Source organism: Clostridium sp. BIOML-A1 (genome assembly GCF_009874105.1).
Taxonomy (GTDB): Bacteria; Bacillota; Clostridia; order Lachnospirales; family Lachnospiraceae; genus Coprococcus.
The window spans coordinates 1-115,343 of record NZ_WWTL01000007.1 but is presented as its reverse complement, the minus strand read 5'-3'; the positions used below and the strand labels follow the sequence as shown (position 1 = coordinate 115,343).

107 protein-coding genes and 2 pseudogenes (1 of these 109 running past the window's edge) are annotated in these 115,343 nt (G+C 41.1%); 98 read left to right on the top strand and 11 right to left on the bottom strand.

Features of this window, described 5'->3' with window-relative positions:
- Both GT641_RS07370 and GT641_RS07365 read left to right on the top strand, forming a co-directional pair.
- Positions 1-6: the 3' end of a TetR-like C-terminal domain-containing protein gene (locus GT641_RS07370; protein WP_161117189.1), read on the top strand. The gene continues 576 nt to the left of window position 1, outside the view; only the last 6 of its 582 coding nucleotides appear in the window; its start codon lies off the left edge, out of view; its stop codon occupies positions 4-6.
- A gap of 222 nt (positions 7-228) precedes the next feature.
- Positions 229-2,004: an oleate hydratase gene (locus GT641_RS07365; protein ID WP_044945777.1), complete on the top strand. Its 1,776-nt coding sequence runs from the start codon at positions 229-231 to the stop codon at positions 2,002-2,004.
- Positions 2,005-2,154: 150 nt separating this feature from the next.
- On the opposite strand, the gene GT641_RS07360 is transcribed toward GT641_RS07365, so the two are convergent.
- Together GT641_RS07360 and GT641_RS07355 are read right to left on the bottom strand one after the other, a co-directional pair.
- Positions 2,155-2,577 (bottom strand): flavodoxin, encoded by a 423-nt coding sequence (locus tag GT641_RS07360; RefSeq protein WP_044945779.1) that lies wholly within the window; start codon positions 2,575-2,577, stop codon positions 2,155-2,157.
- 147 nt (positions 2,578-2,724) lie between these two features.
- Positions 2,725-3,276, bottom strand: coding sequence for a DUF3793 family protein (locus GT641_RS07355; protein WP_161117188.1), 552 nt, complete (start codon positions 3,274-3,276; stop codon positions 2,725-2,727).
- Positions 3,277-3,638: 362 nt separating this feature from the next.
- Between GT641_RS07355 and eno the strand changes: the two genes are divergently transcribed.
- From eno to GT641_RS07225, 26 genes are all read left to right on the top strand, one after another.
- Entirely contained in the window at positions 3,639-4,934 is a 1,296-nt protein-coding gene (eno, locus tag GT641_RS07350) for a phosphopyruvate hydratase (protein ID WP_161117216.1), read from the top strand.
- Between the two features lie 348 nt (positions 4,935-5,282).
- On the top strand, positions 5,283-6,113 hold the full coding sequence (locus tag GT641_RS07345; RefSeq protein ID WP_161117187.1) for a hypothetical protein: 831 nt from the start codon (positions 5,283-5,285) through the stop codon (positions 6,111-6,113).
- Positions 6,114-6,132: 19 nt separating this feature from the next.
- Positions 6,133-7,428 carry a PrsW family glutamic-type intramembrane protease gene (locus GT641_RS07340; RefSeq protein ID WP_161117186.1) on the top strand — a complete coding sequence of 432 codons (1,296 nt, stop codon included), beginning with the start codon at positions 6,133-6,135 and terminating at the stop codon, positions 7,426-7,428.
- A gap of 105 nt (positions 7,429-7,533) precedes the next feature.
- Entirely contained in the window at positions 7,534-7,842 is a 309-nt protein-coding gene (locus GT641_RS07335) for a rhodanese-like domain-containing protein (RefSeq protein WP_008402076.1), read from the top strand.
- Between the two features lie 236 nt (positions 7,843-8,078).
- The gene (locus GT641_RS07330; protein WP_161117185.1) at positions 8,079-9,650 is read left to right on the top strand and encodes a hypothetical protein; all 1,572 of its coding nucleotides are present in this window, start codon (positions 8,079-8,081) and stop codon (positions 9,648-9,650) included.
- A gap of 85 nt (positions 9,651-9,735) precedes the next feature.
- Complete coding sequence (locus GT641_RS07325) at positions 9,736-10,881, top strand: class I SAM-dependent RNA methyltransferase (RefSeq protein WP_161117184.1); 1,146 nt, start codon at positions 9,736-9,738, stop codon at positions 10,879-10,881.
- Positions 10,882-10,888: 7 nt separating this feature from the next.
- Complete coding sequence (locus tag GT641_RS07320; RefSeq protein ID WP_192919815.1) at positions 10,889-12,589, top strand: lectin like domain-containing protein; 1,701 nt, start codon at positions 10,889-10,891, stop codon at positions 12,587-12,589.
- A gap of 227 nt (positions 12,590-12,816) precedes the next feature.
- Positions 12,817-13,416, top strand: a complete 600-nt coding sequence (locus GT641_RS07315) for an XTP/dITP diphosphatase (protein ID WP_008402082.1) — start codon at positions 12,817-12,819, stop codon at positions 13,414-13,416.
- Positions 13,397-13,930, top strand: a complete 534-nt coding sequence (locus tag GT641_RS07310) for a metallophosphoesterase (RefSeq protein ID WP_008402084.1) — start codon at positions 13,397-13,399, stop codon at positions 13,928-13,930. Before GT641_RS07315 ends, GT641_RS07310 begins: the two co-directional genes overlap by 20 nt.
- Before the next feature lie 30 nt (positions 13,931-13,960).
- Entirely contained in the window at positions 13,961-15,340 is a 1,380-nt protein-coding gene (gene rlmD, locus GT641_RS07305) for a 23S rRNA (uracil(1939)-C(5))-methyltransferase RlmD (RefSeq protein WP_161117183.1), read from the top strand.
- Positions 15,341-15,629: 289 nt separating this feature from the next.
- The gene (locus tag GT641_RS07300; protein WP_022216210.1) at positions 15,630-16,661 is read left to right on the top strand and encodes a ParB/RepB/Spo0J family partition protein; all 1,032 of its coding nucleotides are present in this window, start codon (positions 15,630-15,632) and stop codon (positions 16,659-16,661) included.
- A gap of 12 nt (positions 16,662-16,673) precedes the next feature.
- Positions 16,674-17,066, top strand: a complete 393-nt coding sequence (locus GT641_RS07295; protein WP_022216209.1) for a TnpV protein — start codon at positions 16,674-16,676, stop codon at positions 17,064-17,066.
- Positions 17,038-18,051: a ParM/StbA family protein gene (locus GT641_RS07290; RefSeq protein WP_055145149.1), complete on the top strand. Its 1,014-nt coding sequence runs from the start codon at positions 17,038-17,040 to the stop codon at positions 18,049-18,051. The genes GT641_RS07295 and GT641_RS07290 overlap by 29 nt, the downstream gene beginning before the upstream one ends.
- Positions 18,052-18,060: 9 nt before the next feature.
- Complete coding sequence (locus tag GT641_RS07285) at positions 18,061-18,603, top strand: hypothetical protein (protein ID WP_161117182.1); 543 nt, start codon at positions 18,061-18,063, stop codon at positions 18,601-18,603.
- A 770-nt stretch (positions 18,604-19,373) separates the two neighbouring features.
- Complete coding sequence (mobC, locus tag GT641_RS07280) at positions 19,374-19,766, top strand: plasmid mobilization relaxosome protein MobC (RefSeq protein ID WP_055145155.1); 393 nt, start codon at positions 19,374-19,376, stop codon at positions 19,764-19,766.
- Positions 19,766-21,418 carry a relaxase/mobilization nuclease domain-containing protein gene (locus GT641_RS07275; RefSeq protein WP_055271928.1) on the top strand — a complete coding sequence of 551 codons (1,653 nt, stop codon included), beginning with the start codon at positions 19,766-19,768 and terminating at the stop codon, positions 21,416-21,418. The genes mobC and GT641_RS07275 overlap by 1 nt, the downstream gene beginning before the upstream one ends.
- A 144-nt stretch (positions 21,419-21,562) precedes the next feature.
- Entirely contained in the window at positions 21,563-22,222 is a 660-nt protein-coding gene (locus tag GT641_RS07270) for a suppressor of fused domain protein (RefSeq protein WP_055145160.1), read from the top strand.
- A 102-nt stretch (positions 22,223-22,324) separates the two neighbouring features.
- Positions 22,325-22,729, top strand: coding sequence for a hypothetical protein (locus GT641_RS07265; RefSeq protein WP_161117181.1), 405 nt, complete (start codon positions 22,325-22,327; stop codon positions 22,727-22,729).
- A gap of 14 nt (positions 22,730-22,743) precedes the next feature.
- Positions 22,744-22,902 (top strand): hypothetical protein, encoded by a 159-nt coding sequence (locus GT641_RS07260; protein ID WP_161117180.1) that lies wholly within the window; start codon positions 22,744-22,746, stop codon positions 22,900-22,902.
- 66 nt (positions 22,903-22,968) lie between these two features.
- Positions 22,969-23,514 carry a hypothetical protein gene (locus tag GT641_RS07255; protein WP_161117179.1) on the top strand — a complete coding sequence of 182 codons (546 nt, stop codon included), beginning with the start codon at positions 22,969-22,971 and terminating at the stop codon, positions 23,512-23,514.
- Positions 23,515-23,911: 397 nt separating this feature from the next.
- Positions 23,912-24,289 (top strand): hypothetical protein, encoded by a 378-nt coding sequence (locus GT641_RS07250; RefSeq protein WP_156329426.1) that lies wholly within the window; start codon positions 23,912-23,914, stop codon positions 24,287-24,289.
- A 287-nt stretch (positions 24,290-24,576) separates the two neighbouring features.
- On the top strand, positions 24,577-25,215 hold the full coding sequence (locus GT641_RS07245) for a hypothetical protein (protein ID WP_161117178.1): 639 nt from the start codon (positions 24,577-24,579) through the stop codon (positions 25,213-25,215).
- A 25-nt stretch (positions 25,216-25,240) separates the two neighbouring features.
- Positions 25,241-25,771 carry a CbrC family protein gene (locus GT641_RS07240; protein ID WP_022215861.1) on the top strand — a complete coding sequence of 177 codons (531 nt, stop codon included), beginning with the start codon at positions 25,241-25,243 and terminating at the stop codon, positions 25,769-25,771.
- 47 nt (positions 25,772-25,818) lie between these two features.
- Positions 25,819-26,004 carry a hypothetical protein gene (locus GT641_RS07235; RefSeq protein WP_156329424.1) on the top strand — a complete coding sequence of 62 codons (186 nt, stop codon included), beginning with the start codon at positions 25,819-25,821 and terminating at the stop codon, positions 26,002-26,004.
- A gap of 69 nt (positions 26,005-26,073) precedes the next feature.
- The gene (locus tag GT641_RS07230; RefSeq protein ID WP_022215859.1) at positions 26,074-26,472 is read left to right on the top strand and encodes a hypothetical protein; all 399 of its coding nucleotides are present in this window, start codon (positions 26,074-26,076) and stop codon (positions 26,470-26,472) included.
- Between the two features lie 125 nt (positions 26,473-26,597).
- Positions 26,598-27,011: a hypothetical protein gene (locus GT641_RS07225; RefSeq protein ID WP_022215858.1), complete on the top strand. Its 414-nt coding sequence runs from the start codon at positions 26,598-26,600 to the stop codon at positions 27,009-27,011.
- 110 nt (positions 27,012-27,121) lie between these two features.
- On the opposite strand, the gene GT641_RS07220 is transcribed toward GT641_RS07225, so the two are convergent.
- The 3 genes from GT641_RS07220 to GT641_RS07210 all read right to left on the bottom strand — a co-directional run bounded on the left by GT641_RS07220 (position 27,122) and on the right by GT641_RS07210 (position 29,947).
- Positions 27,122-28,117: a virulence RhuM family protein gene (locus GT641_RS07220; protein WP_022215857.1), complete on the bottom strand. Its 996-nt coding sequence runs from the start codon at positions 28,115-28,117 to the stop codon at positions 27,122-27,124.
- Positions 28,118-28,121: 4 nt separating this feature from the next.
- Entirely contained in the window at positions 28,122-29,021 is a 900-nt protein-coding gene (locus GT641_RS07215; RefSeq protein ID WP_055271924.1) for a hypothetical protein, read from the bottom strand.
- A 119-nt stretch (positions 29,022-29,140) separates the two neighbouring features.
- Complete coding sequence (locus tag GT641_RS07210; RefSeq protein WP_161117177.1) at positions 29,141-29,947, bottom strand: sigma-70 family RNA polymerase sigma factor; 807 nt, start codon at positions 29,945-29,947, stop codon at positions 29,141-29,143.
- Positions 29,948-30,262: 315 nt separating this feature from the next.
- Between GT641_RS07210 and GT641_RS07205 the strand changes: the two genes are divergently transcribed.
- From GT641_RS07205 to GT641_RS07090, 24 genes and pseudogenes are all read left to right on the top strand, one after another.
- Complete coding sequence (locus GT641_RS07205) at positions 30,263-30,454, top strand: hypothetical protein (RefSeq protein WP_022215854.1); 192 nt, start codon at positions 30,263-30,265, stop codon at positions 30,452-30,454.
- Between the two features lie 151 nt (positions 30,455-30,605).
- Positions 30,606-32,297, top strand: coding sequence for a recombinase family protein (locus tag GT641_RS07200; protein ID WP_022215853.1), 1,692 nt, complete (start codon positions 30,606-30,608; stop codon positions 32,295-32,297).
- Positions 32,298-32,387: 90 nt separating this feature from the next.
- Positions 32,388-32,630 (top strand): hypothetical protein, encoded by a 243-nt coding sequence (locus tag GT641_RS07195; RefSeq protein WP_161117176.1) that lies wholly within the window; start codon positions 32,388-32,390, stop codon positions 32,628-32,630.
- A gap of 234 nt (positions 32,631-32,864) precedes the next feature.
- On the top strand, positions 32,865-33,053 hold the full coding sequence (locus GT641_RS07190; protein WP_117785749.1) for a helix-turn-helix domain-containing protein: 189 nt from the start codon (positions 32,865-32,867) through the stop codon (positions 33,051-33,053).
- A gap of 97 nt (positions 33,054-33,150) precedes the next feature.
- Entirely contained in the window at positions 33,151-33,693 is a 543-nt protein-coding gene (locus GT641_RS07185; RefSeq protein WP_161117175.1) for a hypothetical protein, read from the top strand.
- Between the two features lie 195 nt (positions 33,694-33,888).
- Positions 33,889-35,016, top strand: coding sequence for a Fic family protein (locus GT641_RS07180; RefSeq protein ID WP_161117174.1), 1,128 nt, complete (start codon positions 33,889-33,891; stop codon positions 35,014-35,016).
- 64 nt (positions 35,017-35,080) lie between these two features.
- Positions 35,081-35,293 (top strand): hypothetical protein, encoded by a 213-nt coding sequence (locus tag GT641_RS07175; protein ID WP_119962847.1) that lies wholly within the window; start codon positions 35,081-35,083, stop codon positions 35,291-35,293.
- A 112-nt stretch (positions 35,294-35,405) separates the two neighbouring features.
- Positions 35,406-36,737 carry a potassium transporter TrkG gene (locus GT641_RS07170; RefSeq protein ID WP_161117173.1) on the top strand — a complete coding sequence of 444 codons (1,332 nt, stop codon included), beginning with the start codon at positions 35,406-35,408 and terminating at the stop codon, positions 36,735-36,737.
- A gap of 10 nt (positions 36,738-36,747) precedes the next feature.
- On the top strand, positions 36,748-37,395 hold the full coding sequence (locus tag GT641_RS07165) for a TrkA family potassium uptake protein (protein WP_117785753.1): 648 nt from the start codon (positions 36,748-36,750) through the stop codon (positions 37,393-37,395).
- Between the two features lie 328 nt (positions 37,396-37,723).
- Positions 37,724-40,417 (top strand): sensor histidine kinase KdpD, encoded by a 2,694-nt coding sequence (locus GT641_RS07160; RefSeq protein ID WP_161117172.1) that lies wholly within the window; start codon positions 37,724-37,726, stop codon positions 40,415-40,417.
- Positions 40,410-41,111 (top strand): response regulator transcription factor, encoded by a 702-nt coding sequence (locus GT641_RS07155; RefSeq protein ID WP_008402109.1) that lies wholly within the window; start codon positions 40,410-40,412, stop codon positions 41,109-41,111. Before GT641_RS07160 ends, GT641_RS07155 begins: the two co-directional genes overlap by 8 nt.
- 320 nt (positions 41,112-41,431) lie before the next feature.
- Positions 41,432-41,656 carry a cysteine-rich KTR domain-containing protein gene (locus tag GT641_RS07150; RefSeq protein ID WP_161117214.1) on the top strand — a complete coding sequence of 75 codons (225 nt, stop codon included), beginning with the start codon at positions 41,432-41,434 and terminating at the stop codon, positions 41,654-41,656.
- Between the two features lie 461 nt (positions 41,657-42,117).
- Complete coding sequence (locus tag GT641_RS07145; RefSeq protein WP_161117171.1) at positions 42,118-43,551, top strand: phospholipase D family protein; 1,434 nt, start codon at positions 42,118-42,120, stop codon at positions 43,549-43,551.
- Positions 43,530-44,240, top strand: coding sequence for a response regulator transcription factor (locus tag GT641_RS07140; protein WP_005421560.1), 711 nt, complete (start codon positions 43,530-43,532; stop codon positions 44,238-44,240). Before GT641_RS07145 ends, GT641_RS07140 begins: the two co-directional genes overlap by 22 nt.
- Positions 44,240-45,283 carry a HAMP domain-containing sensor histidine kinase gene (locus GT641_RS07135; RefSeq protein WP_005421561.1) on the top strand — a complete coding sequence of 348 codons (1,044 nt, stop codon included), beginning with the start codon at positions 44,240-44,242 and terminating at the stop codon, positions 45,281-45,283. The genes GT641_RS07140 and GT641_RS07135 overlap by 1 nt, the downstream gene beginning before the upstream one ends.
- A 33-nt stretch (positions 45,284-45,316) precedes the next feature.
- Positions 45,317-46,380: pseudogene (locus GT641_RS07130) on the top strand (FUSC family protein).
- Positions 46,370-46,447 (top strand): annotated as a pseudogene (locus GT641_RS07125) (CDP-alcohol phosphatidyltransferase family protein); the annotation flags it as partial. The pseudogenes GT641_RS07130 and GT641_RS07125, both read left to right, overlap by 11 nt.
- A gap of 163 nt (positions 46,448-46,610) precedes the next feature.
- The gene (locus GT641_RS07120) at positions 46,611-46,823 is read left to right on the top strand and encodes a helix-turn-helix domain-containing protein (protein WP_161117169.1); all 213 of its coding nucleotides are present in this window, start codon (positions 46,611-46,613) and stop codon (positions 46,821-46,823) included.
- 179 nt (positions 46,824-47,002) lie between these two features.
- A complete protein-coding gene (locus tag GT641_RS07115) occupies positions 47,003-47,404 on the top strand; it encodes a hypothetical protein (RefSeq protein WP_161117168.1) in 402 nt (133 codons plus the stop codon).
- A 355-nt stretch (positions 47,405-47,759) separates the two neighbouring features.
- Positions 47,760-48,038 carry a helix-turn-helix domain-containing protein gene (locus GT641_RS07110; protein WP_161117167.1) on the top strand — a complete coding sequence of 93 codons (279 nt, stop codon included), beginning with the start codon at positions 47,760-47,762 and terminating at the stop codon, positions 48,036-48,038.
- Between the two features lie 79 nt (positions 48,039-48,117).
- The gene (locus tag GT641_RS07105) at positions 48,118-49,164 is read left to right on the top strand and encodes an ORF6N domain-containing protein (protein ID WP_161117166.1); all 1,047 of its coding nucleotides are present in this window, start codon (positions 48,118-48,120) and stop codon (positions 49,162-49,164) included.
- Between the two features lie 261 nt (positions 49,165-49,425).
- A complete protein-coding gene (locus GT641_RS07100) occupies positions 49,426-49,800 on the top strand; it encodes a GntR family transcriptional regulator (RefSeq protein WP_161117165.1) in 375 nt (124 codons plus the stop codon).
- 1 nt (position 49,801) lies between these two features.
- Positions 49,802-50,659 carry an ABC transporter ATP-binding protein gene (locus tag GT641_RS07095; protein WP_161117164.1) on the top strand — a complete coding sequence of 286 codons (858 nt, stop codon included), beginning with the start codon at positions 49,802-49,804 and terminating at the stop codon, positions 50,657-50,659.
- Entirely contained in the window at positions 50,660-51,301 is a 642-nt protein-coding gene (locus GT641_RS07090) for an ABC-2 transporter permease (protein ID WP_161117163.1), read from the top strand.
- Here GT641_RS07090 and GT641_RS07085 read toward each other — a convergent pair.
- Positions 51,267-52,064, bottom strand: coding sequence for a MerR family transcriptional regulator (locus GT641_RS07085; RefSeq protein ID WP_161117162.1), 798 nt, complete (start codon positions 52,062-52,064; stop codon positions 51,267-51,269). The genes GT641_RS07090 and GT641_RS07085 overlap by 35 nt on opposite strands.
- Positions 52,065-52,202: 138 nt before the next feature.
- On the opposite strand from GT641_RS07085, the gene GT641_RS07080 reads away from it, so the two are divergent.
- The 13 genes from GT641_RS07080 to GT641_RS07020 all read left to right on the top strand — a co-directional run bounded on the left by GT641_RS07080 (position 52,203) and on the right by GT641_RS07020 (position 71,477).
- Positions 52,203-56,639, top strand: coding sequence for a chitobiase/beta-hexosaminidase C-terminal domain-containing protein (locus tag GT641_RS07080; protein ID WP_161117161.1), 4,437 nt, complete (start codon positions 52,203-52,205; stop codon positions 56,637-56,639).
- Between the two features lie 156 nt (positions 56,640-56,795).
- Complete coding sequence (locus tag GT641_RS07075) at positions 56,796-57,083, top strand: hypothetical protein (protein WP_243143712.1); 288 nt, start codon at positions 56,796-56,798, stop codon at positions 57,081-57,083.
- A 116-nt stretch (positions 57,084-57,199) separates the two neighbouring features.
- Positions 57,200-57,652: a hypothetical protein gene (locus GT641_RS07070; RefSeq protein WP_161117159.1), complete on the top strand. Its 453-nt coding sequence runs from the start codon at positions 57,200-57,202 to the stop codon at positions 57,650-57,652.
- Entirely contained in the window at positions 57,649-58,431 is a 783-nt protein-coding gene (locus tag GT641_RS07065) for a DUF1828 domain-containing protein (RefSeq protein ID WP_118662435.1), read from the top strand. Before GT641_RS07070 ends, GT641_RS07065 begins: the two co-directional genes overlap by 4 nt.
- A gap of 38 nt (positions 58,432-58,469) precedes the next feature.
- A complete protein-coding gene (locus tag GT641_RS07060) occupies positions 58,470-58,949 on the top strand; it encodes a GNAT family N-acetyltransferase (protein WP_161117158.1) in 480 nt (159 codons plus the stop codon).
- Between the two features lie 201 nt (positions 58,950-59,150).
- Positions 59,151-61,046 (top strand): hypothetical protein, encoded by a 1,896-nt coding sequence (locus GT641_RS07055; protein ID WP_161117157.1) that lies wholly within the window; start codon positions 59,151-59,153, stop codon positions 61,044-61,046.
- Positions 61,047-61,204: 158 nt separating this feature from the next.
- A complete protein-coding gene (locus GT641_RS07050) occupies positions 61,205-61,810 on the top strand; it encodes a TetR/AcrR family transcriptional regulator (RefSeq protein WP_243143711.1) in 606 nt (201 codons plus the stop codon).
- A 94-nt stretch (positions 61,811-61,904) separates the two neighbouring features.
- Positions 61,905-63,695, top strand: a complete 1,791-nt coding sequence (locus GT641_RS07045; RefSeq protein ID WP_161117155.1) for an ABC transporter ATP-binding protein — start codon at positions 61,905-61,907, stop codon at positions 63,693-63,695.
- Complete coding sequence (locus GT641_RS07040) at positions 63,692-65,425, top strand: ABC transporter ATP-binding protein (protein WP_161117154.1); 1,734 nt, start codon at positions 63,692-63,694, stop codon at positions 65,423-65,425. The genes GT641_RS07045 and GT641_RS07040 overlap by 4 nt, the downstream gene beginning before the upstream one ends.
- A gap of 415 nt (positions 65,426-65,840) precedes the next feature.
- Positions 65,841-66,908 carry an iron-containing alcohol dehydrogenase family protein gene (locus tag GT641_RS07035; protein ID WP_192919814.1) on the top strand — a complete coding sequence of 356 codons (1,068 nt, stop codon included), beginning with the start codon at positions 65,841-65,843 and terminating at the stop codon, positions 66,906-66,908.
- A 37-nt stretch (positions 66,909-66,945) separates the two neighbouring features.
- Positions 66,946-68,289 (top strand): acetyl-CoA hydrolase/transferase C-terminal domain-containing protein, encoded by a 1,344-nt coding sequence (locus tag GT641_RS07030; RefSeq protein ID WP_008402129.1) that lies wholly within the window; start codon positions 66,946-66,948, stop codon positions 68,287-68,289.
- Positions 68,290-68,438: 149 nt separating this feature from the next.
- Positions 68,439-70,553: a SulP family inorganic anion transporter gene (locus GT641_RS07025; RefSeq protein ID WP_161117153.1), complete on the top strand. Its 2,115-nt coding sequence runs from the start codon at positions 68,439-68,441 to the stop codon at positions 70,551-70,553.
- 72 nt (positions 70,554-70,625) lie between these two features.
- Positions 70,626-71,477 carry a DUF11 domain-containing protein gene (locus GT641_RS07020; RefSeq protein WP_161117152.1) on the top strand — a complete coding sequence of 284 codons (852 nt, stop codon included), beginning with the start codon at positions 70,626-70,628 and terminating at the stop codon, positions 71,475-71,477.
- 221 nt (positions 71,478-71,698) lie between these two features.
- On the opposite strand, the gene GT641_RS07015 is transcribed toward GT641_RS07020, so the two are convergent.
- Positions 71,699-73,174, bottom strand: coding sequence for a hypothetical protein (locus GT641_RS07015; RefSeq protein WP_161117151.1), 1,476 nt, complete (start codon positions 73,172-73,174; stop codon positions 71,699-71,701).
- A gap of 667 nt (positions 73,175-73,841) precedes the next feature.
- Between GT641_RS07015 and GT641_RS07010 the strand changes: the two genes are divergently transcribed.
- The 11 genes from GT641_RS07010 (at position 73,842) to GT641_RS06960 (ending at position 86,741) form a co-directional block, all read left to right on the top strand.
- Positions 73,842-74,906 carry an ATP-binding cassette domain-containing protein gene (locus GT641_RS07010; protein ID WP_119962835.1) on the top strand — a complete coding sequence of 355 codons (1,065 nt, stop codon included), beginning with the start codon at positions 73,842-73,844 and terminating at the stop codon, positions 74,904-74,906.
- A complete protein-coding gene (locus GT641_RS07005) occupies positions 74,887-75,549 on the top strand; it encodes a methionine ABC transporter permease (protein WP_008402135.1) in 663 nt (220 codons plus the stop codon). The genes GT641_RS07010 and GT641_RS07005 overlap by 20 nt, the downstream gene beginning before the upstream one ends.
- A gap of 139 nt (positions 75,550-75,688) precedes the next feature.
- Positions 75,689-76,531, top strand: coding sequence for a MetQ/NlpA family ABC transporter substrate-binding protein (locus tag GT641_RS07000; protein ID WP_044945817.1), 843 nt, complete (start codon positions 75,689-75,691; stop codon positions 76,529-76,531).
- Between the two features lie 884 nt (positions 76,532-77,415).
- Positions 77,416-78,078 carry a response regulator transcription factor gene (locus GT641_RS06995; protein WP_119962834.1) on the top strand — a complete coding sequence of 221 codons (663 nt, stop codon included), beginning with the start codon at positions 77,416-77,418 and terminating at the stop codon, positions 78,076-78,078.
- Positions 78,075-79,094: a sensor histidine kinase gene (locus tag GT641_RS06990; protein WP_161117150.1), complete on the top strand. Its 1,020-nt coding sequence runs from the start codon at positions 78,075-78,077 to the stop codon at positions 79,092-79,094. Before GT641_RS06995 ends, GT641_RS06990 begins: the two co-directional genes overlap by 4 nt.
- Before the next feature lie 490 nt (positions 79,095-79,584).
- Positions 79,585-80,352 (top strand): ABC transporter ATP-binding protein, encoded by a 768-nt coding sequence (locus GT641_RS06985; protein WP_021943424.1) that lies wholly within the window; start codon positions 79,585-79,587, stop codon positions 80,350-80,352.
- A complete protein-coding gene (locus GT641_RS06980) occupies positions 80,339-82,405 on the top strand; it encodes an ABC transporter permease (RefSeq protein ID WP_161117149.1) in 2,067 nt (688 codons plus the stop codon). The genes GT641_RS06985 and GT641_RS06980 overlap by 14 nt, the downstream gene beginning before the upstream one ends.
- 81 nt (positions 82,406-82,486) lie before the next feature.
- On the top strand, positions 82,487-83,557 hold the full coding sequence (gene trpS, locus GT641_RS06975; protein WP_161117148.1) for a tryptophan--tRNA ligase: 1,071 nt from the start codon (positions 82,487-82,489) through the stop codon (positions 83,555-83,557).
- 240 nt (positions 83,558-83,797) lie between these two features.
- The gene (locus GT641_RS06970) at positions 83,798-84,538 is read left to right on the top strand and encodes a hypothetical protein (RefSeq protein ID WP_161117147.1); all 741 of its coding nucleotides are present in this window, start codon (positions 83,798-83,800) and stop codon (positions 84,536-84,538) included.
- A 159-nt stretch (positions 84,539-84,697) separates the two neighbouring features.
- The gene (locus GT641_RS06965) at positions 84,698-86,014 is read left to right on the top strand and encodes a GGDEF domain-containing protein (RefSeq protein WP_161117146.1); all 1,317 of its coding nucleotides are present in this window, start codon (positions 84,698-84,700) and stop codon (positions 86,012-86,014) included.
- 136 nt (positions 86,015-86,150) lie between these two features.
- Positions 86,151-86,741, top strand: coding sequence for a zinc dependent phospholipase C family protein (locus tag GT641_RS06960; protein ID WP_117808262.1), 591 nt, complete (start codon positions 86,151-86,153; stop codon positions 86,739-86,741).
- A gap of 91 nt (positions 86,742-86,832) precedes the next feature.
- Here the strand turns inward: GT641_RS06960 and GT641_RS06955 are convergent, their stop codons facing one another.
- Complete coding sequence (locus GT641_RS06955; RefSeq protein WP_008402149.1) at positions 86,833-87,414, bottom strand: chromate transporter; 582 nt, start codon at positions 87,412-87,414, stop codon at positions 86,833-86,835.
- Positions 87,411-87,977, bottom strand: a complete 567-nt coding sequence (locus tag GT641_RS06950; RefSeq protein ID WP_008402150.1) for a chromate transporter — start codon at positions 87,975-87,977, stop codon at positions 87,411-87,413. Before GT641_RS06950 ends, GT641_RS06955 begins: the two co-directional genes overlap by 4 nt.
- Positions 87,978-88,156: 179 nt before the next feature.
- Here GT641_RS06950 and trkA point away from each other — a divergent pair, with 179 nt between their 5' ends.
- The gene (trkA, locus tag GT641_RS06945) at positions 88,157-89,566 is read left to right on the top strand and encodes a Trk system potassium transporter TrkA (RefSeq protein WP_008402152.1); all 1,410 of its coding nucleotides are present in this window, start codon (positions 88,157-88,159) and stop codon (positions 89,564-89,566) included.
- Between the two features lie 37 nt (positions 89,567-89,603).
- Positions 89,604-91,064 (top strand): TrkH family potassium uptake protein, encoded by a 1,461-nt coding sequence (locus tag GT641_RS06940; protein ID WP_044945794.1) that lies wholly within the window; start codon positions 89,604-89,606, stop codon positions 91,062-91,064.
- Between the two features lie 59 nt (positions 91,065-91,123).
- Here the strand turns inward: GT641_RS06940 and GT641_RS06935 are convergent, their stop codons facing one another.
- Positions 91,124-92,380, bottom strand: a complete 1,257-nt coding sequence (locus GT641_RS06935) for a PucR family transcriptional regulator (protein WP_161117145.1) — start codon at positions 92,378-92,380, stop codon at positions 91,124-91,126.
- Positions 92,381-92,798: 418 nt separating this feature from the next.
- Between GT641_RS06935 and gabT the strand changes: the two genes are divergently transcribed.
- The 14 genes from gabT to GT641_RS06865 all read left to right on the top strand — a co-directional run bounded on the left by gabT (position 92,799) and on the right by GT641_RS06865 (position 106,936).
- Entirely contained in the window at positions 92,799-94,157 is a 1,359-nt protein-coding gene (gene gabT / locus GT641_RS06930) for a 4-aminobutyrate--2-oxoglutarate transaminase (protein ID WP_044945797.1), read from the top strand.
- A 517-nt stretch (positions 94,158-94,674) separates the two neighbouring features.
- Positions 94,675-95,442 carry a YdcF family protein gene (locus tag GT641_RS06925; protein ID WP_008402156.1) on the top strand — a complete coding sequence of 256 codons (768 nt, stop codon included), beginning with the start codon at positions 94,675-94,677 and terminating at the stop codon, positions 95,440-95,442.
- A 192-nt stretch (positions 95,443-95,634) separates the two neighbouring features.
- Positions 95,635-96,390, top strand: coding sequence for a response regulator transcription factor (locus GT641_RS06920; RefSeq protein WP_243104391.1), 756 nt, complete (start codon positions 95,635-95,637; stop codon positions 96,388-96,390).
- 22 nt (positions 96,391-96,412) lie between these two features.
- Positions 96,413-97,990 carry a HAMP domain-containing sensor histidine kinase gene (locus tag GT641_RS06915; RefSeq protein WP_161117144.1) on the top strand — a complete coding sequence of 526 codons (1,578 nt, stop codon included), beginning with the start codon at positions 96,413-96,415 and terminating at the stop codon, positions 97,988-97,990.
- A 33-nt stretch (positions 97,991-98,023) separates the two neighbouring features.
- Complete coding sequence (locus tag GT641_RS06910; protein ID WP_161117143.1) at positions 98,024-99,583, top strand: AMP-binding protein; 1,560 nt, start codon at positions 98,024-98,026, stop codon at positions 99,581-99,583.
- Between the two features lie 18 nt (positions 99,584-99,601).
- Positions 99,602-99,829, top strand: a complete 228-nt coding sequence (locus GT641_RS06905) for an acyl carrier protein (protein WP_008402160.1) — start codon at positions 99,602-99,604, stop codon at positions 99,827-99,829.
- A 155-nt stretch (positions 99,830-99,984) separates the two neighbouring features.
- Complete coding sequence (locus tag GT641_RS06900; protein WP_347562857.1) at positions 99,985-101,430, top strand: MBOAT family O-acyltransferase; 1,446 nt, start codon at positions 99,985-99,987, stop codon at positions 101,428-101,430.
- Between the two features lie 17 nt (positions 101,431-101,447).
- Positions 101,448-102,608, top strand: coding sequence for an SGNH/GDSL hydrolase family protein (locus GT641_RS06895; RefSeq protein WP_243143709.1), 1,161 nt, complete (start codon positions 101,448-101,450; stop codon positions 102,606-102,608).
- Between the two features lie 320 nt (positions 102,609-102,928).
- Positions 102,929-103,915, top strand: a complete 987-nt coding sequence (locus GT641_RS06890; protein WP_161117141.1) for a 2-hydroxyacid dehydrogenase — start codon at positions 102,929-102,931, stop codon at positions 103,913-103,915.
- Positions 103,916-103,993: 78 nt separating this feature from the next.
- Positions 103,994-104,743: a tRNA pseudouridine(38-40) synthase TruA gene (truA, locus tag GT641_RS06885; RefSeq protein ID WP_021943194.1), complete on the top strand. Its 750-nt coding sequence runs from the start codon at positions 103,994-103,996 to the stop codon at positions 104,741-104,743.
- Between the two features lie 19 nt (positions 104,744-104,762).
- Entirely contained in the window at positions 104,763-105,464 is a 702-nt protein-coding gene (locus GT641_RS06880) for an AzlC family ABC transporter permease (RefSeq protein ID WP_008402167.1), read from the top strand.
- A gap of 2 nt (positions 105,465-105,466) precedes the next feature.
- Positions 105,467-105,775, top strand: a complete 309-nt coding sequence (locus GT641_RS06875) for an AzlD domain-containing protein (protein ID WP_008402168.1) — start codon at positions 105,467-105,469, stop codon at positions 105,773-105,775.
- 156 nt (positions 105,776-105,931) lie between these two features.
- On the top strand, positions 105,932-106,519 hold the full coding sequence (locus GT641_RS06870; RefSeq protein WP_044945802.1) for a helix-turn-helix transcriptional regulator: 588 nt from the start codon (positions 105,932-105,934) through the stop codon (positions 106,517-106,519).
- 222 nt (positions 106,520-106,741) lie between these two features.
- On the top strand, positions 106,742-106,936 hold the full coding sequence (locus GT641_RS06865) for a DUF296 domain-containing protein (RefSeq protein ID WP_161117139.1): 195 nt from the start codon (positions 106,742-106,744) through the stop codon (positions 106,934-106,936).
- Between the two features lie 333 nt (positions 106,937-107,269).
- Here GT641_RS06865 and GT641_RS06860 read toward each other — a convergent pair whose 3' ends face one another.
- Positions 107,270-108,502, bottom strand: a complete 1,233-nt coding sequence (locus GT641_RS06860; RefSeq protein ID WP_008402171.1) for an ATP-binding protein — start codon at positions 108,500-108,502, stop codon at positions 107,270-107,272.
- A gap of 629 nt (positions 108,503-109,131) precedes the next feature.
- On the opposite strand from GT641_RS06860, the gene GT641_RS06855 reads away from it, so the two are divergent.
- The 6 genes from GT641_RS06855 (at position 109,132) to GT641_RS06830 (ending at position 115,059) form a co-directional block, all read left to right on the top strand.
- A complete protein-coding gene (locus tag GT641_RS06855) occupies positions 109,132-109,821 on the top strand; it encodes a response regulator transcription factor (RefSeq protein WP_161117138.1) in 690 nt (229 codons plus the stop codon).
- A complete protein-coding gene (locus tag GT641_RS06850) occupies positions 109,797-111,062 on the top strand; it encodes a HAMP domain-containing sensor histidine kinase (RefSeq protein WP_161117137.1) in 1,266 nt (421 codons plus the stop codon). Before GT641_RS06855 ends, GT641_RS06850 begins: the two co-directional genes overlap by 25 nt.
- 188 nt (positions 111,063-111,250) lie before the next feature.
- Complete coding sequence (locus GT641_RS06845; RefSeq protein WP_008402175.1) at positions 111,251-111,925, top strand: ABC transporter ATP-binding protein; 675 nt, start codon at positions 111,251-111,253, stop codon at positions 111,923-111,925.
- Positions 111,922-114,366, top strand: a complete 2,445-nt coding sequence (locus GT641_RS06840) for an ABC transporter permease (RefSeq protein ID WP_161117136.1) — start codon at positions 111,922-111,924, stop codon at positions 114,364-114,366. The genes GT641_RS06845 and GT641_RS06840 overlap by 4 nt, the downstream gene beginning before the upstream one ends.
- Positions 114,367-114,409: 43 nt before the next feature.
- A complete protein-coding gene (locus tag GT641_RS06835; RefSeq protein WP_342413220.1) occupies positions 114,410-114,616 on the top strand; it encodes a PPC domain-containing DNA-binding protein in 207 nt (68 codons plus the stop codon).
- A 62-nt stretch (positions 114,617-114,678) separates the two neighbouring features.
- Entirely contained in the window at positions 114,679-115,059 is a 381-nt protein-coding gene (locus GT641_RS06830) for a VOC family protein (RefSeq protein ID WP_008402179.1), read from the top strand.
- Positions 115,060-115,343 lie beyond the last annotated feature (284 nt).

The window sequence follows — 115,343 nt, the reverse complement described above, 5'->3', positions numbered from 1 at the left end:
AGCTGACAGATACATTGAAAAAACAATGTGTCTTATTTTTCAGACCGGTTATCCCATCAAAACAGGGGAAATGATAAAATTTTAGACAGAACAAGTACCGTGAATATATTTTTATCACGGTACTTTTTTTGTTTATTGAGGGCAAAAACGGGGAATCTTATAATAAAGACAGTTTTTGAGATAATCGGTCTGTTTGCAGGCAGGCTGTATAGATTGGAGGTAATTCGTATGTATTACGCAAGTGGAAATTATGAAGCATTTGCCAGACCAAAGAAGCCGGCGGGTGTGGATCAGAAATCGGCATATATTATAGGTTCGGGACTTGGTGCATTGGCGGCAGCCTGTTTTCTGGTAAGAGATGGACAGATGAAAGGCTCACATGTACACATTCTGGAGAAAGACCCGATTCCGGGTGGGGCATGTGATGGTTATCAGTACAGTGATATCGGCTATGTTATGCGTGGCGGACGTGAGATGGATAACCATTTTGAGTGTATGTGGGATCTGTTCCGTTCGATTCCGTCCATCGAGACAGAGGGTGTCAGTGTACTGGATGAGTATTACTGGCTGAATAAGGCAGATCCAAACTATTCTTTGTGTCGGGCAACTGAGAATCGGGGGCAGGATGCACATACCGATAAGAAGTTTGGATTGTCCGATAAGGGTGCAATGGAGATCATGAAGCTGTTCTTTACCCCGGATGAAGAATTATATAATAAACGGATCGATGAGTATTTTGATGAAGAAGTGCTTAATTCTAATTTCTGGATGTACTGGCGGACGATGTTTGCATTTGAGAACTGGCATTCTGCACTTGAGATGAAGCTCTATATTAAGCGTTTTATTCATCATGTCGGAGGACTGCCGGATTTCACGGCACTTCGTTTTACCAAATATAACCAGTATGAGTCCATGATTCTTCCGATGGTAAAATATCTGGAATCATTCGGTGTGGTGTTCCATTATAATACCAAGGTTATAAATGTGGAATTCGAGATCGAAGCAGGAAGAAAGCTGGCAAAGAAGATTGATATTATCCGTGACGGTGAAGCAGATGCAATCGATCTGACCGAGAATGATCTGGTATTTATCACAAATGGCGGCTGTGTGGAGAATTCTTCATACGGAAGTCAGAACAAACCGGCTGAATTCAAGACCGAGATCCGTGAGGGTGGCGGATGGGATATGTGGAGGAAGATCGCTGCACAGGATCCATCCTTCGGACATCCGGACAAATTCTGCTATGATCCGGAACAGTCGAACTGGATGAGTGCAACGGTAACGACACTAGATGAAAAGATCCTTCCATATATTAAGAAAATCTGCAAGAGAGATCCACTCTCCGGCAAGGTAGTTACAGGTGGTATCGTGACTGCGAGAGATTCCGAATGGCTGCTTTCATGGACGATCAATCGTCAGCCGCAGTTCCGTAATCAGCCAAAGGGACAGGTGCTTGTATGGGTATATGGATTATTTTCAAATAAACCGGGTGATTATGTAAAGAAGACGATGCGGGAATGCACCGGTAAGGAGATCTGCGAAGAGTGGCTCTACCATATCGGAGTACCGGAGGAGAAAATACCGGAGCTTGCTGAGCACAGCGCAAATACAGTGCCGGTTATGATGCCGTATATTACAGCATTTTTCATGCCGCGTGAGAAAGGTGACCGCCCGGATGTTGTACCGGAGGGAGCAGTAAATTTTGCATTCCTCGGACAGTTTGCAGAGACAGCAAGAGATACGATATTTACGACCGAGTATTCGATCCGTACCGGTATGGAGGCAGTATATACCCTGTTGAATATTGACCGTGGTGTGCCGGAGGTCTGGGGCAGTGTCTATGATGTACGGGATCTGTTAAATGCGACCGTAGCAATACGCGATGGCAGAAAGATCACAGATATGAAGCTTGGACTGAAAGAGAAGATCGCAATGAAGGAGCTTTTAAAGGCGGTAGAAGGAACCGATGTCGAGAAACTTCTCCGGGAGCATGGAGCGATATAGAGAAAAATAGAATAATAAATATAACAAATGCTCTGGCAGAGGTGTGGTTTGCCAGAGCATTTTTGGGATTGTACGATAATGTACAAGCGGAAGGACTGCCACATGGCAGATTCCTGTGTTTTGGTTGCGTTTAGAGATGTGTATTATTTATTAAACAAGTGCTTCGCCAAGTGCGGTACAATCAGCAAGACCTGCTTCATCCGGTGTTTCATGGCAGATCAGTGGAGCTGCTGCAAATACAGCACCGTCAGCTTGACACTGAGCTTCCCATGTATCCATCCATTCGCCGCTTCCCCAGCCATATGAACCGAAGATGGCGATCTTCTTACCGTTTAATGCCGGTTCACATTCAGCGAACATTGGCTCGAATTCGCTTTCTTCTAAGACTTCGGCACCCATAGCAGGGCATCCGAATGCAATCGCATCGTAGTTATCTACCATATCTACAGTGAATTCTGCGGATGTTAAAAGATCACATTCTGCTCCTTTTGCCTTTGCACCTTCTGCAACAGCCTGTGCCATTAATGCTGTGTTACCTGTGCCACTCCAATATACAACTGCAACCTTACTCATAGTAGGTTCCTCCTTATAATCATGTATTTTATATTTAGAGATCTCCGTATGGAAATGCCTGCGGGAATCTCCTATATTCATTTTTGTTATGTGAACGTCGTTTGCATAAATACTTATTTTGTTAAGCGGATGCAATTTTTTAAATACTTATGCGGCAACCGTCAACTGCCAGATCGTTCGTCCCTGATGCCAGAGATTTGCATAGATCTCACGGCATTTTTTAAATTTGGCAAATGTTTTCTGGGCCTCACCCAGATCTCCGTATACCTTCCAGTCGCCCATGCCTTTGCAGTTACTTCCGTGGTTTTTGATAAATCCGAGAACATCATTTAACGGATAACCAAGGAAGACACCGATCTCATGCGGAAATTCTTCCGAACCATGAAGACGGCTACGAAGCTGTTCAAGCATTTGATCGATCGTTCCTGCCTGATATCCTGTGCTTACAAGAAAAGAGATGATCTCCGGTCTTGATAATTCACGAACCATAGCATCCGGTCTGTAGACATAGATCAGAGCAGTTTCGGCATCTTCTCGCAGGATCGTGATCCGGATCCCTTTTTTCTGAAATTGTGCATCCCAGACAGCCACACTTTCGTATAATTCTTCTCCGGAAGAAAAACGATAAAGGAACAGGCTGGCAGGTTTTAAGGACGCCAATGTAGGCGAACAATGTGTGATCAAATATTCTTCAAACATAATCTGAAACTCCTGTAACATTAAATTATCAAATGCGACAGTAGTAGTATGTGTCGTTTCAGAACCGTTCATACAGCGGTTAGGCACATCTAACTTATGGCTGCATTATACGGTGTGTTTTTGTAAAAATCAAGCGAAAAATGTGATAGAAATTCTCAATAAATTCGACCGTTTTTTGTTGACGGAAAAGGCTTCTGCATGGTATTTTTATAAATAGTTAGCAGAAACTAACTAAAATCTTGTGAATAAATCGTGTGACTCCATTCTGTATGCATCCCCGACTGCTGAAAACAGGGCATGCACCCGGATGCAATGACGGATCCGGGACAGAAGCTGTCACCAGAAAGAAGGATCAAAGCATGATGAATTATTTAGAAATCGAAAAAGTAATTGGACGAGAGATTATTGACTCAAGAGGAAATCCTACAGTAGAAGCAGAAGTTATTCTTGCAGATGGTACTGTCGGACGTGGAGCTGCTCCAAGTGGTGCATCAACAGGTGAGTTTGAAGCATTAGAGCTTCGTGATGGCGATAAGGATCGTTTTGGCGGTAAGGGCGTTCAGAAAGCTGTTGAAAATATCAACACAACAATTAATGACGTATTAGTTGGAATGGATGCATCTGATACATATGCGGTAGATCAGGCAATGATCAAGGCAGACGGAACAAAGGACAAGTCAAATCTGGGTGCAAATGCAATCCTTGCTGTATCAATCGCAGCAGCAAGAGCAGCAGCTATTTCACTGGATGTACCTTTATATCGTTTCTTAGGCGGTGTAAGCGGAAACAGACTTCCGGTTCCTATGATGAACATTATCAATGGCGGATGTCATGCATTATCATCCGGTCTGGATGTTCAGGAGTTCATGATCATGCCGGTTGGTGCTCCTTCATTCAAAGAGTGTCTCAGATGGTGTGCAGAGGTATTCCATGCACTTCAGGCTATCTTAAAGGAAAGAGGACTTGCTACATCAGTTGGTGATGAAGGTGGATTTGCACCTGCACTTGCATCTGATGAAGAAGCAATCGAGACAATTCTCGAGGCAGTAAAGAAAGCCGGATATGAACCGGGTAAGGACTTCAAGATTGCTATGGATGCAGCTTCATCCGAGTGGAAGACAGGCAAGGTTGGCGAGTACAAGCTGCCAAAGGCCGGTACAGTATATACATCAGAAGAGCTGATCGCTCACTGGAAGAGACTGGTTGAGAAGTACCCGATCATCTCCATCGAAGATGGTCTGGATGAAGAAGACTGGGAAGGCTGGAAGAAGCTTACAGCAGAACTTGGCGACAAAGTACAGTTAGTTGGTGACGACCTTTTCGTTACAAATACAGAGAGACTTGCAAAGGGTATCGAGCTTGGCTGTGGTAACAGTATCCTGATCAAATTAAACCAGATCGGTTCTGTATCAGAGACATTGGAAGCGATCAAGATGGCTCACAAGGCCGGATACACAGCTATCTCATCTCACAGATCAGGTGAGACAGCAGATACAACGATCGCAGATCTTGCAGTTGCTTTAAATACCTGCCAGATCAAGACCGGTGCACCATCCAGATCTGAGCGTGTAGCTAAGTACAACCAGCTCTTAAGAATCGAAGAAGAGCTTGGTGCTTCAGCCGTATATCTGGGTATGAAAGCCTTCAATGTAAAATAATTATTGTCATATATTTTCCTCAAAAAAAATATGAATAAATGGTATGGGAGACGTAAGTTTTGCGTCTCCTATATTTTTTATCGCACTTTGTGGAGAAGTAGTTATTTGCTTCGCGATTCCGCGCAGGTGCGAAAGAGTCACTTGTGACTCTTTATTAGGCGAAATGTTGAAAATAGCAGATAAATTCCGGTAAAAAATAAATCTCGATTTAGAAGAAAAAAGGAATTAGCGTATAGCGTGTTTGCTGTTTGAATGGTATAATTTTTATCAGTGTAAAACATATATTACCGAGAATTTACAGACTGGAATAGTGGAAGAAAACTGCCGGTTGGAAAGGCTGTATTATAGATGAAAAAAATTGAATTTTTACTGTTCTTCGGGGCACTTTTTGGTACATTGCTTACCGGCTGCTCATCTGAGAAGGAGTCAGCAGGAGCTATGAACAATGGAACGACAGAAGCGGCGCATGTCACGGAAGATGTGACCACAGAAGAACAGGAAGTAACGACAGAGAAGACGGAATTTGGAAAACAGAGATTAGAAGTAGTACCGGACAGACCTGCTTCCGATAAAACACAGACCGAGACTGTATCTGAAGAAGAATCAGATGAAGCAGAGCTGGATGGAGAAGGTGAAACTTCGGTATCAAAGAAAAGTGATGACTGGAAGACTGCATATGTTGATTATCTGGAACATGTGTCAGATACAGAGGGACAGCAGGGGTATACGCTGATTTACCTGGACAATGATGATATACCGGAGCTGGTAGAAGTAGGAAAGTCGGAGGCATCCGGTGTCCGTATTGTAAACTATTCAAATGGCTCCGTTCATGTAAACGGATTGAGCCGTTTGTACTTTACTTACATAGAAGGAAAGAATCTCCTTTGCAATTCGGATGGGCTGATGGATTCCTATTATGACTATATTTACAGTATTGTTGATGGAGAGTTGACCTTGGTTGCACAGGGGCATTATGGAGCGAAGGATGGAACCGGGCTGAGATTTGATAAGAATGGGATGCCGATTTACACATATGACTGGAATGGAGAAGATGTCAGCGAAGATGAGTATAATGCTGACTTTGCACAAGTCTATGACAGTTCGGCAGCAACAGAAGGCTATGATACGGATAAGCTGGAGTCGATCAAAGAGGTTATAGATGATATAGAGACAAAGTAAGATAAATGGGGAGAATAAGATGAATAATATACGAGTGCTTTTTATCGTAGCGGCACTTCCGGCATTATTGTTGCTTGGATTTATATATTACAGGGATCGCAAAGAGAAACCGCCGGTTAAGTTGATGATTCTACTTTTGGCGACCGGTGCAGCAACTACTGTTCCGGCAGCTATCGTAGAGTTTATAGGTCAGGCATTTGTCATGGGTGATTCAGATGATTTGGGACTTCGCCTGCTTATCTTCTGTTTCTTTGTTATAGCTATAGCCGAGGAATTAGGTAAATATCTGGTTACGATATGTATCACATGGAAAAGTAAGGAGATGCAGCATAGCTATGATGGCGTGATTTATGCCGTATGCTCTTCATTGGGATTTGCAATTCTGGAAAATGTGTTATATGTATATCAGGGTGGACTACTGACCGGAATTATGAGGGCGTTTACAGCGATTCCCCTTCATTGTACGGTCGGTGTTGTGATGGGAGCATTATATGCAAAGGCGAGAGAAGAAGCATATGCCGGTGACAGAGGCGGAATGATCGGTTACATGGCATGGGCGTATCTTGTGCCGGTATGTATTCATGGGGCATATGATTACGCGATCATGGCGGCTTCTTATGGTTTAATTGCAGAAGGATGGATTTATGTCATTCTGATAGGGGCATATATTATATCTGTTGTGTTGATTCTGGTATGTTCCAATCATGATCACAGAATTGACGGCAGACCTGAGACAGCTGATTATGGATTCTATCGAACCGAATACCGCAGGCCGGGCAGAAGCTATTATTATCAGACTCAGCAGGCAAATCCGATGGGCTATCCGCAGAATCAGGGCTATCCGCAGAATCAGGGTTATCCGGGAAATACCGCATACCCGCAGAATCAGGGTTATCTGGGAAATACCGCATACCCGCAGAATCAGGGTTATACCGGAAATAATGCATATGTGTCGAATCAGTATTATACGGGTAATACAGTGAATCCACAGAATAACGGATATGCAGGAAATACCTCATATCCACAAAACCAGAGTTATATGGGTAATGCGATGAATCCACAGAATCAGGGTTATACCGGAAATAATGCATATGTGTCGAATCAGTATTATACGGGTAATACAGTGAACCCAAAGAATACCGGATATATCGGAAACACATCATATCCGCAAAATGCCGGAGTAAATCCATATCGTAGATCAGACACAGCAGCAGATCAGACACCAAATTCAACAACACCATACAGTGTGAATTCATATAATGGACAGATGTATTCATCATATAATGAACAGGAAGATAACTATAATATGAGATAGACCGAATATGCCGAACGTTTTAACGGAAATCGCATAAGCTATAATGAGCACAAAAATTATTTGCTCGTAAGAAGTTAAATCGCTTGCTTATCAGGGGGTGAAAGCATGAGATTTCACAATATACCCGTTCGCGATATCATGCAGGAGGCAGTTCGTTATGGCGGGGTGATCGTGGATGTTCGAACAGAAGAAGAATTCCTGAGAGGGCATATACCGATGGCTGTTAATGTGCCATTATCCGAGATTCAGTGTGGCAATTATAATCTTCCAAAACATAAAGTATTACTCACATATTGTCAGTACGGAGGCAGCAGCGCACTGGCGGCAAGAATACTGACACAGGCAGGTTACAGAGTGATCAATACAGTTGGTGGAATTGTACAGTATAAGGGTGCATTGACCAAAAACCGCTGACAGAGGTGAGGCAAACCATTATGGCAAACAGGAAAACGTGGTTTGAATATGAGAATAACAGAATAAATAGATCCCGGACATGACGGAGTATATTAAGAAAAGTACATGTCCGGGATTTTTTATTTAATTTACTTGTGGTGGCAGGGGGAAGTATGTATAATATGGTCAGGGAAATTTGGTGGATAGCATAAGATATCCCTGGGTATTTATTTCAGAAAAGAAAGGATATAGGGTAAATGAGAAAAAAATTTTTAGCAACAATCGTTGCGGTAGGGCTTGTCGCAGTAGCAGCATTTGCAGGGGCAAATGGGCTGACAGAGACACAGGCGGCATGTGAACATTCACAGGTGAAGGATGGAGCCTGTGTGGATTGTAATGATCCGGTAGAATGCATTGAGGTAGAGGATGCAAGCGGAACAGCAAAGGGAACCTATTCTAAACTGGAAGATGCAGCGGCGGCTGCCAGAAACGGTGATATACTGAAGCTTCTATATAATTGTGAGAGTACATCAGCATATATTGATGCGGGAAATAAGAATCTTACGATTGATCTGAATAAAAAGAAATTAAAGGCTGTTCATTTCGAGATTATGGGTTCTCTTGTGATAGAAAATGGAGAATATAGTGGCTATATCAAGAATGCAGCGACAGGGAATGAACATACATTAACATTTGAAAATGTGAGAGCAGATCTTACGCAGCTTGGATGGTATGCAAAGGGTGGCCTTAAACTGGTAAACAGTAATATAGAACAGCAACATGATGGTGCAACATTTACAGAATGGTGGCTTGAAAAGCTGCAGATGGATCAGACATCTGTTTATAAGATTACAAATTCGCCAAGCGGACTAAGCAATTATGGGTTGCTTTCATTAGATGAAGCTGTGGGCGGTATTGAGGAATTTCTTCCGGCCGGATACACATTGGATGGACAGCCGAATTCCTATAATACGATATTAGATGAAACAGGCACAAAGGCGAGAAGTGTAGAGCTTCGTTACCGCAGACTGACAGATGCGAAAGTATCCGTATCCATCGATCCGACTTCGTATGTATATGATGGAACAGCAAAGGAACCAACAGTGACTGTGACATATGACGGCAAGAAGCTGATAGCAGGAACGGATTATACCTGTATATTTTCAGATAATATCAATGTCGGAACAGCAAGTGTTAAGATAACAGCAAAGAGCAAGACCTATCACGGAGAGATCGTAAAGAATTATACGATCGAGAAAGCACCACAGGCAGCACCGACAGGACTGACAGCAGTTAATGAAAGTGCAACAGGAAAGAAAGACGGATCTGTTGCGAACGCCGCAGCGACAATGGAATATTCCACAGACCAGACTACATGGACGGCTGTAACAGGAACAGTTGTAAATGGTCTGGCAGCAGGCGATTATTTTGTAAGATATAAAGAGTCCGCAAACTATTATGCATCACCGTCCGCAAAGGTAACAGTCGGTCTGGCAGCTTCTAATACAACAGAAGCATCTACAACAGAGAGTGTTACTACAGAAAGTGTTACAACGGAGAATACTACAACAGAAACAGCTTCCAGTGAAGATACCACGACAGAAGATGCGACGGATGAGGAAGAAACGGAAGATGTGGATACCGAGGATGAGACAACAGAGGTTCTTCATGAGGATGAGACAGAAGCAACCGGTGATAAAGGCAAAAATGATCAGAAGAAAACAGGTGTAAAAACCGGTGATGCATTTGCAATGAAGGCAGCAGTTGCAGGTATGCTCATTTCGCTTGGAATGGCATGCGTGGTTATTATAAGAAAGCGCAGAAAATAAGAAAGAAAATTAACAGACAGAAAATAATAGTGCTGGATTTGGACAGAAATGTCTGAATCTGGCACTTGTGATTGAAAGGAAGCATATGAGCAGAATCGAATTGATCGCTCCATGTCATTTTGGATTGGAGTCAGTATTGAAAAAAGAAATCCTGGATCTTGGATATGAGATCGTTCAGGTAGAAGACGGAAGAATAACATTTGCAGGAGAAGAAGATGCGGTTGCAAGAGCAAATATGTTTATTCGTACAGCTGAACGTATCATGATCAAGTGCGGAAGCTTTAAGGCTGTAACATTTGATGAATTATTTGAAGGAACCAAGAGTATTCCATGGGAGCGGTATCTGACCCGTGATGCAAAATTCTGGGTATCCAAGGCAACATCAAATAAGAGCGCACTGTTCAGCCCATCTGATATCCAGTCTATCGTGAAGAAAGCTATGGTAGAACGTTTGAAACAGACCTACCATGTATCATGGTTCACGGAAGATGGAGCAGAATATCCGGTTCGTGTATTTATATTTAAGGATATTGTTACGATAGGACTTGATACATCAGGAATATCCCTTCATAAGCGTGGCTATAGGAAACTGGTTGGCAAAGCACCGATATCGGAAACTCTGGCGTCGGCACTGATCATGCTTACACCATGGAATAAGGATCGTGTACTGGTTGACCCATTCTGTGGAAGCGGAACATTTCCAATCGAGGCAGCTATGATCGGAGCAAGGATCGCACCGGGAATTGACAGAGACTTTCTGGCTTCTGAGTGGGCGAAGGTCGGCGACAAGAAGATGTGGTACAATGCGATCGATGAAGCAAATGATATGATCGACCATGATGTGAAGATGAATATTCAGGGATATGATCTGGATAATGAGATGGTAAAGTGTGCGATGGAGAATGCGAGGGCAGCGGGAGTGGATGAACATATCCATTTCCAACAGAGAGATGTAAAGGATCTCAGGCATCCGAAAAAATATGGCTTTATCATCACGAATCCGCCATATGGTGAACGTCTCGAGGATCGGGAGAATCTTCCTGAATTATATAAGACGATCGGGGAAAGCTTCAGACGACTGGATGACTGGTCGATGTTCCTGATCACGTCATACAGTGAGGCGGAGAAATATATAGGAAGAAAGGCGGATAAGAATCGTAAGATCTACAATGGTATGATCAAATCATATTTCTATCAATTCATGGGACCGAAGCCGCCAAAAAGAAAGTGAGACAGAGTTGAAAAAGTATTTGATCGTGGCAGCGGTTGTTATTCTGGGGGTATTTCTGTATCTGGGTTTTCTGAGACATCCGGATGTAAGCATTGAGAAGACGGAAGAAGCGGGTGCTGCCGCAGAAACTATGTTGAAAGAGATTGTAACGAATGCAAATGGAAAGGGCATTATATTATATATAAATGACAGCAGGATCACAGAAGCGGAGTATCAGCCGTATTTCAGTGACCATTTGCAGCTGATGCTCCCTATCGCGACATTTACCGATAAACTGGATTGCCTTGTGAATGCATATGAAAATGGGACGATCACATTTTCCAAAGGAGACAGTCTGGTAAAGGTCTATGGTGATTCGGATGTGGTAAATATCAATGGAAATGCAATACAGGCAATCGACAAGCCAGAGAAAAAGGATGATATCATCTATGTGCCGGTGAATGAGATCTGCGAGGCATTAAACTACAGTTGTAATATCAATCTGGAGACAAATGCCGTGGTGTTAAAAAAGATTGCCGAGGAAGAAAAGCTTCCGGCAGCATATGATATGAGAGAGCATGATCGTGTTTCTCCTGTCAGAGATCAGGGTATCTATGGAACCTGTTGGGCATTTGCATCACTTGCGGCACTGGAAAGTACAATCCGTCCGGCGGAAAATCCGGTATTTTCTGTTGACCATATGGCACTGAATAACAGCTTTAATGTCAGCCCGTTTGACGGTGGCGAATATTATATGAGTATAGCCTATCTTGCGGCATGGCAGGGACCGGTACTTGAGGAGAATGATCCGTACGGAGATAACCAGACGGTAAATGGGCTGTCAGCGGTAAAGCATCTGGAAGAAGCCATCATCCTGAAGGACAAGAATTACGAGGCGATCAAATCATCCGTATACAAATATGGTGGCGTGGAAACGGTTATTTATTGTGATATGAAGAATGCGACGAGTAGTTCTTATTATTATAACAGAAACCGCAGTTCCTATTATTATAATGGAGATCAGACACCGAATCATGACGTGGTGATCGTTGGCTGGGATGACAACTATCCGAAGGAATATTTTAATACAGAACCGGCGGGAGACGGCGCATTTATCTGCAAGAATAGCTGGGGGCAGGATTTTGGTGACGAGGGATTCTTTTATATCTCTTATTATGATACCAATATCGGTATGAACAGCGTAGTATATACGAAGCTTGGAAACAGTGACAATTACGACAAGATCTATCAGTCAGATCTGATGGGTGAGGTCGGCACGATGGGATTTGACGACAGGCCGGAGGCTTATTTTGCAAATGTCTATACGGCCGGAAAGAACGAGACATTGAAGGCGGTTTCTTTCTATGCGACAGGTCCGAAAACGACATATGATGTGTATGTTGTGACGGATTTTACCGATGCATCCGATTTGCAGCAGCGGACAAAGGTGGCATCCGGTGAAATGCAGTACGAGGGTTATTATACGATCAATCTAAATGAGGCAGTACCGCTTCCGGATGACCGAAAATTTGCGGTGGTTGTGCATGTGAACACACAGGATTCCACGATGCCGATCGCAATCGAATATAATAATGATGAGAAAACAGCGAACTTCGATATCACGGATGGCGAGGGCTATATCAGCCTGTATGGCACGAAGTGGTCGAGCGCAGAGCAGGAGAATGACTGTAATGTCTGCCTCAAAGCCTTCACGGATGTGGGGGATTGAGAACATGCGGCGATATCTGACAAGGTATAGCAGAGATACATGTTATTTCGCAAGGCGTTCTCACTCTATCCTCATGTAGCGGTACTAAGTTCGCTGCATAAGGCAGCTTACTAAGGACCGACATTCGGATAGGCTTGCTGCATAACAGTATCATCTGCTGTGCCTTGTCAGATATGGCAGGTGAAGTACAATGTCGCATCGTTACAAATAGAAAAGGAGAAGACAAGATGAAGAAATTGATTTTTGCTACAGGTAATGAGAATAAGATGAAAGAGATCCGCATGATCCTTGCGGATTGTGGATATGAGATCCTGTCGATGAAGGAAGCCGGAATTCAGGCTGACATCGTAGAAGATGGAAAAACATTTGAAGAAAATGCCATTATCAAGGCAGAGGCAATCCGTAAGATGACAAATTGTCTGGTGCTTGCGGACGATTCCGGTCTGGAGGTAGACTATCTCGATAAAGCACCTGGAATCTACTCTGCAAGATTTATGGGGGAAGACACCTCATACCGGATCAAGAATAAAGCGATCATTGACAAGCTTGCCGGTGTTCCGGATGAGAAGCGTACTGCAAGATTCGTATGTGCGATCGCGGCTGCATTCCCGGATGGAAAGACCATTACCAGACGTGGCACGATCGAAGGAATCATTGGATATGAAGAACGCGGCGAGAATGGATTTGGATATGATCCTATCTTCTTCCTGCCGAAGTATGGTAAGTCCACAGCAGAGTTGTCACCGGAAGAAAAGAATACGATCAGCCACAGAGGAAACGCACTTCGCTTGATAAAGGAAGTTATAAATGAGAATACTGATAATTAGTGATACACATGGAAGAACCAATACGATTCGGGATGTCTTAGATACGGTGGGTGACATCGATATGTTTATCCATCTGGGAGATGTCTGCGGAGATGAAGAATATATTTATGATAACGTAACCTGTCCGATACACATGGTTGCCGGGAATAACGACTGGGATTCCGATCTTCCGATGCAGGAGGAATTCATGATCGGCCGGTATAAGGTATTTATCACGCACGGACACCGGTACAGCGTCCATTATGGAACGGACCGCTTACAGGAGTTGATCAAATATGATGGTTACGATATTGTGATGTATGGACACACGCATGTCCAGAATCTGGAACGATATGGCGGTGCTTATATCGTAAATCCGGGCAGTCTGGCATATCCGCGTGATGGCATGAATGGCAAATACATGCTGTTGGAATTTGACCAGCATGGAACACCATTTTTTGCGGAAAATGAACTGAAACCGAAACGCCGGATGCGCAGCATATTTGAAGATATGTGGGGCGACCGGGAGGAGTAGAGATTATTAGAGACAAGAAAGAGGTCGGCTGTGAAGAAACGAGAGATTATAGAAGGTGTTATAAAAGACTATGATTTCCCCAATAAGGGAAGCTTTGAACTGGATGGCAAAAAAGTGATCGTGAAGGGAGCACTGCCCGGACAAAAGGTGTCCTGTATGGTATCCAAGGTGCGGAAGGATAAGGCAGAAGCACGTCTGTTGGATGTGCTGGAACGCTCCGAGATCGAAGATGCAGTACCACCATGTCCACAGTTTGGCATTTGCGGCGGCTGTGCATACCAGACCATGAGCTATGAGCATCAGTTGGAATTAAAGGCAGGACAGGTGAAGAAGCTGTTAGACGGTGTGATCGATTCAGAGGCACATCCATATGATTGGGAGGGCATCATCGGCTCGCCAGTTACAACTGCATACCGGAATAAGATGGAGTATTCATTTGGCGACGAATATAAGGATGGTCCGCTGGTACTAGGACTTCATAAGAAGAACAGCATGTACGATATCGTTCCTGTCTGCAACTGCGTGATCGTAAGCGAAGATTATAACAGGATCGTTTCTTATACGATGGAATTCGCAAGGGCGCATGGACTGTCTTATCATAAGAAAATGCAGCATGTAGGACTGCTTCGTCATCTGGTGCTTCGCCAGTCCAAGACAAATGGCGGACTTCTGGTAAATCTTGTAACCAGCACGGACGGATTAGAGAATCTGGATCTGAATGCATATGTAGAAGGGCTTCTGGCACTTCCGCTTGACGGAACGATCGTTGGTATTCTCCATACGGCAAATGATTCTCTGGCGGATGCTGTTGTGCCGGAGAAGGTAACGCTGTTATACGGAAGAGATTATATCGAGGAAGAGGTGCTGGGACTGCATTTCCAGATCTCACCATTCTCATTTTTCCAGACAAATACAAAGAGTGCGGAACGACTGTACAGCAAAGCCCGTGAATATGCCGGAGATACCAAGGACAAGCTGATCTTCGACTTATATAGCGGAACCGGAACGATCGCCCAGATGTTATCACCGGTTGCCTCCAAGGTTATCGGCGTAGAGATCGTGGAAGAAGCAGTCGAAGCCGCAAGAGAAAATGCAAAGAGCAACGGACTTGATAACTGCGAATTCATCGCAGGCGATGTCTTAAAGGTCATCGACACGATTGAGGAAAAACCGGATCTTATCATCCTCGATCCACCGAGAGATGGCATCAATCCAAAGGCTCTCCTTAAGATCATCAACTACGGTGTAGATGAGATCGTCTATATCAGCTGCAAGCCAACCTCCCTCGCAAGAGATCTTGTGACCTTGCAGGAGCATGGATATTATGTGAAAAAGGCATGTGCAGTGGATCAGTTTGTGAATACCGGGCATGTAGAGTGCGTGACATTGCTCCAAAGGAAAAATACCTGAAACTCCTTGAATTTAGGCACTTTGAGCGACATGTCCTGTTTTCACAAAGTGACCGAAAAGAGAAGAAAAAGGCAATTTCCAACGGAGTAAATGTCCAAGTGGTTGTGAAGGTGTAGTTCGGAAACACAAAAATCTATCGTTCATATTTCATCAATAATAACTAACAATTCAATAAGGTAACAAAGAGGTTTGAGCCGCTTATTTTCAAGTGATTTTGAAAATAAGCGGCTCGTTTTGTTTTGACAGAGATTATCTGGCAAACAGTATTTTTTAGGAGGTAATTGAATTTATGAAGAAAAAGGAAGAATTGTATTCTTGTTCGCAACAAGACCACAATGCAATGGCTGAAACGGATATAAAGATGGTTCCCATTGCGGATTTACACGACTTTGAGGGGCATCCCTTTAAGGTAGAAAATGATATGGCACTTTTTGAGCTGATGCAGAGTATTGAAAAAGAGGGTGTCATTGTTCCAGCATTGGCAAGACCGAGAGCAGAAGGCGGCTATGAGCTGATTGCCGGGCATAGAAGAAAGGCTGCCAGTAAATGGGCAGGTCTTGATGTAATGCCTGTGGTAATCAGAGAACTTGATGATAATCAGGCAGTTATAGCTATGGTAGACAGTAACCTGCAAAGAGAACATTTGAAACCAAGTGAAAAGGCATTTGCTTATAAGATGAAGCTTGATGCGATGAAGAGGCAGGGGGCGAGGACTGATTTAACTTTTTGCCAAGTTGGCGAAAAGTTAGAAAATCCTACATTACAAACGCATTCATTGGCTGGTGGATATGATGCTGATGGAAAATGGATGTTGTTGCAAGATAAAAGCGTCGAAGATGCAATTATAAGAAGTAATCAATCATTGGCAATGCAGACAGGAGAAAGTCAAAGGCAAATATCACGTTATATTCGTCTTACCAATCTCATCCCTAAGCTTCTTGATATGGTAGATGATGGAAAGATTGCTTTTACCATTGCGGTGGAACTTTCCTATCTGACAGAGGAACAGCAGTATGAACTTTATGAAGTTATGGATATGGAGCAATGCACACCGTCATTATCTCAGGCTAATCGTATAAAGCGAATGAGTCAGTATGGAGAGCTGGATATGGATGTAATGTTTCTCATATTAGAGCAGGAAAAGCCAAACCAGAGAGAACAGATTAAATTGCGTGCAGATGCTGTGGAGAAGTATTTTCCGGAAGGATATACACATAAGCAGAAAACAGCGTTGATTGAACAGCTTTTAAAGGAATGGCATGAAAAACAGCAACTTGATAAAACAAAGGGTATTGGTACCAGCCGGGGTAAAGTAAGATAGGAGGTCGTTAAGATGAGCAATGAATTATCTATATTTGAAGCTATGGGCGGAACATACAGAACGGTGGATGGCATTTTGTATCCCAATATTAGTGAGTGTTCGGATAATACTTTATCCGTCACAATCACTGATGTGGGAAAATATGGTCTGATTTGGATTTCTTATATGAAAGAAAATCATATAGACCGATACCGCCACCATATCCGTATGGGGCAGCTTCATCGTAAGGCACAGGAAGTAAATGAGCAGGTTTATGAGATGTTGGATTCAATTATGAATAGGTATTTGGCATCACATAAACCGAAAGACACTAACTCCACAATGGAAATGTGGAAATTAAGAGAGCAGGCTAAACAGCTTGCGGAGGAGGTTATTTATGGAGAGATTGTATACCAGTATCACTAACAAGGAACAGAACAACAATTATTTGCAGACCGGAAGAACGGGAGAAAGAGAGGATTTTATGAGAGAGAATTTATTTATGACTGAAACATTTGAGGCACCTGTTAGGATTGCACTGGATCACGGCTGGAGTTCCATTAAGGGCGAGCATACTTTTATGGAAACTTCGGTGGTGCCTGTAGAATATACGCCACTGACCAATCACGGACTTTTGGAATATAAGGGTAAGAAGTATATTGTGGGTCAGGGCAGACTTGGAAAGCAGGCAACTAAGACCGAGAATGAGAATTACTTTTTGCTGACCTTGGCAGGGATTGCCAAGGAGCTTAAGTATCAGGGTAAGGCACAGGCAGAGCATGTGGAACTGTATGCAGGTGTGCCACTTACCCTGTTTGGTGCGGAGCGTAAGGAGTTTCGTGATTATCTATGGCATAAGGAACGCATTTCTTTTAACTTTGAGGGAGTGCATTATTCTTTTTATATGGATAAGGTTAAGATTTATGCCCAGTGTTATGCGGCTATTGCAAACCGTATGGGAGATATGGACAGACTCAGATGTGTGGATTTGGGTTCTTGGACACTGGATGTGCTTAGTGTCAGAGATAAAATTCCTATGGATAAGGACGCTTACACCTATGAGCTGGGACTGATTACCACCATTGAGCGTATTAAAAAGGATGCCTTACCTACACTTCGCTGTGAAATTCCGGAGGATGATATTATTGATGTTATCCGTGGAAAACAGTCCAATGTAAATGCTGATTTTATTCCATTTATTGAAAAGGGATTGCAGCAGTATGCTGACGATGTGGAAGCAAAGCTTCGTGAGATTAAGGTAGACCTTGCCCATGAGAATATTGTGTATGTGGGCGGTGGTGCATGTGTGATGAAGCGTTTTGGTAGAACAAAGGGTAGAAATATCCAGTATGTAACGGATGTGAAGGCAAATGCAATTGGTTATCGTTATCTTGCTGATAATCTGGGATAGGAGGTACCTATGGGAAATTCAATATCCTTTCGGCTAAATCCGAAATGTGCAAGTGACAGAAAAATCCTTGCATGGCTGGAAGAAAAATCCAGCCAGCCGGGATATATGAATCAGACAGAGCTCATCAAGCAGGCATTAATTACTGCTATGGTGCAGGAGGAAAAAGGTGTCAAAGAAAAGGAAGCTACCCAGTGGATGGACGAAGCAATTCATAAAGCAGCGGAGGAATTTGCAAAGGTTGTGCAGGAAACATCACAGAATGTGGCAAATAATACCTTTGCAGGAGTGATGGGAGCCATGATGCAACAGATGAATATGGGTACCATGAATTTGATGCAGGGGACACAGCCTTTAACCGGAGGATATATGAATTCTAATGTTATCGGTATGAAAGTACCAGTGAATGGTATGTCAACTAATGTTCCCAACATGGTGTCATCTACGACTGAGACACAGGTGCCTGATGATGAGTTGAAAACAGATGATTTCAATGGTATGGATAATGACACGAAGAGTAAGCTGGGTAATCTGTTTGATATGGATGATGATTAAGACGGACAGCGTAAGAAAAGAGCGTATGACGGACTGTCTTACAAAAAGGTGCGATGTAATACACATTTGCCTTATTTGTAGAACAGACCTTTTTCTATGGGAAAAAGTGTCATATGAGTTTCTTACGGAGCCGGCTAAGCCTTCGGCATAAAATAAAGTCTGCTTGCAGGCTTTATTTTTTTGACCGCAAGGCGAAAGAAGCTGGGGCTTGGGGATGCCAAATCCCCAACAAGTTCCTGCCCGTGTATATACAGGGCGGAACTTGCTCTACCTTATGCGACGTATCCGGAGCTTGTGCCGACTTAGGTCGGCACGCATCAGTGGAAATAGGATTTCTTTTAGAAATGATGCGCAGAGCTGTAGCAGGATTTCATATGGAAAGCGTGTTTGGTGGATTTTCTGTAAGACGGGTGTATGACAGATTTCTATATAACCGGCGAGCAGATATATGCGCGGGCAACGAGCCAAGCGAGAATGCTTGCATTCTCATTTGGCGACTGCCGCGACAGCGAACAGTTTACTGTGAGCTTGCGAGCCGCTAGAAATTTCAGTAGGAGATATTCACGAGCCGTGCGAGTGTATCCGTGAGCGACCATAGGGGAGTGAGCGTAGACCAGAGGGAGGAGCGAAAGCGACGGCGAAAAGCATCTGCCGTATACGGCAGCATTATTATTTCTACAGGAGTAGCAATTAACAATATAACAGTTTTAGGACATGAGAAGCAGGTGAGAAATTGCCTGCTTTTTGTTTTGTCAGATTGGAGGTTTTGTATGGGAAAGACAGATAAAAAGAAAGAGAATATGGCTTTAATGTCTATGCGTATTTCCGCAGAGGATAAGGAACTGATTGAGGAAAAAGCGAGAAAAACCGGGCTTACCACTTCAGAATATATGAGACGATGTGCTTTGGGCAGGAAACTGCCTTGCTATGGAGATACCGGTCTTTTAAGGGAGTATTCCATGCAGCTTGGAAAGATTGGCTCGAATCTGAATCAGATAGCAAAGCATTTGAATGGTGGTGGCGATTTTTGCAGCGTTTATTATGAAGTAAAGGAAGCCGTAAGGGAGCTGCTTGATTTGAAGTTTAAGATTCTGCCGGCATTGGAAGATGTGGCTTGTGGTAAAAAACGCAGGCGTAAAAGCGGAAAGGATGGTGAGAGCTAATGGCGATATTGAAGCATATTTCAGTAAAGAACAGATTTTATTCTGATGCAGTGGAGTATCTGACCTGTCAGTTTGATGAATATACTAATAAGCCCATTCTGGATGGAAAGGGCAGGATTATGGAGCGTGAAAACTATCTGATTGATGGCGTGAATTGTGATGTGGACAGTTTTGGTGCAGAGTGTATTGAAACCAACAGATTTTATGGAAAGAACAATTCTGTGAATGATGTAAAGGCACATCATTATATTATCAGCTTTGAACCGGAGGATGATATTACAATGGAACAGGCAATGGAGTTTGGAAAGAAGTGGCTTGCAGAGTTTGCTCCGGGGCATCAGGCAGTAGTTGCAGTGCATCCAGACGGTCATAATAACAGCCGGAATATGCACATTCACATGGTTATTAATTCCGTGCGGAAATTCCCCGGCAGGAAAAGCATATGGCACGATAAACCATGCGAGTGGAAGCAGTGCTGTAAGCATAAAAGCACTGGTAAGATGATGTATCATGCAAAAAAGTGGGTAATGGATAAGTGTATCCGTCTGGGATTGGGGCAGGCGGATTTACTTGCCAGAAAGCATAAGGATAATTACTGGGTGGAAAAACGCCTTATGGATAAGAATGCATCAGACGGTGTGGGAGTTACTTCCGACCGGGAACTTATAAGAAATACCATTGACAAGATTCTGCCGACGGTAAATTCATTTGAACAGCTGATAGAGTATCTGCGTGCAATTTACCACTGGACGATTAGAGTTACGAATAAAACTGTGACTTTTGCCATGCCGGATATGAAGAAAGGAATCCGAGGTAATAAGCTGGGAGAAGGGTACGGAAAGGCAGAGCTTGCGGACAGGATTAGAGGTTTTGTTGCAGAAAGGGAAGCAAAAGACCTTGCCATGAAGCAGATGGAAGCAGAGATTGAGGCATTGATTCAGTCAGAGCAGGAGAAGAAGCGAAAACAGGCAGAAGAACTGAAAAAGAGGGAAGGGATATCAGCCATAAGAAATCGTGTGGCTGAACGCAATAGCCGTAGATTCAATCTTTATCTGGATGAAATGGACAGAAAAGAGTGGAATAATGCTTATCTGGACTATCTGGAAGGTCAGGAAATAGTGGACTGGAAAACAGCTACAGCAGAAATGATTTCTACACCGATTATGACCAGAGTGGAATTTGAAGCAATGCAGGAAAAGCAGGCTAAGAGAGAAGAGGCTGTTTCATCATATACGGAGACTCCTGTTATTGACGAAGTGGTTGCGGAGAATGAAGAATCTGTGGTTGAGATAAATGATATAAGTGTGGAAGAAGTTGTTGCTGATTTTTATGAAACGGATGCAGTGTCACAGGAATCGAAGGCTGAGGAGCAAATCGTGGATGTTGTAGTAAAAGCAGAGAAATCTGAGCAGATTGATTACACTGAACTTTCTTTGGAGGAGCGTGCAAGAATCCTTCCCGCACCTACGGATGATTTTGAAGCAGAGTTTAAAGCATTTAAAGAACGTTTGGGTTATGTGGGTGCTAAGCTTGCAAGTATTCAGTACAAGATGGAAATTTATGATGAGTTTCGGGAAGAGTATGATTACCGCAATCGTTGTCATAAGGTCGAGGAAGCCAGAACTGTAGATAGAAGCAGAGGAGCGAGATAATCGCTCCTAACCCTTGTTAGAGGATGGTAAATTGATAGGATTTCAGATTGTGAATAGCAGATATTATGTTATAATAAATATGAGTATGTGGAAATTCATGCTTAATTAATTTGAAGTTTCATGATTGTATGGGGGGAAAAAGAAATGACTATAGAAGAATTCAGAGAGAAGGTTAAGGATGAAGAATATGCACCTGGATGGGATGCCATTGAGGAAGCATTTGCTAAATGTTATCCTGGTCAGGAGCCAAATCATTATGGAACTAATATTGAGGCAAGAGCAATGTTTGGCGGTTCGGAATATATTGATGGATATTCAATTTACAAGTCGCCACATGGACACCGGCATATTGTAACCTTTGGCATGACAGAGCTTTATGTTGATGAGGAAGCTTTTGGTGGAAAATATAGTCGCTGGGGGTACGAGATGACTTTTAAACTGAAAGCGGATAATGATGATGATTGTATGTGGGCGATAAATTTCCTTGGAAATCTTGGAAGATACACCTATACAAAGGAAAGCTGGTTTGAGCCCGGACATTTTATGTCAAATATGGGAACCCCTATAAAAGTAGGTGCAGACTCACTGATTACAGCCATCCTTGCAGTAGAGGATACAGAGGTGCCGGGAATTGATACAATATATGGTCGCGTTGATTTCCTACAATTCGTAGGTATAACCAGTGAAGAGTATGAAATGCTTAAGGCAGATCCGACTAAAGTTAAGCCGCTTGTTGATGCCATGAAAAAGGATAATCCTTACCTTGTGACAGATTTAGGAAGAAAGAAATCTTACCTAGTATAATTTTGTATATGATAGATCTGCTGTAAAAATGATGTGAACATTATGAAACGTGCAATAGCAGGTCATTTATGAAAAGTTATCGGTAAATGAAAGGGGTACATTATGTCTGCTGATTATGAAAGAAAACTACATAGAGCAGTTGCCCAATTTGTCAAAGAAGCAGATAAAAAATATCCCAACTGGAGCGAAAGAAATGATAACGGGGAATGGGGAATCGGATTAGATAAATTTGATGATATGTATAAGGTTATTCTCGAAATAATAGAATATACATCCTGCGATGAGGCTACGGAGCAAATGCTTGATGATATCTTGTTTGGAATTGCTAGAGATAATGAATGCAGTCGTATTATAGAGGTGTTATTAAAATATCCTGATTGGTATGCTTTACTGTGTGAAAAGGTGCTGTTTACTGAATATATAGGGTCATACCTGCCGGTAATTTTGCTGATGATGAAGCCTCTGATGAATTTTTATCAATTGGAACAAAAGATATTAGTAAGCTAGTTGAGTTGTGTGATATGTACCAACAAAAATGTCCGAATGAATATAAGCTGGAGTTTGATGTTGCAACTCATAAATTTGATGCGTCCTATCGTTATGATGACTATACCAAAAGTGGAATATCCCCTGTGTCAGAATTGATGAGCTGGTATGGAGAAATTAAAGAAAGTATGTAGCACGTGACATTTTGAAGTTTATATATTGAGCCTGTGCCAAAGAAATGTGATAGGAGAAAGAAGAAATTGATTCAACATACATATGATGTGCAAACCTTTGATGATGGAAACAAAATAATTCGCCCTGCTCTTTCGAATGAGTATGAAGCACTGCTTGGCTGTCTTATTGATTTTCCGGATTTGATGGAAAGAAGTGTAGACATAGTGATTGACGGTGAAGCTGAAATATATAATACGGCTGGAAATGTTTTTTCTGCGGACATAGAAAAGGAAATTACCGTTATAACATGTTATTTGGTTGACGATTACGAGCCTCTTTGCGTAAGTACCGAAGATCTTAAGAAGCTTCTTTATGAATGGAATAATATCCGGAGATTTAAAAAATCTCATAGTAAACTATATGATATTTTGCTGGCAGAGCTTGAGGCTGGAAATACAATACGTGAAACCTATAGAGGTCGTTTCAGTGATAGTGATGAAACAACATTTATTTTTCTAAATAAGACACTAAAGACGAAGGTTAGGACGGATATCCCGGGTATAACTTATATGGAAGTAAATGACCCGCATTATTGGAATGCAGAATATGATGACAAAGAGAATAGACTTTAGAAAATAACTTGCACAGGAAATTCGCAAAAGTATAGATTGCTTTTTTGAAGCACAGAAATGTCCAAATGGTATTGGAAAGCCGTTTATTTGTGTAAGAATTGGTGAGTTTTTTTGAACAGAATAATGATAGAAAGTAGTAAGTGAGATTATGAACACAATTAACAAGAGTATAAAAGATGCCCTGTTTAGAGCCTATAACACAAGAAACAGAAACAACAAAAATCAGAAACGTTTTGATGTGATATTTGGAACAATATTTTTTTTGTGTCTCATTTTGACTATAGCTGCATTTGGCTTGATGGGAGCGAACGTAAAAGCAGGAGTTATCATGCTCCTTGTAATTTTTTTATGCTTTGGAGCAGCTGTTACATATGCTTTGCTAAGGAAAAAACGTATTATGAAGCTGCTGTATTCGGTGCCTGTGGGAGCGGAAAATATAGAAAAGATAGATGTTAAACAGGTAGAGATTCTGAATCAACTGTACGAGGAATCTGCACTTACTATTGGAATGGAAGCTATTCCGGATGAAGAATTTTTCAATATTCTGTACAACTGGTTAATCGGCATGAATGCATTGCCGGAAGGCAAACTTAAACTGTATTACCTTACAGGAAAGCTGTGGAATCAGCGATTTGCCTGCAAAGTAAATGATGATACGCAGATTTTATGTATCGCTATGGGCGATCTGAATATCAATGCAGAAAATACGGAGCAGTTTTCGTATGAGCATATGGTGTTTGGAAGATATTTGGACGACATAGTTACAGGGGGTTAAATCTATCAATTTGAATATTCATTATTCAGCACCCGATTGGGTGTGGGATAAGTTGTAATAGGTATATTGGAGTGGAAAGGGAATTTAAGTATAGAATGAAATTCATAAAAAAGCATCCGTATTTATTTTGGCAATACATTGGTTTTTTCATATTGGCGGTTGATTGTCTGTATGTTTGGTTTAATTTGGAAAATGAGCAGGTAAGCTATGCATTTATTGTACTTTCGGCAATGCTTGCCTTTGCGATTATAACTCTGTCGCCTTTTGTAATTAAATGCAGGAAAAAAATGAAAGACCCTGCAGAGATAGAAGAATCCTATCGGTACAAATACATCGAAGAATGGTATATACATATATATGGCTCGGCAAAAGGTGTGGCTGTTATTATAACTATGATCGTTTTGTTTATTGGTGGTACGTGTGTCCTGACATACTTCGGTTTACCTTTTTTGGCATTTTTATTGTTTTATGTCGATGTCTGGATTTACTGTCTGTGGAAAAACCACGTAAAGCGCACATTTTACAAAGTACCAGATGGTGCAAAACGGTGTGAGCTTATTTATGTGAAGGATATAGCATTTCTTGATTTGCTCAATTCCCAGACTGCACTTTGCTACTTTTCAAAGCCAAGTGACGAGATGCTTGATTTTTTATATAACCGATTTTATAGTGAAACATTAAATCAGAAGCGCTTGCTTATGAATGAGCATCTGAAAATTTATGTGGTAAATGGCAGGGTTTTTAATGAAAAGTACGGCATTTCCAAATATGACTTACCGATGTCGGATGAAGAATGTCTGCTTTGTATTCTGCCTGACGAACTGAACCCTGAGGTTATGAGTAGCAAGGAAGTTGCATTAAGAGATTATGAGATTGGTGGGGGTCTGTTTTCTGAGTATGTAGAGAACTGTCCGGAGTTGATGTAGTTGTGAAGATGAAGAGGATACAAAAATGAATGATAATTCTTTGAAATTACCCAAATTTAAATATCATCCTAATGTTTACGATAAAGAAAAAGTTTTAGATGCAGTTCAGTTCGATAATAATGTATGCCAGTGTTGTGGCAACAAAACAGATGTGTATGTGTCAACTATGTACTGCAGTGGAGAAGTGGATTGTATTTGCATGGAATGTGTGGCAAATGGTAAGGCAGCAGAAAAGTATGATGGTGAATTTATCCAATACGCAGAGGAAATATCAGATGAGGAGAAAAGGACTGAATTGTTTAGGCGAACACCGGGATATTGTTCTTGGCAAGGCGAATATTGGTTGGCATGTTGCGATGACTATTGTGAGTATTTAGGTGATGTAGGATATGCGGAATTAAAAGAGATGAATTTAGTAAGTATTATTGAAGAATACAAAAAAGTAGAGGGAATGGACTTTGATAATGAAATGTTAGAAAAGGGCGGTTCCCTGGCTGGATATTTGTTCAGATGTATTCATTGTGGAAAATTTAGATTGAATGTTGATTGTGATTAAGGGAAGCAATGGAGTTAGGTAAGAATGACAAAAAAGGGTGCGTGACTATGCTTAGAATAAAAGATGAATTCCTAAAAGGGGTGTCATTGACTCCTGCATTCATCATAGAACCGACGGATGAAGAATATGAGAATTCAGAGAATTTGTTCGGATTCGATGAAGCAGAATTTTATGAAAAGATAAAATTTACAAGTTTTGAGGATAGAATATCTGTAATTGATGTGTTAAAATAAGGGAAAATGAAATTTCCTTTATTCAGGTTATTAAAGCTTGGAAATGGAATTAAGCAGGAGGAATGTTTTATGCCATACTTAATTGTAGCAGTTGTAGTAGTTATTTTTATTGCCGTAGTTTTTATAGTGGCAGGAAAAGACAGTAAAGAACGCATAGATATGGTTTCTAAATTAACAGAGGAGCAGAGAAATATTTTAATGTCAACAGAAGTGAATTTTGTTGAGAAAAATGCATGGGTACAAAAAGCAATGGTAGCGAAAATGAAGGATAAAGGAAATAAAATAGACATAAGGCTATTATGGTTTAACGAGGTACTGCAAAATAATGAATATAATAAAATTACAATTGCAGATGTAGCAATAACAAAATCAGAACAGGAAGAACACAACGTAAAGGAAGGCGATTTTGTAAAATTCTATTTTGCACCGGAAAAAAGTATAGGCAGGACAAAAATAATATGGGAGTAGGCTTTAATTTATACGAAAGTGAATGCTCCGCATTATTGGAATACAGAATATGATGACAAAGGGAACAGACTTTGTCTTACTTGGTAAGGGAAAGCTGAAATTCTAAATTTGCTGAAGGGGCAATTATGATTTTTGAAGATGCATTTACAGAAAAACAATCAGAAATAATATCAATGTTTTTAGAGGTTATAGGTGATAATGTAGATACAATATATGTTTTCATTCAATCGGATGAATGGTCAGCAATGGAAACATGTGCCTTCGGAGTAAAAGGCTCAATACTTGGTAATCTTGAAGCGGGTATATCGGATAAAGATATATTAGAGATATTTGATGTGATAGAGGATGAAATTATACCTGAACTTGAAGATATATGTAAAGAATACGATATGCCTATGCCTCAAGAATTTAGGTATGTATATAATGTTGCTTCCGGTGCATTTGATTCAAATTATAGATATGGGGAAGAATTGAGTGCACTTGAAGATTATGATCCAGGAATAGAAGCCCAGAAGTGGATAGATTCGTTTAAAGTATGATTAAATAAGCACGCATTTATTTGAGGTTGATAAATCGTGGAAAATTGAAAGGATACAGAGAAATGAGATGGATTGCCCTAAAATGAGTGTGGGGCAATCCACCTTTCGAATTATGATTGCGAATCCGCAATCATTTCCAAGGTTCCAATGTTTTTAATAAAATCTCTCTCCACCGGAGAAAGGCTATCCTCCAGTCGGTTTTTATATTTATCATATTCAGCATGAGCCTTTTCGATAGCCTGTTTATGGCTGACATGACCGCTGGTGGTAAGTATATCCCTTCTGGTCATTTTCAAGTAATCGTCAATGGTTTCCAGCCAGTCCTTCATATACATAGGCTCCTGATTAAGGGCATGGACTTCGGCAATGTCAAGGTACGCAGTAACGATTTTGTTTAGGGCATCCAGTTCTGCTTCCGAGAGATAGTTTTTGGCAACTTCCACATCAGAACGATGTATGGTATCACCACTCCATGAAGTAAGTCCCATATTTTCCTTTTCTGCATCAGCACGCTGATAGATTACTTCAGCAGCGGTGTGTTTGTGGGCTGCCCAGTGCATTTTGTTCTGAACTTGCTTGAAAAATTGGACAGAGGCTTCAGCATGAGGATCATAATCGATACTGGTCGCATAGATTTCTAACACTTTTCTCCAAAATACTTTTTCAGAAGAACGGATGTCTCTGATACGGGCAAGCAGTTCATCAAAGTAATTGCCGCCACCCAATCGTTTTAAGCGATCATCATCCAGAGCAAATCCTTTTTTCATATATTCCTTTAAAATTCCCATAGCCCAGATACGAAACTGTGTACCACGATGGGATTTTACACGGTATCCAACGGAGATGATGACATCAAGGTTATAGTGATCTACATTGTAGATTTTACCGTCTGCGGCAGTTGTTGCAAAATTTGCAACAACTGAATTTCGCTGTAATTCCCCTTCTTCAAAGATTTTTTTGATGTGGCGGGATATGGTTGATTTATCACGCTGAAACAATTCAGCCATCTGGTCAAGTGACAGCCATACTGTATCATCTTCAAAAGTTGTCTCTATCTTGGTCAGTCCGTCTTCGGTTGTGTACATAATGATATTTGAGTTATTCATAGACTTAATCCTCCTTTTTCTTCGCCCTGCTCTTATACACATTGTACTGGTTCTTGCATTGAGGAGAGCAGAATTCCATATTGCTTCTGGTTGCTACAAAGGCACTGCCACAGTGCTTGCATACTTTCAGAGTAGAGTTATCATCGGTAAGCATAAATGAAAACATCATTTGGATACCAAGCAGTAATGAGTGGAATTCCCACACAATAGTAGGTTTGTCCAGCAGTTCTATGTGATAAGTTGGTGCAATACCGCCAAATACAGCCATTCCCTGTCGGTACAGATTTCTTTCGTTTTCATCTAACCGGTCATAATCCTGATAATACAGAAAACTTGAGAAAAAGGTAAATGCCCAATCTCTGAATACTGTCACAAGCCAGTCATAGCGTTCTGCATATTCTTTCTGAAAGCTCATAAGAACTGCCTGCGGTTTGTTCTTCATCGCCATAATCAATGCAATCATTTCCGAACTGTCAGTACTCCATGAAGATTCAACACCATGCTTTACAAAATCAATATTATCAAAAGGAAAAAAGTAGGACAGGTACTTTTCTGTGCTAAGACTTTCTTCCCTGATAAAATGGTTCTTTGGTAAATATACTGCTTCATATGTAATAAACTCCGGTGTGGTAGGTAATGCGGTCATAAGTCCGAGCAAACCATAATTGCAGGCAAAATCAATAATAGAAGCCTGAAGGGATTCTTTCGGTTCTTCCTTCATGGCAAGAGTGCCTATGTTAATGGCAGCCAGAACCATATCCTGATATTCTTTAACCGGATTGTAAAGGGATGGCTTTGCATCCTCTGTGGGAGTGATATAGAGAGTTCCATTGTCTGCCTTTTTCCATTCGTATTTATCATATTTTACCCAGTTGGAACTGGAGTTTGCAAATAAATTCATCATATACTTCCTCGTTTCTATATAAAAGTAATTGAATAAAATTCAAAACTATTACTATCATAGCACAGATAAAGGGAAATGTAATTACTTTATTTCTATTCTGTGGCTTTTCTTATAATAGATTAGCAGTTGGTCTGATTTGTTATGCTTTTCTGGTACTGCTTTAATACCTTTCTTGCCAGCACACCGATTTCACGGATAATCTTTTCCTTTTCTTTTTTAGCTTTTCTTTGTATGTCAGGTATTTTCTCTTTGTACTTTTCCATAAATTCCTGTTCTGTTGTCCATAGAGGGATATCAAATTCTTGTCGTTCTAAAAGCACCGCAATTACCTTTTTGGTTATCTGACCTAAGATGGTATTTCTCACACCTCTGATATTACGGTCAGTCTGTCCCAACAGATTTCCAACATAAAGAGTGCTGTAATCTCGAATATACAGATAATAGATAAGCTCTTTGTAACTGTCTTTCAAGTCATAAATAATCTTGGAATAATCCTCATCCGTAAGAAATTCATGCATTTCAAAGGGGCAGTCAAATATTACATCCAGAAAATCACCTTTCATCATCTGCCGCCAGTAGGTGTGGTGGATTGGATAGGGGATTACCACCGGATTCTTTGGAGCATCCTCTGTTAACCGGTTCATTTCCCTGCCTATTTCGTGATAGCGTTCCTTTCGTTCCCGGTTATCATCTAAGTGATCCCACTGCTTTATGACTTCCTTAAAATCTTCTTCGGTTCTCGCACCATCTTCCAGTCTTAAAAGAGCCTGTGCACGAAGCTCCCGTTTTAACATTGTGCGTGAGGCTGCTTCTGTAGCTTCTTCCTCCGGTACATCAGCATCCGGTTCAGGGTAAGCAGCCATTTCTAATTCTATTTCTGCAAGTGCAGCCTGCTCAATGATTCGTGCCTGTTCCATTTCTTCCATATACAGGAGCTCATCAGAGGCTATATTGTCTTCATTTTCTATTGATTCTTCGTAGTCTGGTTTCAATTTATATCATTCCTCATTGCATTATTTTCAAAAAGTTTCAAAAACACTTCCGCAAAACCACTTCTGTTTCTCCTATTAGTGAAAGGGTAATCTTTTTGAAATTAAAAAGATTACTTTGTGTGCTAGCTGATTCTTATAGAAGAATTATAACATAAAACAAACATATGTTCTACGACTTTTTATAAGAATTTTGGAGCATGCGTGCAGACTTGGAACGAAACAGTAGGAATTATGAAGGGAGGTTTTGCTATGGAATGGTGTCAGTTAGATGCAAAGAAATGTCTGGAATTCAGCAAGAAGATGGCAGTGATTAGAAAACTGGTTCGTCTTGGATTGATTTCAGAGAATGAATATATTCTGGCAAAGAATAAGATTATGAGTTCGTATCATATTCTGGAGTCGGAATATTTCAAATCCAATGCAGGAAATAAGGTTGCTTAGCAACCATAATCAGTATTGGGGAGATGGCGGAGTCTGTATATGCATGAAAATGTATATGCAGGCTCCTTTTGTATGTTCGTTCATATTTTCATTTTTTAGTATGCTTGGTATGAAGGATAAACCAAGCACGGGTTTAAGAAGGAGGATTTTTATGGCAGAAGTAGAAGTTATCAAGGCGGTGGAGGGTCCTATACTCCGCAAGAGAGATTATGAGGGTAAACCACTTGTTATTACAAGACAGAGAGTTGCGGCATATGTCCGTGTAAGTACGGATGGTGACGAGCAGCTTGAGAGTTTCCAGTCCCAAAAGCAGTATTATCAGGACAAGATATCAGAAAACCGGGACTGGGTTATGGTGGGTATTTATGCAGATGAAGCCATTACTGGAACAAAGGTGGACAAGCGTGAGCAGTTCCAGAGGATGATACAGGATTGTATGGATGGAAAGATTGATGTGATTATGACAAAATCAGTATCACGATTTTCCAGAAATACGGTTGATATCCTGCAGTATGTGCGCCTTTTAAAGGAAAGAGGTATTGCAGTGATTTTTGAAAAAGAGAATATCAATACCTTGACGGAACAGGGAGAAATGATGCTTACACTTATGGGAACGCTGGCTCAGAATGAAGTGGAATCCACATCAAAAAATGTGAAGCTGGGCATTAAGATGAAGATGAAGCGTGGAGAACTGATGGGCTTTAACGGTTGTCTTGGTTATGATTATCATCCGGAGGATAAGACAATTACAGTTAATGAAGCAGAGGCAGAAACCGTGCGATTGATTTTTGAACTGTATTTGCAAGGATATGGAACTTATACCATAGCAAAGCGTCTGGAGGCACTGGGGAAACTCAATAAAAAAGGTGTGGCAAAATGGACGGACAGTGGTGTGAGGGGCATTATCAAGAATGAGAAGTATAAAGGTGATTTGCTTTTGCAGAAAACCATTACCACTGATCCGATTTCCAAGAGGCGAATCGAGAATTTTGGTGAAGAGGAGCAGTATTATGTTCGTGACCATCATGAGCCTATTGTAAGCAGAGAGGTGTGGGAACAGGCAAAAGAAATTCGCTTATCCCGCAACCATCAGTCAGATAAAAAGGCAGATGGAAAGAGAGAAAAGTATACGAAAAAGTATGCATTTTCCAGTATGTGTGAGTGCGGTTTCTGTGGTACGAAGCTGACCAGACGTACCCTTCATAGCAGCTCCAAGTATGAAACACCGGTCTGGTATTGCAGAAATGCAGCCAATAGAGGTAAGCATAACTGCCCTAATAGTAAATCCGTTCATGAATCTATATTGGAAAATGCTTTCCTTGAGGCATATAAGCTGTTGGCAGGAAGCTTTGATGATGTAATTGATTCTGTGATTGGAACGATTGAAAGCATTGGTGCGAATAATGATGATATTGCAAGACTCAAAAAAGAGCAGAAAACTCTTGATAATCTGGAGCAGCGAAGAAAGAAACTTACGGATATATACCTTGATGATGGTCTTACCAAAGAGGCATATGATGAAAAGTATGAAGAGCTTACCGTGAAAATTCAGAAGTCGAAGGACTCTATAGAACTCCTTCAGAATAATGTTTCCAATCAGAAGGATGTGGGCAAGAGAATGGCTTCTCTTAAGAAAGCACTTGCTGATGGTGATATTCTGGATGAGTTTGACAGAGTAGTATTTGAAAGTATTGTGGAAAAGGTCATCGTGGGAGAGACAAACGAAGATGGCACAGTAGATCCTTACAAGCTGACTTTTGTTATGAAAGGGAATGGGAACAGTGTTGTTCCTAATGCGAAGGAGTGGTTTAAGGCTGAAAAAAGTGCAATACAGCCGGCGTAGATTGTGGTATACTAAGGTAACAAGGCACTTGTTTCTATATGGTAGGGACAGGTGCCCTGATATAAAAACATTCATAAGGAGGGCTTGATTATGGCTAATCAGACACAAATTTTGAATGTTAGTGATGAGATGAAATTAAACGATAATGTGCAGATGAAAAATGTGAAAGAACAGGAAGAAAATATGTATTCTTCTTCATCAGACACTACTGAAGAATTGTGTTCTTCTTCGACAACCGATGCATGTGGAGACAGTCTGCTTGCTGTCGAAGAAACCTTGATTTTATGCGGGTTAGAGGGCGATTTTAGAGGAAACATATCTATAAAATTTTGATAAAAATATGTGCATGAAGTTAGAAAATAGAATAGGGTGTTAAAAATAAATACCTTTTGGCGAGGTTAGTTGACTGTTCGCTGAAAGGTATTTTTTATTAGAAGGAGTGCGCGGGGAGGTAGTGGGTTGTACGCCGAAATTTATGTAGAATTTTGTTGATATTCGGCGCTTTAACGCTTATAATATTAGTATGGTAAAATAGTTACTTTTGTATGATTCGATGGAGTGAATAGTATGGAGTATATGACAATCAAAGAAGCAGCAGAAAAATGGAATCTTTCAGTGAGGAGAGTGCAGACAATTTGTAACGAGGGAATGGTGCCGGGAGTAATGAAATTTGGGCATTCTTGGGCGATACCGAAAGATGCTGAGAAACCGGTGGATAAGAGAATTAAGTCTGGGAAATACATTAAAGAGAAGTAATTAAAATAAGAAGGTTTGTAAAGGACAGATAATATATTGAGTAAGTTTGGAAAATATAGAAAGATAGTAATGATGGAGTAAGGTATGAGCAAAGAAATTGAAGTATATAATACATACCGTATTCAAATCAATTGAATCTTTAGGTGGAAGTATTAATAGTGATTTGTCTGTGAAAATTAGAGATGATATTGTTAGATTTCGTATGGTTGAGAGTCAAGACCAAGTAAAGCATGAAATGACTAAGCAAGAGGCACAGGAGCTCGTAAAGTATAATGATGATATCAAAAATCATAGATGGGCTTCAAAACCGCAAATTAGAAAATATGACAAGGTATATAATGGTAAACTTCGTATTGTGTTTGGGGAGCGAAGCTGCATTAGAGATAACGATTCTGAAAAATTAGAAGACAGACTGGGTGATATTTTGGTTACCCTGTATGAGAAAGCAGAAGAGAATAGAATTGTACGAGAAGCACGTGAAGAGGCAGAACGTAAGAGAGTTGAAGAAGCGAGACGCAGAGAAGAAAATAGACAAAGAAAAGAACAAGAAATTCGTCTTGTAAAAGAACTTGTAAACAAAGCTGAAGACTATAGAATTGCAAAGGAAATAAGAGAATATATTCAGGCTATGATAAGATAGTGGAAATGAAGATATTACTCCAGCGTGGATTGAATGGGCCCGGAAGAAAGCTGACTGGTATGATCCGTCTATAGCGACTGAGGATGAATATCTGGGAAAACGTCAGCACGAAAAAAATGCTGAAGAAAAGGAAAAATCTTTACAAGACAGTATCAGAAAGAGCTGGTATTGGTAAAAATGAATGGAGGCAATTTGATGGATAAAGATCCTTTTAAAGAGTATATAAAACAATCAGAACCGAATAAAAGAGACAAAGGTTACGCCTGGCATACAGCTATCGGACTTCAAGCAGTGGATGGATTAAAGACTTCGAAGTATTTGATTGATACTGCAATAAAGAATATTGAAGGTGATATTTCGATTGATGAAGCGCAGGAACTTCTCAATACGTACTATGAAGAAAATCCAAAAGCAGATACAGAAGACCGTACGGAAGAGGCCGACAAAGTTGCTGTTAGAATAGCAAAAATCTTATCGGAGAAAGCATTTAGTTTTACCCCGAATGAGTATATCTCTATTCATAAAAAGTTGTTTGCTGGGATTTATGGACATGCCGGAAAACTGAGAGATTATAATATTACAAAAAAGGAATGGGTGTTGAATGGAGCAACGGTTCTTTATGGAAGTGCATCAGAACTTCGCGCAACCTTGGACTATGATTTTGCAGAGGAAAAGAAATTTAGTTATAAAAACTTGAGCATGGAAGAAATTATTCATCACTTGGCAATCTTTATATCAAGATTATGGCAGATACATGTATTCGGAGAGGGAAACACACGAACTACAGCAGTATTTTTTATTAAGTATCTTAGAACGCTAGGATTTGATATAACCAATGATATTTTTGCGGAAAATGCTTGGTATTTTAGAAATGCACTTGTTAGGGCCAATTATAACGATTTGAAAAATGGTGTTCATGAGACAACTGAGTATTTGGAATTGTTTTTAAGAAATTTACTGTTGGATGAAAAGAATGAACTTCATAATCGTTCGATGCACATTAGTGGAAGGTTTAAAGAAACGGATTTTGAAAGTGCAAAAGCGGACATTGGGAATACGGAAGCGGACATTGAAAGTCAAAAAGCGAACATTCGAAATAAATTACTTGCTTTTTCGGATATGATTTCAGAAAAAACAATAAATCACACTTTTGAACTGTTTTCAAAATGTGGAAAAGAAGAATATTTCGGCAGAACGATTGTAGAAGATATTACCGGGTTAAAATCAACAAGAGCATCCGAGCTGATAAAACTGTTGGTTGATAGCAAGGTGATCGTATCCGTAACCGGACATGGAAAAGGGAAATACCGATTTCAATTATAGTGAACGTTAAAGGAGTGTTATATAGGAAGTGGCATGGTGATTCGATAGAAATGGAGGTACAGACTTGAAAGTACAGGAGGGATACCGACTTGGCAGCATTGTTCGCAGAGATTTTTGCCCTGCGTTACAAATAGATGCAGATTCCGAGCAGGTTGTAACTTCAATGCTGAATCAGAATTTTGTCCCCATCGTTGATGGCCGGAATGCTCTATGCGGGATTCTGATAAGGAAACGGTTGATTGAATTTCTGGCACAAGCTCGTGATAAAAAAGAATAAGTCCTGCATCTTTAGACGGTCTTAATACAGATGCGCATTCTCTTTTACTTTCTTTACTCCCTTTGATTTATAATTAAGGGCACATAAAGGGGTATAAAGGAGGATTGCAGTTATGGGAGTAGTGTTGTTAAAAAGGAAGTTGACTTCGTTTCAAATTATCATCCTCGGGTTTTCCGGTGTGATCCTTTTCGGCACCTTCCTTTTAATGTTGCCGTTTTCCAGCCGAAGCGGACTGGCAACGCCTTTCTCGGATGCATTGTTTACTTCTACCTCAGCAGTTTGTGTAACCGGACTCATTATACATGATACGGCAACATACTGGTCGGCCTTCGGCCAGTTTGTCATTTTACTATTGGTTCAGATTGGAGGCATGGGGGTTATTACCATAGCCGCATCCTTTGCAATGATTTCCGGTCGGAAGATTTCTTTGATGCAGCGCTGTACCATGCAGGAGGCGATTTCAGCGCCAAAGGTAGGGGGAATCGTTCGCTTGACTGGCTTTATCGTCAGGGTGACACTGGTGATGGAACTGCTGTGTGCAGCCGTGATGGCGCCGGTGTTTTGCCGTGATTTCGGGAAAAAGGGACTTTGGATGGCACTGTTTCATTCCGTGTCCGCTTTTTGTAACGCAGGCTTTGATCTATTGGGTGTGCGCACTCCCTTTTCCTCCCTGACCAGCTATGCAGCGAATCCAGTCATAAACTTTACGATTATGTTCTTAATTGTGTTTGGAGGCATTGGCTTTCTGACTTGGGATGATATTCGGACAAATCGATTGCATTTGCACAAATATCGGATGCAGAGTAAGGTGATTCTTTGTACCACAGCGGTTTTATTGATCGTTCCGGCAATGTACTTTTATTTTTTTGAGTTTGCTGATCTTACCCGAAAGGAACGGCTTTTATCTTCTCTTTTTCAAGCTGTAACACCACGAACAGCTGGCTTTAATACGGTGGAATTAACTGATTTGAGTGAGGCGGGACAATTTATCACCATTGCGCTGATGCTGATCGGCGGTAGTCCCGGGTCTACCGCAGGCGGTTTGAAAACAACAACCATTGCTGTTTTGCTTACTACTGCGATTTCTACCTTTCGGCGCAGAGAAAATGCCAACCTCTTTGGACGTCGCATTGATGATGATGTCGTAAAAAATGCAGCGACAATTTCGCTTATGTATATCACGCTATGTTGTACCGGTGGCCTTATCATCAGCGTTTCCGAAGGACTTCCCATGCTTACCTGCCTTTTTGAAACTGCCTCAGCTGTTGGCACAGTCGGCCTGTCCCTGGGAATTACGCCGGAACTGAATCTGCTCTCACGGAGTGTTTTGATTCTGCTGATGTTTTTTGGACGAGTCGGTGGCCTTACATTAATTTTTGCGGCCTTGTCCAGTGCACAAAAGAAAGTTTCAAAACTACCAAAGGAAAAAATAACAGTAGGATAAAGGAGACATTATGAAATCAATTCTTCTAATTGGTCTGGGGCGATTTGGAAAGCATATTGCCCTGCACTTAAATCATTTGGGTCATCAAGTGATGGCGGTAGATACTTCGGAGGAACGTGTAGAGGCTGTTCTGCCCCTTGTTACCAATGCACAGATTGGAGACAGTACGAATGCCGATTTCTTGGAATCTCTCGGTGTTCGCAACTATGATGTATGCATTGTGGCCATCGGCAACAACTTTCAAAGTTCATTGGAAACAACTTCTCTGCTCAGTGAATTGGGAGCGAGGTTTGTAGTTTCCAGAGCTGCAACTGATGTTCAGGAAAAATTTTTGCTGCGTAACGGTGCAAATGAAGTAGTCTACCCGGAAAAACAGCTCGCAAAGTGGACAGCAATCCGTTACAGTGCGGATCACATTCTCGATTACATAGAACTGGATGAAAATCATGCCATGTTTGAGATCCCCATTCCCAAAGATTGGGCGGACCATTCGATTGGAGAGCTGGATATTCGTAAAAAATTCAATATTAACATTATGGGAATCAAGAAAAGCGGCAAGCTGGAGTTATCTATTTCTTCAGACACAGTGCTGAAAGCAGGAGATACCATGTTGGCGTTGGGAAGTAACAGAAATTTGCAAAAGTGCTTTCATACTTGATTTTAAGAAAAATCAAAGGAATTGGGGGGGTGAATCCATGCAGGATGTTATTTTACTTGTAAGTACATCAGCCATATTTATTTTTGGGTATTTTCTGATGAATAAACTGGATGTTTTTCTGGAAAACAATTTTGAGCCGATTACCCAGAATCAAATCACACAAATAGTACTATGGAGGGATTCCAAAAAATCACCTGTCGTCGATTTTTTCATTGGATGCCTGAACAAATTTGCCGTGGATCAGTCGCAGATGTAGGTTTTGACGTTGTGTGTTATAATATTGAAAAATGGAATCGCTTTTACTTGAGTGACAGATAGGAGGGTTAAAATGGAACTGCCAAGACAAGATCCGGATCAGCTTCTTCGTGCGATCCGTAACGATGCATCCACTAAGAAAAGCGGAAAACTCAAAATCTTTTTCGGTTATGCCGCAGGTGTCGGAAAGACTTATGCCATGCTTCAGGCGGCTCATCAGGCTAAGGAGCGTGGCATCGATGTGGTTGCTGGATACATAGAACCCCATGCCCGACCCCAGACGATGGCACTTCTGGACGGCTTGGAGCAGCTTCCTGTGAAACAAGTTGCTTACGAAGGAATGACCCTTCGTGAATTTGATATTGATGCTGCGCTCAAGCGAAATCCCCAGCTCATACTGGTGGATGAGTTGGCCCATACCAACGCCGAAAGCAGTCGGCACACGAAGCGGTATCAGGATGTTCAGGAACTGCTAAATACTGGAATTGATGTCTATACGACTGTAAATGTCCAACATATTGAGAGTCTCAACGATACAGTAGCCTCTATCACCGGAATTCTTGTGCGGGAGCGCATTCCGGATTCCACCTTTGATCAAGCAGATCAGGTAGAACTGGTGGATATTGAGCCTGCGGAGTTGCTGGAACGACTGGCAAGTGGAAATGTGTACCGGGAAGATCAGGCGCAGTGGGCAACAGTTAATTTTTTCACGCTGGAAAATCTCACCGCATTGCGGGAAATCGCCCTCCGTCGGTGCGCTGACCGGGTGAACTTGCTGACGGAAAGTGCCAGAGTACAGAGCCGAGGCGATTACCATACAGACGAGCGCATTCTGGCATGTCTTTCCTCGTCGCCATCCAACGCAAAAATTATTCGGACTGCTGCAAGGATGGCAAGAGCCTTTCGGGGAACATTTACCGCTCTTTATGTGGAAACGTCAAATACAGCGGCGATGAGTGACGATGATAAAAAGCGTTTGCAGGATAATAAGCGTCTGGCCCAGCAACTTGGCGCTGCGATTGAGACAAGTTATGGCGATGACGTGCCTTATCAGATTGCGGAATTTGCCCGTCTTTCCGGCATCTCAAAAATCGTAATTGGACGAAGTACCATTGCACGAAAGAATATTTTCAGCAAGCCCACCTTGACGGAACGCCTGATTTCCAGCGTACCTAATCTGGATATTCATGTGATACCGGATGCCAGCACAGGAACCAGCTATCAGGAAAAAAAGAGTAAGGCGCAGGTAGATGCGATGCCCCTGCGTGATGTTCTGAAGAGTATAGCTGTATTGCTGGCAGCTACACTAATTGGCTGTGGCTTTGACGCTCTTGGGTTCACGGAGAGTAATATTATCGCAGTTTATATATTAGGCGTACTTGTGACCGCTGTAATTACAACCAACCGACTGTGCGGGATTCTGACCTCGGTTGTCAGTGTGCTGGTTTTCAATTTCTTTTTTACCACTCCGAGACTGACATTCCATTTTGACGATCCGAACTATATTATTACCTTTACCATTATGTTTATAGTAACACTGCTTTCCGGATCTCTCGCTACCCGGCTGAAAGAAAATGCGAAACAATCTGCCCATACAGCTTACCGTACAAAGATTCTTTTTGAAACCAACCAGCTTCTGCAAAAAGAGCAGGATGAGAATGCGGTAATCACCGCTACGGCAGGGCAGCTCATGAAGCTGCTGAAAAAAGATATTGTCGTCTACCTGTCTGATGGTAAAGAACTTGCCACCCCTAACGTTTTTCGTGCTGTTAATAGCATTCAGGAAGATTTAATTTCTGAGAACGAGAAAGCAGTCGCCGATTGGGCCTTCCGAAACAATAAACACGCCGGTGCCACAACAGATACATTATCCAGTGCAAAGTGTTTATACCTTGCGATTCGGGTTAACCAGAATGTATATGGAGTAGCTGGTATTGCTGTGAACGGTACTCCATTGGACTCTTTTGAAAATAGCGTGCTTCTTTCCATTCTTGGCGAGTGCGCATTGGCGCTGGAAAACATCAAAAATGCCAAGGAGAAGGAGGAAGCGGCTGTCCTGGCACAAAATGAACAACTTCGTGCCAACCTGCTGCGGGCAATCTCCCATGATCTTCGGACGCCTTTGACAGCGATTTCCGGCAGCGCAGACAATTTGCTTGCAAATTATAAAAAAATGGACGATGCACTACGGGAGCAGACCTTTACTGATATTTATGACGATTCCATGTGGCTAATCAATCTGGTTGAAAATTTGTTAGCAGTCACACGAATTGAGGGCGGACAGGTCAATCTAACTCGGAGTATCGAACTCATGGATGAGGTCGTTTCTGAAGCGCTGAAGCACATCAACAGAAAAAGTAAAGAACACACCATTCGTGTGACCAGTGGTAAAGACTTTATCCTTGCCCTCATTGACGCGAAGCTGATCGTTCAGGTGATTATCAATTTGGTTGACAACGCCATCAAATATACCCCTGTCGGTTCAGTAATTGAAATACACACCGATCAAAAAGAGCAATGGGTCACGGTTTCCGTTTCCGACAACGGCCCTGGGATTCCCGATGAGCAGAAACCCCGTATTTTCGATATGTTTTATAGTGGGGCCAATAAAGTGGTCGACAGCCGCAGAAGCCTTGGATTGGGGCTGTCCCTCTGTAAGTCCATTGTGACCGCCCACGGCGGCACGATTTCCGTATCAGACAATCAGCCAAATGGCACTGCTTTTAAATTTACATTACCTGCAGAGGAGGTAGAACTTCATGAATAAACCTTTGATATTAGTGGTTGAGGATGACCCGTCTGTACGAAATCTCATTACGACCACTTTAAAAACAAATGATTATCGTTATGTGGTAGCACCTAATGGCTCGGCAGCCATTATGGAGGCCACATCGCACAATCCTGAAATCATCTTACTGGATTTGGGCTTGCCGGATATGGATGGCATTCAAGTCATTCAAACGGTTCGCTCTTGGTCCAATGTTCCGATTATTGTAATCAGCGCCCGAAGCGAGGATAACGATAAAATCAAGGCGCTGGATGCCGGAGCGGATGATTATTTGACAAAGCCCTTTTCGGTAGAAGAACTGCTGGCACGACTTCGGGTGACGCAGCGAAGACTCTCTCTGATGACGGCAGAGATGTTTACTGCCAGTTCTGTATTTGTGAATGGTAAGTTGAAAGTGGATTATGCCGGGGGATGCGCTTATCTGGATGAAAACGAACTTCACCTGACACCCATTGAGTATAAGCTGTTGTGCCTGCTGTCCAAGAATGTCGGCAAGGTACTGACCCATACCTTTATCACACAAAATATCTGGGGCCGCAGTTGGGATAACGATGTGGCTTCGCTGCGGGTATTTATGGCAACATTGCGAAAAAAACTGGAGCCAACAGAGGAGTCTCCACAATATATTCAAACACATATTGGTGTGGGCTACCGTATGATGAAAATAGAATAACGCTATAAGGACGGCCAGTGTTCTCTATGAAAAATAGACGATTGAGTTTCGGATTGCCCTAATCATTTTTTGTTATTTGGAAAGAAAATCAATACCACACTTGCTACATTTATTGAAAATGGACAAGGAAAAGGCGTTGTACGGCAAGACATAATTCCGATGTTGACATTTTACATTTTTTGGTCAAGCATTACTTCGTTCCTTACCCTTGCACAAATGAAAGGACAATTCATATCAAAGCAATTTTCTATCTCTGAAAGCAAGTTTTTAGATTATGGGTTCAATCAGATTATAAACTTTATTTTGGAGTTGAAAATTTGATGATGAACAGCAGTTGGTTAATATGCCCCGTATGTGGAGGAAAAACTCGTGATCAAATACGGAAAGATACGGTTTTGATAAATTATCCTCTTTACTGTCCGAAGTGTAAACAGACAACGCTGATAAATGTAAATGAATTGAATACAACAGTTATCAAAGAGCCAAACACAAAACCGTTGCTATTTAACAGCGATGATTTGCGCTTGAAATGTCGTGGCGGTTGAAACCAAACATTTCTGCCGCCCTCCTCCTCCGGGCAAGTATAACATTGCATCGGCATTATCGTTCCATGTATTTCAGTATAATAATGGCTGTTCTTGGCGCGCCAGTTTTCCCTCACGGAAATCTGGCGTTTTTTGTTGCCATTTTTTCGGAGATGACCCGGTTGCCTGCCAGTGTCAGTCTCCGCCTCCATTCGATTCACCCGTCAATCACCCGTGAATCGAAATGGAGGTACATAATGAAGAAAATTAACCTTCGGGAACTTTATCCTGAAGTTTATACAAGTAGGAGAAGAAGTTTATATCAGTATGATAAATAAAGCTGAAAAATATTGTTGGTTTATGATTCCATATCTAATCATAACAGATGAAATGACGCATGAAAAATAAATTTTGTTGAGGTTAAATTGAGATTGACTTTGTATTGTATAAGTATGAAATAAAAAGGAATCAGGTGATGTACAATGATAAAGCATAAAATATGTAAAATCCTTCTTGTTATACTGGCAATTTTTTTATGTGTGGTTTTTTATGAATTGCTCGGAATCTGCGTTGCATATAAAAAGCAGCCGGAAGTGTCCAATACAACCAAAAAAGAAACAAAAAATGGGTCATGGAACGAATGCAGTGAAAATACAGAACGGGCAGTAATCATAGAAAAGAATCCAGAAGCGCTTTTACAAAGAGTGCGTTTGATTAAGAATGCAAAAAAGGAAATTATTCTTTCTACTTTTGCATTTCAATCCGATGAAAGTGGAAAATTGATTTTAGGAGCACTGCATGATGCGGCAGACAGAGGTGTACATATTCGTCTGTTAGTAGATGGAATGGAGAGCTGGATTGATATGGAAGGAAATCCGTATTTCTATGGATTATCTTCCCATGAGAATGTTGAAATTAAACTGTATAATAAGGCCAATCCGTTGAAACCGTGGAAAATGATGGGTAGAATGCATGATAAATATTTGATTGCAGATGGAAAGAGATATATTCTTGGGGGAAGAAATATACACAATTATTTCCTGGGTGATTTTCCGGGACATAAGAACTATGACAGAGACGTGTTAGTGGTTTGCGATGAACCTGAGAAAGAAAATTCAGTTAACCAGTTGTCAGAGTATTTTGAAACCATATGGAATCAGGAAGACAGTGGTTATTTTCATAACAATAAAAAACTGGCAAATAGAAAATCTGTAAAGAACGCAGTTTTAGAGCTGCAGAACAGCTATCAGAAATATTTTGAGGAGAATAAGGAAAGAATCTGCGAGACCGATTATACGGACGAAACTTTTGAGACAGAAAAGATTACATTAGTGTCAAATCCTATTCACACAGGTTCCAAAGAACCAGTAGTGTGGTATCAGTTGGGAGAATTGATGAAAAATGCAAAAAATCGTGTGAAGATCCACACGCCATATATTATCTGTAATGATATGATGTATAATACATGGGAGGAGATTGCAGAGAACGTTTCAGATTTTTCTATCATGACAAATTCAGTTGCGAATAATAGGAATCCATTTGGGTCTGCCGATTATGCGAAAAACAGAAATAGAATCTTAAGTACAGGAATTAATATCTGGGAATATGAAGGCGGTTATTCATACCACGGAAAAAGTATTCTGATTGACGATGATCTGTCTGTAATCGGTTCCTTTAATATGGACATGAGAAGTGTATATCTGGATACGGAACTGATGCTTGTAATACGCAGTAAAGATATTAATAAACAGTTGGAAGAGGGCATGATGGAATATGAAAAAGTGTCCCGCCAGATATTAGAAGGCGGAACTTATAATGATCCATATCATGTAGAGCCAATCGAATTAACAAAGAAACGTCAGAGAAAAATATTTTTGGTACAGCATCTGCTTGGATGGGCAAGGTATCTGTTTTAATAAGGAGGAAGGAAAACGTGTTTCAAATATTGATTGTAGAAGATGATAAAGAATTAAGCCAGCTATTCCAAAAAGTGCTTGAGAAGAATGGATATCAAGTCAAAAGTGCATCGGATGGAGCACAGGCATTAGAAGTATTGGATAAGGAATATATTGATCTGATCATTTCTGATATTATGATGCCGGTTATGGATGGCTATGAACTGGTGTCAGAACTTCGTTCAGCAGGATATCAGATACCAGTGCTTATGATCACTGCGAAAGGTTCCTTTGATGATATGCGTCAGGGATTTTTTTCGGGAAGTGATGATTATATGGTAAAACCGGTAAATGTGAATGAAATGGTTTTAAGAGTCGGAGCACTGCTTCGCCGTGCACAGATATTGAATGAACACAAAATTGTGATCGGTTCAACAGAGTTTGATTATGATGCAATGACGGTTACAACTGATAAGGAAAGTCTTGTTTTACCTAAAAAACAATTCCTGCTTTTATATAAGCTTGCAGCTTCGCCAGGCAGAACATTTACAAAACAACAGTTGATGGATGAAGTATGGGGATACGAGACGGAGGCAGACCCACATACAATAGAGGTACATATAGGAAGACTCAGAGAGCGTTTTAAAGATAACCCAGATTTTGAAATCGTAACAATGCGTGGAATTGGATACAAGGTGGTGAAAAAATAATGGAACAAAAGAAAAAAAAAGGATTGCGGATCCGATCCTGTCTGACTGGTGCAATCTGGCTTGCACTTGTATTTTCAACAGTCATATCTGCTTTATTATTTGCTTTTTTGAATCATTTTTTTAATCTGCCGGGCAGTATACCTGTGCTTGGCTGGCTTTTGATTTTCAATACATTGATTGCAGGGCTGATCACTTCCTTTATCAATGCAAAGTTACTGGAACCAATTACCAGACTTAGTAAAGCAATGAAGGAAGTTTCTCAGGGAGATTTTGAACAGCATTTGGAAACGAACAGCCGTATAGCAGAAGTTGGAGAATCTTATCAAAGTTTTAACGTTATGACAAAAGAACTTCGTGCAACAGAGGTGCTGCAGATGGATTTTGTATCTAATGTTTCTCATGAGTTTAAGACCCCGATTAATGCCATTGAAGGATATACAATGCTGCTTCAGGGAGAAGAACTGTCTCCGGATCAAGAGGAATATGTAGAAAAAATCTTATTTAACACCCAAAGACTTTCCGGATTGGTTGGTAATATTTTGCTGTTATCCAAGTTAGAGAATCAGAATATACCAATGAAAAAAACAGAATATCGTCTGGATGAACAGATCCGCCAGGCATTTCTTTCATTGGAAACAAAATGGACAGAAAAAGAAATTGGTTTTCAGGTAGAATTGGAGGAAGTTAAATATACTGGGAATGAAGGACTTTTTATGCATATCTGGATAAATCTTTTGGATAATGCGATTAAGTTCAGCCCTTCAAAGGGGACAATTACGATGTTTCTGAAACAAGAACAGGATTCTGTTAAGTTCATTCTGGAAGATGAAGGACCAGGAATAGAGGATGATGTAAAATCCAGAATATTTGACAAGTTCTATCAGGTAGATGGATCTCATAAAGCAGAAGGAAATGGCCTAGGTCTTGCACTTGTAAAACGGATTGTAGATAGTGCCGGAGGAACAATCAAAGCAGAAAACCGTGAATATGGTGGATGCAGATTTGTTATAGAGCTGCCAAAGCAGAAAGACGAGATTATATAGTTTTAAGATAAATTAGAAGATAGGAGGATTTATATGACATTTTATCAGGAGTTGCAGTTAAATCAGGCAGGTTCTAAAAAACTGTTGAAAGAGAGTGAAACACTAAAAGAAAAATTATATCATATGTGGGTATATCTGGTGAAGATAGCTGTTACAATGGCATTTTGTTTTTTCTTTGTTAGTATTTTCAGCACCCTATTTGGAAATGAGAACAGCATTGTAGGTGTAGTAGTCTTATTATGTCTCATGGTGTTTAGAAATGCGGATTTGGGGATCCACACCGGACAATCTACGATGCTTTTGGCTTTGTTCTTTGTAATTATGACTGTATGTCCGCATTTAGCAAATCAGTTTTCACCGGTATTGGGAATGCTGTTAAATATTGCGGCACTGGCTGTGTTGATTCTGTTCGGATGCCATAATCCACTCATGTTTAATCAATCTACATTGGTTCTTGGGTATCTGCTGCTATATGGTTATGATGTTACGGGAAAAAGCTATCAGATGCGATTAGTCGGAATGGCTTTAGGTGCAGCACTTACCTGCTTCGTATTTTATCGAAATCATAAAAACAGAACTTATAAAAGAAATCTGAAAGATCTGATACAAGAATTTGATATCACTTCTTCCAGAACAAAATGGCAGATATGTCAGATTTTATGCGTACCGATTGTCCTTTGCATTGCAGAACTTTGTAATATGCCACGTGCAATGTGGGCTGGTATTGCGGCCATGTCCGTGATTTTGCCGTTTATGGAAGATATGCACTACAGAGTCCGTAAAAGGATTGTCGGAAATATTGCAGGTGTTATATGTTTTACAGTATTATATTTTCTGCTTCCTTCGTCAATCTATGCATATATAGGAATTCTTGGTGGAATCGGTGTAGGATTTTCAGCACAATATGGCTGGCAGGCAGTATTTAACACATTTGGTGCTTTAGCCATTGCTGCAGAGACTTATGGACTACAAGGAGCGGTTAGTCTTAGAGTGATTCAAAATGTTTTTGGTGTTGTGTTTGCTTTAGCATTTTGTGTTATATTTTATTGGTTTATGTCTAAAAAAAGGAAAGTGAGGTGACCGTACATGCAGAGTGAAGTGAATCAGGAAGAAAATTTGAATAGAATTATTACGGTTCCTAATCTTCTTTCTTTTTTTCGGCTTTGACCGAAAGATATGGTAGTGCGGTGAAATAGAAAGACGCAACATACAATTGATTTAGCCGTACGGCTTGATATATAATAAATATATCAAAAATTAGCCGCACGGCTATTTTATATTTGTTAAAGTGTATATTAGCTGAATGACTATATAATATGGAGGCAGAATGAAGATAACGGATGCAAAGTCATATGGTAAAGCAATTCGAAAACGCAGGAAAGAACTAGGATATACTCAGGCTTATCTGGCTGAATTTACCGGATTCAGTGTGAGCTTTATATCAGATCTGGAACGAGGCAAGGCAACGGCGGAGATTGGAAAATCAATTTATCTCGCAAATCTATTGGGAATGGATTTGTATATGGAAAATAGAGGATAATAGTTTATGAGAAGATTACATGTGTATATTCGGAGAGCAGGGTACATAGTGTGAAAAGAATTAAGAGGTAAATTTCTAAAAGTTATCTTTAGCACGTGTTGTGAGGTAATTGGTTAAAGAAAAAGTCCAAAAATCAATGATTTAGGGCTTGAAATTATAGGAAGGAGCAGATTTGATATATGGGTCTATTTAATAAAATGAAAAATTTTTTTTCGGGCTTTAAGTATAAGCTGGACAGAGAGATTTTAAGGGAATATCTCCAGCATACAATTAATTTTGCTGTCGAGAATAAGTTGCCATTTTGCGATGAATTTTATATTGCTGACAGTCTTGATGCAAAGGATAGATTACATGTTACTATCCTAAATTATGATGTACCGGGAGAGGCTGTTTATGAGATTGAGAAGAGTTTTAAAGGAATAGTTATTTTTGCGAATCATGGGAAATGTTATGATCCGGAAAATGATCATAAGTATATTGATGCGGAAGATTTTATAAGCCGAGAGCTTTGCACGTTGCCAGAAGAGTTTTTTGTATTCATGGATATGGCACCGACTATGCTTGAACAGTATGAGGAGTAAATATCCTCATGCTTTTTTCCTAAGTATGTGTCAATTCCCTTCTGGTAGCCTTGAGGCTCTTTGGCTTGTTATTTGAATTTGATGGTGATGCGAAGTGCATCCATCATGTCATGTATAATTGCACAGCATTCTTTCCTTGTTTTGGGTGGGGTATTTTTCTCTGCAATGGATTTGTGTATGGAAAATAGAGGATAATAGTTTATGAGAAGATTACATGTGTATATTGAAATACAGGGAAAATAGAGACATGTCGTGCTAATTTGAGATATAACATGACATAATCAGATTGACAAAAATAAGTGTAGGCACTTATAATATTGACAAAACGAGAATGACATATATGGAGGATATAGAGATGAAAAAATCTGTAACACTTGAGGAGGCATTAAAAAGAATTGAGGAGTTGGAAAAAGAGAATGCAGAACTTCGCGAGAAATTGGAGTATTACAGAAATCGAAAATTAAGCGGGCGACAGAAACATAACGCCAAGTGGATGGCAATTTATAATGATTTCGTCATTGGGTATGAGAGTGGTAAGACAATGGTAGAAATTGCGAAGCGGAATAATGTCAGTGAGAGGACAATCTATAGGTATAAAGCATATTATGACAAAACGAAGGAAAAAGAGGAGTAGACCATATTGCTGATACCTGTCATATATTCATATGAGAATTGTTGATGTTTTTTGACTGCAAAATGGATGGAGGAATTCTATGACAGAAGATAAAAAGAAAGATGAAATTGAAGTAATTGAGATCAATGAAGAATTTATGAAACAAAAATTATATGAATTTCGGGGATGTAAAGTGTTATTAGATGCAGATCTGGCTGAAGTGTATGGATATGAACTTAAGGCTTTTAATCAGCAGGTAAAAAGAAATATAGAAAGATTTCAGAATGATATGATGTTTCAATTATCTGATAATGAAGTTGAATATTTGCGGTCACAAATTGTGACCGCAAATATAAGCAGCAAATCCCGCAGCAATCCTTACGTTTTTACGGAACAAGGTGTATATATGTTAATGACTGTACTAAAAGGAGAACTTGCGGTAAGACAAAGCATTGCATTGGTGAGAACCTTCAAAAAAATGAAAGATTATATTTTAGAGAATCGCGAATTGATTGGTCAGAGAGAATTATTGCAGTTAAGCATGGAAACTGCTAACAACAGAATAGAAATTAATAAAATCAATTCGGATATGATATCTCTTGAAAAGCAGATTTCAGATGTTGCAGAAGGTTTAAAGAATGTTGTAACAAAATCGGAATTGGCAGATATGATGAACAGCTTTGTTTCAGATGATGATGAAAAGTGGCTTATGTTTAATGCAAAATTTAGTAGCGCAGATGAGGTGTATGAGTCCATTTATAAGCAGGCAAAGTCTTCAATATATGTCGTTGACAATTATATTGGATTAAGAACTTTGGTACACCTTAAGAATTCTCCAACAGGTGTTGATATTATTCTATTCAGTGATAATGTTGGAAATAATAAACTTCACAACATAGAATATATGGATTTCTGTAAGGAGTATCCAATAGTAAAATTGTCAATGAAAAAGACTGGTGGCATATTTCATGATCGATTTATAGTGTTGGATTACGGAACTGCTGATGAAAGAGTTTTCTTATGTGGTGCTTCATCAAAGGATGCAGGGGCTAGAATAACCAGTATTGTTGAGGATTATGGAGTAGCTAAATATTCTCCGGTTATTGCAACGCTGTTGAAAAATGAAACTTTGATTTTACCTCAATAGTGGGAATAGATATAAAAATTTTAAACAATTAAGATAATTTTTATACCCATAGGTATTTGGAGCGACAAAAAGATAGAAGCTTATTACAGCAAAAAACAATAAAATAATAAGGAACAATTTAATAATACCCCACCCCCACAACCGCCGTTTACCTCTATAAAATAGAGCTAAACGGCGGTTGTCATATTCTCCCTTGACACAAAAGTGCATATAGTACATAGTGTGTATATAACAACAGCACACTTGAAAAGGAGGCGCGATATGAAAATCCTTATTTCAAATACATCAGATTCTCCGCTTTATCAGCAGATCAAGGAACAGATTATTGACGCTATTTTAAAAGGCGAACTGGTTGAGGGAGAGACATTGCCGTCGATTCGGACATTTGCAAATGATTTGAAAGTAAGCGTTTTAACAATACGGCGAGTTTACGACGATTTAGAAAAAGAGGGTTTTGTGAATAGTCAGGTAGGTATCGGAACCTTTGTGTCTACAAGAAATGTAGAGCTTTTAAGAGATTCAAAGCGGCGGCTTGTAGAACAGAAAATGGCAGATATGATACAGACTGCAAAATCCCTTGGGATCACGCAAGAGGAACTAAATGACATGATGAATATTCTATATGAGGAGGCGTAAGATGGAAAATATTTTAGAAGTCACGGGATTGAATAAAAACTATCCGAATTTTTCCCTGAAAGATGTTTCATTTGCATTGCCGGATGGATGCATTACCGGATTCATCGGGAAAAACGGAGCGGGAAAAACAACCACACTCAAATCTATTTTAGATTTAGTTCCCAGGACATCCGGCAGTATCAAATGGTTTGGAATGGATCTATATACAAATGCAAAAGAGATAAAAGAACGTATAGGGATCGTTCTTGATAATGGGGGTTTTTATGATGAATTAACCTTGTCAGAGATGAAGAGTATTATAGCTTCTGCATACAGATCATGGAATGAAAAGGAATACAAAATGTATCTTGAGCGCTTCTCACTCAATCCAAAACAGAAGATCAACACCTTGTCAAAGGGTATGCGGATGAAATATGCTCTGGCACTTGCTTTGTCACATGAAGCAGAAGTATTGATCATGGATGAGCCAACCAGTGGTCTTGATCCGCTTATTCGAAATCAACTGTTAGTAATTCTGAAAGAATTTATGGATAATGGGGGACGTGGCGTATTCTTCTCCACACATATAACATCTGATCTGGACAAGATTGCAGATATGTTGATCATGATCGACAGAGGACAGATTATTTTTCAGGAGGAGAAGGATATTTTACTGGATAGTTACAGAATTGTAAAAGGTGACAGAAAAGATCTGAGTGCCGATGCAGAAAAACTGCTTATGAATATAGATCAGACACCTTTTGGATTTACTGCTATTACAAGAAATGCTGATGAAATCAGAAAGCTCATGCCGGATAGCATACTTGAACGGCCATCGATAGAAGATATCATGCTCTGCAATGTGAAAGGAGGCAAATAAATGTTATTTCAATTAGTGAAAAAGGACTTTTTGATCGTAAAAAAATATGTACTGCTTATGGTTGCTGTATGCATCCTGTTTCCAATATTTTTAATGTCACGTTTAACAGAATATGCCGGTATATTAGGTTATGTTTTAGTAACGGTTGTTTCAATCTTCATGCTGCTGCAGTATGTCTCTATAAAAGAAACACAATATCCGAAAGCGTTAACATTGCTGTGTGCGCTGCCATTTTCTAGAAAGAGCGTTGTGTTATCCAAATATATCTTCTGCATCGTGATATATGCTGGCTGCAGTCTTATTTTCTGGCTTGAAGCCCTTATATTTCCGACGCTTCAAACGGTAAGCTATAAGATACCTGTTATACTGTTTTTGATTCTTTCTATTTGTTTAGGTATTTATTTCCCGATACAATTCAAGTTAGGCTATGAAAGAACAAAGATGTTTTTCGTAGTGGTTATTATGGCATCTCCAATCGGATTTGCTCAATTTTTGAAAATGACAGAAAATCTGAATATAGAATTTCTTTCAAATATCACCCCGGCACTTCTGCTGATTGGAAGCTTCATTATAAGTGCGGTAATCTTAATAATATCTTCCATTATTTCTATAAAGATTTACAGCAAGGCAGAATTGGTATAACGACCTGTGTGATATAGTCTGACGTATGTGTACCACGGTTTGGAGGCCCTTCTAAATAGATACTGCGGAATTTACCGGTGGTTTCAATGGCATTTGCCTGCACATATTCATTTAGAGCCGTGATGGCAGCGCCGATTCCTTCATAAGCACCACGGTAATAGATGCACAGAGCAGAGGTTTCGGCAAATTCTGTGCGTTCTTCTCCGATGAAATCTTCTTCGACAGGAATACAGCACAGCAGATCCAGACCGGTAGCTGCCTCATCCATTCGCACGGTGAACATACGGGCAGACATGGACAGCTTTCCGGTTCGGGCTGCAGCGATGTATGTATCACGCAGTTTGACTGCGGCATCTTTGGCGTCTGTACATTGATATCTGCGACAGAAGCAGACCTGTTGCGGAAGACGTACCTGATGGATGCTCAGATCCCCCAGCTTAGCTGCCCGTAATTGAAGCAGATGTATATTTCGGTCTAATGTGGCACGCATGTCCATCAGTCGTTCCAAATGATGATCAAGATTTTCCGTATCATAATAATATTCCCGGATCTCGGCAAGGGAAAGTCCGAGAGTCTGCAAGGAACGGATGGAGCGGATCTGTGTCATGTTATCCGCAGTATAATAGCGGTATCCGCTATTTTCATCCTTGATGGCCGGTTCCAGCAGCCCCATTTCTTCATAACCTAAGATAGTTTTTCTGGTTACTCCTAAAATCTTTACGATCTCCCCTATTTTAAATAAATTTTCGCCTTGCTTTTTCATATATAACCCTATTTTCTGCAAATCTGACTTGTGATAATGTTCCTTTGCTTGACTCGTCCCTTAGGGTACGATTTAAAATAATCATAACAAATTGTTCGGAGCTTTACAAGGAGAATGCGTATGAGGATGAAAAATAGAATGAAAAAAAGAATTGCCGTTATGCTCTCCGGAGCATTGACATTTAGTATGGCGGCAGGAATGATACCGGGAAGAGTATCACGTGTACAGGCAGAGAATGATACAGCTGACAGTAAACCGGCTGTGGCATATTATGCGACAAAGGAACAGCTGATGGATGACACATTCGCGCCGGATGCGGATGGAAAACCCAAAAATATCGGAAAACTGGAGTTTGGCAACCGCAAGGAAGGAAAAAGCTGGATACCACAGACATGGTATGTTCTTGGTGCCGACAGCGGTATAGAGGGGGATAATACGGTTGTTTTTGCTGCTGAACCGATGCTTGTTGGATCTCAGTTTAACAGAGATAAGCAGGATAGAAACTATTATGCAACAGATGGCGCCTATACCGGAGGAAATCCAAGGACGGTATCTGCCAGCCACTATGGGGCAAGCTTATTGCGGGAAGCCCTACAGGAAATGAGCGAAGATAGTTACAGTGATGAAAAATCATATTTTACCAGAGAAGAGAGAAAATTATTACAGAAAACTACGGTAACGACAAAGGACATAAAGAATAATAAAGATTATACAACTTCGGACGAGCTATATGCATTAAAAGGGGAAGTCGGCGAGACAACACTTCGGGCCGGAAGTAATGATGATAAAGTACTGGCGATGGATCCGTATTGGCAATATGGTCGCTATAGCAGTTTCTGGCTGCGTTCCGCTTACAGTACAGATAAAATACCGGTGGCGGTAAGTGTTGCAAGCATGGGATCGCAGGTTAGTTACAGTCAGAATATTACAGCTTTGTACAGCAGCTCATATGCGATACGCCCGGCGGCGAATCTGGATATGTCCGATGTCTTTTTTGCATCATCGGTTCCGGCGGGCTATGGAGCAGCATTAGATTTAAAAGATTATGATGCAATGACACTCAGATTAGATGGAAAATCGAAAGGAATGGATATTGGTACCGTTGAATACAATCCGGATCAGGGTGTGATAAAAGCAGAGAAAGGAACCATCGGAAACCAGTATGATGGATATGGTGATCTGTATTATGGGGGCGTTGACTATGGAGATTCCTACTATCATGTATATCTGGTTATACAGGGTGGAGATGACACTGATCCATGGAGTTACGGAGAATATATCACAGGACTGGAATATATAGATACAGCAGATATCCAATCCGAACTGGCAAAAAGAGGTGTTGAGACAGGTGATATCGATTTAAAGGATTGCAAGATCTGGCTGGAAACAACCGGCTGGTTTTATAACATGACATATGCTGTTGCAGCAACCGAGACGGAAGAAAATCTGGATTCCGAGATTGCATTTGCAAGCGTCAGAGACATTGATGAACCGAAAGCGGGAGTGCTGTTAGATACTTCAGCCACATGCAGCTCGACAGGAGTAAGCACGACGATGCCGGCTGTTATATGGACACCGAATGATACGACGGCAGGATATAACACAAGTTATACAGCAAGTATAACGCTTGCTGCAAAGAAGCATTATATTTTTTCGGAATCTGTGACGGGAAGGGTCAATGGAAATAAGGCCAATGTGAAAAAGAATTCCGACGGAACACTGACATTGACATACACATTTCCGAAAACCGCTGCGCAGACACCATCTGAACCGGAACATAAGCATTGTGTGTGCGGAACAAATAATACGACCGTGGGTGATCATACCTGTGATACGGCCCGGACCTGGACTGGTGTTTCTGATCTGTCTGAGATTACGGGCAGTGGATACTATTATCTGACAGAAGATATTGTATTAGATCGATATATTACAGATGATAACAGTTACACATGTTATGGATGGGTTGCTCCGGATAATGCAGTACTCTGTCTGAACGGACACAGCATTACAATGAAGAATCCGGAGGAAAGTGCTGTTGATAAAACACAGGAAGTTAATAAATATTATGATGGTTATGTAGATACGATAGATGTTGAACATCATTTCACGCTTACAGACTGTAAGGCAGGAGATGCGCAGGGTAAAATCGCCCATGCAAGCAACAAGATGGGAAGAGCGATTGATGTTCGGGGCGGTACATTTGATATGTATGGTGGAAAGATATCCGAAAATGCATCTGAATATGATATTGGTGGAAGTGGTGTAGTTATTCGTACAGGCAGAAACTACAGTACAGACGGCACCTTTAATCTGTATGGGGGCGAGATCAGCGTAAATAAATGTAAAATCGGTGGCGGTGTAAGTGTCTTCGGTGGAACATTTAATGTATATGGTGGAAGTATTACGAAAAATATTGCCGACAGTACGTTTGGTCTGGGTAGTGACCTCGGACATGGCGGCGGAGTATATGTCAGTGCGGGTGATACGTTCCATATGACCGGAGGAACCATAACCGGAAACACATCTGATAATACAGGAGCAGGCGTGTATGCCGGTGCTTATGCTTATTATGCTGGATCAGCATCGGCGAAAACGGATGTCTCCGGAACAGCAACGATTATTGATAACAGAAATAATGGCAAGGCTGATAACATCTGCCTGGTAAATGCGGCAGCTGACGGAAAAACGGCTAATTCGGTAATCGAGGTTCGAGGTAATATGACCGGGAAGATCGGTATAACGTATAAAGGGGCTTCTGATGCAGATATGCCGGTTCTTGTGGCCACCGGTGTAGTCGCAGACAAGGATTACAGCGGAATTATTATGAGCGATAATGAGGCTTACAGCATTATACATGATAACAGTGATATGACCAGACTGCTTCTGAAACCTAATGCTGCTCCGATATCGGTACCTGTGATCACTACACAGCCGCAGACAGCCGTTGTAAAAGCAGGTCAGACAGCAACCTTTACTGTGGAAGCAACAGGTGAGGAATTAGTATATCAGTGGCAGATCGACAGGAACGATGGAAATGGATTTGTAGACATTACCGGAGCTGCAAACACAAGTTATACAACAGGCGAGACGGATAAGGATTGTAATGGATTCCGGTATCGGTGTGTGATCAGTAATTCTGCCGGATCGGTAATGACAGAAGAGGCAGGATTAACCGTGCAGACAGAACCGGAAGCAAAAGATAAACTTATAAGCATTACCGCACCGGGCTCGATTGCAGTTGCAAATGGTACTGCATATGCAGATATGCAGCTCCCGACATATGTCAATATAGTGACAGAGAAGGGAACAGCCGATCAGGCAGTTGTTACATGGGATACTGAATCGCCTGTAGATGGAAGCTATGACCCTTCAGTTCTGACAGAGCAGACCGTAACATTAAAGGGTGTGGTTACCTGTCCGGATAAAGTGGATCCGAATGGTATGGATCTTACAACCGGTATAACGATTACGATCAGTGCGGCCGGTATCGTTGGAGCGCCTGTGGCATCGGTAGAAGCCGGAACTTATACAAAGAATCAGAGTGTAGCACTTACATCTACGACAGATGGGGCAAAGATTTACTATACAACAGACGGAAGTACACCGGCAATCGAGAATGGGGCACCGATTGGAACAACATTGGAATATACAGATCCAATTTCCGTTACAGGAGTGGAAGGACAGAGTATTACAATGACGATTACAGCGATTGCAGTAAGATCTGATATGCAGGATAGTGAAGCAAAAGCATTTACTTATACGATCGCAATTCCGAACCCAACACCGGTTGTAGAAGCTCCGATAATCAGTGCACAGCCGCAGTCAGCCTCTGTGAAAGCCGGAGAAAAAGCAACATTTACAATTACGGCAACCGGTACTGATGTTACATATCAGTGGAAAATAGACAGAAACGATGGAAATGGTTTTGTAGATATTAGCGGAGCAAATAATGCAAGTTATATAACAGGTATGACAGATAAGACTTGTAACGGATTCCGGTATCAATGTATGGTAAGCAATTCAGCCGGTGCTGTTACAACAGATACGGTAACACTGACCGTTACAGAGGAACCGACAGAGGAACCAACAACAGAGCCGACAGAGGAACCGACAACAGAGCCAACAGAGGAACCGACAACGGAACCGACGACAGAACCGGAGACGGCACCGGTTCAGTACAAGATTATTGAAGGAGCAAACAGCTCCTGGATACAGAATTCAGATGGAAGTCTTGTGATCAAAGGTGATGGAGAGATTTCGAAGTTTCGGAATGTGAAAGTAGACGGTGTGGTTGTAGATAAAAAAAATTATACAGTTACAGAAGGGTCGACGATCATTACATTTAAGGCAGATTACCTTAAGACATTATCGGTTGGTAGCCATACATTTGAGATTATCTGGACAGATGGATCAGCAAGTACAAGTTTTACAATAGTCAAGAATGCATCGGATACAGATGATAAGCAGACAAAGACAGGGGATGATTTTGATCTGACGCTTTGTATAGCTCTCCTGATGGCATCACTTACAGGGGCTGTGGTAACGTTGGACAGGAAAAGGAAACATAACAAGTAAAAATATCTGTTAATATAAAGAATACTACAGAATAAATTTAAACAGGTTTTACCGACAATGAAATGTTGGTAGAACCTGTTTTCAGTTTTGAGATGACCTGTGTTATAATGAATATTAATTTATTTATAGTTGCAAAAGAAAAAGGAGATGCATAACATGTGGTCTGTGACCAGAATAGATGAAGCAGATTATGGCTGTGAGGAGCGGATGCCCGGTGAACCACTTATGGTGCTGGTAACGATCGAAAGTGACGATGGCAGGATGTGCCGGTTTGAGTGCGCGGAGAACTGGCTCATACAGCAGGGCATAGATGAAGGTGACGAGTGGCCGGAAGATATCGAACAGGTGGAAGCGGACAGAAAGCATATCGACCGGATGACAGAGTGGATGAATAAATATTACGAAGCTGTGGCAGAGATGGAAGATTTGTTTGATGCGGAGTGAAGGATGATCTGGTGCTTACCGGATTTAAAGAAACTGAATGGATGGAGAAGCTGTAAAAATAATGGCTATTAGTAATAGAATGTGCTAATATAAAGAAAAATAGGGGGGATGAAGACGTGACAGACAAAGAATTTCAAAGATTATTACAGATTGAAAAAATATTTAAAAAGTATCCTGTTGAATTGCCTAATAATGGGAAAAGTGAGACTTATGACTTAGAGAGTAAAAACTTTAAGGATAAGTTTTATCTGGATGTAGATAGAAGTGGGAGAATTGAATTATTAAAATTCAAAATACAAAATAGATATGCAATCACCAGATTACCACTTGTCAGAATAGATATTGATTCACCACCGCATATAAATCCAGATGGGACGAAGATATCCAGAAATCATATACATATCTTTAGAGAAACAGATAATGACACAGGAAATCTTCCATGGGCATATGATTTAGAAAATTTTGAAGGAATAAATTTTGATAAGAACAATATTAATTTTATGAATGTTTTTTCCGATTTTTGCGGATATTGTAATATAAATATAGAAAATGTGCAGGGTGTGATATGATGAGTGTGCAACATGATATAGATTTTGGAAAACAGTATTTGGACTGGTTAAAACAAAATATTGATCAATATAAGGTGAATAGTACTACTTATAGAATAACATTGCCTTTTTTAGATAGAAATAATGATTGTATAGAATTATATATCATTGAACAGGGGGATGGCACATTTTATATTACAGATGATGGAGCGACGATTAGAGATCTACAGTTGGGCGGATTTGATCTGGATAGTGGTGTCAGGAGAATGACAATACTTAATTCTATTATTTCCTCATATGGTGTAACAAAAACAGAAACAAATGAATTAACAGTGAACTGTACAACCAGTGATCTGCCATTAAAGAAACATATGCTGGCGCAATGTATGGTAAAAATAAGTGATATGTTTTACTTATCAAGAAATAATGTTCAATCTGTTTTTTTAGATGATGTTCAGAAGTTTTTTGATGCAAATGATGTAAGATATATTGATAATATATGTCTGACAGGAAAAAGCAAATTGACAACGCATTATGATTTTGCAATAGCGCGTTCTAAAAAATCTACAGAAAGATTTATTAAGGTTGTTAATAATATGGATCTGAATGCAGCCAGAAATATTATTTTTGCGTGGAATGATACGAAGGATATGCGTCAGCGGGAAGCAAAGTTATATGCATTTATTCAGAATACAGATAGAAAAGTATCAGATGATGCGATAGGCGCTTTGAAAGAATATGGAATAAATCCAGCGTTATGGACAGAAAAGGATCATTATATTCAGGAATTGACAGCATGAGTTGAGAATGAAGAAAGACAGAAAAGAGAGGACTTATCATGCAGATAATGAATGCAACAGAAGAAGATAAAGATGAACTGCTGGCTTTATACCATGCGATGATCGGGGGACCATGTGAGTGGAGCGAGACCTATCCGGATGAGAACACGATCGCATTTGACCTTAAGAATGAAGACCTGTTTGTGATGAAGAACGATGCAGGAGAGATCATTGCGACGATCTCAATCGACCATGACGATGCCGTGGAGTCGCTCACCTGCTGGCATGAAGATCAGGCACCGTCGGGAGAATTGTCCAGACTCTGTGTAAGAAAAGATATGCAGGGGCAGGGAGTTGCAAAGCAGATGATGAATTATGCCGGTGATGTGTTAAAGAACAGGGGAATGAAAGGAATCCATATTCTGGTTCGGGAAGGTCATGTGGTAGCACTCTCGACATATGCAAAGATTGGATTTAGAACTGTCGGGGAATGTGATCTGTTTGACAAACATTTCATTTGTATGGAGAAGAAATTCTAAGACAAATTACGGACATAAAAATTATATCAGTCAGGAAATATAGCACTGCGTTCCGGTGTTTGCCGCAACGCCTCAAACTCGCTATTTTCCTGGCTTTTTTCATGATTTTTCTTGCCTGAAACGCTTGTGAAATCAGGTGCTTTTTGATAGAATGACTGCAAATATCTTCCCTGAGGAGGGAAGCAGATGGAGGACAAAATTATGAGGAAAAAATTAGGGATTTTTCTAAGTTTATGGCTGTGTATCAGTATGATATTGCTGCCATTTGCCAGCACACAGGTAAGTGCTGCAGAAGCAAACATGGCAACATTGAATTTTGATGGGGCATCTATTGAAAATGGAAAAGCAATCTTTGTTATTGAGGATGACTGTAAAGTAAGGCTGACATTATGTACGAGAGACTGGGATACGGGCAGTTACACAAATTGTTCGATCGATAAAAATAACATGCAGGTCGATTTGGAAGATAAAGACTATTATCTGCAAGTAGCTATGGTTCTGGATGAATCTTCAATGGATGGGCTGCTTGGAGTTTCAACGGCGGGACTACGGCTATATATCAATAACGTATCACATGATGTCAGTCGAAATTCTTATGTAAAGATTGATGGATATGTATTCAGCGGTGATCTAAATATCAAAATTACAAGAGAGACATCACCATCACCTAATCCCGGTTACCCGGATGATATTCAGATCATGGGAACCAATGATGGATTTGGAATGGAAATTTATCTGAATTCAGCGAAGATCGGAGCTGAGAGCAGTCAGATACAGGGAACTGGCAAGGGATATGCGTCCGGTGAAATCTATAATCTGCTCAGGATCCAACTGGCATTTGGAGATGGAGATATCGGGACGGTCACAGTAAATGGAAAGGCAATCACATTGCCGGAAGGAACGAAGGATACAGTGGAATTCACGATTGCGCCTGCCAGTGAATATGTGATCAAAGTTACAAAGAAGCCGACGATCATACCAAGAACTATTATATGGGCCAAAGATAAAACAGGTAATAATGGATTGAAAGATTATGAGCTGTTAAAGAATGGAACGCTTGAGATCCTTGAGATCAAAAATCCGGACGGAACATCGATTGGTTTAGATGGTGTTAAGCAGGACACCAATTATGGATGGGCAAGTGTTATACCGAGTTCAGAAATTATTCTCCGGGCAGTACCGGAATATGGATATCAGCTTGGATCGATAACGATAAATGGTCAGTCTTTAACGCCTTTGTCAGATGCATCTACATTTTCATATACAATGCCGGATGAAAATGTACATATCAGCGGCATATTTACAAAGGCAGAAGATCAGGTAGAGCTTAAGACAGATAAAGTGAAAAAAGCATTGATCCAGCTTGCAGAAAATGAGATCACGTCAGGAAACAATAGACTGACGATCAAGGATGCAGTTCTCACACAGCAACAGCTTGAGGCTTTTAAAAAGGCAGCAGGTGATTATCACATCACCGGGTATTTTGATATCAAGCTGGCACAGATCCTGTATAAGAATACAGTAGCAAATTTGTGGGTAAATAATATAGAGACATTGAAGAAACCGGCAAAGGTATCCCTTCAGATAGAAGCCGACTGGGAACCTGCAAACAGTGAGCTGGCAGTTATTCATGAGAAAAAGGATGGAACCTATGAGATTATTCCTGCTTCTTTTGATGTGGCAACTAAAATGGTGATGTTCCAGACAGATGGATTTTCAAATTATGCAATCGCATATAAGAAGGTTGAGACGACAACAGAGGATCAGACAGGAGCAACGACTGAGGATCCATCGGAGGATACGACCGGGGATGTAACAGAAGCTTCAACAGAAGAAACAACAGAACCGGAAACAGAGACCACAACCGGAGAGACAACAGAAGTTACGACGGAAAATTCTTCAGAGGGCACAACAACAGACCGTACAGAAGATGGAACAGGCAGCACGACACAGAGTGGTGATGGAGATACAACAGAAGTGAAAAAAGATGATAAGATAGCATCACCCAAGACAGGAGATGATATGAATCTGGCTGTGCTTTATATTCTGCTTGCAGTATCAGGAATGGGATGTCTGTATACGATCCGAAAACGGTAATCTGGTATTGGTAACAGGTATAGTAGTAGTTCTCTTATTTGAAAAATAATGTAGAACAAATTGTGTAAATAATCTTGACCTTTATAAAATAACAGCGTTATAATAACGCTGTTATTTTATATTGCATATAAATGCAAATACTGATCAAGGTGTGGTTTATGAGAAAAGAATCAGAAGGAGTAACGGAAAATTTACTTGCCAGTGCCAGAAAGGAATTCTTACAATATGGATTTCATGATGCCAGCCTGCGGAGAATATCGGCAGACAGTGGTGTCAGCACGAATTCGATCTATACAAGATTTGGTGACAAGAGCGGATTGTTTACGGCAATTGTAAAAGAAGCCGCAGATGAGTTAATGGCGATTTATTCTGACAGCATAAAGAAAGCAGGAGAAGCGACAGATATCAGCCGGGCGGAGGATGCCGGAGATGAAGGAACGGATCTTGTACTGGAATATATTTACAGACATCAGGAAGAATTCAAACTGATCTTCTGCTGTTCGGCGGGAACAGAATATGAGACATATTTTGACAGGCTTGCGGCAAAGGAAGAATACTATTATAAACAGTTTGTGAAGCAGTTTTCGGATGGAGGACATCCGATAGATGATTTTTTTATCCATGTATATTGCAGGAACGGATGGCAGTATGTGTATGAACTCATCACACATGATAAGAGCTATGAAGAGGCAAAAGAATTTATGGCAAATGTCAGAGCATTTAACTATGCGGGCTGGCAGGCGGTGATCGGAATGAAGTTCTGATAATAGGGACTGTTGCATGAAATACAACATGCATCAGTCCTATAAAAATAAATATAGGTTAGCAAATACTAACTTTAGTAACAGGAGGTTAACTATGAAAGAAAAGAAACAAAGCGCATTGTCCAGACTCATGGGCATAGCAGGAGGGCATAAGTATTTTACCTATGCGTCCTGTGTTCTTGCGATCCTTTCTGCTTGGATCGCATTGATACCATTTTATGATATCTGGCGTATTATGAAAGAGATCCTTGAGGTTCGACCGGATTTCGCAGATGCGACACATATCAAAACCTATGGTTGGCAGGCCGTTGGATTTGCTCTGTTTGCAATGGTTGTCTATATTGCCGCACTGATGTGCTCCCATATTGCAGCTTTTCGTGTGCAGGCAAATATGAGAACCGCTATGATGGAGCATATCATGAAGCTGCCGCTTGGCTACGTTGAGAAAGAAGGAACCGGAAAGCTCCGTAAGGTTGTAAATGATTCAAGTGCAGCAACAGAGACTTTCCTCGCACATAACCTTCCGGATAAAGTAGTTTCCGTTGCAACGCCGGTTGGACTGTTAGTGGTGATGTTCGTATTTGACTGGAGACTGGGAATTGCCAGTCTGATTCCTGCGGTTCTGGCATTTATCATGATGGGAACATTGATGATGGGACCAAAGATGGCAGAGGATATGAAGCAGTATCAGAATGCACTTGAGACCATGTCTTCCGAGGCAGTTGAGTATGTAAGAGGTATTCCGGTTGTTAAGACCTTTGGACAGACGGTGTACTCATTCAAGAAGTTCAAAGCGGCGATCGATGATTATGAGAAATGGACGCTTGATTACACCAAGGGGATGATGAAGCCGATGGTTCTGTTTACAATGTCAGCAAATGGAATCTTTGCAGCACTGATCATTGTTGCTTACATTCTGGGTGGTAATCATGTAAGTAATACATTTGTATTAAACCTGATCTTCTATATCCTGATCACTTCGGTTCTTACAACTACACTGATGAAGATTGCCTATGCAGGCGAATCCCAGATGCTGGTGGAGGATGCATTACAGAGAATGGATGATATTCTAAATGCAAAGCCTCTGGTAAATACAGAAAAGCAGGAGATACCAAAGGATGCATCGATCACGATGGAGCATGTTACATTTGCCTATGATGAAGCAAAGAAAAATGCAATTGACGATATATCCATGAAGATTCCGACCGGTGCACATATCGCTTTCGTTGGACCATCCGGTGGTGGTAAGACGACATTGGCATCTCTGGTTGCAAGATTCTGGGATGTAAAGGATGGCAGCATAAAGATCGGTGGTGTGGATGTTAAAAATATTGACACTAAGAAACTGATGGAAGAAGTATCGTATGTATTCCAGGACAGCAAGCTGTTAAAGATCAGCATATTGGAAAATATAAGAATGGGCAGACCGGATGCGACTGACGAAGAAGTTATGCAGGCACTTTCCGCTGCTCAGTGTATGGATATCATAGAGAAGTTCCCGGCTGGGGTACATACGATGATCGGCTCCAAGGGAATCTATGTATCCGGTGGTGAAGCACAGCGGTTATCGATCGCAAGAGCATTTCTTAAAAATGCACCGATCCTGATCTTAGACGAAGCAACGGCATTTGCCGATCCGGATAATGAGCGTCTGGTTCAGAAAGCGTTTGAGAATCTGGCAAAGGATAAGACGGTTATCATGATCGCGCATCGCCTGTCAACCATAACGGATGCGGACTGCATCTATGTGCTGAAGGATGGTAAGATCGCAGAGAACGGAACACATGAGGAGTTGTCCGCAAAGGACGGAACCTATACCCATATGTGGAAGGAATATAACAAATCTGTCAACTGGCAGGTAGGAAGGAAAGGTGAAACAGCATGATAGAAAAATTAAAGCACAAATATGCCCTGTCCGAAAAGGGCGCAAATGCTATGGTTCGCGCCTTTGCAGCAGTTACGATCTCCAATCTGGTGCTGATGCTCCCGGTGGGACTGTTATATCAATTAACTTCCTATCTGTTGGAGAACCGTGTTCCAAAGGATAAACTGGCATTCTTTATTATTGGAATCATTGTAACTTTATTGTTAATTGTAATATCAACAGGTTTTCAATATAATTCGACTTTCTATTCGACCTATGTAGAGAGTGGAGTCCGTCGAAGAACACTTGCAGAAAAGTTGAGAAAGCTTCCGCTTTCTTTCTTTGGCAAGAAGGATCTTGCAGATCTGACAAATACGATCATGTCCGACTGTGCATTGATCGAGACAGCAAGCTCACACTGGATTCCTGAGCTTGTAGGTGCATTTATATCTACAACACTGATCGTGATCGGTTTGTTTTTCTATAACTGGAGAATGGCGCTGGCGGCTGTATGGGTTATGCCGGTAGCATTTGCCATCGTTGGTTATTCAAAGACAGTTATGGGTAAGGTCCATGAGAAGACAATAACCTATAAGCTTGCATGTCTGGATGGGATACAGGAAGGTCTGGAAACGATCCGTGATCTTCGTTCCAATAATATGGCTGATTCTTATATGGAGGGCCTGAATAAAAAGATCAAGGATGTCGAGCATTATGCGATCGTATCCGAATTTGCAAATGCAGCATTTGTCTGCTCCGCACAGATGATCTTAAAACTTGGTATCGGGACAGTAGCACTTGTTGGAAGTATTCTTCTGGTTGATGGCAAGATCAGTGTACTGACGTTCTTTGCATTTCTATTGGTTGTAACCAGGATGTATGAGCCGCTTCAGATCTCACTTCAGAATCTGGCTGCCGTTATCAGTATCAATAAGAACTGTGAGCGTATGGATGAGATCCTGTCTCATGATGAACAGACAGGAAGAGAAAATCCGGATAATAAGGGATATGACATCGTATTTGACCATGTGGCATTCTCCTATAAGGACGGAGAACAGGTGCTTTCCGATGTCAGCTTTACGGCAAAGCAGGGTGAGGTCACAGCCCTGATCGGACCATCCGGCGGGGGTAAGACAACGGTTTCCAGACTGGCAGCAAGATTCTGGGATAACAATGCCGGTACGATCACGGTCGGCGGAATGAATGTTCTGGAAATTGATCCGGAGCAGTTATTGTCCTTGTATTCGATCGTATTTCAGGATGTTACATTGTTCAATAATACAATTATGGAGAATATCCGGATCGGTAAAAAGGATGCGACCGATGAAGAAGTTATGGCAGCAGCAAAGCTTGCAAACTGTACAGACTTCATCGAGAAGCTTCCGGATAAATGGGATACCATGATCGGTGAAAACGGTTCCGAGTTGTCCGGTGGTGAACGTCAGAGAATCTCGATCGCAAGAGCGTTCTTAAAGGATGCGCCGATCATTCTGATGGATGAAGCAACCGCATCTCTGGATGTAGATAATGAGTCGGTTATTCAGGAATCTATCTCCAAGCTGATCCGGAATAAGACGGTACTTATCATTGCACATAGAATGCGTACGGTAGATGGTGTTGATAAGATCGTTGTGTTGAAGGATGGCGTAGTTGCGGAGCAGGGGACACCTGCGGATCTGAAAGCCAGGAACGGCATCTACAAGCATATGGTTGACCTCCAGCTGCAGTCTGAGCAGTGGAAATACAATTAAGGTTATGAAAAATTTGGAGTCGGTGGGATATATATATTTATTACGCAGAGCACTTTCGTTCGATTATTACGTAGCGGTACTAAACTCATCACCAGATGGTGATTCGTTAAGGACCGACGTAATAATAGGTCTGCTTCATAAAATATATATCCCTCCGGCTTCAAATTTTTTAGGCGTTAGTTCATCATACCAATCGTTTGTATTTCCACTGCTCTATGTTAGTTTTGGTTTGAATGAGAATGAGTTGCAGTTTAGATTAAAATAGGGTATGTTGAGTATATAATTATGTAGAATATAGAATAGTGTAAAATATAGAGTAGTGCAAAATACAGAGTAGTGCAGAATATAGAGTAATGCAGAAATTTTGAATAAGAGAATGTATAATAAATTACAGGGCTATAGGAGGTTGGTGATTATGGCGAAGATTGATACCAGGGAGATACAGATACCATCGATATTAAAGGTGGAGAAAGATCTGCTCAGACGGATCGGGGGTTATCTTGCAGATGAGGGAATCTACAAGGTTGTGATCCTGTTTGGCAATGGGTTGATCGATATGTTTGGACATACGGTGATGGAGGGTATGTCAGACAGCGGTGTTGAGGTGCTCCAATATATGGAGATGGATACCGTTCGGATCGACGATCTGGTGCAGCTTGCATTTTCATTCCCGAATACAGCACAGGCAGTGCTTGGTATCGGAGGCGGTAAGGTGGTTGATGCGGCCAAATATTGTGGCTTCTTAAGAAAACTGCCATTTATCAGTGTGCCGACGTCGGCATCCAGTGATGGATTTTCCAGTGCCAGCGCATCTCTGATCGTGGAGGGACGACGCAAATCCGTACCGGCAGGGATCGCATATGGAATCTTTGCAGATATCGATGTGATAAAGGGGGCACCGGAGGCATTTCTGTTTTCCGGTATCGGTGATATGGTATCGAAGATCACGGCACTTTATGACTGGAATTTTGAAGAAGCACATGGACATGGTTCGGTAAATGACTTTGCGATGATGATATCGAAGAAGGCGGTCAACAGCTTTGTGCGGACACCGTTTAAAGACATTCACGATGAACGGTTTATCAAAGAACTATTAGATTCTCTTGCCATGAGCGGTGTGGCAAATGAGATTGCAGGAGACAGTGCGCCGACCAGTGGAAGTGAGCATCTGATATCACATGCATTGGATCAGATGTTGGAACGTCCGCAGCTTCATGGTATTCAGGTCGGAGTTGCAACATATCTGATGAGTGTTGTTCAGGATCACAGATATGAGCGGATCAATACGGTATTTACAGATACCGGATTTTGGGATTATGTGAAGACAGTCGGCATGAAGCGGGAAGATTTCATCCGTGCGATCGAAAAAGCACCGGCTATAAAACCATTCCGGTATACTTATCTTCACGAAGAACAGTACCGAAAGAAAGCGATAGAAGTATTGCAGTCAGACACGAAGCTGTCAGAGGTTTTACAGGCATAATTTGTGTCAGGGACGGATAAGCGAAGGAGGGAACAGTATGACATACGAACATTTTTTAGAGGAATACAGACGAAAACTCCGCACACCGGAGGAAGCGGTTTCCGTTGTAAAAGATGGTGACTGGGTGGATTATACCTGTTCACTTGGAAAGCCGGAGATCCTGGATCGTGCATTGGCGAAACGTAGAGACGAGCTGTTTGATGTTAAGATCCGTGGTAATCTGATCTCAGGGCCGATCGCAGTTGCAGAATGTGATGAGAGTCAGGAGCATTTTACTTATCACAGCTGGCATTGTTCAGCATATGAGCGGTCGTTATGTGATCGTGGACTCTGTTATTATATTCCGATGGTATTTCATAATAATGCAGCATATTATGAGTATTTTCTTAAGGTAAATGTAGTTATGCTCAGTGTGTCACCGATGGATCGGCATGGATATTTTAATTATTCGGTCAATACCGGAGTGGCAGCACCAATCGTGCGTGCGGCAGATATCGTGATCGTAGAGATCAATGAGAATCTTCCGAAGGTTCGCGGCGGTTATGATGAGTGTATCCATATTTCGGATATTGATTATATCGTGGAAGGAGAGCATGAACCGTATCCGGATATGCTGATGCCGGAGCCGACTGCAGTTGATCGTAAGATTGCGGAACTGATCATTCCTTATATCGTGGATGGAGCAACCCTGCAGATCGGTATTGGAAGTATGCCGAATGCACTGGGGGATATCATTGCGGAGTCTGATCTGAAGGATCTTGGTATGCATACGGAGCTTTGCAGTGATGCATATCTGAAAATGTATCTGGCGGGAAAGCTCACGAACAAATACAAGCAGATCGATCGTGGAAAAGGAGTATTTGGTTGTGCGGTCGGAAGCAAGAACCTATATGATTGGATTGACGATAATCCGGGAGTTGCGGCATATCCGTTAGAGTACGTGAATCGTCCCGGAGTGATCGGTGAGATTGATAACATGGTTTCCATCAATAGCTGTGTTGCTGTTGATCTGTATGGTCAGGTGGCAGCGGAGAGTGCAGGTGTCAGACAGATATCCGGAACCGGTGGACAGCTGGATTTCCTCGTTGGTGCATCTGCATCTAAGGGAGGTAAAGCATTTATCTGCATGAGTTCTGTGTACAAGGACAGTAAAGGGGTGGTTCATTCAAGAATTCATCCACAGTTTAATGGCGATATCGTTACTTCTCCAAGAAGTCAGGTTTATTTTCTGGCAACAGAATATGGGGTTGTGAATCTGGAAGGCCGTTCAACATGGGAGCGGGCTGAGGCTCTGGTATCGATCGCACACCCTGATTTCAGAGATGAATTGATCAGGGAAGCGGAAGCAAGAAAGATTTGGCGGAGATCCGGCCGGAGATAGACGACGGATGGCGAAATTGATATATGTCATATATCAGATGGTTGATAACAGGGGGCTAACTTAGAAGAAAGGCGAAGATAATGGTTGTGCATAGCTCCACTTTTCTTTTATAATGGCAGTATAATAATATACAGATATAAGAGGCAGAGATGAAGATAACATTAGCGGCTACATTACGTCATTATGATAAGAAAAATTTCATAAAGGATCTTCTTGCAGGTATTATTATCATGGCAGTATCCATTCCAATCTCCATGGGATATGCACAGATTGCCGGACTTCCTGCGGCCTATGGACTGTATGGTTCGGTATTTCCAATCTTGATATTTGCTCTGTTCTCGACATCGCCTCAGTTTATTTTTGGAGTGGATGCAGCTCCGGCAGCCCTTATTGGGTCGGCATTGTTAAGCCTTCATATAGAGAGTGGATCAGAGGAGGCAATGGCGGTTGTTCCGGTACTGACCTTCTTTGTGGCATTGTGGCTTCTGGCGTTTTATATTATGAAAGCAGGAAAACTGGTCAACTATATATCGGCACCGGTTATGGGCGGATTCATTACCGGAATCTGTACGACTATTATACTAATGCAGGTACCGAAGCTGATGGGAGGATCGGCAGGAACCGGAGAGTTTTTTGAGCTGGCAGAACATATTATAAAGACAGCCAAAGATATCAATTGGCAGTCGGTGGTACTGGGACTTGCGGCTCTTGTGCTATTGCTGATATGTAAGAAGCTGATCCCAAAATTCCCGATGGCGGTTCTTTTGATGATAGCCGGGGCAGGCATGACATACCTGCTTCCTATAGAGGACTGGGGTGTACAGACACTTGCATCTGTTGATACCGGACTCCCACGCTGGACGGTTCCGGATTTTAGTGTGATATCGATCCGTGAGGCTGTAACGATCAGCCTGTCGGTAGCAGTCGTTATAATGGCGGAGACACTTCTGGCGGAGAATAATTTTGCGCAGAAGAATGGTTACCGGATCAATGATAACCAGGAGATTCTGGCATTTTCAATGGGGAATTTCCTTGCGGCATTTACCGGTTGTTGTCCGATCAATGGCTCGGTATCAAGAACGGCAATGGGAGAACAGTATCAGGCAAAGACACAGCTTACCGGTATCATAGCAGGTCTTTCCATGATCGTTGTTCTGGTCTGTGCAACCGGATTTATCGGTTATCTTCCGGTTCCTGTGCTTACAGCCATTGTGATATCAGCGTTGCTTGGAGCAACGGAATTTGATCTTGCGGCAAGACTCTTTAAAGTCAGCCGTACAGAATGCCTGATCTTTTTCGGGGCATTCTTTGGTGTGCTGTTACTTGGCACGATCAACGGTGTATTGATCGGCATTCTTCTTTCGTTTACAGAGATGATCATACGGACAGCCAAGCCTGCAAGATGTTTCCTTGGAATCCAGCCGGGTCATAAGCATTTCCGGGATCTGAAGGAGAGCAGCCAGATCCATGCAATCTCCGGTGTACTGATCTATCGGTTCAGCAGCAATCTGTTCTTTGCGAATATACAGATCCTCCAGAGAGATATTGAAGATCATATCACGCCTGAGACAAAGGCGGTTATCATAGATGCCAGTGGAATCGGCAGTATCGATATAACAGCGGCTGACAGGATCGCCATGTTATATCAGTCGTTAAAGGATAAGGGAATCCGTTTCTACATGACAGAACATATCGCAGATGTGAATGAACAGCTGCGTAAGCTGGGACTTGGTTATCTGATTGAGGAAGGCTGTGTCAGACGAACAGTACATATTGCCTTAAAGGATATGGGAATTAAGCGACCATATCCATTAGAGGGTGATGTAGACAATCAGCCGAGAAGTGCGTCCAGAAAGCGTGCAGATAACAGGGTTCAGGAATTTGTCTGGGCGTTTGGAGCGGAGAGTGAAGATGAGATAGAGAAGCAGATCAGACTTCAGATCGAGCATTTGAAACAGACCGGAGATGTTGATGAGCTTTTGCATGGAAGCTGGTCACATATGGAAGCTATGGATGAGGATGAGTGGTTAGAGCATCTGGAAGAGCATCTGAAGGAGATCGTTCATATATCAGGTAAGGATGAGAAAACGATTGCCAGACGCTTCGAGGAGCATCGTAGAGAGATCCATGACCGTATTGCAAAGGAACATCCGGAGCTTGCGGAGAAGTTTAAAGAACGAAGACATTTGCTGGATGAGCATTTGAAAGAAAAACATCCTGAGGTTTATGAGTTGGTCGTAAAACTCCGGGAGAAAGATAATTAATAAAAATAACAAAATAATAATTCTGTCATATATTGTACTATACCTGAATATAAGAAAGGAAGAGAGCAATTTATGGCACAGTTTACCAATCAGGCACAGCTTCGCTATGGTAATTCCATAGCAAATTCCAATATAGCAGTCGGAGAACTGCTGGAGGTATTGTCAGCAAGCAAGACCGCAGTCAGAAAGACATATGGTCAGAATGATACCGTAACGTATATTATAACGGTTGTAAATTCCGGTACGACTGCATTTAATGGTCTGACAGTTACAGATAATCTGGGCGCATACACATTTGGAACAGAAACACTGACTCCGCTCACTTATATGGCTGATAGTGTGAAATATTATGTAAATGGAGTGCTTCAGTCAACACCGGTTGTTGTTGCAGAACCATCACTTGCAATTTCAGGACTGACAGTTCCTGCAGGGGGCAATATCACAGTTGCTTATGAGACAGAGGTGAATGCATTTGCACCGATGGATGCAGCAGGAACGATCACGAATACAGCAGTTGTATCCGGTGGTGGTATTACTCCGATCACGGTAACAGAGACGATCGATACAGAGAGTACGCCGATCCTTACAATCACGAAGTCTGTAAGTCCGGTTCCTGTAACAGAAAACGGAACATTAACCTATACTTTCCTGATCCAGAATGCAGGAAGTGCACCGGCAGATATCGGAACCGATGCGGTGATAGTGGATACCTTTAATCCGCTTTTGTCAAACCTTGCAGTATCCTTTAATGGAACGGCATGGGCAGAGACAACAAACTATACCTATGATGAGACAACAGGAGTGTTTACAACGATTGCGGGTCAGATCACAGTTCCGGCTGCAACCTATACACAGAATCCGGCTACCGGTGTATGGACGGCGGATCCGGGTGTCAGTACATTGGTTGTAAAAGGCACGATCTAGGGATTTTCTGTATGCAGAATTGCGTTGAGCAGACAGACGAAAGTCTGTAGTGACATTATATAATATTGTAAGACTACAAAGGCGGCTGCTTCTTTGACCTGTAAGAAGCAGCCGCCTGTCTATAAATTACCCCTCATATGAATAAAGTGAACATCAAATGATGTAACAATAAAAACAATTAAATATTACCATGCTGATGTACAAAAAACCAGAAGTGGCATTTATAAAGTTGAATCTGCCACTCGATTTTCATTTTCAGAAATCAGCTTTTGTATCTCATTTCTGACAAGGGTATTATCTAAAACATAATCTTCAAAATCTACCGAGTGAAAGGTATAGGTTAAAGCATGAATAATATCTGGATCAGATACACAGATAATAAAATCCAGTTCTTTATTTGGAACAAGCAGGGCGTACTGATCCGTATATAAAAGAAATGCCCAGTTATCCGATACCGGAATTTTTTCGGTATCAAGGACAAAGAGGTTCCGGTCAAGCCGTGCTTTTAACTGTTCCAGAGCATTGATAATATCCGGCGTATCTGCTTCCACATAGAACCCGGATTCGTAAATCACATGATTTCTTGCAAATTCCCGGATGCCGTCCAGTGTGATGCCCTCACTGGCATTCATTTGCTGCATGAAATGAAAATGCTGTTTTAGGGTTTCCTTGAATTCTTCAGGAACATATTTCTCAACCAGATCATCGGTCACCATCAGGCAGGCACCGGGATGCTTCTGGATAAAGATCACTTCTTCTGCAGGAATGGATCTTGCCTGAAACTGTGGAAGCTCCTTCTGGCTGAAGCTGGAAAGAAATGGTTTCGCATGGTCAAATACGGAAGCAAATTCTTTACGCATAAATCCGATAAGGCTCGGATCGGTCAACAGACAACCTTTGTTGGCATCGGCATTCAACAGCAGACAGGTGTCATCCGTTATGATATAGAAAGGGAAAAGTACACCGGAGTTCTTGCTGACTTTTTGTTCATTGGAATAATAGTAAATGTTATAGGTGATGTTGGGTTCTTTTGTAAGAATCGATTCTAACAGCGTGGCAAATCCGTCCAGTTTTTCAGTGATGTCATCCGGATTTTTTGTTTGGAAATGCAGTATCTGGGAAATTGTTGCATTTTGAAATTTCCCAGAAGTGATAAGTGAGTGAATGTTGGAAAACAGTTTGATCCGTGATGACAGGTCGAACGGAAGTGATACCTGTAAATGATTGTTTTCTTTTTTACTGGCGTGTATTAAGAATTTAGTCAGACCACAGATGATCTCATCCGTGGAGTGATAAAGTATAGTCCCTGTGGCAGTCTGTGACTGAGCTGTATCAACCGGATTGTCAGATAGTTTATTTTTTAATTCCTGTGATAAAGGAAGTATCTGGTGGCTGGATGCTTTTGCATCAACACCTGATGCTCCAATGACATTTAGACATTTCTCTGTGAATTTCAGGTAATGATAATTGGTCTCGCCCAGCCGTTCCAGATAAAAGGCATCATATAAAGCCATCTCATCGGCAGCAGATATATCAAGCTGGCGGATAATACTTGTAATCTGATCTTTTGTGGGAATACGTTTGCCGCTCAAGATCTGATAGAAGCTTGAACGGTCGATCCCGGTTTCATTGATCAGAGAATTTTTGGTTACAGGTTGTGAATCTATAATTGAATTTAATAATTTATGAAAAGACATGCAGTTATACCGGCAATAACTTTAGATTAGTAAAACATGGAAGTAAATATGTAATGTTAAGCCGATCTTCCTCCTAACAATAGTATTTACATCTGTATAGTTTAACTGAAAACGTAATATGTGTCAACATCATTGCGTGTAACAAGAGAAGACAAGTGTAGTTTTCTACTGATTCAACAAGAACTGGGAGTATAAATCATACTGCATATTTGTTGGCTATAAGAAAAACTTATAGCCAGTCAAATATATATCCTATAACTTAAATAGGATATAATGGTTGACAACCGGAAAAACGGACGCTATAATCATGAAACATGAAAGGAACAAAACAGATAAAACATATCAATATAGTATGAAAAGTTCCTGAGAATAAATCACAGAGAATTTACAAGGAGGATAAGCATATGGGCTCAGAAAGAATCATGACAACTGCAAAGAACAATATGTGTTGCTGCCGGATGATGTGTGATTGTATGGCGTTTATTTCATATGCTTTGAACACCTGATTTGTTAGATATGTAGTATTGTTTATCATATAACAAAGGGCAGTTGTCATAAGCATATGATGACTGCCTTTTGTTATGCGGCAGGATGGTATCTATTACATGGATAAAGTAGAAGACTGTCTGATTTATAATAGGAAAAGAACTTGAAAGGGGAGAACAATATGGCAATTATTCAGATCGAGCATGTGTCGAAGACGTTTCAGACCAAAGACGGAACGATCGATGCTTTAAAGGATGTATCACTGAATATTGAAGCTGGCGACATTTATGGAATCATCGGAATGTCCGGTGCAGGGAAAAGTACTCTGGTACGATGTATCAATCATATAGAAGTGCCGACATCGGGAACGGTTGTGGTACAGGATAAGGAGCTTGGAGATCTGTCAGATAAAGAGCTTCGTAAACAGAGAGAACATATCGGTATGATCTTCCAGCATTTTAATCTGCTGATGCAGAAATCGGTTCTTGATAATGTATGTTTTCCACTGTTCATTCAGGGAAAATCAAAGGCAGAGGCGAGAAAGAAAGCATATGAACTGTTAGAAATCGTTGGTTTGCGGGATCGTGCAAAAGCATATCCTTCACAGTTGTCCGGTGGGCAGAAGCAGAGAGTTGCGATTGCAAGAGCACTTGCATCCGATCCGCAGATCCTGCTTTGTGATGAGGCAACCAGTGCACTTGATCCACAGACGACATCGTCGATTCTGGAACTGTTAAAGGATATCAACCAGAGATTTGGAATCACGATCGTTGTGATCACTCACCAGATGGCAGTTGTCCGTGAAATCTGTAATCAGGTAGCGATCATGAAGGATGGTCAGGTCGTTGAGCATGGCAGAACGATTGATATCTTTAATCATCCAAAGTCCGAAGTAGCCAGAGAGCTGTTACAGAAGGACGAAGGAAATGCCACAGAGCCGAAGTCATTAAAGACAACTGACCGCATAAAGAATGGAACCAGAATCCGAATCGTATACACGGAGAATTCAGCATTTGAACCGGTAATTGCAAATATGATCCTGACATTTAAGGAGCCGGTCAATATCTTAAAAGCAGCGACAAAGAATGTCGGAGGAGTGGCGAAGGGTGAAATGATACTTGAGCTTCCGAAGGGTTCAACAAATGTTGCAGCGATGGAACAGTACCTGAAAGAACGGGGACTGGAGCTTGAAGAATTAAGTAACAATGTGAATGGAGGTGAGGAACATGTGGACGGAACAAATTAGAGAAATGATCTTAAATGGTATCTTAGAGACACTTTATATGACTGTTGTTTCTACATTGTTTGGATATGTATTCGGACTTCCGATGGGCGTGCTCCTCTGTATCAGCGATAAAGACGGACTGAAACCGCATCCGGTTTTGTATAAGATTCTTGATTTTATCGCAAATATCGTTCGAAGCGTACCATTCCTGATCCTGTTGATCTTATTGATCCCATTTACCAGATTTCTTCTTGGTAAGAGTTACGGATCAACAGCAACGATCGTACCGCTTACGGTAGCAGCTATTCCGTTTATTGCAAGAATGGTAGAGTCATCCTTGAAGGAAGTTGACAACGGAGTTGTTGAGGCTGCCCGTGCAATGGGTGCGGGAACGATGCGGATCATCCTTCGTGTGCTCCTTGTAGAGGCAAGAACATCGCTGATCACCGGAGCAACGATCGCGATCGGAACCATCCTTGGTTATTCTGCGATGGCAGGTGCAGTCGGAGGTGGTGGACTTGGTGATATCGCAGTCCGCTATGGATATTACAGATACCAGACAGATATCATGATCGTGACAGTTATCTTACTGATCGTGATCGTTCAGATCTTCCAGTCAGTCGGAATGCTGATCGCAAACCGATTAGACCGGAGAAAATCATAATCAGATAAACCCTGACCATGACAGCCGGATCAGTACCGGAGCGTTATTGGCGGTTTACAAACAGATGTCAGGAAAGTGCACACCGGGCATCCGATATATAAAAATGAAAAGAAAAAATAAAGAAAGAGAGGAATCTTCCATGAAAAAGACATTTAAGAAATTATTAGCACTTACATTAACAGGCGTATTAGTAGCAGGAGCCCTTTCAGGCTGCGGCAAGAAAGAAGATAAAGACAGCAAAACAGATTCAAAGACAATTACGATTGCAGCATCTGCAACACCACATGCTGAGATTCTTGAGTATGCAAAGACAGCATTAAAGGAAAAAGGATATGATCTTCAGGTTACAGTATTTGATGATTATGTAAAGCCAAATGAGGTTGTAGAAAGCGGCGAGTTCGATGCAAACTACTTCCAGCATGTTCCATACCTTGAGAGCTTCAATGAAGAAAAAGGTACACACCTTGTAGTTGCAGGCAAGATCCACTATGAGCCATTCGGTATCTATCCGGGTACAAAGAAAAGCTTAGACGAGATCGCTGATGGTGATTCTATCGCAGTTCCGAATGATACAACAAATGAAGCAAGAGCCCTTCTGTTATTACAGGACAACGGAATCATCAAGTTAAAGGATGGCGCAGGTATCAATGCAACTGTTAATGATATCGAAGAAAACCCACACAATGTAGAAATCGTTGAACTTGAGGCAGCACAGGTTGCCAGAGTTGTAAACGAGACAGCGTATGTCGTTTTAAATGGTAACTATGCACTTGCAGCAGGCTTCTCAGTAGGAAAAGATGCTCTTGCATATGAGCAGAATGATTCAGAAGCAGCTAAGACCTATGTAAACGTTATTGCTGTTAAGGAAGGCAATGAAAACAACGAAGCAATCAAGGCACTCGTAGACGTATTAAAGTCTGACGATGTAAAGAACTACATCAAAGAAACTTACGATGGAGCAGTTCTTCCTTACGAAGAGTAAGCCGCTCGCATCCCGTAATAAAATACCCTGAGACAGATATGGTGAAAAACTCATTTCGTATTCTATAAAGTTCGTGCACTGATTTGTCAGCAGTCGCCCTAACTCACCCTGACGGGTTCAGACAAGGGCTTGGTGCTGACAGTTAGTACAAACTTTATCACGAATACTACATGAATGTTTTTCACCATATCTGTTTCAGGGCTTTTTTATTACGGGATGCTAGTTGCATTTCAGCCATGTGAGCTGAATAGAATATGTAATGTTTTCTTCTTATTTGCCTAATGGTTTTTTTAGCTTGGATTGTTGCGTTGCATTTTTATCTCCTCGTAAGGAAGAGTTGCAGCCCTAACTCACCCTGACGGGTTCAGACAAGGGCTTGGTGCTGACAGTTAGCACAAACTTTATCACGAATCCTTCATGAATGTTTTTTCGCCATATCTGTTTCAGGGCTTTTTATTGCGAGATGATATTCGCATCTTTCTTTACGAGGGGCTTATACTTCGTTATGCAATATAAAATTTCCCGACTACTGTATTGATAAGACATTCACGGAGTTTTCGTAATTCTGCTTGCGCTAACTGTCAGCATCAAGCCCTTGTTTGAACCCGTCAGGGTGAGTTAGGGCGACTGCTGACAAATCAGTGCGCGAGCTGAATAGAAAACGGAGGGAGTCTTTCAACTGCAGTAGTCGGGGGAATTTTATATGTTTAATAGAGATTATCCCTCGTAAAGAAAGATAGCGCATAGAAGTGGTGGCAGAAAGCCCTGAAACAAATATGGTGAAAAATTTGGGGTGTATGCTATAATAATGCCGACAGGCAGCTGGGCAGTGTGGCTGCCTGTTGGGTAAATATAGGCGATAAAAGGAGCCGGTAGAGAGCGTTATGAAAAAGATTTTTATTGTGGAAGATGATAAGAGCATATGCATGGAGCTTGTTGAGATTTTGGAGAACGAAGGCTATGCAGCATCCTATCTGACTGATTTTGAACATTCGAAAGAGGAGATTCTGGCAGCGAGGGCAGATCTGATTTTGATGGATATTAATATTCCGGGCATAAATGGCAGAAATCTGTTAAAGGAGATTCGGAAGGAATCGGATATTCCGGTTATTATGGTGACTAGTCGTACATCAGAGATGGACGAGGTTCTGTCGATGAGCTATGGGGCAGATGATTATATCACGAAGCCGTATAATCCGACGATCCTGTTGCTGCGGATCGCAGCAGTGCTGAAACGGATGGAGGGAAGCCAGAATGCAGCATCCTATCGTGGAGCAGAGGTGAATTTCAGCAAAGGGACAATCCGGCTTGGTGAGAAAGAGCAAGTTCTGACGAAGAATGAGATGATCATTTTCCAACGGCTGTTAAGCAGTAAGGACAAGATCGTATCCAGAGATGAGATCATGACAGATCTCTGGGATAATGAAGAATATGTAAATGATAATGCACTTACGGTTAATATCAGCAGGCTTCGGACAAAACTTGCGGAGCTTGGACTGCCGGATGCGATCGAGACAAGAAAGAAACAGGGGTATCGTCTGATATGAGAATTTGTGAATATATAAAAGATAAAGCGGGTATTCTGATCGGTTATCTGTTATTTATAGCGGTCATGTTAATTGCTTTTCGTGCGATGCGGACACCAGGGGAGCTGACGGTGATCTTTCTTGTGCTGACAGTTTTGCTTCTGGTAACTGTCATATTAACAGACTATATAAAACGCAGACATTTCTATAATTCCCTTTATGCACATATGGAGCAGTTGGATCAGAAATATCTGGTCATGGATACGTTAGAGGAGCCGGGTTTCTATGAGGGAAAGCTGGTCTATGAGGCGTTATATGAGATCAACAAATCCATGACAGAGCATGTGAAGGAGTACCGGCAGAGTGTAGATGATTTCAAGGATTTTATCGAAATATGGGTGCATGAGATCAAACTGCCGATCGCAAGTCTGGTATTGATGTGCCACAATAATCAGGATAAGATACCGAAGAAATACGAAGATCAGGTGAACCGTCTGGATGCATATGCCGATCAAGTGCTGTATTATGTCCGGGCAGAACATGCGAGCAAAGATTATCGGTTTGATTCAGTGCGAATCAAGTCGGTTGTGAATAAAGTGGCGTTGAAGAATAAAGATATGTTGCTGGAGAGTGACATTTGTCTGGATGTGCATGACGTTGATGTCAGCGTTACGACAGATGCCAAATGGCTGGAATTCATGATAAACCAGATCATGAGCAACAGCATCAAATATATGAAGCCGGATGAGGATCGGCAGATCCGGATCTGGACGACAAAAGCAGGTGACGATATCACACTCCATATCAGAGATAATGGAATCGGAATTTCCGAAGCAGACCTTCCTCGCGTTTGCGAAAAATCGTTCACCGGCGAGAACGGACGTCGTTTTGCCAAGTCAACAGGTATGGGCTTATATATCGTAAAAGGTCTGTGCGACCAGCTAGGACACCATCTTACCATCACTTCCAAAGAAAATATCGGAACAGACGTCGCTGTAACCTTTGGCGGAAACGACTATTATCTGGTGGATGAATAAAACTATACTTTACCATGTGCCCCTTATCTGACAGACAGATAAAGAATGCCCAATGTCTTAACCTTACAAAACTGTAACCTTCTGTAACATAAGAAAAACGACACTCTCCCTTGAAAACGATATACTCACACTTGTAAACAGGAGATGAGGTGTTGACAGGATCAACAACTCTTAACTCAGTTATTAATAGAAAATGGTGTGTGGGTAAATCGTTTTAGTATTTCGTGGATGTTTTTATGGGTCTGTTGTTCTGACAGTGAGCAATCCCTAAAATCCATAGAGCAGCCGACTGAGTGTTCTGCTATCCTGTGCCATGTCGTCGGAGCAATGGTTTTATCGCGACAGAGACATGTGCAGATAGGATGGCAGAACATGAGGAAAGGCAAACGTGATTTTACGGGATGCTCACTGGTGGAACAATGGTCACAAAAAACATATAAGTGTTACCTGAACGATTTAGTCACACACCGGATAGCAAGGAGAGATAAAAGTGGAAACAATTTTAAAGATTGAGAATATCGAAAAGTATTACGGCAACAAATCCAACATTACAAAAGCCATTGATAACATTTCATTTAGTGTAGAAAAAGGTGAGTACGTTGCGATCATGGGAGCATCCGGAAGTGGAAAGACGACACTGCTTAATTGCATTTCCACCATAGACCGTGTCAGCAGCGGTCATATCTATGTAGGAAGAGATGATATCACAAAGCTTCGCGGCAACCAGTTGAACCGCTTCCGCCGGGAAGAACTGGGATTTATCTTTCAGGATTTCAACCTGTTAGATACACTGACAGCATATGAGAACATTGCACTGGCGTTATCGATACAGAACACGCCTGCGAAGAAGATTGACGAAAAGATAAAGAAGATCGCAAAGGAGCTTGCGATCGAAGAAGTTCTGAATAAATATCCATATCAGATGTCCGGGGGACAGAAACAGAGAGTGGCATCTGCGAGAGCAATCATTACGAACCCGAAGCTGATCCTTGCCGATGAACCGACCGGAGCACTGGATTCCAAATCCGCAAAGCTGTTGCTTGAAAGTCTGAAACATCTGAATGAAGAACTGTCAGCTACGATCCTGATGGTAACACATGATTCCTTTACCGCAAGTTATGCCGGTCGCATCCTGTTCATCAAGGACGGTAAAATATTCCATGAGCTTCGCCGTGGAGCAGACAGCCGAAAAGAATTCTTCAACAAGATCATAGATGTCGTAACTTTGCTTGGAGGTGACTTAAATGACGCTCTTTAAGTTATCCCTTAGTAATATGAAGAAAAGCCTGAAGGACTATGCAATCTATTTCTTCACTTTAGTTCTTGGCGTAGCGATCTTCTATATTTTTAATGCGATCGAGACACAGACGGCGATGATGAGGATCTCCAAAGATACCAGAGAAATTGTAGAGCTGATGGCAAATATCATTTCCGGTGTCAGCGTATTCATTGCATTTGTGCTTGGTTTCCTGATCATATATGCCAGCCGATTCCTGATGAAACGGCGTAACAAAGAATTTGGATTGTATCTGCTGCTTGGAATGGGCAAATGGAAGGTGTCAAAGATGCTGTTTATCGAGACACTGATCATCGGTCTGGTTTCACTTGGCGTTGGGCTTCTTTCCGGTATCGGAATTTCCCAGCTTACCAGTCTGTTAGTTGCAAATATGTTTGAAGCGGATATGTCTTCTTATAATTTTGTATTTTCAAGTTCTGCATTTGTAAAGACCTGTTTCTATTTTGCTATCATCTATGTGGTTGTGATCCTGTTTAATACGATTGCGATCGGACGCTGCAAATTGATCGACCTGTTCCAGAGAGGCAGAAGATCAGAGACTGTTAAGATGAAAAATCCGTGGATATCGGTATTCGTATTTCTCCTTTCCGTAGCAGGACTTGGATATGCATATTACCAGATCAATTCAAATACAACAGAGCTCTATATGAAAGATATCTATTTCTGTATCGGGCTTGGATGTGTCTGCACATTTTTGTTTTTCTGGTCGGTTTCCGGTATGTTGTTCCGGTTAGTTTCTTCTATGAAACGTGTTTATTATAAAGGGCTGAATTCATTTGTCATCCGTCAGATGAGCAGTCGTGTAAATACAAATGTACTGTCAATCTCGATCATTTGTATTATGCTATTTGTTACGATCTGTGTGCTGACTTCGGCGCTTACGATCCGAAATGGTTTAAATGAGGGCTTAAGGAAGTATGCTACCGTTGATGTAAATATTACCAGACAGGTAAGAAGCTCCGATTATGATGTCGCAGCCGGTAAGGGCGCAGATGAGGATGCTTATTATGATCCGACATGGGATAAGCGCGACATTTGCAATATATATAAGGAAAAAGAAATTGACTTGCCATCTATGTTTTCAGCCTATGAAGATGTGTATATATACTCATTGCCGGATTTCACATACGGGGATACGTTCAGTGAGCAGGCAAAGGGTGAGTTCCTTGGTGACCAGCCGGTGTATGGTATGATGGATGTTATGGAAAATGTCATGACAGTGTCCGATTATAATCGTGTGGCAAAGCTGTGTGGTTTTGAAACTGTGTCGATCAAAGATGATGAATACGGAGTTGTGGCAAATTACAAGCAGATGGTGAAATACAGAGATATGTCATTGCAGGCTGGTACGACGATTCAGGTAAATGGTTATGAACTGAAGCCGGGAATGAGCAAATGTCAGGCCGGTGATGTCCAGATCTCTACGCAGGCGATTAATACTGGTATCATTATTGTGCCGGATGGGGTGCTTACAGGAGTAACTCCGATCTCTGAAAGCTTGCTTGCAATCTATAATACGACCGATACGGATAAGATCATGGCGAGAAATGAATATATCAATCTGGATGACGACACGGATGTCAGGTTGAGTCTAAATACAAAAGAAAATGTAAAAGCTGCCAGTATCGGACTTGGCGCGATCGCTTCCTTTATCGGCTTATATATCGGAATGATCTTCCTGATCTCCGGTGCAGCGATCCTCGCATTAAAGGAATTGTCAGAAAGCACCGATAATGTGGAACGATATAAGATGCTTCGAAAACTGGGTGTGGATCAGAAGATGATCAACCATGCGTTATTTGCACAGATGGGTCTGTTCTTCCTGTTCCCGCTTGCACTGGCAGTCATTCATTCAATATTTGGTTTGAAATTCAGCAGACAGATTCTTTCACTGATGGGAACCGATGACATGGGAGCAGCCATGCTTATGACCATTGTTGTTATGGTTGTGATCTATGGCGGATATTTTCTGATCACCTATTTCAGTGGCAGAAAGATCATCAGTGAACAGTAGGGTTTCCTTGACGATGACAATATCTCGCGGTATAATTGGGGGCAGGATTATCGAACGAAGAAATGAAGGAGACTTTTTAAGATGAGTAGAATTATTTTAACCGGTGACCGTCCTACAGGACGACTTCACGTTGGACATTATGTGGGTTCCCTTTCTGAGCGTGTAAAGCTTCAGAATTCAGGAAACTATGACGAGATATATATAATGATCGCAGATGCACAGGCACTTACAGATAATGCCGAGCATCCGGAGAAGGTAAGACAGAACATTATCCAGGTTGCACTTGATTATCTGGCATGTGGGATCGATCCTGAGAAATCAACGATCTTCATTCAGTCCATGGTTCCGGAGCTGACAGAATTATCTTTCTATTATATGAATCTCGTTACAGTATCTCGTGTACAGAGAAATCCTACTGTAAAATCCGAGATCAAGATGCGTAATTTTGAAGCAAGTATCCCGGTTGGATTCTTCTGCTATCCGATCAGTCAGGCAGCAGATATCACGGCTTTCCGTGCAACAGAAGTGCCGGTTGGTGAAGATCAGCTTCCTATGCTGGAACAGTGCAAGGAGATCGTTCACAAATTCAATTCCGTATATGGCGAAACTCTGACAGATCCTGAGATCGTACTACCGTCTAACAAAGCGTGTCTCAGACTTCCGGGTATCGATGGAAAAGCAAAGATGAGCAAATCTCTTGGCAACTGCATTTATCTTTCCGATGAAGCAGATGAAGTTAAGAAGAAGGTTATGTCCATGTATACAGATCCAAATCATATCCGTGTAGAGGATCCGGGACAGATCGAGGGCAATTCCGTATTTACATATCTGGATGCGTTCTGTTGTCCGGAGCATTTTGAACAGTTCCTGCCGGATTATAAGAATCTGGATGAACTGAAGGAGCATTACAGTCGTGGTGGTCTTGGTGATGTTAAGGTGAAGAAGTTCCTGAACAATGTATTACAGTCAGAGCTTACACCGATCCGTGAACGTCGTAAGATGTGGGAGAGCCGTATTCCGGATGTTCTTGACATCTTAAAGGCAGGAAGCGAGGCTGCACAGAAGAAAGCAGCAGCAACTCTTTATGATGTACGTTCTGCTATGAAGATCAATTACTTTGATGCAGACGGGCTGGAGAATGATTATAAATAAAATTGACAGACATAAGAGGACGGTCGTGAAAACGGCCGTCCTTTTGTCGTACAGCAAAAAGTTGGAAAAGTTGCAAAAATGGGGCATAATAAGGTTGGAAAAGTTGCAAAAATAAGGCATAATAAGGTTGGAAAAGTTGCAAAAAATGTTCCTGGATCGGATGAAGTTAGAGCGAACGATATATAAACTAGATCTGATAGGTTTACAGGGGTAAAATAAATATATGGGGAGACACCGGATATGAAAAAGACGATTTTATTATTAGGGGCAGTTGGAGTGCTTATGATGACAGGGTGTGCCGATGAAGGTATCACGACAGATTATGGAGAATGGGTAGCTACATCCGAATACAGTATGGATGGAACAACTGAGAATTACCGGACAATGGAAGCAGATGCGACAGCGGAGAAGACAGAAGCAGCATCAGAAAAAGAAGCGGGGGAAAGTTCAGATCATATGAATACACAGAAAAAAGACAGCACAACAGAAAAGACAGATGGGACAGAGGAAACGAGATATTCGTGCGAAAATTATACATTTTATAGAGTAAATGATGATGTGGACCTGGCAGGCAGTTATTTGTTGTTAAATGTGTATGAGGACGAAGCACTTGCAGAATATCATGGCCTGTTCATTGGTCAGATCGTTACATTATTTGGCGATAAGGAGACAACCGAGAATAATGAGGAGTTACTGGACTATACGATCGCGGCAGAAGATAAGGATGGTAAGGTGATCTATCTGACTTTATATTATGGGGCGTCAGGACCGGCGATCGGTGGCTTTGATGGTGACGAATATATGGCGGCTGCAGAAGAGCTGGAGAAGCTTGTCAGAACGACAGAGCCGATTGACTATGAGTGCACCAGTGTCTATGAGGATCTCGGCATGACGATCCGAATGGGAACCAGAAATGGACGGGGTTTTTATGAAACCGAGATGCCGGAAGGTATGGAAGACTTTTATAATGATATGTATTAATGAAAGACAATCGGATAAAAAGAAAACTATATGAAACACATACAATAAGGCATAATGAATACAGACAGATCAACCCATATGTAAGACAGCGGTTTTATATATGATAAAAATCTGACAATGTGCCAGGATGTTACGCCAAATACATCTGAGGGGCGAAGCATGATGTATGCAATAACCTGGAATAATGCCGGAACAAAGATGATCCAGGTAGGAATAGAACCGAAGCGCCTGATTGATGAGATGAATCAGAATCAGATATCGGTAGTTATTTCCAATATGCCGATGTATACAGGCATCAATATATTTGTTGCGGATAGTGGAGATGGCAAAATCCTTGGAAGTACAAAAGCAGCAATGGTTGGTAAAACGCTGAATGATGTCGGTATATCCCGTGATAAGGTTACTGAACAGGCAGATGTCCCTGCAATATGCTACAGGAACATAGATGGTATTGTGAGCCGGTGCGCTTTCGACCGGACAGATGACTATATCGTTGTGGTTACCTGCAATTTACTTTCGAATATAAAGACAGATGTTATCATAATGGTGATTATGATCGTGTATTTCATAATTGCTGCGAAAGCACTCGCAAGTATGTTTACAAAGCTTGACAGGGTAAGGCGCAGTGCCTATATAGATGAACTGACAGGGTGTTTTAACCGGAAAGCATATCAGGAGAATGTGGAAGAATACTGGAAATCACCGGATATGGTATATATATCCATGGATGTCAATGGATTGAAAAAGGTAAATGATCATCAGGGGCATGCGGCAGGCGATGAATTGCTTCAGGGAGCTGTGGAGTGCATGATGAAGAGTTTTAACGGATATGGACGGGTATACAGATTTGGCGGTGATGAGTTCGCAGCAATTGTGTTTGCAGATAGCAGAAGACTCAAAAAGATTATAGATGATTTTAAGGAACGGATGAACAAATGGTCCGGAAAGAAAGTATCAGATGTATCTGTGTCTCTGGGATATGCGGAGAAGTGCGAAAGGCAGTGGGAGAATTTTGAGGAACTTGCAGAGCAGGCGGATGAGAGAATGTATGTCTGTAAGGCAGAATACTACAGTAAAAAGGGAGAAGACCAGAGAAAATTGCAGGCTGCACATAATGCACTTACAAAGCTATATACTAAAGTACTTATCATTAATCTTACACAGAATTCATATCAGATTGTAAGTATTGACAGAGAAAGCTTAAAGAACAGTGTGTTTTCGGCAAAGCTTTCAGACTGGTTTGAGACATTTGCAAATTCAGATGAATTGCATCCGGATGACAGACAGGCATTTTTGCAGAAGACTGCACTTCAAAATCTAAAAAAGAATATCAATGGCACCGGAAAGTCATACAGCATCATATACAGGAGAAAATATGGCGAAGAGTATAAGGATACAATGATGGAGATCCTGGCTGCGGAAGACTATACGGATGATAGTCAGGTATGTTACCTCTGTGTAAGATGTCTTGGTTAGTGTAAAAATTGTTAGAAAATTTTTCTAATTTCAAGAAAATTCTGTGAAATGGCTTGTATTTCATACTTCCTGCGGTAAAATATAGATAGGAACAACGGAAAAGTTGTGCCGAGTTAAAAGTGGGAAGGAGACTGATATGAAAAAAAGAAGTCATTTATTTGTAACCAGAGAAATCATAGAACAGGTTCCACAGAACAAAAGGAAGTGGTTATTGTTAGGCAGTATTCTGCCGGATATATTGGTTCATACCTATATTAAGAAGCATACCTGGAAAAGTTCATTTGATAATACAGTGAACCGGATACAGAAGCTGGAAGAAAAGGGGAAGAACAGCAGATATTCTTTCCTGAAACTCGGATATGTACTTCATTATGTGGAGGATTTCTTCACATATGCGCATAACTCCATTTTTGAAGGCGGATTTTCTGAACATGTTGCATATGAAAGTGGATTTCAGAAGTTTTTATTTGGACATGGACATGTAGAACAGGAAGAAACGAGCCGGATCGGGGAAATGGTTCATTCCGTGGAGGAAGCGGTCGAGTATCTGAAGAAAAACCATGCACTGTATATGACGGAGGCCGGAGATAATGAAACGGATGCACGCTATATTCGGAATGCATCAAAAACCATTGGTACGTTTCTGGTACGGGCATTTGCCATGAACAGTGTGGCAGCAGAGGAGTATGTTCCGGCATACGCGCTTGCTCCATCCTATCGAAAATAAAAGGCAGAGCAATCTGATATAAAAGGATAATTATGACTGCCAATGAAAAATATGAAGTCACCTGATACTTTGCATTGTATCAGGTGACTTTTTATCTGATGTGTTCGGCAATCACTGATACCACGATTCCCAGAACCGCGGAAAGCAGGATCAGAGAGATCGCTGACAGTTTCTGCTTCCATTTGCGCCGGATGAAGAAATAGATTCCTGCAAGCAGGCACAGAATAATGATAGCAGGGATATTCACATCATATTCGGATAAGCTGACATACCCGGTAGACTTTAACAGCATGTTGATTCCGGTTGCAAGGATCAGGGCCAGGATAACCGGTTTGATGCCATACAGAAAGCCCTGCACGTAGGTATTTTTCGTCAGATTTTTTATAACTGCGGCAATTAATAATATAATGAAAAAGGACGGCGTGATGACACCGAGAGTAGCGACGATACCGCCCGGAAGTCCTGCCTGCGTCGATCCGACATAGGTCGCCATGTTGACTGCGATCGGACCCGGTGTAGATTCACAGACACCGATAAAATTGTAAAAGGCATCTTCACTCATCCAGTTATGGCGGATGACAGCATCCTGGATCAGCGGTATCATGCCGAAGCCGCCTCCGAAGCTGAACAGTCCTACTTTAAAGAATTCAATAAACAATGTCAGATATATCATTTGTCTGCATCCTCCTTTCGGATCCTTTTAAAAGAGGTACAGAAAATTCCGATGATGCCGCCTGCGAGGATCAGAAGAATTGCATTAACGGATTTGGAAAGCAGTTCTCCGATCACCATGATTATAAAAGTAACTACAAATACAAGAACCGGTATTTTTTTTCGGTCGAGTGTTTTCATCATGCTGATTCCGGTTGTAAGGATCAGAAAAGCAACGGCACATTTAATGCCAACGAAGGCATATGCTACATATTTATTTGCAATGAAAGCATCAAAAAACAGAGAAATGACAAATATAATAATAACGGATGGGATACAGACACCGAGGGTGGCTGCCAGACTTCCGCGGAAGCCTCTTTGTTTATAACCAACAAAAGTAGCGAGGTTGATCGCCAACGGCCCGGGTGTTGATTCAGCGATCGCAATCACTTCGATCAGTTCGTCTTCCGTGAGCCAGTTTCGTTTTGCAACTACTTCTTCCCGGATCTGTGCGATCATCGCATAACCGCCTCCAAATGTAAATAATCCGATTTTGAAAAAATTAATAAATAAAGAAAATAACATATCAAATCCTCCAGACAGGAGTATAACACAGAATCAAACTAAACTTTAAATAAAATTTTCAAATATCACTGTACATATAGGAAAAAGATGTTACAATCAAGATTGACGCTATAATAAAGTGAGCGTTTTATGCACAAAAAGTATGTATAATATATAGCCGAAGTCGGTGGAGGTAAGTGATGTTTAAGCAACGAGGCGCGAAGAAAACGGGTCTTAATATATTGATCATAGGATGCGGTAAGGTCGGAACGGCACTGACCAGACAGTTATGCAAGGAAGGGCATGATATAACAGTCATTGATAAAAATGCGGATAAGGTTGAGATGAACGTCAATCAGTATGACGTTATGGGAATCTGCGGAAATGGTGCAAGCTACAGCGTGCTGATGGAAGCCGGTGTGGAGAATGCCGATCTTGTGATCGCGGTAACAAATTCTGACGAGCTGAACCTGCTTTGCTGTACGATCGCAAAACAGGGACGTGACTGCGCAACGGTAGCGCGTGTCAGAAATCCGGACTACAGCAAGGAGATAAAATATCTGAAAAAGAGTCTGGGACTTACCATGGTCATCAATCCGGAGCTTGAAACAGCAACGGAGGTTGCGCGTGTACTTTATATGCCGACAGCTCTGGAGATCAATTCCTTTGCACATGGTCAGGCAGAGATGACGAAGATCAAGATTCCGGAGCATAATATGTTAGACGGACTGTCTGTGGCACATCTTGGTCAGCAGCTTATGGATCGAGCGAAGAATATCAATATTCTGATTTGTGCGGTTGAAAGAGATGGAGAAGTCTATATTCCATCCGGTCATTTTAAACTGCATGCAGGAGATGTTCTTTCGTTTGTAGGATCCCGTCCGATGAGCCGTGCATTTCTTGATTTTATCGGATTCAAGACAAATCGTGTCAGTGATGCGATGATCGTCGGCGGTGGTGACGTTGCATATTATCTTGCAAGTCAGTTGATCAATATGGGAATCAATGTAAAGATCATTGAGAAAGAGAAGGATCGTTGTGAGCGACTCAGTATTCTGCTTCCAAAAGCAGTTATTATCAATGCAGACGGAACCGATCAGGACGTATTAAAGGAAGAAGGCTTAAGCAATGCAGAATCCTTTGTTGCTTTAACCGGGATTGACGAGGAAAATATCCTCCTGACACTGCATGCCAGACATGTTTCGGATGCAAAGACCATCACGAAGATCAATCGTAGTAATTTCAAGGAAATAATTAATAATCTGAACCTCGGAAGTGTATTTTATCCGAGTTTTATTACAGCGGAGACTATTACTGCTTATGTTCGTGCAAAATCAAATACACGTTCCATGAACAGCAGTGTGCAGACGTTATATCATATGTTTGATTTCCGGGTAGAGGCGATCGAGTTCCGTGTGGATGAAGTATCCGAGGTAACGGGTAAGCCACTGATGGATCTGAAGTTAAAGAAGGATGTGCTGATCGCGTTTATCAATCGAAACGGTACGATCATTACACCATCCGGTCATGATACGATCGAAGTCGGGGATACCGCTATGGTAGTAACGACCCATACAGGATTTAATGATATCAGGGATATTCTGGTATAAGTAACGAGTATTTTTGTAAAAGGGAAAATAGGAAGCTATGAATCGGTCAATGATTTTATACGTAGTCGGACATGTGGTCATGCTGGAGGGGGTTATGCTTCTTCTGCCATGTCTGGTTTCGTTGATTTATCAGGAAAGTGAAGGAATTGATTATCTGGTGATGGCAGTTATCTGTATGCTGCTTGGAGCCATCATTGTAAAACATAAACCTAAAGTAAATGTATTCTATCTGAAAGAGGGTTGTATCGCTACAGCATTGAGTTGGATAGCACTGAGTATATTTGGTGCACTTCCAATGTGCATATCAGGAGATATCCCATCTTTCACAGATGCGTTATTTGAGACGATCTCCGGTTTTACAACCACAGGAGCCAGTATCTTAAACGATGTGGAAGTACTATCACGGACGACGTTGTTCTGGCGAAGCTTTACACACTGGATTGGTGGCATGGGTGTGCTGGTGTTTCTGCTTGCGGTATTGCCGCTTAGTGGCGGATCAAATATCAATCTGATGAAAGCAGAGAGCCCAGGACCTTCTGTTGGTAAGCTTGTACCGAAGATCAAGTATACGGCACGAATATTATATGTTATCTACATTGTATTAACGGCTATAGAGATCATCTTGTTAATAGCCGGGAAAATGCCGGTATTCCATGCATTCTGTACCGGATTCGGAACAGCGGGTACAGGTGGATTCGGAACAAAGAATGATAGCTTTGCCAGCTTTTCGCCATATCTGCAGTGGGTGGTAACGATCTTTATGATCTTATTCGGCGTGAATTTTAATGCATACTATCTGGTTTTATTTGGCAATATCAAAAAGGCATTGAAGATGGAGGAGGTGCGAACCTATTTCCTCATTATTGTGGCAGCAATCGTAGTTCTTGTATTGAATCTGATTCATACAATGGATGGATTCTGGACAGTACTCCGTCATGCATCGTTCCAGGTCGCTTCGATCATAACAACAACCGGATTCTCCAGTGTGGATTTTGACCTGTGGAACCAGACATGTAGGACGATACTGGTTATTCTGATGTTCATTGGTGCATGTGCAGGCAGTACCGGTGGTGGTATCAAGGTATCCCGATTTATCATCGTGGTAAAAAGTGTGATAAAAGAGTTGAATTCCTATCTGCATCCAAAGAGTATCAAGAAGATCAAAATGGACGGCAAGCCGATAGAGCATGAAGTGGTACGTGCGGTAAATGTATATTTTATAACATTTATCATCCTGTTTACAACATCCGTACTGCTGATCTCCTTTGAGGGAAAAGATATGACATCAAACTTTACTGCGGTTGCGGCAACGATCAATAACATCGGACCGGGACTGGAGCTGGTAGGACCAACGAAGAATTTTAATGTATATGGTACATTTTCCAAATATGTGTTGATGTTCGATATGCTTGCCGGAAGACTGGAGCTGTTCCCATTGCTCTTGTTGTTCTATCCGCCGGCATGGAAAGAATTACTGGCGGTCAGACGCAGAAAATAACAGGCCAATTAATGACTGGATATATGCTGTACATGATATTAAAATGTGCTGTAGCAGGTTCAGGAAAACAAATCCAGATAACTGCGTACCTGAAATGCGGTCATCAGTTCAAAACGAGTGGACGGATCATCTAAGGCAAGATGTAAGTCCTCTCTTAATATACGAACACGATAATTGACGGTGTTCCTGTGACAGAACAGGGCACCGGCGATTTTTTGTATACTGCCATCACAGAGCAGATACTGATAGAGCGTTTCCAGATAATTCGTATGGTGCTGCTCATCGTATGTAATGATGGATCCCAGAGTATCGTTTACATATTCTCTAAGAACATCCATATCACTTACAGATAAAAGAAGCTTATAGAATCCCATATCATCGAAGAAGAACAGGCTACTGTTCTTTTTTTGTGCCATCAGGGCGGCGCACTGTCCCTGTAAAAATGCCTGACTTAATCCGGTCAGGTCTTTGGTTGGCGCACTGATTCCGATATACATGGAAGTTGTTCCGGCAGATTCTCCCATATGATACAGAAGCCGGCTAAGCTCCTGTTCGAGCCGTTCATTTGACCGCGCGGGGCAGATCAGCAGAGTATAGTCGGTGCCGCCTACAAATGTATATGGCAGATTATAGATTCTGACCAGACGTGTCAACAGATTCTGAAGAAAACTTCCGGCGGTGTTGGCATAAGCGGGTGGGGTGGAGAAACGATCGGAGTGTGGGATAGAGGTATTTGTCAGTGCAATGGATGGTTCCACGGATGCTGTAGCTCTCAGATCTGATATATATACGAGATGGTATTGTGCATTTCCCTGAAAACCATGTTCATATAAGACAGGCAGGCTGATCTCCATCAGGGCTTTGTCATTTGGGTGAAGGATCACGCGCGAAAGTGCAGTTGAGATAGCCTGACTGGTCTGTGTATCGTCAAATATCCGATTGTAATAATCGTGCGTAATATCGAAGATCCGTGTCTCCCATGGCATAAGAAAGAGCGGGTAATGCTTCCGGTCGCACAGCATACGGATACGGTCGGAGATATCGGAACGGTTCAGGTGCCCCCCAATATTGATAATAAGGCCGCAGGTTTTATGTTCGATCAGCCCTTTGATGAAGTTATATAACCAGTATTCATTTCCACACAGGACGCCGGTCGTAATGATCAGTTCACCGCCGTGCAGGAATTCCAGTGTGCCGGGATCTTCTGATATATAGACCCAGTTCATGAGGTTATCCAGCCCTTCTTCTCCTGCGATCAGATCCAGTCCATAGGTGCTTTTTGTCTCTTTATATAAATCTCTTAATAATATTGCCATGTTTAAGATTCCTTTCTTGGCAGCGTTTGATAATTATTATTCGTCTATGGATAAGAAGTCAGTTTGACCCAAATGTGATATGTGTGTATTGAGTCGGTTGCAGCTTGTTGCTTTGAGGCAGTTTGTGTATGTCTGCCCGAAATATGCTTAATTATATAAGGCGTTTGCCGACTGCTACTTAATATATTAAACCATTGATTTGTGCTACTTATTACAATAACCCAACAATATCATAGAAAATATGTGTCTGTCAAACATATACTTGTGCTAACAGCACAAAGCGGGGCGGAAGTTTTGTGCTGGCGGGATATGGTGATCGGTTTTTATGAATGGCATACTGTAGAAAATTTACAAGAGCAAATAAATGAACGGCACAGATATAAAGGCCGTCCGTATAAGAAGATGGAGGATGATACATATGTTAAGAACAGATTTACCGGAAATAATAACAGAGACTTTACCCGGTCCTAAGGCACAGGCAATTATAGACAGAAGAGCGCAGGCAGTTCCAAATGCGATCCGTTGTGGATATCCGGTTGTTATAGAACGAGGTGAAGGCGCCATGATCGAGGATGTCGATGGCAACAAGTTCTTGGATTGGATCGGTGGTGTCGGTGTATTGAATATCGGATTTTCCCAGCCGGAAGTCGTTGAAGCAGTAAAAGCACAGGCAGATAAATATTTTCACGGCATGTTCAATGTTGTAACACATGAAGGCTATGTAGCACTTGCAGAGAAGTTATCCGGCATTGCACCTGTAAAGGGCGACAGCAAGAAAGCATTCTTTGCAAATAGTGGAGCAGAAGCAGACGAGAATGCCGTTAAGGTAGCAAAGGCATATACAAAACGTCCGAATATCATCGTATTCTCCGGTGCATTCCATGGAAGAACACATTTTACAATGGCAATGACATCCAAGAAAGCATATGCAAAGGATATGGGACCGTTAGCAGCCGGCGTGTTCCGTGCACAGTTCCCATATTATTATAGAAATCCGGAAGGAATGCCTGAGGATAAGGCAGTTGATTACTATATCAAATCTATCTACGATGTATTTGAACAGTGTGCAGCAGCAGACACGATCGCAGCGATCGTTGTTGAGCCGCTTCAGGGCGAAGGTGGTTTCATTCCTGCTCCGATCGAATGGGTAAAAGCAGTTCGTAAGATCTGTGATGAAAATGGTATCCTGCTGATCGCAGATGAGGTACAGAGCGGTTTCTGCAGAACCGGTCGTATGTTTGCTTCTGTTTACTGGCAGGAGGCAGGTGTAGAGCCTGATATCATCGCAACAGCAAAATCCATTGCAGCAGGTGTTCCATTGTCGGCAATTATTGCAAGAACTGAGGTTATGGATGCAGTTCCGGCAGGAACGATCGGTGGAACCTATTGTGGAAATCCACTGGCATGTGCCGCATCCTTAAAGACGATCGAGATTATGGAGAGAGATCATCTGGCAGAGCGTTCCTGTGAGATCGGTAAAAAAGTGACAGAGCGTTATCTGGAAATGCAGAAGAAATATCCGGTTATCGGTGATGTCAGAGGACTTGGCGGTATGATCGGTATCGAATTCGTAAAAGATCAGGAAACAAAAGAACCGGATGCAGCATTTACATCTGACCTGATCCAGACTTGTGCGAAGAAAGGTCTGTTAGTAGAAGGCGCAGGAACTTACAACAATGTAATCCGTTTCCTTGCACCGCTTGTCATGACAGATGAGCAGCTTGCAGCCGGTCTTGATATTTTTGAAGCATCCATCAAAGAATGTCTGAACCACTAAAGAAATCTTAACATAAACAAAACAACAATCCTTATATATATGAATCGCACAAACAACCGCTGTGGCGAGACAATCCCTAGGGTCAATCCCTAGACGCTGTCTTACCATAGCGGTTATTTTTATATTCCCCTCTGGTTCCTAGCGGTATGGATATTCATGATGTTGTGAGGCAAATTATTATCTGGTATCCCCTCTGACTGGCAATTGGTATGGTTATCCATGACATTGTGAGTATTTCGTCGTGAGATGCACATTGGCAGCGAATGCGGGCGCATGTCTGAGTCCGTAGGACGAGTTTGCGCAGGAGCATGAGCGAATCAGCCATGTGCATCGAACAGAAAACGGAACAAGTCATGATAACCATACCAATTGCCAGTCGGAGGGACTGCCTTTAAACAAATCTTAACGCCTCTGCAATAGAGATGATGGCATTTTGATGCATTTGGATGCTATAAACATGGAGTAAACTCTGGAAAAAGGAGAATTATGTAAAAAGACGGGAGGTATGTAGGGAAAATTGAAGAAATTGTGGCTTAGAATAGTATTATTCATAGCAGGATTTGCAGGAGTATTCATATTTCTGTATCCATTTGTTACGAAGGGGATTAAAAACATAGGAAATCTTACGGGAGTTGTTCTTGGTATCTGCCTGATCTTATATGCGGCATGGTTCCACAGGGTGAATTGCCGGGTGAAAAAATGGCTGACCCGGACTACCGGAAAAGTAATATGCGGGATCGTTTTGCTGATTGTATTAGTTGCAGTTGGATTTGCGGCAGCAGGAACGATATGCATGGTACGGGCATCGAAGACAGCACCGAAGGATGAAACTGTCATGATCGTGCTTGGCTGTGGTGTAAATGGCGACCGACCAAGCCTGATGTTGACGGAACGCTTAGATGCAGCGTATGATTATCTGAATACACATGAAGAGGTTGTGGGTATTCTGTCCGGAGGACAGGGAAAAGGTGAGAATATCAGTGAAGCGGAGTGCATGTACCGGTATCTGACAGAAAAGGGAATTGCAAAAGAACGTTTATATAAGGAAGAACGGTCAACTTCGACCAGAGAGAATCTTCTGTACTCAAAGAAGATCATGGAAGAGGAACATCTGGATTTCCGGGTCATTATTGTAACAAATGAATTTCATGAATACCGGGCATCTGTTATTGCAGAACATACAGGTATAACACCATCGGCGGTGTGCGGGAAAACAGCGTGGTGGTTACTGCCAACTTATTATCTGAGGGAGCTTTACGGAATCGTCTTTGAATGGATTTTTTAGATAGCTTAAACAAAAAACTTAAGAATCTTAAAAATTTGGATACAAAATGGATGTAATTTTTTGATATAACCTGACTTAACAAATCTTAACAACACCTGACGCATACTTGAATTATAGATGCAAATGCTATAATGTGTGGATGGTTATTGAAAATTAAAATCAGGACATATTGGAAAAAGAGAGGATATGGTTATGATTTTAGACAATGACAAAAGAATAGATGAAAAGATAAAGGGTGCTATGCAGCCTGAAAATGCAGAGAAGATACTGATCGTTGATGATGAAAAGGATATAAGAAAGCTGGTTGGAATCTATCTGAAGAGACAGGGATATCAGATCCTGGAAGCCGAAAACGGAAAACAGGCGATTGATCTGGTGAGAGAGAATTCCGATATCGATCTGATCATTATGGATATTATGATGCCTGAAATGTCAGGAACTGAGAGTTGCTCTGCCATTCGAGAATTTTCATCTGTTCCTGTGCTGTTTTTAACAGCCAAGACGCAGGAGCCGGATAAGAATGAGGCATATGATACAGGTGGAGATGATTTCTTAAGCAAGCCATTTGAACAGAGTGAACTGGTTCGAAAGGTGAAAGCACTTATCCGTCGGTATAATATATATAAAGGAAGAGAGGATAACAATGACGGTATTCTCCGAGTCGGAGCAATATCGATCGATCCGTATAAACGTGTTGTGACGAAAGACAATGAAGTTATCCATCTGACGGATAAAGAATTTGCATTGCTGTTTTTCCTTGTGAAGAACCGTGGAAGATCCTGGAATCTGGATGAATTATATGAGAACATCTGGCAGGAAAAATATCTTCCGTCCTCATCAAATACGGTTATGGTACATGTATTAAGACTTCGGCAGAAGATCGAGGATAATCCGGCACAACCGGAAATCATCAGAACCATATATGGAAAGGGCTATCAGGTGGATTAACAGCCGGTAGAAAGTATGCGGTATGAAGGACAGAGCAGAACAGAAAAGATTTGAAAAAGATGCAGAAAAAAGGCTTACATTAAATACAAAGCTGATTCTTGTAATAGCAGGAAGCCTGTTGCTTGCGGTCGTATTGTTCTTTATCTGGCTGAAGACAACCGTATATGTGATTGATAAGAAATATCTGAACGAGGCAACTGTAGCACGGAGAACGGAAGAAAAGATTGACCGTTTCTCTGATTATGTCAGTAAGAATAAAGTTAAATCCACAGATATGAATGCTATTCTCAGTTGGCAGCGGGAAGAGGGAAGTGTATATCTTCTGGTTTACCAGAATGAGAATGTAATATATGATTCAACAAAGCAAAAAAGACGAACCATGGTGGAACGTTTTTTTAATAAAATATCCAATGGGAATCAGAAAGGCAGAAAGCTTGCAGAGTCTGAAGAAGACAAAAGGCAGATGCTGAATAACATCAAAAGCAAACATTTGCTTGAGATTTATCGGAAGAAAGCAGAGTCAAAAAAACAGGAAGAACGATCAGATCAGAGTATCTTCGATGATACGTCCTCTACGGAGACGGATTATACAGAGACGATTCCGTCCAATGCTTCGGATGTGGAAGACTTTGCATCCCAGTATGGCAGTTATGCATTCTATTCGGTTCGTTTTGAAGATGGATTATATGATGTCTGCATCGTAGATTATTCTGAGAAAAAGGTCTATTACATATGGGTGACGATAGGCTTTCTGGTATGTTCATTTATATTTATGTTGTTGGTTATGCGCTATAACGGCCGGGTAGTAAGGCGTGTAAAGAGATTGACACATGAGGTGTCAAAGATAAAGAAAACAGATATCAATGCGACGATTACGAAGTCGGGACATGACGAGATCCTGACACTTGCTGAGAATATAGACAGCATGAGAAATTCGATCATTGATCAGATGAGTAAGGAAAAAGAAGCATGGCAGGCGAACCGGGATCTGGTCACAGCGATGGCGCATGATATCCGGACACCGCTTACGGTGTTAAGCGGATATCTGGATCTGCTTGAGACAGGGGAATTTGAATCTGACGAAGAGTACAAACAGTATGTTGATATATGCGTTGCCAAAGCAGGACAGTTGAAAGATCTGTCAGACAAGCTGTTCCGATATTTCTTCGTTTATTCCGGGCATACCGATGAACTGAAAATGGAAGTTTATCATGCAAAGGAGTTTTTCCAGCAGATGATCGGAGAATATATGTGCCTGCTTGAAGAAAAGGGAATCACTTTCCGGATCACAACAGAGGACAATTCACCGCTGATAAAGATCGATGCCCCATATCTGAAACGATTGTTTGATAATATATTTATAAATATAAGAAAATATTCTGATTACAGCAAGCCGGTAGATATCACATATCACACAACCGAATCGAAGGTAGAGCTGGTGATCAGTAATTATATAAATAAAAACAGAAATGAAGCTGAAAATACCAGAATTGGACTCAAAACCTGTGAGAAGATCGCACAGGAAATGGAAATAGAGTTTTCAGCAAATGAGAAAAAAGACAGATATACAGTCAGGCTGATATTTGTAATTGTAAAATAAAGGAGGTCCAGAGATACTCTGGAATAGATGTCTATGAAGAATGTACTGGAATTTATTGAAAGATCAGCAGAAAAGTATCCGGATAAGTTGTCTGTAGCCGATATAAACGGCGGTTTGACTTATAAGGAACTGGAACAGACAGCAAAACAGATTGGTGCATGGTTGTATCAGGGACTTGGCGGATGTAAGAACCGTCCGGTTGTCGTACTTCTTGATAAGGAACCGAAGAGCGTTGCGGCTTTTATGGGAGTTGTGTACAGTGGGAACTTTTATGTGGTTATAGATGCAGAAATGCCGGTAGACAGAGTGAATAAGATCTTAAAGGCATTGCAGCCGGAAGCTGCTGTAACAGACAGCAAGCATCTGGATAAGGCTGCAGAGTTACAGGTTGAGACAGAGGATGGTCAGGGATATGGACTTAAACTCTTTAATATGGATGAGATGGATCAGACCATAGATCAGAGCTGCCTTGCAGATGTCAGAGCACATATGATCGATACAGATCCGGTATATGCATTATTTACCTCAGGTTCAACAGGTGTTCCGAAGGGGGCTGTTATATCACATGCGAATATCCTTTCCTATATTACATGGTATACGGAAGCATTTGATATTAACGAGACGACAATATTTGGTAATCAGACGCCGTTTTATTTCAGTATGTCAGTCTCGGATTTATATAGCACATTGAAAAATGGTGCAACATTGTATATAATACCAAAAGCTTATTTCTCGTTCCCGATCAAGCTTATGGAGTTTCTGAATGAGAAAAAGGTCAATACGATCTACTGGGTTCCGTCGGCACTTTCGATCATTGCAAACTATAAGATGTTCCGGTATGCTGAGCTTCCGGAGTTGAAAAAAGTATTATTTGCCGGTGAGGTTATGCCGACCAGGCCATTAAATTACTGGATCGAGAATCTGCCGGATGCCATGTATGCCAATCTGTTTGGCCCGACAGAGACGACGGATATCTGTACTTATTATGTGGTAAACAGAAAGTTCCGTGATGATGAGCCACTTCCGATGGGAAATGCATGTAACAACTGTGATGTATTTGTACTTGGTGAAGATGGCAAGGTGGTTTCACCGGAGATCAATCCTGAGACAGGCTTCAGTGCAGAAGGAGAATTATATGCCAGAGGTTCATTTGTCGCTCTTGGATATTATGGAAATGCAGAAAAGACAAAGGAAGCATTTGTTCAGAATCCGTTGAATCCGAATTATCCGGAGCTGATCTATAAGACCGGAGATCTTGTAAAATATAACAAATTCGGAGAACTGGTCTATATCTCAAGAAAAGATTATCAGATCAAGCATATGGGCTATCGTATCGAGCTTGGTGAGATCGAGGCGGCTGCCGGTGCGATCGAGGGTATCAGAAGTTACGCATGTATCTATGATGATGCAGAAGACAAGATCGTATTTATATATGAAGGAAAGAAACTGGATGACGCATTTCTGCTTGGAGAGTTCAAGAAGAAGGTTCCGCATTATATGGAACCGAACCAGTTTGTAAGAGTGAAAAGTATGCCACATAATCAAAATGGAAAGATTGATCGTAAGTGGCTGAAAAATAATTATAAATTATAAAAAAGTGAGGACAAAGAAATGGAAGAATTATTAGAGATTTTAAATGAAGTAAAGCCCGGAGTTGATTTTGCAAATGATACAGATCTGGTTGGCCATGGTATACTGGATTCTATTACAATGGTAACACTGGTGCTTGAGCTTAACGATGCATTTGACATCGAGATCACACCTGTAGATATCGTACCTGAGAACTTCAAAACAGTTCAGACGATCTATGATATGATCCAGAGATTAAGTGACGACTAGGGAGTAAAATAATGTCATATACATCGATAGCTTATTTAGGATTTATATTGATGGGATCATTCTTTTTCTATTCCGTTGTGCCGTTAAAGCATAAATGGAAGGTCCTGTTGATATTCAGTTACCTGTTTTATTTCATTAATTCAGGTAAATATGTTGTGTTTATATTGTTTTCATCGTTATCCATCTATTTCGGCGGACGACTGCTGAATAAGATCGATGATGGCTTCAGTATGGCAAAGAAGGTACTGCCAAAAGAAAATAAGAAGGAATATAAAGCGATCATCGGATGGCAGAAGAAATGTGTGTGCGTTTCAATCGTTCTGTTGAACCTTGGTATTCTTGTATATCTGAAATATTCAGTATTCTTTGGACAGGTTTTCTGTGATATATTAAGTCTGCTCCGTATTAATAAGACGAATCCAATGCAGAATATGATGCTGCCGCTTGGTATCTCGTTCTATACACTGTCGGCGATCAGTTATATCGTTGATGTTTACAGAGGAAAATACAGAGCATCCGATAATTTCTGGAAGGTGAATCTGTTCCTGATTTTCTTCCCGCATATCGTGGAAGGTCCAATCGGGCGATTTGACCTGCTGGGTGATCAGGTTTATGAAGGTCACGAGTTCAACTATAATAATATGACTCAGGGCTTGCAGCTTGTTTTATGGGGTCTGTTTAAGAAGATCGTTATAGCAGATCGCGCAAATATGTATGTAAACCAGATCTTCAATTTCCATGATCAGTATGATGGCTTATATGTAGTTGTCGGAATGCTGTTATATACCTTGCAGTTATATGCGGAATTCTCCGGCTGTATGGATATCGTAAGAGGTAGTGCTCAGATGTTTGGTATTCAGATGTCTGAGAACTTTGCAAGACCATTTATGTCAAAGACAGTCAGTGAATTCTGGAGAAGATGGCATATGACACTTGGTGCATGGTTTAAAGATTATGTATTCTATTCCATCTCATTGTCCAAGGCATTTATGAAGCTCAGTAAGAAGACAAGAGAGAAGTTCAATGCATTTTTTGCAACTCTGATCCCGACCTCTATCGCGATGCTCGCGGTGTGGTTCGGAACCGGTATCTGGCATGGAGCCAGCTGGAAGTATGTTATGTATGGTATTTACTACTGTCTCATTATGATACTTGGACTTCTGACGGAACCATTATTTAAGAAGATGTATGGGAAACTGCATGTGAACCGGGAAGGTAAGATTTATAAGGCACTTCAGGTAGTAAGAACGTTCATATTTGTAAATATCGGTATGCTGATGTTCCGTGCGGATGACCTTAAGATCTTTGGACAGATGCTCGTATCGATGTTCCGTAATTTCACATTTTCAGTGCTTACAAGCGGAGATCTGTTTGAAGTAAAGCTTGATGTCTATGATTTCCTGTTACTTGCATTTGGTGCACTGGTATTACTGCTGGTAGGTTTATATCAGGAGAAGGGACATCATATCCGTGAGGAGATAGCAACAAAGAATATCGTTCTTCGTTGGGTGTTATATTATGGACTGATCTTTTCTGTGATCATTCTGGGCGCATATGGAAGCGGTTATGAAGTGGCCGGATTCATATATGCACAATTTTAGGATAGATGGTGAGAGACATGAAAAAAGAAAGAGTAAAAAACATTATAAAAGTTATCGTGTTTATGCTGATCTTCTGTGGCTTTATGGCACTCGGCTCCGTCATGCTTTATCCGAAAACGAGTGATCCGGAAGGCGGCTTATCAAATCCAAATGCCAGAGGCTTCTATGGAGAACCAAAGAATTCCATCGATCTGGTCGTTATGGGAAACAGTAATGCCTACAGTGCATATTCACCGATGCTGATGTGGAAGAAATATGGTATTCCTTCCTATGTTGTTGCGGAAGGCGCACAGAATATTGCCGAGACTGTTAATATATTAGAGGAGCTTCTGACATGTCAGAAGCCGAAGCTGATCATTTTGGATGTTGACCTTTTATGGCAGGGTAAGACACAGGTATCCAGAGTAGAAGGAAATGTGAAATCTCTGATCTACAAATATATTCCGATCATGAAGTATCATGACAGATGGAAAGGCTTTGTGTTGGGTGATAGTTTTAAAGCAAAGAACTACACATATCGTTCTTCAAGCAGAGGACAGTACTTAAGTAAAACGGTTGTACCATATACGGGTGAAGACATGATGGTAAAGACTGCTGATGTCGAATCGGTACCGAAGTCATCCAGGTTCTTCCTTAAGATGTTCCTTGATCTCTGTGAAGAAAATGATATCGATGTGATGTTTGTCGAGATGCCGACAGCTAATTCATGGAATTATAAGAAGCACAATGGCATGACAAAGTATGCCAAGGAGCTTGGCATTCCATTTGTTGATCTGAATACCACAGAGGGTAAGAATGCGATCAACTGGAAGAAGGATACCAGAGATGGCGGAAGACATCTGAACTGTTATGGAGCTAAGAAGGTAACAAGAGAGATCGGTAAGTATATTTCAGAGAACTATACATTTACGAATAAGAAGAAAGATCCGGAGTATAAGAGCTGGAATAAGGCTTATAGGGAATATAAGCAGTTTATGAAGACAGATAAGAAGTCTTCCGATAAGAAACACAAGAAGTCGAAGAAGGCTGACATCAAACAGTCAGATACATCTGATACCAAAAAGCAGAAAACAGAAAAAACAACGACTGAGAACAAGCCGGAGACAACGACAGAAAGTACAGCTACGGAAGAAGTAACAGAAAGTGCAAGTACGGAAGCGAACACAACTCTGCAGTAAGAGATTGTAAAGTATATAAGGGAGATCATGGAGACACAGATATGGATTTGCAGATCTGGAAGCGCCATGATCTCTCTTTTTATGAATCGGATACTTTATATGCCTGCATAAACATGGAATAAATAAGGTAAGAAAATGGTATTTGTTATTTATTTTTGTGTAAATAACAGCTTCTTGTGATAAAATGGCAATGAAATGTAAATAATAGTTGCAGAAATATAGAAAATTGTACAGGCATGCCGGGAAATAAGCGGAATTATGGCAGTATACGATGCTTTTACAGATGCCTGGTGGCAGGATATGATAGGAGGATATGGAATATGAAGATTTTATTTTATGATACGAAGAAATATGACAGAGATTCATTTGAAAAGATATTACCGGAATATTCAGATCTGGAGGTAGAGTTCTTAGAAGCAGATCTTTCACCGAGAACAGCAGCTCTTGCAAAAGGATATGATGCGATCTGTGCATTTGTAAGTTCTGATGTCAGTGAAAAAGTAGTTGAGTGTCTGGCTGCAAATGGTGTAAAATTAGTGTTAATGCGCTGTGCCGGATTCAATAATGTGGATCTGGATGCAACAAACCGTTGTGGTATCACGGTGCTCCGTGTTCCGGGTTATTCACCGGAGGCGGTTGCAGAGCATGCGATGGCACTGGCACTTGCGGTTACCAGAAGAATCCATAAGAGCTATATCAAGGTTCGTGAGAATAATTTCAGTTTGGTAGGTCTTACGGGTATGAACTTCTATGACAAGACCGCGGGTATCATCGGAACCGGTAAGATCGGAGCGGCTATGTGCCGGATCTGTCATGGATTTGGCATGAAGGTTCTGGCATATGATATGTACCGGAATCCATCCCTGGATTTTGTAGAGTATGTGGATCTGGATACGCTGTTATCGACCAGTGATCTGATCTCCCTTCACTGTCCGCTGACAGATGATTCGTACCATATGATCTGCACAGAGACGATCAATAAGATGAAGGATAATGTGATCCTTGTAAATACATCGAGAGGCGCACTGATCAAGACGGAGGATCTGATCACGGGAAATCGAAATAAGAAATTCTTTGGTATCGGTCTGGATGTGTATGAGGAAGAAACAAATAATGTATTTGAGAATCGTGAGGATGATATTCTGGAATCCTCGATCACGGCAAGACTGCTGTCGTTCCCGAATGTCATCGTAACCTCCCATCAGGGCTTTCTGACGGAAGAAGCACTGGAAGCGATCAGCCGTACCACACTGGACAATGCGAGAGATTATGAGAATGGCACGATCAAGGATATAAATGCCGTGTAGAAATATATGCAAGATAAAAGAAGTGCGGAAGACAATCGTCATAGAGAAAATGAAAGCTATGTAGAAAAGGAAATGATTATGCAGAATTACAGATTTCTGATCGCCTATGATGGGACGAGATATCATGGGTGGGAACATAAAAAAGACGTTGTGACCATACAGGGAAAGATCGAATCAGTGCTTTCCCTGATGGCAGGCGAAGAAGTACGGATCAACGGAGCGGGAAGAACCGATGCAGGTGTGCATGCAAGGGCAATGGTTGCAAGCGGCCCGGTTCCGACAGATAAGACACCGGAGGAGATCCGGGATTATATGAATCATTATCTGCCGGATGATATTTGCATTTTGGAGGTTACTCCGGCAGCAGAACGCTTTCATGCAAGATTTAATGCAAAGGGCAAGCATTACCGTTACACGATCTATCGTGGCAGGCTGAAGCCGGTATTTGACCGGAAATACGTCTGGACTCTGGATGAGGGTGAGACGATCGACTGTGAACGGATGCGAAAGGCAGCAGCTTATCTGGTCGGTGAACATGATTTCAAGAGCTTCTGTGGCAATAAGCAGATGAAGAAATCGACGGTTCGGAAGTTATTTGCGATCGATATTAAGGAAGATGGCGATTATGTGATTCTTGATTTCCACGGAGCCGGATTCTTACAGAATATGGTTCGTATCCTGACCGGTACTCTGGTAGAGGTCGGGGCAGGCAGAATGGAACCGGCGTACATGGAAGAGGTGCTTACAGGCCGGTGCAGACAGCTCGCAGGGCCGACCGCACCACCACAGGGCTTGTGCCTGATGCAGGTTGATTATGAAAAAAAGTAATATGGAGTAAGTAGTACAAATGAATGAATTTAAAAATGGGCTGAAGGATGGAATCCCGATCGCCCTGGGGTATTTTGCAGTTAGTTTTAGTTTTGGTATTCTTGCGATCAAAGGCGGACTCAGTGTCTTTCAGGCAGTTCTTACCAGCGTTACAAATGTTACAAGTGCCGGTCAGTTTGCCGGACTTCAGATCATCATTGCCGGGGGAACGATCCTTGAGGTGATCCTCACTCAGCTTATCATCAATCTGAGATATGGTCTGATGAGTCTTTCACTTACGCAGAAGTTAGCTGACGATGTAGGCATCTGGAAGCGTCTGATCATTGCATTTGCAAATACAGATGAGATCTTTGCAGTTGCAATGGGATATTTCAAAGAAGTGACCTTTCCGTATATGTTAGGACTTCAGATCCTTCCGATCCTTGGATGGGGCGGTGGTACATTTGCCGGAGCAGTAGCCAGCGGGCTGCTTCCAAAGTCTGTGTGCAGCGCACTCAGTCTTGCACTTTATGGCATGTTCGTGGCGATCGTTGTTCCGGTTGCTAAGAAGTCAAAATCTGTGTTATTTGTGGTATGCGTGGCAGCTTTGTTCAGTATCCTTTTATATTATGTTCCGATATTCCACTTTATCTCGACCGGAATATCGATCGTTATATGTACAGTAGCGGCAGCAGCAATTGGTGCGATCGTTGCGCCGGTTAAGAAAAAAGGAGAAGAATAGAGATGAGTGTATATACATATATTATCGCAATGGCGGTTGTCACATATCTGATCCGTGCAGTGCCATTGGTGTTATTCAGAAAAAAGATAGAGAATCGGTTTTTAAGTTCGTTTTTATACTATGTGCCATATGCCTGCCTAACGGCACTTACCCTTCCGGCGATTTTCTACAGTACGGAAAGTGTTATCAGTGCGATCGCAGGATTTGTCGTAGCGGTTATCTTTGGTATCCGTGAAAAAGGGCTGGTAGTTGTAGCGGCTGCCGCCTGTGTGACAGTGTTTGTAGTGGAGAGAATATTGGCGTTTTTATAGGGGGTTGTGAATCCGAAAAGTAAGGACAAAGAACGTGCTATATCGCCGACCTGGAATGTAAAAGACTTTTGACACACTAAAAACCTTGATGTCAATGTCCTTTGATAGCGAAAATATGACTTTTTGATTAGTATGAGTATACTAGGAGGTGAAGAGATGGAACTCGGAAAACAAATAAAAAAACATCGTCAGGAAGTACAATTATCCCAAGAGAAGTTAGCCGATCGAGTTTATGTTTCAAGACAAACAATCTCAAATTGGGAAAATGATAAAAGCTATCCAGATGTGAATAGTTTGGTATTACTGAGTGAAATCTTTCAAATTTCTCTTGATAATCTAATCAAAGGAGATATTGAAGTTATGAAAGATGTAATTCAAAAAGAAGAAATTGTAAAAATGAACCGCTATGGAAAAATCTACACTATAATGCTGATTGTCACTGTAGTTTCGGCAGTTCCGCTATTTATGTGGCTTGGCGTTTGGGCATTCATCCCTTGGGGAATCATTTGGGCACTCTCTATGTACTTTGCCTTTCAGGTTGAAAAGGTAAAAAAAGATAATGATGTTCAAACCTATAAAGAAATTGTTGCATTTTCTGAGGGGAAACTATTGGATGATATACAAAAGCAGAGAGAAATAGGTAAACGCCCATATCAGAAGATTTTTTTAGTTATAGGTAGTGCACTGATAACATTTGTTGTTTGTGTATTAATCGGATTTCTGATGCATATTTTTATGAACTAATAGTGGTAGACCGTAAACTTCTGGTTTAGAGAGAACGTAGAAATGATTCGATTTTGTCCAAAGGATGAGATATAAAATACAATATACGAATAAATAAAGATGATTGGTTTTATGATAAGACTGGTCGTCTTTATTTTTTCGGAGCTTGATATGCAACTATAGGGAATTAAAACTTAGTGAAAAAGTGCAGTAAGTTTTAAGTTGTAGGAGTATGCTCCATGTATGACTGTTGAAGATGGAGAATATTATGCTCATCTTCATATGAGTGTCGGAAATGAGAAAGGTGAAGCGTTTGGAGGGCATCTGAACAGAGCTGTCGTGAGTGCAACCTGTGAGATGGTAATTACGGTCATTGATGGAAATGTTGACAGAGTTTATGATGAAGAAACAGGGCTTAATGTATTTAAGTTTGATTAGATGCGTTGAACACATGTGATGAATCGGGATTTTCAGGAGAAAAATCATGAGAAGCAAGGTGATTTTTATTTTAGCGATTATATGGATCGTTATATCATTGTTTTGGTTCTGGGCAGAAAATATTGCGTTAGGTACCATATGGCTATGTGCCGGATTCATTGAACTATTTATCGCGTTAGTGAGACGCAGCAAAGAGAAGAAAAGCAAATAAATTCCGGGTTATAAAACATAAGGATTTTTGTTACCTAATACAATTTTCTGCTCTACAATCTCCGTCATAATAAAAATGTCTCCATCATTTCAAAAGAGAATGACGGAGATATTTTGCTCTGCTTATTCTTGTAGTAACCAATCGGCTATATCGTGAATTTCAATTCCTTCATAGCTATATTGAGGATGTTTGGTTCTGGCAATAATCATTTTCGGATAAGCATCTCGAATCTGAAGCAGAGGAGAGCATTCTCTCTCAAATGTTTCCTGCATGGAAATGTTGTCGCTGACCTGAATATAAAACTTCTCGCTACCTTTCTGAGCAACAAAGTCGATTTCCTTTTGATAGAGCTTGCCAACATAAACATCATATCCACGGCGAAGAAGCTCGATGCAAACGATGTTTTCATATACTCTGCCATAATCTATATTTCTGCTTCCGAGTATTGCATATCGAATACCGCTGTCACACAAATAGAACTTTTCAGAGCTTTCAAGGTATTTCTTACCTCGGATATCGTATCTCTTAATATCATAAAATACAAAAGCATTGCACAAATATTTAATGTACTTGCCGATGGTTACATGATTGGTTGGAGTCTCATTTGCTGTTAGTAGCTGACTGACCTTATTAGGAGAAGTCAGGTTGCTGATATTATCCATAAGGAATTCGCTCAGATGTTGTAAAACTAAAGTGTCAGGGAGAGCATATTTCTGTACCAAATCCCTTGTAACAATAGTTTCGTAGACCTCTTTGATATAGTTTGTTCTGTCTTTTTCGGTTCTATAAGCATAGGAACCTGCTAAACCGCCCTTGATAGCGTACTCATCGAAGAGCTTATCTTTGTCATTAATATCATCATAAAATTGGCAATATTCCTGGAAACTGAAAGGAAACACATGAATTTCGATATAGCGTCCGGTAAACAGCGTTGCCAGATCTGCACTCAACAGGAAAGCATTAGAGCCTGTTACATAGATGTCGTATTTTCCCTTAGAGTACAGGCTATTGATTGCCAGCTCAAACTTGGGACACATCTGAACCTCGTCTACAAACAGGTAGTTCGTTTTATCTTTCTGATAATGTTCTTCCACATAGGCGTGTAAGGCATGGTATTCCCTGATTTCTTCATATGCTAAATCCATGAAGTCAATGAAGATAATATTGATGTTTTCAAAGTTGCTCTTCAGATACGTAATATACGCCTGCATTAGTTTGGACTTACCAGATCGACGAATACCAGTGATGATCTTGATGTCAGGAGTGCCATTCAGTTCAATGATTCTATCGAGATATTTTGCTCTCGTGATTGTCTTCATATAGTCACCCACTTTCAAAAATTGAATTTTTTTCATTTCTCGAAACCGCCTCGTTGTACTTAGTATACTGTCTGCTAATAGTATATGCAAGATGTCACTTTCAAAAACACAAATTTTTTTATTTTTTGAAAGTGGAAACTATGTAAAAGCAACCCGAAGACTGTCCCAGGCATGAACAACTCATTTTTGATGTTAAATTATCAAATTTTCAAGGAAGCTTCAGCATCCACCCACATCTGCATAGTTCCATCAAGATATAGAGTAACATATATCCGGCAGATGTATAAATGTCAATGCTGTTGTGGTACATGTTGTATTCTGCGTAAATGGTATTCATGTTGTGTCACCTTTAAATTAATAAAAATATAGAAGCATTTCAATCAGTTCACCATGTCGTTTTTATTTTGTGTTATACTGTTTTTATAGGATTTTCTTTCCCTTGTATTTTCCCTTATCAGAGTTCGTAAATCAGTATGGGAAGATATAACATAAGGGAAAGCTCACCTGCGATAAACTTAGTATTTTCAAAGGCTTGAGAGATATTTGATAATAAAATATAACAGTTAAAATTGTTTCGTGGAAAATATCCAATACTGTGATGTTATAAAAACAATATCTACTCTGATATTAAATATATATAGTTAATAAAGAGAGGTGCATATGCTATGCCAGGTATACTCGTGGTTGAAGATGATGAAAATTTAAATCGTGGAATTGCATTCTCATTGAAAAAATCCGGATATGAGGTTTTTTCGGCAGAATCAGTGAAAAAAGCGAAAAGAATTGCAAGTGATAATAATGTGGATGTTATCATTTGTGATGTGAATCTTCCGGATGGGAATGGACTGGAATTTGTAAGGTGGATGAGATGCAATTATAATACATACATTATTTGTCTTACAGCACTGGATCAGGAGATGGATCAGGTTATGGGATATGAAGCAGGGGCAGATGATTATATTACAAAGCCGTTTAGTCTTTCGGTACTTCTTTTGAAAATAGAAGCACATTTCCGCCGCAGACAGGAGAAAACGGAAGCCGGAAAGATGATTTCGGGAGATATCGTATTTATCGCAGGAGAAATGAAAGTCCTGATAAAGAATCGTGAAATCAGTCTGACAAAAACGGAGTTGAAAATGCTGACTTTTTTTCTTCAGAATCCGAAAAAGATTCTTTCAAAAACACAAATATTGGAAAATGTGTTTGATCTGGAAGGGGATTTTGTGGATGAAAATACAATCGCTGTCAATATCAGAAGACTCCGTGAGAAAATCGAAGACAATCCGGCTGCACCGGTCTATATAAAGAATATCAGAGGTCTTGGGTATATATGGAATCAGGAGGTAAGGCAGTGACAAAGAGATATCGCAAGAAGATTACAGTAGTGCTCTCCTTGGTATTGTCTGTCATAATATTGTTTGCAATATTAAATTGCGTTACCACGTATGTGTTTTATGAAGATTATAAATATAAAATGAATCTTATGACAGACATTGCTGCAAAGGAAGAATTTTCCGGGCTGGATGCTGTTTCGGAATTGCTTAAGGATAAAGATATTGAAACCAATGAACGGGGAAGGCAATTATTGGAGCAATATGGATACTGGGGAAATAAAGGGAATGCATTTTATTTGCAATTCCGGCATCAGGTTATGGTGACCGGTGCTGTAAGCACTGTGATATGCGTGCTTCTTTTGACTTTTTTACTTTATTGGAAGAAAAAAGAAGATGCGTGTCATCAGAAAATTTTAGACCAGTTGGAAGAAATTCTGATCAGATTCCGTGAAAATAAATTTGATGATTTACTGAAAACGGAAAATTATGTAGAACTGGAAAAATTGAATGACCAGCTTGAAGCAATCGGACATCATATTCAGTTGATAAAGGAAGAAGCAAGGGCAGAAAAAGAGAACACGAAAGAAATGGTTTCTGATATTTCTCACCAGTTAAAGACACCGGTTGCAGCTTTGGATACATGTTTTAGTGTGCTGATGCAGAATGACTTAAGTGCTACAGAACAGGAGGAGTTTCGTATCCGTTGTCGGAGTGCTCTGGATGGACTGGAGACATTATTGCAATCGCTTCTTGAAATATCCAAGATGGAAACTGGACTGATTCAGATTAATAAGAAAAAACTTCCGCTTATGGATACTGTCATATCTGCTGTGAACCGCACTTATCCTAAAGCGGATGAGAAAGAAATTGAATTCGTTTTTGACTATGAGAAAGAGCTGGAAACATGCACGATTATGCAGGATAAAAGGTGGCTTGGTGAAGCTGTGATCAACGTTCTGGATAATGCGGTCAAGTACAGTCCGGGTGGTTCAAAAATATTTATCCGGTTACAAAAAAGAAACGATCTTGTAAGAATGGAAATTGAGGATCAGGGAATTGGTATTCCGCAGAATGAGTATCATAAAATTTTTCAACGATTTTACAGAGGAAGTTCCAAGGAGGTTATGGAAAAGAGTGGTACAGGAATCGGACTTTTTCTATCGAGAGAAATTATCGAAAAACACGCAGGTACGATTACGGTAACCTCCGGCAAAAAGAAAAAAGGAAGCACGTTTGTGATTCAATTACCATATGTTGGTTAAATTTTAAACGAGCAGAACCCTTACAATTCTGTAAGAGTTCTGCTCGTTTTTTGAAAGTGAAATGAAAGATTGTCCTGATACAATTAGGATGTAGGTTGAAAAATGACCAAATATTTCAAGTCGAGCAGCTGCGAGACTTGACGCGTGCTGAAAAGGTACGCTTTACAGAATTGAAAAGGAGGCAACACATGAGTGTGATATTAGAAACCAAGCAGCTTTGTAAGTTTTATGGCGCAGGTGAGAATCAGGTCAAGGCGGTCAATCAGGTGGACATTCAGATTGAGCAGGGGGAATTTGTCGCAATTGTTGGAAAGTCAGGTTCCGGTAAAAGTACATTACTTCATATGCTAGGAGGGCTTGATACCCCAACGAAAGGCAGTGTTACTTTAGCAGGGAAAGATTTATACAGGATGAATGAAGATGCCCTTGCTGTTTTCCGCAGAAGAAAAATCGGATTTGTTTTTCAGGCATTTAATCTGGTTTCATCTGTTAATGTCTGGGAAAATATTGTACTGCCACTGGGGCTGGATGGAAGAAAAGTGGATGAAGCGTATGTAAATGATATCATTGCAACTTTGGGAATTGAAAAGAGGATTTACAATCTGCCAAATCAGTTATCCGGAGGACAGCAACAGAGAGTAGCAATTGCAAGAGCACTGGTGAATCGTCCGGAAATTATATTTGCAGATGAGCCGACAGGAAATCTTGATTCCAAGACCAGTGATGAGGTAATCGCCCTGCTTAAGATGACAGCAAAAAAATATGGACAAACAATTGTAATGATTACCCATGATGACGAAATTGCACAGGTCGCTGACCGTATTCTGGTGATTGAGGACGGACAGGTGGTGGATTTTAGATGAAGACAATAAGCAGGATTGCATATAGCAATGACAAAAAGAACAAGACAAGAAGTATACTGATTATGATGTCCATATGTCTGACTACGATGCTGCTTGTGATTATCAGTACTGTGGGAAATGGAATGATCCGTTTACAGAAAAGTCAGGCGGCAGGCTCATATGGAAGCAATTATGGTTTGTTTGTCGCAGCAGATGCCTTGCAGTTAAAGGACGTACGCCGCCGTGCAGAAATAGATGCAATAGGAATTATGTGTACAGAAGGCATAATTAAAGGCAACGAAAACGGTGGTTTTGTCTGCATGGATGAGACTGCAAGAAAAATGCTTCCCTATAATAAGGAATATGAGTTAAAGGAAGGAAAGTATCCGGGGGGAACGCAGGAAATTGCCGCAGGAAGAGCATTTTTTAGTGAAATGGGATATGATGATGTAAAGGTCGGAGATACGGTTACACTGGATTACCGTGCAGGGATGCGGTCAGAATATAAGCCGGAAGAATTTGTTGTCAGCGGAATCCTATATGACCGGGATGAGTATACCATCGAGGCATCTTATGTTGCTTTCGGGTCACAGGAGTTTTATGATGAGCACGTCGCAGAGAATGACAGACAGTATAATATTTATTTTACTTTAAATGATTCTGCAAATGTATCTATGAATAATATTGATTCGGTTATAAGGCAGATTGCAGCAGCTTGTGGGATCGAAGAAAAAAACGTTATTGTCAATGATCTCTATTTGCAATGGGTCTTGCAGCCGAGTTATGAAACGATTGCGGTATGCGGGGTTTTGATTCTTGCAATTGTACTTTTCTCTGTTGTGGTCATTTATAATATTTTTCAGGTCGGTATTGCCAACAAGATACAGGAGTATGGAAAAATCAAGGCTCTGGGAGCGACAAAAAAGCAGATGAAACAACTGATCTTCAGAGAGGGCATTTTTTTGACATTTTTTTCAATACCGGTTGGATTGCTTTTTGGCTTTCTGATTGCAAAATGCGGTTTTAACTGGCTGGTAGAACAGGGGAACCTTGTATCAACCGGAACTGGTTCTATGGGTGTTCAAAATCAGCAGGTGCCTCTGTTTTCCCTGCCTGTTATGCTTCTCTGTATTTTCGTATCATTTCTTACCGTTGCTTTGGCACTGCGTAAACCAATGAAAATTGTTTCACGGATTTCACCTATCGAAGCAACACGGTATTTAGAAAATGCAGAAACACAAAAAAAAGGAAAACGAAATGGCAGAAAAAATGTCACCGTGTTTTCTATGGCAATGGCAAATGTAACGGGTAATCCCAAAAGAACTATTGGTACTATCCTCACAATGGGTTTTTCTTGCGTATTGTTTGTGATTATCTCTAATTATGTGGGGAATATTGACACGGAGCATGAAGCACGTCTTTCCGTTAATTATGGACAATTTGAACTGCAGCTTGACTATTCTGCTGAGTATGATGAAAGATATCCGGAGAATAATCTGGATACGATTCTGACGGATGATCCATTGAATGATTCGCTGATTGAAGAAATCAAAAGCATTCCGGGAGTAACAGATGTCATGACGAGAGAGATTGTCTCTGTAAATCTGAACGGAACAAGATTTCCGGCTACTATTGTGAGTAAAAAGGATTTTGATTTTATGCGCCAAGAAGGGGATATTGGCTCTATGGACTATGATCAGGCGGTAAAGAATGGTGATATTTTCTTTGGTTGGTTGGCGTGGATGGAACAAGATGGATATGCTCCGGGTGAATCCATTGCATTTGACTTTGAGAATGGAAGTGGAACCTATACCTATCAGGGAAAGATTGCAGGATCTTTTGTAAGTGCGGACACTTATCTTGTCATTCCGAAAGGTGTATATCGTTCCATGAATCCGAGAGGAACAGCCTATGGCTATCTGTGGGTGGACTGTGATAAAAAAGATGTGGCATCTGTAGAACAAAGTCTGAATACTTTGATTTCTAATACTTCGCATATAAAAATGGATACTTATCATGCGCAGTTACAATCTGCCGAATTTGCAAGCAGCATGATGAAGCTTGGCTGTTATCTGTTTATGGCTATTGTAGGACTCATCGGGTTTATGAATATGGCGAATACCATGATCATGAATATTACGACAAAAAAGCAGGAATATGGTGTATTACAGGCTGTGGGCATGACAAATAAACAATTAAATTTATGCCTGCAGTTACAGGGACTGATTTTTACGGTTGGCACCATATGCGTAGCTTTGATCATTGGTCTGCCGCTCGGCTATGCACTTTTTTCCTATGCAAAACATATGGGAATATTTGGAATAAATATCTATCATGTTCCAATCGTACCAATTTTTATTATGATTTTTTTGGTCGGTCTGTTGCAGATTGTACTTTCCTGCGTTTTAAGCAGTAATCTGAAAAAGGAAACGCTGGTTGAAAGAATAAGGTATCAGGGATAGCAAGTAACCAAGCTGTCACTCGGGCAATGAGTGACAGCTTGGTTTGCAAGTATACGTCAAAAGATTCTATGGAGAATATTATGCGCATCTTCATATGAGTGTCGGAAATGAGAAAGGTGAAGTGTTTGGAGGGCATCTGAACAGAGCTGTCGTGAGTGCAACCTGTGAAATGGTAATTACGGTCATTGATGGAAAAGTTGACAGAGTTTATGATGAAGAAATAGGGCTTAATGTATTTAAGTTTGATTAGATGCGTTCTTATGATATTATATTTCATGTATTCAAACAAAGTAGGAAAGAGGTAAATACACCATGAATTTGAAAAAAGTTCATCATATTGCCATTATTGGGAGCAACTATGAGCAATCAAAGCATTTTTATGTGGATCTATTAGGTTTTTCTATTATTCGAGAAAATTACAGACCAGAACGTGATGATTACAAAATTGATCTTCAACTCGATGAGATGGAATTAGAACTTTTTATCATTAAAAATTGTCCGAAGCGCCCCAGTTATCCAGAAGCTTACGGTCTCCGGCATCTTGCCTTTGCTGTAGACTCGGTCGATAATACCGTAAGGGAATTGAATAAAAGGGGCATCATAACTGAGCCGATTAGACTTGATATTTACACAGGTAAAAGAATGACATTCTTTTATGACCCTGACAATCTACCATTGGAAATTCACGAATAAAGTATTGCAGTTAAAAGATGTGCCCTGTTTTGGACTGTGATTTTATAACTTCAAGTTTGCAGAACTGACCCAAAAGAGCTCGAAGGAGCTCTTTTTGCTTTTTTATAATAGTATCATTATGGTATAATAGAGACAATAAAATCGGAATTTAACGCACATCTAAAAAACGAGAATTCACAAAAACGTAGCCATAAAATGGTGATGAAAGGACGTATAACTTATGAGTAAAAAAGTATTTGTTTTGGTACACGATTACTGGCATCACGATGATTCCATCAAGCCTA

Bases quoted from the DNA above. Each gene is read 5' to 3' on its own strand.
- GT641_RS07250 (WP_156329426.1), top strand. From the start codon at position 23,912: ATGAAGCTGCTGTATTCGGTGCCTGTGGGAGCGGAAAATATAGAAAAG.
- GT641_RS07035 (WP_192919814.1), top strand. From the start codon at position 65,841: ATGGCGAAGATTGATACCAGGGAGATACAGATACCATCGATATTAAAG.
- GT641_RS06870 (WP_044945802.1), top strand. From the start codon at position 105,932: ATGGAACTCGGAAAACAAATAAAAAAACATCGTCAGGAAGTACAATTA.
- GT641_RS06905 (WP_008402160.1), top strand. From the start codon at position 99,602: ATGGAAGAATTATTAGAGATTTTAAATGAAGTAAAGCCCGGAGTTGAT.
- GT641_RS07330 (WP_161117185.1), top strand. From the start codon at position 8,079: ATGAGAAAAAAATTTTTAGCAACAATCGTTGCGGTAGGGCTTGTCGCA.
- GT641_RS06840 (WP_161117136.1), top strand. From the start codon at position 111,922: ATGAAGACAATAAGCAGGATTGCATATAGCAATGACAAAAAGAACAAG.
- GT641_RS07340 (WP_161117186.1), top strand. From the start codon at position 6,133: ATGAATAATATACGAGTGCTTTTTATCGTAGCGGCACTTCCGGCATTA.
- GT641_RS07290 (WP_055145149.1), top strand. From the start codon at position 17,038: ATGGAGAGATTGTATACCAGTATCACTAACAAGGAACAGAACAACAAT.
- GT641_RS06830 (WP_008402179.1), top strand. From the start codon at position 114,679: ATGAATTTGAAAAAAGTTCATCATATTGCCATTATTGGGAGCAACTAT.
- GT641_RS07160 (WP_161117172.1), top strand. From the start codon at position 37,724: ATGGAACTGCCAAGACAAGATCCGGATCAGCTTCTTCGTGCGATCCGT.
- GT641_RS07010 (WP_119962835.1), top strand. From the start codon at position 73,842: ATGGCAATTATTCAGATCGAGCATGTGTCGAAGACGTTTCAGACCAAA.
- GT641_RS07090 (WP_161117163.1), top strand. From the start codon at position 50,660: ATGTTATTTCAATTAGTGAAAAAGGACTTTTTGATCGTAAAAAAATAT.
- GT641_RS06850 (WP_161117137.1), top strand. From the start codon at position 109,797: ATGGAATCAGGAGGTAAGGCAGTGACAAAGAGATATCGCAAGAAGATT.
- GT641_RS07240 (WP_022215861.1), top strand. From the start codon at position 25,241: ATGAATGATAATTCTTTGAAATTACCCAAATTTAAATATCATCCTAAT.
- GT641_RS06855 (WP_161117138.1), top strand. From the start codon at position 109,132: ATGCCAGGTATACTCGTGGTTGAAGATGATGAAAATTTAAATCGTGGA.
- GT641_RS07310 (WP_008402084.1), top strand. From the start codon at position 13,397: ATGAGAATACTGATAATTAGTGATACACATGGAAGAACCAATACGATT.
- trkA (WP_008402152.1), top strand. From the start codon at position 88,157: ATGTTTAAGCAACGAGGCGCGAAGAAAACGGGTCTTAATATATTGATC.
- GT641_RS06860 (WP_008402171.1), bottom strand. From the start codon at position 108,502: ATGAAAAAAATTCAATTTTTGAAAGTGGGTGACTATATGAAGACAATC.
- GT641_RS07205 (WP_022215854.1), top strand. From the start codon at position 30,263: ATGGAATGGTGTCAGTTAGATGCAAAGAAATGTCTGGAATTCAGCAAG.
- GT641_RS07210 (WP_161117177.1), bottom strand. From the start codon at position 29,947: ATGGAAGAAATGGAACAGGCACGAATCATTGAGCAGGCTGCACTTGCA.
- GT641_RS07315 (WP_008402082.1), top strand. From the start codon at position 12,817: ATGAAGAAATTGATTTTTGCTACAGGTAATGAGAATAAGATGAAAGAG.
- GT641_RS07140 (WP_005421560.1), top strand. From the start codon at position 43,530: ATGGGCAAGGTATCTGTTTTAATAAGGAGGAAGGAAAACGTGTTTCAA.
- GT641_RS07085 (WP_161117162.1), bottom strand. From the start codon at position 52,064: ATGAAAAAGCAAGGCGAAAATTTATTTAAAATAGGGGAGATCGTAAAG.
- GT641_RS07275 (WP_055271928.1), top strand. From the start codon at position 19,766: ATGGCGATATTGAAGCATATTTCAGTAAAGAACAGATTTTATTCTGAT.
- GT641_RS06950 (WP_008402150.1), bottom strand. From the start codon at position 87,977: ATGTTATTTTCTTTATTTATTAATTTTTTCAAAATCGGATTATTTACA.
- GT641_RS07245 (WP_161117178.1), top strand. From the start codon at position 24,577: ATGAAAGACCCTGCAGAGATAGAAGAATCCTATCGGTACAAATACATC.
- GT641_RS06935 (WP_161117145.1), bottom strand. From the start codon at position 92,380: ATGGCAATATTATTAAGAGATTTATATAAAGAGACAAAAAGCACCTAT.
- GT641_RS06995 (WP_119962834.1), top strand. From the start codon at position 77,416: ATGAAAAAGATTTTTATTGTGGAAGATGATAAGAGCATATGCATGGAG.
- GT641_RS06955 (WP_008402149.1), bottom strand. From the start codon at position 87,414: ATGATATATCTGACATTGTTTATTGAATTCTTTAAAGTAGGACTGTTC.
- GT641_RS06970 (WP_161117147.1), top strand. From the start codon at position 83,798: ATGAAAAAGACGATTTTATTATTAGGGGCAGTTGGAGTGCTTATGATG.
- GT641_RS07200 (WP_022215853.1), top strand. From the start codon at position 30,606: ATGGCAGAAGTAGAAGTTATCAAGGCGGTGGAGGGTCCTATACTCCGC.
- eno (WP_161117216.1), top strand. From the start codon at position 3,639: ATGAATTATTTAGAAATCGAAAAAGTAATTGGACGAGAGATTATTGAC.
- trpS (WP_161117148.1), top strand. From the start codon at position 82,487: ATGAGTAGAATTATTTTAACCGGTGACCGTCCTACAGGACGACTTCAC.
- GT641_RS07045 (WP_161117155.1), top strand. From the start codon at position 61,905: ATGAAAGAAAAGAAACAAAGCGCATTGTCCAGACTCATGGGCATAGCA.
- gabT (WP_044945797.1), top strand. From the start codon at position 92,799: ATGTTAAGAACAGATTTACCGGAAATAATAACAGAGACTTTACCCGGT.
- GT641_RS07345 (WP_161117187.1), top strand. From the start codon at position 5,283: ATGAAAAAAATTGAATTTTTACTGTTCTTCGGGGCACTTTTTGGTACA.
- GT641_RS06940 (WP_044945794.1), top strand. From the start codon at position 89,604: ATGAATCGGTCAATGATTTTATACGTAGTCGGACATGTGGTCATGCTG.
- GT641_RS07105 (WP_161117166.1), top strand. From the start codon at position 48,118: ATGACAGAAGATAAAAAGAAAGATGAAATTGAAGTAATTGAGATCAAT.
- GT641_RS06990 (WP_161117150.1), top strand. From the start codon at position 78,075: ATGAGAATTTGTGAATATATAAAAGATAAAGCGGGTATTCTGATCGGT.
- GT641_RS07170 (WP_161117173.1), top strand. From the start codon at position 35,406: ATGGGAGTAGTGTTGTTAAAAAGGAAGTTGACTTCGTTTCAAATTATC.
- GT641_RS07190 (WP_117785749.1), top strand. From the start codon at position 32,865: ATGGAGTATATGACAATCAAAGAAGCAGCAGAAAAATGGAATCTTTCA.
- GT641_RS07065 (WP_118662435.1), top strand. From the start codon at position 57,649: ATGATGAGTGTGCAACATGATATAGATTTTGGAAAACAGTATTTGGAC.
- GT641_RS07120 (WP_161117169.1), top strand. From the start codon at position 46,611: ATGAAGATAACGGATGCAAAGTCATATGGTAAAGCAATTCGAAAACGC.
- GT641_RS06875 (WP_008402168.1), top strand. From the start codon at position 105,467: ATGAGTGTATATACATATATTATCGCAATGGCGGTTGTCACATATCTG.
- GT641_RS07135 (WP_005421561.1), top strand. From the start codon at position 44,240: ATGGAACAAAAGAAAAAAAAAGGATTGCGGATCCGATCCTGTCTGACT.
- GT641_RS07000 (WP_044945817.1), top strand. From the start codon at position 75,689: ATGAAAAAGACATTTAAGAAATTATTAGCACTTACATTAACAGGCGTA.
- GT641_RS07015 (WP_161117151.1), bottom strand. From the start codon at position 73,174: ATGTCTTTTCATAAATTATTAAATTCAATTATAGATTCACAACCTGTA.
- GT641_RS07050 (WP_243143711.1), top strand. From the start codon at position 61,205: ATGAGAAAAGAATCAGAAGGAGTAACGGAAAATTTACTTGCCAGTGCC.
- GT641_RS06920 (WP_243104391.1), top strand. From the start codon at position 95,635: ATGATTTTAGACAATGACAAAAGAATAGATGAAAAGATAAAGGGTGCT.
- GT641_RS07195 (WP_161117176.1), top strand. From the start codon at position 32,388: ATGGCTAATCAGACACAAATTTTGAATGTTAGTGATGAGATGAAATTA.
- GT641_RS07365 (WP_044945777.1), top strand. From the start codon at position 229: ATGTATTACGCAAGTGGAAATTATGAAGCATTTGCCAGACCAAAGAAG.
- GT641_RS07295 (WP_022216209.1), top strand. From the start codon at position 16,674: ATGAGCAATGAATTATCTATATTTGAAGCTATGGGCGGAACATACAGA.
- GT641_RS07355 (WP_161117188.1), bottom strand. From the start codon at position 3,276: ATGTTTGAAGAATATTTGATCACACATTGTTCGCCTACATTGGCGTCC.
- GT641_RS06890 (WP_161117141.1), top strand. From the start codon at position 102,929: ATGAAGATTTTATTTTATGATACGAAGAAATATGACAGAGATTCATTT.
- GT641_RS07095 (WP_161117164.1), top strand. From the start codon at position 49,802: ATGGAAAATATTTTAGAAGTCACGGGATTGAATAAAAACTATCCGAAT.
- GT641_RS07360 (WP_044945779.1), bottom strand. From the start codon at position 2,577: ATGAGTAAGGTTGCAGTTGTATATTGGAGTGGCACAGGTAACACAGCA.
- GT641_RS07150 (WP_161117214.1), top strand. From the start codon at position 41,432: ATGATGAACAGCAGTTGGTTAATATGCCCCGTATGTGGAGGAAAAACT.
- truA (WP_021943194.1), top strand. From the start codon at position 103,994: ATGCAGAATTACAGATTTCTGATCGCCTATGATGGGACGAGATATCAT.
- GT641_RS07270 (WP_055145160.1), top strand. From the start codon at position 21,563: ATGACTATAGAAGAATTCAGAGAGAAGGTTAAGGATGAAGAATATGCA.
- GT641_RS07020 (WP_161117152.1), top strand. From the start codon at position 70,626: ATGGCACAGTTTACCAATCAGGCACAGCTTCGCTATGGTAATTCCATA.
- GT641_RS06965 (WP_161117146.1), top strand. From the start codon at position 84,698: ATGATGTATGCAATAACCTGGAATAATGCCGGAACAAAGATGATCCAG.
- GT641_RS07005 (WP_008402135.1), top strand. From the start codon at position 74,887: ATGTGGACGGAACAAATTAGAGAAATGATCTTAAATGGTATCTTAGAG.
- GT641_RS07335 (WP_008402076.1), top strand. From the start codon at position 7,534: ATGAGATTTCACAATATACCCGTTCGCGATATCATGCAGGAGGCAGTT.
- GT641_RS07075 (WP_243143712.1), top strand. From the start codon at position 56,796: ATGTGGTCTGTGACCAGAATAGATGAAGCAGATTATGGCTGTGAGGAG.
- GT641_RS06865 (WP_161117139.1), top strand. From the start codon at position 106,742: ATGACTGTTGAAGATGGAGAATATTATGCTCATCTTCATATGAGTGTC.
- GT641_RS07265 (WP_161117181.1), top strand. From the start codon at position 22,325: ATGTCTGCTGATTATGAAAGAAAACTACATAGAGCAGTTGCCCAATTT.
- GT641_RS07060 (WP_161117158.1), top strand. From the start codon at position 58,470: ATGCAGATAATGAATGCAACAGAAGAAGATAAAGATGAACTGCTGGCT.
- GT641_RS07230 (WP_022215859.1), top strand. From the start codon at position 26,074: ATGCCATACTTAATTGTAGCAGTTGTAGTAGTTATTTTTATTGCCGTA.
- GT641_RS07235 (WP_156329424.1), top strand. From the start codon at position 25,819: ATGCTTAGAATAAAAGATGAATTCCTAAAAGGGGTGTCATTGACTCCT.
- GT641_RS06880 (WP_008402167.1), top strand. From the start codon at position 104,763: ATGAATGAATTTAAAAATGGGCTGAAGGATGGAATCCCGATCGCCCTG.
- GT641_RS07165 (WP_117785753.1), top strand. From the start codon at position 36,748: ATGAAATCAATTCTTCTAATTGGTCTGGGGCGATTTGGAAAGCATATT.
- GT641_RS07100 (WP_161117165.1), top strand. From the start codon at position 49,426: ATGAAAATCCTTATTTCAAATACATCAGATTCTCCGCTTTATCAGCAG.
- GT641_RS07300 (WP_022216210.1), top strand. From the start codon at position 15,630: ATGAAGAAAAAGGAAGAATTGTATTCTTGTTCGCAACAAGACCACAAT.
- GT641_RS07220 (WP_022215857.1), bottom strand. From the start codon at position 28,117: ATGAATAACTCAAATATCATTATGTACACAACCGAAGACGGACTGACC.
- GT641_RS07155 (WP_008402109.1), top strand. From the start codon at position 40,410: ATGAATAAACCTTTGATATTAGTGGTTGAGGATGACCCGTCTGTACGA.
- GT641_RS06845 (WP_008402175.1), top strand. From the start codon at position 111,251: ATGAGTGTGATATTAGAAACCAAGCAGCTTTGTAAGTTTTATGGCGCA.
- GT641_RS07285 (WP_161117182.1), top strand. From the start codon at position 18,061: ATGGGAAATTCAATATCCTTTCGGCTAAATCCGAAATGTGCAAGTGAC.
- GT641_RS06915 (WP_161117144.1), top strand. From the start codon at position 96,413: ATGAAGGACAGAGCAGAACAGAAAAGATTTGAAAAAGATGCAGAAAAA.
- mobC (WP_055145155.1), top strand. From the start codon at position 19,374: ATGGGAAAGACAGATAAAAAGAAAGAGAATATGGCTTTAATGTCTATG.
- GT641_RS07110 (WP_161117167.1), top strand. From the start codon at position 47,760: ATGAAAAAATCTGTAACACTTGAGGAGGCATTAAAAAGAATTGAGGAG.
- GT641_RS07080 (WP_161117161.1), top strand. From the start codon at position 52,203: ATGAAAAAAAGAATTGCCGTTATGCTCTCCGGAGCATTGACATTTAGT.
- GT641_RS06980 (WP_161117149.1), top strand. From the start codon at position 80,339: ATGACGCTCTTTAAGTTATCCCTTAGTAATATGAAGAAAAGCCTGAAG.
- GT641_RS07325 (WP_161117184.1), top strand. From the start codon at position 9,736: ATGAGCAGAATCGAATTGATCGCTCCATGTCATTTTGGATTGGAGTCA.
- GT641_RS06960 (WP_117808262.1), top strand. From the start codon at position 86,151: ATGAAAAAAAGAAGTCATTTATTTGTAACCAGAGAAATCATAGAACAG.
- GT641_RS07215 (WP_055271924.1), bottom strand. From the start codon at position 29,021: ATGATGAATTTATTTGCAAACTCCAGTTCCAACTGGGTAAAATATGAT.
- GT641_RS07025 (WP_161117153.1), top strand. From the start codon at position 68,439: ATGAAGATAACATTAGCGGCTACATTACGTCATTATGATAAGAAAAAT.
- GT641_RS06910 (WP_161117143.1), top strand. From the start codon at position 98,024: ATGAAGAATGTACTGGAATTTATTGAAAGATCAGCAGAAAAGTATCCG.
- GT641_RS07030 (WP_008402129.1), top strand. From the start codon at position 66,946: ATGACATACGAACATTTTTTAGAGGAATACAGACGAAAACTCCGCACA.
- GT641_RS07040 (WP_161117154.1), top strand. From the start codon at position 63,692: ATGATAGAAAAATTAAAGCACAAATATGCCCTGTCCGAAAAGGGCGCA.
- GT641_RS07180 (WP_161117174.1), top strand. From the start codon at position 33,889: ATGGATAAAGATCCTTTTAAAGAGTATATAAAACAATCAGAACCGAAT.
- GT641_RS07225 (WP_022215858.1), top strand. From the start codon at position 26,598: ATGATTTTTGAAGATGCATTTACAGAAAAACAATCAGAAATAATATCA.
- GT641_RS06895 (WP_243143709.1), top strand. From the start codon at position 101,448: ATGAAAAAAGAAAGAGTAAAAAACATTATAAAAGTTATCGTGTTTATG.
- GT641_RS07145 (WP_161117171.1), top strand. From the start codon at position 42,118: ATGATAAAGCATAAAATATGTAAAATCCTTCTTGTTATACTGGCAATT.
- GT641_RS07115 (WP_161117168.1), top strand. From the start codon at position 47,003: ATGGGTCTATTTAATAAAATGAAAAATTTTTTTTCGGGCTTTAAGTAT.
- GT641_RS07260 (WP_161117180.1), top strand. From the start codon at position 22,744: ATGTACCAACAAAAATGTCCGAATGAATATAAGCTGGAGTTTGATGTT.
- GT641_RS07055 (WP_161117157.1), top strand. From the start codon at position 59,151: ATGAGGAAAAAATTAGGGATTTTTCTAAGTTTATGGCTGTGTATCAGT.